Origin of the sequence: Collimonas sp. OK242 (assembly GCF_900107095.1) — a bacterium.
In the GTDB taxonomy this organism is placed as follows: Bacteria; Pseudomonadota; Gammaproteobacteria; order Burkholderiales; family Burkholderiaceae_D; genus Collimonas.
On the sequence record NZ_FNOR01000008.1, the window covers coordinates 1 to 113,052 of the forward strand.

111 protein-coding genes and 4 pseudogenes are annotated in these 113,052 nt (G+C 57.3%); 53 read left to right on the forward strand and 62 right to left on the reverse strand.

Annotation, left to right across the window (positions count from 1 at the left end):
- Positions 1-136: 136 nt before the first annotated feature.
- Entirely contained in the window at positions 137-841 is a 705-nt protein-coding gene (locus BLV81_RS09955; RefSeq protein ID WP_092355103.1) for an MgtC/SapB family protein, read from the reverse strand.
- A 315-nt stretch (positions 842-1,156) separates the two neighbouring features.
- Positions 1,157-2,017, reverse strand: a complete 861-nt coding sequence (gene tcdA, locus BLV81_RS09960) for a tRNA cyclic N6-threonylcarbamoyladenosine(37) synthase TcdA (RefSeq protein WP_092355106.1) — start codon at positions 2,015-2,017, stop codon at positions 1,157-1,159.
- Positions 2,018-2,225: 208 nt separating this feature from the next.
- Between tcdA and BLV81_RS09965 the strand changes: the two genes are divergently transcribed.
- The 3 genes from BLV81_RS09965 to BLV81_RS09975 all read left to right on the forward strand — a co-directional run bounded on the left by BLV81_RS09965 (position 2,226) and on the right by BLV81_RS09975 (position 4,705).
- Positions 2,226-2,774, forward strand: a complete 549-nt coding sequence (locus BLV81_RS09965) for a hemerythrin domain-containing protein (protein WP_092355109.1) — start codon at positions 2,226-2,228, stop codon at positions 2,772-2,774.
- Positions 2,771-3,424 carry a pyridoxamine 5'-phosphate oxidase gene (pdxH, locus tag BLV81_RS09970; protein ID WP_092355112.1) on the forward strand — a complete coding sequence of 218 codons (654 nt, stop codon included), beginning with the start codon at positions 2,771-2,773 and terminating at the stop codon, positions 3,422-3,424. Before BLV81_RS09965 ends, pdxH begins: the two co-directional genes overlap by 4 nt.
- A 66-nt stretch (positions 3,425-3,490) precedes the next feature.
- On the forward strand, positions 3,491-4,705 hold the full coding sequence (locus tag BLV81_RS09975; RefSeq protein ID WP_092355115.1) for an SAM-dependent methyltransferase: 1,215 nt from the start codon (positions 3,491-3,493) through the stop codon (positions 4,703-4,705).
- 69 nt (positions 4,706-4,774) lie between these two features.
- On the opposite strand, the gene msrA is transcribed toward BLV81_RS09975, so the two are convergent.
- From msrA to BLV81_RS10020, 9 genes are all read right to left on the reverse strand, one after another.
- Positions 4,775-5,308 (reverse strand): peptide-methionine (S)-S-oxide reductase MsrA, encoded by a 534-nt coding sequence (gene msrA, locus BLV81_RS09980; RefSeq protein WP_092355118.1) that lies wholly within the window; start codon positions 5,306-5,308, stop codon positions 4,775-4,777.
- A gap of 157 nt (positions 5,309-5,465) precedes the next feature.
- Complete coding sequence (locus BLV81_RS09985) at positions 5,466-6,182, reverse strand: OmpW/AlkL family protein (RefSeq protein WP_092355120.1); 717 nt, start codon at positions 6,180-6,182, stop codon at positions 5,466-5,468.
- A gap of 264 nt (positions 6,183-6,446) precedes the next feature.
- The gene (locus BLV81_RS09990; protein ID WP_092355123.1) at positions 6,447-7,481 is read right to left on the reverse strand and encodes an L-threonylcarbamoyladenylate synthase; all 1,035 of its coding nucleotides are present in this window, start codon (positions 7,479-7,481) and stop codon (positions 6,447-6,449) included.
- On the reverse strand, positions 7,482-8,678 hold the full coding sequence (locus BLV81_RS09995) for a 5-(carboxyamino)imidazole ribonucleotide synthase (RefSeq protein WP_092355693.1): 1,197 nt from the start codon (positions 8,676-8,678) through the stop codon (positions 7,482-7,484).
- A 5-nt stretch (positions 8,679-8,683) separates the two neighbouring features.
- Positions 8,684-9,193, reverse strand: coding sequence for a 5-(carboxyamino)imidazole ribonucleotide mutase (purE, locus tag BLV81_RS10000; RefSeq protein ID WP_369823853.1), 510 nt, complete (start codon positions 9,191-9,193; stop codon positions 8,684-8,686).
- Complete coding sequence (locus tag BLV81_RS10005; RefSeq protein ID WP_092355126.1) at positions 9,193-10,089, reverse strand: phosphoribosylaminoimidazolesuccinocarboxamide synthase; 897 nt, start codon at positions 10,087-10,089, stop codon at positions 9,193-9,195. Before BLV81_RS10005 ends, purE begins: the two co-directional genes overlap by 1 nt.
- A gap of 122 nt (positions 10,090-10,211) precedes the next feature.
- Positions 10,212-11,276, reverse strand: coding sequence for a class II fructose-bisphosphate aldolase (gene fba, locus BLV81_RS10010; RefSeq protein ID WP_092355129.1), 1,065 nt, complete (start codon positions 11,274-11,276; stop codon positions 10,212-10,214).
- Positions 11,277-11,361: 85 nt separating this feature from the next.
- A complete protein-coding gene (gene pyk / locus BLV81_RS10015; protein WP_092355132.1) occupies positions 11,362-12,795 on the reverse strand; it encodes a pyruvate kinase in 1,434 nt (477 codons plus the stop codon).
- Positions 12,796-12,877: 82 nt separating this feature from the next.
- Positions 12,878-14,068, reverse strand: a complete 1,191-nt coding sequence (locus BLV81_RS10020) for a phosphoglycerate kinase (protein ID WP_092355135.1) — start codon at positions 14,066-14,068, stop codon at positions 12,878-12,880.
- 243 nt (positions 14,069-14,311) lie between these two features.
- On the opposite strand from BLV81_RS10020, the gene BLV81_RS10025 reads away from it, so the two are divergent.
- The 5 genes from BLV81_RS10025 to BLV81_RS10045 all read left to right on the forward strand — a co-directional run bounded on the left by BLV81_RS10025 (position 14,312) and on the right by BLV81_RS10045 (position 17,636).
- Positions 14,312-15,238, forward strand: coding sequence for a branched-chain amino acid transaminase (locus BLV81_RS10025; protein WP_092355138.1), 927 nt, complete (start codon positions 14,312-14,314; stop codon positions 15,236-15,238).
- Between the two features lie 53 nt (positions 15,239-15,291).
- Complete coding sequence (locus BLV81_RS10030) at positions 15,292-15,504, forward strand: zinc-finger domain-containing protein (protein WP_092355141.1); 213 nt, start codon at positions 15,292-15,294, stop codon at positions 15,502-15,504.
- Positions 15,505-15,599: 95 nt separating this feature from the next.
- Positions 15,600-16,031, forward strand: a complete 432-nt coding sequence (locus BLV81_RS10035) for a YybH family protein (RefSeq protein WP_092355144.1) — start codon at positions 15,600-15,602, stop codon at positions 16,029-16,031.
- A 32-nt stretch (positions 16,032-16,063) separates the two neighbouring features.
- Positions 16,064-17,035: a YheT family hydrolase gene (locus tag BLV81_RS10040; protein ID WP_092355147.1), complete on the forward strand. Its 972-nt coding sequence runs from the start codon at positions 16,064-16,066 to the stop codon at positions 17,033-17,035.
- 1 nt (position 17,036) lies between these two features.
- Positions 17,037-17,636, forward strand: coding sequence for a DUF2946 family protein (locus BLV81_RS10045; RefSeq protein ID WP_092355150.1), 600 nt, complete (start codon positions 17,037-17,039; stop codon positions 17,634-17,636).
- An 89-nt stretch (positions 17,637-17,725) separates the two neighbouring features.
- Here the strand turns inward: BLV81_RS10045 and BLV81_RS10050 are convergent, their stop codons facing one another.
- On the reverse strand, positions 17,726-19,231 hold the full coding sequence (locus tag BLV81_RS10050) for a M48 family metalloprotease (RefSeq protein WP_092355153.1): 1,506 nt from the start codon (positions 19,229-19,231) through the stop codon (positions 17,726-17,728).
- Positions 19,232-19,363: 132 nt separating this feature from the next.
- On the opposite strand from BLV81_RS10050, the gene moaC reads away from it, so the two are divergent.
- Positions 19,364-19,861, forward strand: coding sequence for a cyclic pyranopterin monophosphate synthase MoaC (gene moaC / locus BLV81_RS10055; RefSeq protein WP_092355156.1), 498 nt, complete (start codon positions 19,364-19,366; stop codon positions 19,859-19,861).
- Positions 19,862-20,015: 154 nt separating this feature from the next.
- Here the strand turns inward: moaC and BLV81_RS10060 are convergent, their stop codons facing one another.
- From BLV81_RS10060 to recA, 9 genes and pseudogenes are all read right to left on the reverse strand, one after another.
- Positions 20,016-20,477, reverse strand: a complete 462-nt coding sequence (locus BLV81_RS10060) for a pilin (protein WP_092355159.1) — start codon at positions 20,475-20,477, stop codon at positions 20,016-20,018.
- Between the two features lie 383 nt (positions 20,478-20,860).
- On the reverse strand, positions 20,861-21,322 hold the full coding sequence (locus BLV81_RS10065; protein ID WP_218134271.1) for a pilin: 462 nt from the start codon (positions 21,320-21,322) through the stop codon (positions 20,861-20,863).
- A gap of 489 nt (positions 21,323-21,811) precedes the next feature.
- Positions 21,812-22,414, reverse strand: coding sequence for an FHA domain-containing protein (locus tag BLV81_RS10070; RefSeq protein ID WP_092355162.1), 603 nt, complete (start codon positions 22,412-22,414; stop codon positions 21,812-21,814).
- A 223-nt stretch (positions 22,415-22,637) separates the two neighbouring features.
- Positions 22,638-23,402, reverse strand: coding sequence for a Stp1/IreP family PP2C-type Ser/Thr phosphatase (locus tag BLV81_RS10075; RefSeq protein WP_092355164.1), 765 nt, complete (start codon positions 23,400-23,402; stop codon positions 22,638-22,640).
- 283 nt (positions 23,403-23,685) lie between these two features.
- Complete coding sequence (sucD, locus tag BLV81_RS10080; protein ID WP_092355167.1) at positions 23,686-24,567, reverse strand: succinate--CoA ligase subunit alpha; 882 nt, start codon at positions 24,565-24,567, stop codon at positions 23,686-23,688.
- 20 nt (positions 24,568-24,587) lie between these two features.
- Positions 24,588-25,760 (reverse strand): annotated as a pseudogene (gene sucC, locus BLV81_RS10085) (ADP-forming succinate--CoA ligase subunit beta); the annotation flags it as partial.
- Positions 25,761-25,788: 28 nt separating this feature from the next.
- Complete coding sequence (locus BLV81_RS10090; protein ID WP_092355173.1) at positions 25,789-26,379, reverse strand: DUF2889 domain-containing protein; 591 nt, start codon at positions 26,377-26,379, stop codon at positions 25,789-25,791.
- A 187-nt stretch (positions 26,380-26,566) separates the two neighbouring features.
- Positions 26,567-27,025, reverse strand: coding sequence for a recombination regulator RecX (gene recX / locus BLV81_RS10095; protein ID WP_092355176.1), 459 nt, complete (start codon positions 27,023-27,025; stop codon positions 26,567-26,569).
- 141 nt (positions 27,026-27,166) lie between these two features.
- The gene (gene recA, locus BLV81_RS10100) at positions 27,167-28,282 is read right to left on the reverse strand and encodes a recombinase RecA (RefSeq protein ID WP_092355179.1); all 1,116 of its coding nucleotides are present in this window, start codon (positions 28,280-28,282) and stop codon (positions 27,167-27,169) included.
- Between the two features lie 414 nt (positions 28,283-28,696).
- On the opposite strand from recA, the gene ggt reads away from it, so the two are divergent.
- The 5 genes from ggt (at position 28,697) to BLV81_RS10125 (ending at position 35,802) form a co-directional block, all read left to right on the forward strand.
- Positions 28,697-30,448 (forward strand): gamma-glutamyltransferase, encoded by a 1,752-nt coding sequence (ggt, locus tag BLV81_RS10105; protein ID WP_218134272.1) that lies wholly within the window; start codon positions 28,697-28,699, stop codon positions 30,446-30,448.
- A 187-nt stretch (positions 30,449-30,635) separates the two neighbouring features.
- A complete protein-coding gene (locus BLV81_RS10110) occupies positions 30,636-31,673 on the forward strand; it encodes a DUF1338 domain-containing protein (protein ID WP_092355185.1) in 1,038 nt (345 codons plus the stop codon).
- Positions 31,674-31,681: 8 nt separating this feature from the next.
- Entirely contained in the window at positions 31,682-33,100 is a 1,419-nt protein-coding gene (locus BLV81_RS10115) for an FAD-binding oxidoreductase (protein WP_092355702.1), read from the forward strand.
- Between the two features lie 140 nt (positions 33,101-33,240).
- Positions 33,241-34,125, forward strand: a complete 885-nt coding sequence (gene gcvA, locus BLV81_RS10120; RefSeq protein WP_092355187.1) for a transcriptional regulator GcvA — start codon at positions 33,241-33,243, stop codon at positions 34,123-34,125.
- Between the two features lie 156 nt (positions 34,126-34,281).
- Positions 34,282-35,802, forward strand: a complete 1,521-nt coding sequence (locus BLV81_RS10125; protein WP_092355190.1) for an L-piperidine-6-carboxylate dehydrogenase — start codon at positions 34,282-34,284, stop codon at positions 35,800-35,802.
- Between the two features lie 60 nt (positions 35,803-35,862).
- Here the strand turns inward: BLV81_RS10125 and BLV81_RS10130 are convergent, their stop codons facing one another.
- From BLV81_RS10130 to BLV81_RS10150, 5 genes are read right to left on the reverse strand one after another with little or no spacing between them, the layout of a single operon-like run.
- A complete protein-coding gene (locus BLV81_RS10130; protein WP_092355192.1) occupies positions 35,863-36,717 on the reverse strand; it encodes an SDR family NAD(P)-dependent oxidoreductase in 855 nt (284 codons plus the stop codon).
- A 32-nt stretch (positions 36,718-36,749) separates the two neighbouring features.
- Positions 36,750-37,520 carry an SDR family oxidoreductase gene (locus BLV81_RS10135; protein ID WP_092355195.1) on the reverse strand — a complete coding sequence of 257 codons (771 nt, stop codon included), beginning with the start codon at positions 37,518-37,520 and terminating at the stop codon, positions 36,750-36,752.
- 41 nt (positions 37,521-37,561) lie between these two features.
- Entirely contained in the window at positions 37,562-38,272 is a 711-nt protein-coding gene (locus BLV81_RS10140; RefSeq protein ID WP_092355198.1) for a histidine phosphatase family protein, read from the reverse strand.
- Positions 38,269-39,336, reverse strand: coding sequence for a phosphotransferase family protein (locus BLV81_RS10145; RefSeq protein ID WP_092355201.1), 1,068 nt, complete (start codon positions 39,334-39,336; stop codon positions 38,269-38,271). Before BLV81_RS10145 ends, BLV81_RS10140 begins: the two co-directional genes overlap by 4 nt.
- Positions 39,333-40,589, reverse strand: a complete 1,257-nt coding sequence (locus BLV81_RS10150; RefSeq protein WP_092355204.1) for an acyl-CoA dehydrogenase family protein — start codon at positions 40,587-40,589, stop codon at positions 39,333-39,335. Before BLV81_RS10150 ends, BLV81_RS10145 begins: the two co-directional genes overlap by 4 nt.
- Positions 40,590-40,680: 91 nt before the next feature.
- Between BLV81_RS10150 and BLV81_RS10155 the strand changes: the two genes are divergently transcribed.
- A complete protein-coding gene (locus BLV81_RS10155; protein ID WP_092355207.1) occupies positions 40,681-41,622 on the forward strand; it encodes a LysR family transcriptional regulator in 942 nt (313 codons plus the stop codon).
- Between the two features lie 333 nt (positions 41,623-41,955).
- Here BLV81_RS10155 and BLV81_RS23620 read toward each other — a convergent pair.
- Positions 41,956-42,054: pseudogene (locus BLV81_RS23620) on the reverse strand (hypothetical protein); the annotation flags it as partial.
- Between the two features lie 159 nt (positions 42,055-42,213).
- Here BLV81_RS23620 and BLV81_RS10165 point away from each other — a divergent pair.
- The 4 genes from BLV81_RS10165 (at position 42,214) to BLV81_RS10180 (ending at position 45,963) form a co-directional block, all read left to right on the forward strand.
- Positions 42,214-43,224, forward strand: a complete 1,011-nt coding sequence (locus BLV81_RS10165; protein WP_176992820.1) for a succinylglutamate desuccinylase/aspartoacylase family protein — start codon at positions 42,214-42,216, stop codon at positions 43,222-43,224.
- 33 nt (positions 43,225-43,257) lie between these two features.
- The gene (locus BLV81_RS10170) at positions 43,258-44,604 is read left to right on the forward strand and encodes an MFS transporter (RefSeq protein ID WP_092355213.1); all 1,347 of its coding nucleotides are present in this window, start codon (positions 43,258-43,260) and stop codon (positions 44,602-44,604) included.
- Between the two features lie 61 nt (positions 44,605-44,665).
- On the forward strand, positions 44,666-45,622 hold the full coding sequence (locus tag BLV81_RS10175) for an MBL fold metallo-hydrolase (protein ID WP_176992817.1): 957 nt from the start codon (positions 44,666-44,668) through the stop codon (positions 45,620-45,622).
- Entirely contained in the window at positions 45,598-45,963 is a 366-nt protein-coding gene (locus tag BLV81_RS10180; protein WP_255365102.1) for a RidA family protein, read from the forward strand. The genes BLV81_RS10175 and BLV81_RS10180 overlap by 25 nt, the downstream gene beginning before the upstream one ends.
- Here BLV81_RS10180 and BLV81_RS10185 read toward each other — a convergent pair.
- Positions 45,960-46,871, reverse strand: a complete 912-nt coding sequence (locus BLV81_RS10185; protein WP_092355221.1) for a LysR family transcriptional regulator — start codon at positions 46,869-46,871, stop codon at positions 45,960-45,962. The two genes, BLV81_RS10180 and BLV81_RS10185, sit on opposite strands and share 4 nt — an antisense overlap.
- A 371-nt stretch (positions 46,872-47,242) precedes the next feature.
- Here BLV81_RS10185 and BLV81_RS10190 point away from each other — a divergent pair.
- From BLV81_RS10190 to BLV81_RS10200, 3 genes and pseudogenes are all read left to right on the forward strand, one after another.
- Positions 47,243-47,494 (forward strand): annotated as a pseudogene (locus BLV81_RS10190) (aquaporin); the annotation flags it as partial.
- Between the two features lie 347 nt (positions 47,495-47,841).
- A complete protein-coding gene (locus BLV81_RS10195) occupies positions 47,842-48,021 on the forward strand; it encodes a Rossmann-fold NAD(P)-binding domain-containing protein (RefSeq protein WP_092355224.1) in 180 nt (59 codons plus the stop codon).
- A gap of 15 nt (positions 48,022-48,036) precedes the next feature.
- A pseudogene (locus BLV81_RS10200) lies at positions 48,037-48,639 on the forward strand (SDR family NAD(P)-dependent oxidoreductase); the annotation flags it as partial.
- Positions 48,640-48,843: 204 nt separating this feature from the next.
- Here BLV81_RS10200 and trpS read toward each other — a convergent pair.
- From trpS to BLV81_RS10215, 3 genes are all read right to left on the reverse strand, one after another.
- Complete coding sequence (gene trpS, locus BLV81_RS10205) at positions 48,844-49,878, reverse strand: tryptophan--tRNA ligase (protein WP_092355230.1); 1,035 nt, start codon at positions 49,876-49,878, stop codon at positions 48,844-48,846.
- A gap of 124 nt (positions 49,879-50,002) precedes the next feature.
- Positions 50,003-50,941, reverse strand: a complete 939-nt coding sequence (locus BLV81_RS10210; protein WP_092355233.1) for a Tim44 domain-containing protein — start codon at positions 50,939-50,941, stop codon at positions 50,003-50,005.
- A gap of 241 nt (positions 50,942-51,182) precedes the next feature.
- Positions 51,183-51,503 carry a hypothetical protein gene (locus BLV81_RS10215; RefSeq protein ID WP_255365103.1) on the reverse strand — a complete coding sequence of 107 codons (321 nt, stop codon included), beginning with the start codon at positions 51,501-51,503 and terminating at the stop codon, positions 51,183-51,185.
- A 211-nt stretch (positions 51,504-51,714) separates the two neighbouring features.
- Here BLV81_RS10215 and BLV81_RS10220 point away from each other — a divergent pair, with 211 nt between their 5' ends.
- The 4 genes from BLV81_RS10220 to BLV81_RS10235 are packed head-to-tail and all read left to right on the forward strand — an operon-like array spanning position 51,715 to position 56,350.
- Entirely contained in the window at positions 51,715-52,449 is a 735-nt protein-coding gene (locus BLV81_RS10220) for a response regulator transcription factor (RefSeq protein ID WP_092355239.1), read from the forward strand.
- Positions 52,450-52,458: 9 nt separating this feature from the next.
- Positions 52,459-54,018 carry a sensor histidine kinase gene (locus BLV81_RS10225; RefSeq protein WP_092355242.1) on the forward strand — a complete coding sequence of 520 codons (1,560 nt, stop codon included), beginning with the start codon at positions 52,459-52,461 and terminating at the stop codon, positions 54,016-54,018.
- A 32-nt stretch (positions 54,019-54,050) separates the two neighbouring features.
- On the forward strand, positions 54,051-54,317 hold the full coding sequence (locus BLV81_RS10230) for a DUF4212 domain-containing protein (RefSeq protein ID WP_092355245.1): 267 nt from the start codon (positions 54,051-54,053) through the stop codon (positions 54,315-54,317).
- Entirely contained in the window at positions 54,314-56,350 is a 2,037-nt protein-coding gene (locus tag BLV81_RS10235) for a sodium:solute symporter family protein (RefSeq protein ID WP_092355248.1), read from the forward strand. The genes BLV81_RS10230 and BLV81_RS10235 overlap by 4 nt, the downstream gene beginning before the upstream one ends.
- Before the next feature lie 30 nt (positions 56,351-56,380).
- Here BLV81_RS10235 and BLV81_RS10240 read toward each other — a convergent pair whose 3' ends face one another.
- The 12 genes from BLV81_RS10240 to BLV81_RS10295 form a co-directional block, all read right to left on the reverse strand.
- Positions 56,381-58,318: an alpha/beta hydrolase family protein gene (locus tag BLV81_RS10240; RefSeq protein ID WP_255365105.1), complete on the reverse strand. Its 1,938-nt coding sequence runs from the start codon at positions 58,316-58,318 to the stop codon at positions 56,381-56,383.
- A 150-nt stretch (positions 58,319-58,468) separates the two neighbouring features.
- Positions 58,469-59,101, reverse strand: coding sequence for a C39 family peptidase (locus BLV81_RS10245; protein ID WP_255365107.1), 633 nt, complete (start codon positions 59,099-59,101; stop codon positions 58,469-58,471).
- A gap of 337 nt (positions 59,102-59,438) precedes the next feature.
- Positions 59,439-59,705: a hypothetical protein gene (locus BLV81_RS10250; protein WP_092355256.1), complete on the reverse strand. Its 267-nt coding sequence runs from the start codon at positions 59,703-59,705 to the stop codon at positions 59,439-59,441.
- Positions 59,706-60,192: 487 nt separating this feature from the next.
- Entirely contained in the window at positions 60,193-60,612 is a 420-nt protein-coding gene (locus BLV81_RS10260; protein ID WP_092355262.1) for a hypothetical protein, read from the reverse strand.
- Entirely contained in the window at positions 60,609-60,815 is a 207-nt protein-coding gene (locus BLV81_RS23625; RefSeq protein ID WP_143036320.1) for a hypothetical protein, read from the reverse strand. The genes BLV81_RS10260 and BLV81_RS23625 overlap by 4 nt, the downstream gene beginning before the upstream one ends.
- A gap of 63 nt (positions 60,816-60,878) precedes the next feature.
- Entirely contained in the window at positions 60,879-61,160 is a 282-nt protein-coding gene (locus BLV81_RS10265) for a hypothetical protein (protein ID WP_092355265.1), read from the reverse strand.
- 16 nt (positions 61,161-61,176) lie between these two features.
- On the reverse strand, positions 61,177-61,644 hold the full coding sequence (locus BLV81_RS10270; RefSeq protein ID WP_092355268.1) for a class IIb bacteriocin, lactobin A/cerein 7B family: 468 nt from the start codon (positions 61,642-61,644) through the stop codon (positions 61,177-61,179).
- Positions 61,641-62,579: a hypothetical protein gene (locus BLV81_RS10275; protein ID WP_092355270.1), complete on the reverse strand. Its 939-nt coding sequence runs from the start codon at positions 62,577-62,579 to the stop codon at positions 61,641-61,643. The genes BLV81_RS10270 and BLV81_RS10275 overlap by 4 nt, the downstream gene beginning before the upstream one ends.
- A 214-nt stretch (positions 62,580-62,793) precedes the next feature.
- The gene (locus BLV81_RS10280; RefSeq protein WP_092355273.1) at positions 62,794-63,738 is read right to left on the reverse strand and encodes a transglutaminase family protein; all 945 of its coding nucleotides are present in this window, start codon (positions 63,736-63,738) and stop codon (positions 62,794-62,796) included.
- The gene (locus BLV81_RS10285; RefSeq protein ID WP_092355276.1) at positions 63,735-66,281 is read right to left on the reverse strand and encodes a circularly permuted type 2 ATP-grasp protein; all 2,547 of its coding nucleotides are present in this window, start codon (positions 66,279-66,281) and stop codon (positions 63,735-63,737) included. Before BLV81_RS10285 ends, BLV81_RS10280 begins: the two co-directional genes overlap by 4 nt.
- A 127-nt stretch (positions 66,282-66,408) precedes the next feature.
- Positions 66,409-69,756 carry a transglutaminase family protein gene (locus BLV81_RS10290; RefSeq protein WP_092355279.1) on the reverse strand — a complete coding sequence of 1,116 codons (3,348 nt, stop codon included), beginning with the start codon at positions 69,754-69,756 and terminating at the stop codon, positions 66,409-66,411.
- A 92-nt stretch (positions 69,757-69,848) separates the two neighbouring features.
- Entirely contained in the window at positions 69,849-71,081 is a 1,233-nt protein-coding gene (locus tag BLV81_RS10295) for a polyhydroxyalkanoate depolymerase (RefSeq protein ID WP_092355282.1), read from the reverse strand.
- Positions 71,082-71,270: 189 nt separating this feature from the next.
- On the opposite strand from BLV81_RS10295, the gene BLV81_RS10300 reads away from it, so the two are divergent.
- The 6 genes from BLV81_RS10300 (at position 71,271) to BLV81_RS10325 (ending at position 76,959) form a co-directional block, all read left to right on the forward strand.
- Positions 71,271-71,924, forward strand: coding sequence for a glutathione S-transferase (locus BLV81_RS10300; protein ID WP_092355708.1), 654 nt, complete (start codon positions 71,271-71,273; stop codon positions 71,922-71,924).
- 65 nt (positions 71,925-71,989) lie between these two features.
- Positions 71,990-72,433 carry a cupin domain-containing protein gene (locus BLV81_RS10305; RefSeq protein ID WP_092355285.1) on the forward strand — a complete coding sequence of 148 codons (444 nt, stop codon included), beginning with the start codon at positions 71,990-71,992 and terminating at the stop codon, positions 72,431-72,433.
- Between the two features lie 260 nt (positions 72,434-72,693).
- Positions 72,694-74,109: a circularly permuted type 2 ATP-grasp protein gene (locus BLV81_RS10310; RefSeq protein WP_092355288.1), complete on the forward strand. Its 1,416-nt coding sequence runs from the start codon at positions 72,694-72,696 to the stop codon at positions 74,107-74,109.
- Between the two features lies 1 nt (position 74,110).
- Positions 74,111-75,127 carry an alpha-E domain-containing protein gene (locus BLV81_RS10315; protein ID WP_092355291.1) on the forward strand — a complete coding sequence of 339 codons (1,017 nt, stop codon included), beginning with the start codon at positions 74,111-74,113 and terminating at the stop codon, positions 75,125-75,127.
- An 8-nt stretch (positions 75,128-75,135) separates the two neighbouring features.
- Positions 75,136-75,948: a transglutaminase family protein gene (locus tag BLV81_RS10320; RefSeq protein WP_092355711.1), complete on the forward strand. Its 813-nt coding sequence runs from the start codon at positions 75,136-75,138 to the stop codon at positions 75,946-75,948.
- 138 nt (positions 75,949-76,086) lie between these two features.
- The gene (locus BLV81_RS10325) at positions 76,087-76,959 is read left to right on the forward strand and encodes a proteasome-type protease (RefSeq protein WP_092355294.1); all 873 of its coding nucleotides are present in this window, start codon (positions 76,087-76,089) and stop codon (positions 76,957-76,959) included.
- Between the two features lie 90 nt (positions 76,960-77,049).
- On the opposite strand, the gene panB is transcribed toward BLV81_RS10325, so the two are convergent.
- The 7 genes from panB to BLV81_RS10360 all read right to left on the reverse strand — a co-directional run bounded on the left by panB (position 77,050) and on the right by BLV81_RS10360 (position 83,123).
- Positions 77,050-77,898: a 3-methyl-2-oxobutanoate hydroxymethyltransferase gene (gene panB / locus BLV81_RS10330; RefSeq protein WP_092355297.1), complete on the reverse strand. Its 849-nt coding sequence runs from the start codon at positions 77,896-77,898 to the stop codon at positions 77,050-77,052.
- Positions 77,895-78,542 (reverse strand): deoxynucleoside kinase, encoded by a 648-nt coding sequence (locus BLV81_RS10335; RefSeq protein ID WP_092355300.1) that lies wholly within the window; start codon positions 78,540-78,542, stop codon positions 77,895-77,897. Before BLV81_RS10335 ends, panB begins: the two co-directional genes overlap by 4 nt.
- Before the next feature lie 80 nt (positions 78,543-78,622).
- Positions 78,623-79,147 carry a 2-amino-4-hydroxy-6-hydroxymethyldihydropteridine diphosphokinase gene (folK, locus tag BLV81_RS10340; protein ID WP_255365109.1) on the reverse strand — a complete coding sequence of 175 codons (525 nt, stop codon included), beginning with the start codon at positions 79,145-79,147 and terminating at the stop codon, positions 78,623-78,625.
- Entirely contained in the window at positions 79,144-80,523 is a 1,380-nt protein-coding gene (gene pcnB / locus BLV81_RS10345; protein ID WP_092355303.1) for a polynucleotide adenylyltransferase PcnB, read from the reverse strand. The genes folK and pcnB overlap by 4 nt, the downstream gene beginning before the upstream one ends.
- Entirely contained in the window at positions 80,520-81,194 is a 675-nt protein-coding gene (locus BLV81_RS10350) for a histidinol-phosphatase (protein WP_092355305.1), read from the reverse strand. Before BLV81_RS10350 ends, pcnB begins: the two co-directional genes overlap by 4 nt.
- 10 nt (positions 81,195-81,204) lie before the next feature.
- A complete protein-coding gene (gene hda, locus BLV81_RS10355; protein ID WP_092355308.1) occupies positions 81,205-81,906 on the reverse strand; it encodes a DnaA regulatory inactivator Hda in 702 nt (233 codons plus the stop codon).
- A gap of 134 nt (positions 81,907-82,040) precedes the next feature.
- A complete protein-coding gene (locus BLV81_RS10360; RefSeq protein ID WP_092355311.1) occupies positions 82,041-83,123 on the reverse strand; it encodes an AI-2E family transporter in 1,083 nt (360 codons plus the stop codon).
- Positions 83,124-83,400: 277 nt separating this feature from the next.
- Between BLV81_RS10360 and purM the strand changes: the two genes are divergently transcribed.
- Positions 83,401-84,453: a phosphoribosylformylglycinamidine cyclo-ligase gene (gene purM, locus BLV81_RS10365; protein WP_092355314.1), complete on the forward strand. Its 1,053-nt coding sequence runs from the start codon at positions 83,401-83,403 to the stop codon at positions 84,451-84,453.
- A 170-nt stretch (positions 84,454-84,623) separates the two neighbouring features.
- On the opposite strand, the gene can is transcribed toward purM, so the two are convergent.
- From can to BLV81_RS10405, 8 genes are all read right to left on the reverse strand, one after another.
- Positions 84,624-85,292, reverse strand: coding sequence for a carbonate dehydratase (can, locus tag BLV81_RS10370; RefSeq protein WP_092355317.1), 669 nt, complete (start codon positions 85,290-85,292; stop codon positions 84,624-84,626).
- 145 nt (positions 85,293-85,437) lie between these two features.
- Positions 85,438-86,037, reverse strand: a complete 600-nt coding sequence (locus BLV81_RS10375) for a chalcone isomerase family protein (protein ID WP_255365111.1) — start codon at positions 86,035-86,037, stop codon at positions 85,438-85,440.
- A 223-nt stretch (positions 86,038-86,260) separates the two neighbouring features.
- The gene (gene dnaJ / locus BLV81_RS10380) at positions 86,261-87,388 is read right to left on the reverse strand and encodes a molecular chaperone DnaJ (RefSeq protein ID WP_092355717.1); all 1,128 of its coding nucleotides are present in this window, start codon (positions 87,386-87,388) and stop codon (positions 86,261-86,263) included.
- 134 nt (positions 87,389-87,522) lie between these two features.
- Complete coding sequence (gene dnaK / locus BLV81_RS10385; protein WP_092355323.1) at positions 87,523-89,457, reverse strand: molecular chaperone DnaK; 1,935 nt, start codon at positions 89,455-89,457, stop codon at positions 87,523-87,525.
- A 100-nt stretch (positions 89,458-89,557) separates the two neighbouring features.
- Positions 89,558-90,097: a nucleotide exchange factor GrpE gene (gene grpE, locus BLV81_RS10390; protein WP_092355326.1), complete on the reverse strand. Its 540-nt coding sequence runs from the start codon at positions 90,095-90,097 to the stop codon at positions 89,558-89,560.
- Positions 90,098-90,615: 518 nt separating this feature from the next.
- Entirely contained in the window at positions 90,616-91,722 is a 1,107-nt protein-coding gene (gene hemH / locus BLV81_RS10395; protein ID WP_092355329.1) for a ferrochelatase, read from the reverse strand.
- Between the two features lie 29 nt (positions 91,723-91,751).
- On the reverse strand, positions 91,752-93,422 hold the full coding sequence (gene recN, locus BLV81_RS10400; protein WP_092355332.1) for a DNA repair protein RecN: 1,671 nt from the start codon (positions 93,420-93,422) through the stop codon (positions 91,752-91,754).
- Between the two features lie 64 nt (positions 93,423-93,486).
- Positions 93,487-94,416, reverse strand: a complete 930-nt coding sequence (locus tag BLV81_RS10405; RefSeq protein ID WP_092355335.1) for an NAD kinase — start codon at positions 94,414-94,416, stop codon at positions 93,487-93,489.
- Between the two features lie 46 nt (positions 94,417-94,462).
- Between BLV81_RS10405 and BLV81_RS10410 the strand changes: the two genes are divergently transcribed.
- The 3 genes from BLV81_RS10410 (at position 94,463) to BLV81_RS10420 (ending at position 96,675) form a co-directional block, all read left to right on the forward strand.
- The gene (locus tag BLV81_RS10410; protein ID WP_255365112.1) at positions 94,463-95,215 is read left to right on the forward strand and encodes an HAD family hydrolase; all 753 of its coding nucleotides are present in this window, start codon (positions 94,463-94,465) and stop codon (positions 95,213-95,215) included.
- Between the two features lie 70 nt (positions 95,216-95,285).
- The gene (gene hrcA, locus BLV81_RS10415) at positions 95,286-96,308 is read left to right on the forward strand and encodes a heat-inducible transcriptional repressor HrcA (RefSeq protein WP_092355341.1); all 1,023 of its coding nucleotides are present in this window, start codon (positions 95,286-95,288) and stop codon (positions 96,306-96,308) included.
- Positions 96,309-96,312: 4 nt separating this feature from the next.
- The gene (locus BLV81_RS10420) at positions 96,313-96,675 is read left to right on the forward strand and encodes a TfoX/Sxy family protein (protein ID WP_092355344.1); all 363 of its coding nucleotides are present in this window, start codon (positions 96,313-96,315) and stop codon (positions 96,673-96,675) included.
- Positions 96,676-96,699: 24 nt separating this feature from the next.
- Here the strand turns inward: BLV81_RS10420 and fur are convergent, their stop codons facing one another.
- On the reverse strand, positions 96,700-97,125 hold the full coding sequence (gene fur / locus BLV81_RS10425; RefSeq protein WP_092355347.1) for a ferric iron uptake transcriptional regulator: 426 nt from the start codon (positions 97,123-97,125) through the stop codon (positions 96,700-96,702).
- Positions 97,126-97,199: 74 nt separating this feature from the next.
- Here fur and BLV81_RS10430 point away from each other — a divergent pair, with 74 nt between their 5' ends.
- The 17 genes from BLV81_RS10430 (at position 97,200) to bfr (ending at position 111,251) form a co-directional block, all read left to right on the forward strand.
- A complete protein-coding gene (locus BLV81_RS10430) occupies positions 97,200-97,784 on the forward strand; it encodes an outer membrane protein assembly factor BamE (protein WP_092355350.1) in 585 nt (194 codons plus the stop codon).
- Positions 97,785-97,811: 27 nt separating this feature from the next.
- Entirely contained in the window at positions 97,812-98,618 is an 807-nt protein-coding gene (dapB, locus tag BLV81_RS10435) for a 4-hydroxy-tetrahydrodipicolinate reductase (protein ID WP_092355353.1), read from the forward strand.
- A 199-nt stretch (positions 98,619-98,817) separates the two neighbouring features.
- On the forward strand, positions 98,818-98,952 hold the full coding sequence (locus BLV81_RS24215; RefSeq protein ID WP_255365113.1) for a hypothetical protein: 135 nt from the start codon (positions 98,818-98,820) through the stop codon (positions 98,950-98,952).
- Between the two features lie 247 nt (positions 98,953-99,199).
- On the forward strand, positions 99,200-101,845 hold the full coding sequence (gene leuS, locus BLV81_RS10440) for a leucine--tRNA ligase (protein WP_092355356.1): 2,646 nt from the start codon (positions 99,200-99,202) through the stop codon (positions 101,843-101,845).
- Positions 101,846-101,962: 117 nt separating this feature from the next.
- Complete coding sequence (lptE, locus tag BLV81_RS10445; RefSeq protein WP_255365114.1) at positions 101,963-102,532, forward strand: LPS-assembly lipoprotein LptE; 570 nt, start codon at positions 101,963-101,965, stop codon at positions 102,530-102,532.
- A 19-nt stretch (positions 102,533-102,551) separates the two neighbouring features.
- Positions 102,552-103,574, forward strand: a complete 1,023-nt coding sequence (gene holA / locus BLV81_RS10450; protein WP_092355361.1) for a DNA polymerase III subunit delta — start codon at positions 102,552-102,554, stop codon at positions 103,572-103,574.
- A gap of 98 nt (positions 103,575-103,672) precedes the next feature.
- Positions 103,673-104,938, forward strand: coding sequence for a glutamate-5-semialdehyde dehydrogenase (locus BLV81_RS10455; protein WP_092355364.1), 1,266 nt, complete (start codon positions 103,673-103,675; stop codon positions 104,936-104,938).
- A gap of 90 nt (positions 104,939-105,028) precedes the next feature.
- Positions 105,029-105,451: a CopD family protein gene (locus BLV81_RS10460; RefSeq protein ID WP_092355368.1), complete on the forward strand. Its 423-nt coding sequence runs from the start codon at positions 105,029-105,031 to the stop codon at positions 105,449-105,451.
- A 19-nt stretch (positions 105,452-105,470) separates the two neighbouring features.
- On the forward strand, positions 105,471-106,073 hold the full coding sequence (locus tag BLV81_RS10465) for a 2-hydroxychromene-2-carboxylate isomerase (RefSeq protein WP_092355371.1): 603 nt from the start codon (positions 105,471-105,473) through the stop codon (positions 106,071-106,073).
- A gap of 50 nt (positions 106,074-106,123) precedes the next feature.
- Positions 106,124-107,359, forward strand: a complete 1,236-nt coding sequence (locus BLV81_RS10470; protein ID WP_092355374.1) for a THUMP domain-containing class I SAM-dependent RNA methyltransferase — start codon at positions 106,124-106,126, stop codon at positions 107,357-107,359.
- Between the two features lie 308 nt (positions 107,360-107,667).
- A complete protein-coding gene (gene hemP / locus BLV81_RS10475) occupies positions 107,668-107,865 on the forward strand; it encodes a hemin uptake protein HemP (protein ID WP_092355376.1) in 198 nt (65 codons plus the stop codon).
- Between the two features lie 100 nt (positions 107,866-107,965).
- Entirely contained in the window at positions 107,966-108,286 is a 321-nt protein-coding gene (locus tag BLV81_RS10480) for a hypothetical protein (protein WP_092355379.1), read from the forward strand.
- Between the two features lie 110 nt (positions 108,287-108,396).
- On the forward strand, positions 108,397-108,627 hold the full coding sequence (locus BLV81_RS10485) for a (2Fe-2S)-binding protein (protein WP_092355381.1): 231 nt from the start codon (positions 108,397-108,399) through the stop codon (positions 108,625-108,627).
- Between the two features lie 35 nt (positions 108,628-108,662).
- Entirely contained in the window at positions 108,663-109,343 is a 681-nt protein-coding gene (locus BLV81_RS10490) for an energy transducer TonB (RefSeq protein WP_092355383.1), read from the forward strand.
- A gap of 66 nt (positions 109,344-109,409) precedes the next feature.
- On the forward strand, positions 109,410-110,150 hold the full coding sequence (locus BLV81_RS10495) for a MotA/TolQ/ExbB proton channel family protein (protein ID WP_092355386.1): 741 nt from the start codon (positions 109,410-109,412) through the stop codon (positions 110,148-110,150).
- Positions 110,150-110,566: an ExbD/TolR family protein gene (locus BLV81_RS10500; protein ID WP_092355720.1), complete on the forward strand. Its 417-nt coding sequence runs from the start codon at positions 110,150-110,152 to the stop codon at positions 110,564-110,566. The genes BLV81_RS10495 and BLV81_RS10500 overlap by 1 nt, the downstream gene beginning before the upstream one ends.
- 214 nt (positions 110,567-110,780) lie before the next feature.
- Positions 110,781-111,251, forward strand: coding sequence for a bacterioferritin (gene bfr / locus BLV81_RS10505; protein WP_092355389.1), 471 nt, complete (start codon positions 110,781-110,783; stop codon positions 111,249-111,251).
- A 72-nt stretch (positions 111,252-111,323) separates the two neighbouring features.
- Here bfr and BLV81_RS10510 read toward each other — a convergent pair whose 3' ends face one another.
- From BLV81_RS10510 to BLV81_RS10520, 3 genes are all read right to left on the reverse strand, one after another.
- Positions 111,324-111,671, reverse strand: coding sequence for a DUF167 domain-containing protein (locus BLV81_RS10510; RefSeq protein ID WP_092355392.1), 348 nt, complete (start codon positions 111,669-111,671; stop codon positions 111,324-111,326).
- Between the two features lie 7 nt (positions 111,672-111,678).
- Positions 111,679-112,221 (reverse strand): YggT family protein, encoded by a 543-nt coding sequence (locus tag BLV81_RS10515; RefSeq protein WP_092355395.1) that lies wholly within the window; start codon positions 112,219-112,221, stop codon positions 111,679-111,681.
- Positions 112,222-112,545: 324 nt separating this feature from the next.
- A partial coding sequence (locus BLV81_RS10520) for a histone H1-like repetitive region-containing protein (RefSeq protein ID WP_255365117.1) occupies positions 112,546-113,052 on the reverse strand: 507 nt, incomplete at its 5' end.

A 113,052-nucleotide genomic window follows, 5' to 3' on the forward strand; every position in this document is an offset into this window, starting at 1 on the left:
CGCGTCGTTCTCAACGGGAGGCGAACTATAGCAACCCTCCCCCGCCCCCGCAAGTACTTTGTTAAAAATATTTCGATTTACTTCTTTTTACCCAAATTCTTATCTATTAGTAGGCACTGTTAACCGCACCTATTTTTTACACATCGACAGAGTTCAATACAGCCCAGCGGGCAGCGCTCACGCCCTTCTCCAGGCTGACCCGGCTGACTATCTGCTCCAGCTGCAAATGATTGCTAGGTGAAGTAATCAAGTCCGCCCGCACTTCCAGCTGGGTACCTGAAGCCAGGTCCTCGCTATGCAGCGACTGCACAACCAGGTGCGGCATGCCATTGAGCATATGCAGCATCAAGGTCCGCACCTGCACCTCGTCTTCAGGCCGGCATACTACAGAGAGGCGATATACCTGTTCGATTTCAGTCGCGCTATGCAGATCCTGACGATTGATCATATGAGAGACGCCTCGCAACAACACATTGGCGCCCAGAATTGCCGCAGCACCGATGGCGGCTTCCAGCGCATGGCCGAGACCGCACAGCACGCCGACTGCAGCGGAACACCATAATGTGGCAGCCGTATTGAGTCCACGCACGTTAATCCCTTCACGCATGATGACGCCGGCGCCAAGGAAGCCGATACCGGATACTACATAAGAGGCAATCCGGGTCGCGCCTTGCGGATCCGATTCGAATGCCGACACCATGACAAACAGCGCCGCGCCGATCGATACCAGGGCATTAGTCCGCAAACCCGCCATACGCTGGCGCATTTGACGCTCTGCGCCTATCAGCGAACCTAAGGTCAAGGCGAGCAAGACTCGCAAGGTAAATATTTTCCAATCCATCTTCACTACCTTTCTGTGTGCATCGCCAGGCCAGCCGGCGGCATCCCATGGGTGCGCATCGCTGCTTCAGAGACTGAAGATCAGCTAGCAAATCGAACAAACGAATGGATGGGATATATGAGGTATAGGGCGGCGACGCGAGATCGCCCCAGGTACTACAGCGCGTCAATTCACAGGCTGTAGCGAAGGTCGACAACTACTAGCAGGCGAATTGCATCGGGCTGCGCGCCCATCCACGGGTACTGGTGCAACTGTCCAAAACCGGATCTCCTACAAAGATAGTCCACGCGATTCTATTTAGACACCATGGGCAAGTCAAGTAATGACCGGCGCATCTGTCACATCCGCCGCCAGCTTGCGCATGACGTGGGCGGCTGCCACCAGGCCGAAGGTCGCGGTTACCACCACCGCGGAACCGTAACCGGCGCAATTCAGGCCGGTTACGCCAGGCACGGCGCCGGCATCGACGGCGCATGCCTCTTCGCTAAGGGGCGCACTTAACGGCTCGGTGGAAAACACGGCATCGATGCCGAAGCGTACTTTATCGCCGCGCGGGAACCGGTACTCGGAACGCAGGCGCTTGCGCACCTTCGCCAGCAACGGCTCTTGTTCGGTTTTGGCAAGATCGCGGACTTCAATGCAGGTCGGATCAACCTGCCCTCCTGCGCTGCCGATCGTGATCAGCCGAATGCCCTTGTCGCGGCAATAGGCGATCAGGGCCGCTTTGGCGCGCACATTATCGATAGCGTCGATCACATAATCGTAACGCCCTTCGCCTATCATTTCGGGCAAGTTATCAGCAGTGATGAAATCTTCCACCTCAGTGACATGGCAGTACGGATTGATCTGGGCAATACGGGCCGCCAGCGCACTCACCTTGGCCTGGCCGAGCGTATCGGTCAAGGCATGGACCTGGCGGTTGATATTAGATTCGGCCAGGTTATCCAGATCGATCATGGTCAGATTGCCGATCGCGCTACGCGCCAATGCCTCGATCGCCCACGAGCCGACGCCGCCAACCCCGATCACGCAGACATGCGCCTGCAGAAAACGCGCCAGCGCGGCGGCGCCATACAGGCGGGCGATACCGCCAAAACGCCGGTCGAAATCAACCTCTTCGAGGTCGATGACTGGAACAGATGCGCCGGCAGCGCTTGATACGACAGATGAAGGCATGATCGGGAGCAAAAAAAAGAGGTACGGCCAAAATATCCGAGAATGACGGATATCGCTATTGACGCTATTTTACCGGCTCCGCGAGACGGAATTATTTTGAAGTGTTTTAATATGGTTGTATTGATATTCGTCGCTACTCACCGATAAATTATCAAAAAAACAATTATTCGCCGCGAGCGCCGCAGCTTACACCACGAGATACATCATCATGCCGAACGCACTGATAGACACCGCGCCAGATTTCAGCCAGCCGATCGCTGTCCTCAAGCACTGCCACGACCGGATACGCAAGCAGTTAACCACGCTGCAGAATTTGCTCGACCATGTACCGCAACACGGCAACGACGCCCAGGCACAGCAAGCGGCCCATAGCGTCATGCGCTATTTCAATCAAGCCGCCCCGCATCATCACGCAGACGAGGAGCACGACCTGCTGCCGATGTTGCGCGCCACGGCGGCAGGAGAAGATGCCGCCGTGCTGCAAAAACTGATGCCCGAAATCCTGGCCGAGCATCAGCAGATGGATAGCCTCTGGCATTCCCTTAACCGGCAATTGGCGCATATCGCCGACGGCGACGCGGCAACGCCGGAAACGCAGCTGTCGCCGCAAGAAGTCCAGCAATTTTCCACCATCTACTCTGCCCATATGGAAAAGGAAGAAACCTGGATCGCCCCCATGGCAAAACGGATTTTCAATGTGCAGCAGATGCAACAACTAGGAGCCGCAATGCAACAACGTCGAGGTATTTCAGCATGAACCAGACCAAGAACCAATCAATCGCCGATCTCAGGATCGACTACAGCCAAGCCAGTCTGTCCGAAGCCGACAGCGCCGCCGATCCGATTACGCAATTCGGAAAATGGTTCGATGAAGCCATACGCGCGGAAGTGCCGGAAGCGAATGCGATGAGCCTGGCAACCGTGGGCAGCAATGGACGGCCATCGTCGCGTATCGTGCTGATCAAACAATTTGATGAGCATGGCTTCACCTGGTTTACCAATTTTGAAAGCCGCAAGGGCCACGAACTGTCGGAACACCCCTACGCCGCACTGTTGTTCCACTGGGTCGGGCTGGAGCGCCAGGTGCGTATCGAAGGCCGAGTCGAACGCGTCTCCGAAAGCGAGAGCGACGCCTATTTTCACAGCCGTCCGTTGCGCAGCCGGCTCGGTGCGATCGCCTCGGCGCAAAGCCAGACGATTGCCAGCCGCGACCTGCTCGAAACAGAGTACGCGAAGGCTGAACAAAAGTTTGGCGATAACCCGCCGCGGCCCGATCATTGGGGCGGCTACAGACTTTTGCCGGATACGGTAGAATTTTGGCAAGGACGTCGGTCGCGCTTGCATGACCGGATTTTGTATACCTTGGATGCAGCTGGCAACTGGCAGCGACAACGCCTGCAGCCTTAGCGCACTGTTATTGGTCGACGCTGACCGCTTGGCGCAATTTACAAGTATTTAACCGGAGGAGAAATCGTGTTCTGGGAAAAAAGGCTTGAAAACTGGGTTAATGAAGTTCGTCACCGCGCCGCGCTGCCATTGCGGCTCGAATTGTGGAACGGCCAGCGGTTTGACTTTGGCACGTATGCGGCGCCGGAGGTAACCGTGCGCGTACCGCATGTCTCCTCTCTGACTTACCTGCTGACACCATCCCTCGCCAATCTCGGCGAGGCTTATGTCGAGGGGAAAATCGAAGTCGAGGGGAAAATCAGGGAAATCATCGCCATCGGCAATGCACTGGCGGCGAATACGTTGAAAGCAGACGGCAAATTTGCCCGTATTACTCGCACCTTCCGCCACAACAAGGAAAAGGATGCCGAAGCGATTCGTTATCACTACGACGTTTCCAATGATTTCTACAAGTTGTGGCTGGACCAGAATATGGTGTATTCATGCGCCTATTTCGAGAACGGCGATGAAGACCTGGCCACTGCGCAAATCAAAAAAATCGATCACATCCTGACCAAGATCCAGCTCCAGCCTGGCCAAACCTTGCTCGATATCGGCTGCGGCTGGGGTGCTCTGGTATTGCGGGCGGCGCAAAAGTTCGGCGCCAAATGCGTCGGCATCACGCTTTCGGAAAATCAGTACGCGTTAGCCAAGGAGCGGGTTGCGCAAGCCGGCCTTGAAGACAGGATAGAGATTCGCCTGCAAGACTATCGCGACGTCGCCGGCAGCTTCGACAGGATTACCAGCGTCGGCATGTTCGAACATGTCGGCCTGAACCACCTGCCCATGTATTTTTCGCGCATCCGCAGCTTGCTGGCGGACGACGGCATCGCGATGAATCACGGCATTACCACCACCGACGTCGACAATGGCGAATCGCCATACGGCGGCGGTGAATTCATCGAAAAATATGTGTTCCCGCACGGTGAACTGCCGCATATCGGCCTGGTGTTAAAAACCATGCAGGAAGGCGGATTGGAAGTATTCGACGTGGAAAATCTACGGCGCCACTATGCCAAGACTTGCGGCATGTGGGCAGACAATCTGGAAGCGCGCGCCGATGAAGTCAGAAAAGCCGCCGACGACCGCCGTTTCCGCATCTGGCGCATTTATCTGGCCGGCAGTTCCTACGGCTTCGAGCGCGACTGGATGTCACTGTACCAGGTCGTTTGCCGCAAGGCCGGCCGCAGCGCGAACACACTGCCCTGGTCGCGGGATTATATTTACCAGGCTTCGCAATAAGTCACGGGCTAGCTATAATTTATCCACTGATCTTCCTGGAACAGTGGATAAATCCTCAGCTACCGCCCCTCAGTTGCCGATGACCTTCTCGGTAAAAATCTTCCGCAACTTTGCCACTTTAGGCGCAACCACGAAGGCGCAATAGCCTTGCAAAGGATGCTGGCGGAAGTAATTCTGGTGGTAATCTTCCGCCTTGTAATAGGTTTCGGCCGGACTCAGCTCAGTGATGATAGGTGCGTCCCAGACGTTGGCCATTTCCGCAATCACCTGTTCCGCGGCTTTCTTCTGCTGCGGCGACTGGTAATAAATCGCAGAACGGTATTGGGTGCCGACGTCGTTGCCCTGCCGGTTCAAAGTGGTCGGATCGTGGATAGTGAAGAAAATTTCCAGCAACTCGCGAAAACTGATCTGCTCCGCGTCGAATGTCACCGCTACTACTTCGGCATGACCAGTTGTGCCCTCGCATACCTGTTCATAGCTAGGATCGGCTACATGACCGCCGGTATACCCCGACTCGACATGCTCCACGCCCTTTATTTCCTGGTAAACCGCTTCCAGGCACCAAAAGCACCCGCCGCCTAATACTGCAACTTCCTTAGTCATGGTTGCTCTCCCCTGGTTGCCTTCTGATCACGCTTTAACTTTAACGCAATCTGCTAACACTTGTCGACGCAGATATACACAATGCCACATGCAATCCACGCAGGCAAAAAAATGCCCTGGCTATGCAGGGCATTTAATCCAAACCTTATTCGACGATTTAGAACTTGTAGCCGACACTCAGCACTGAAACCATAGGATTCAGAGTGATTTTAGTAGTGGCGTGCGTCGTCGAGCCATCGCTATGGTGGGTAGTCAGATCAGCCTTGGTCTTCAGCGGGACATAAGACAGGGAGACGTTGGCGGACCAGTTCTTGTCGAAATTATAGGCAAAACCAACGTTCGCGACTGGCGCAAAAGAGCTGCTCAGATCAGCACTGGTGGAAGCACCAGGATCACCACCGCCGAGCAGACCGGTCAAGCTGTTGGTCAATTTGATATTTGAATACCATACATACGTAACACCGGCGCCGACGTAGGGACGGAACTGGCTGTTAGCGTCGCCGAAGTAGTACTTGGCCAACATAGCCGGGCTCCACTGCGTGGCCGTGCCAAGCTGACCTAAACCATTGAGGGTGCCGGCGCCGCTGAGCTTGAATTTCGGCGGGATACCCAAATCCGCCGTTACGGCGATATTGTCGGTAACGAAGTGCGTGAAAGACAGAAGAAGGGTATCAGCGTTGGAAACATGCGCACCACTACCTGGAAGCGTGAAGGTCCCGAGCTTTAACGGTTCGCTGGATTGATTCAGGCCGAGGTGAGCCCAGCCTGCATTGACGAGGTTATCGCCAGCTTGTTGCGCCATTGCCGGAGCAGCAAATGCCGCCAGTAGGGACAGGGCTGCCAGCTTTGGCAATACGTTGCTTTGTTTTTTCATATGTCTTCTCCAAGTTACACTTCATTTTTATTAGCGGGATCTTTGCCTGCAGCGAATACAGTACAAACCCATTTTGCGGCGTTTCATCTATCTGGCCAGGCCAAATCAGACAACGCTCTCTTATTCGACTGCGCTTACCAAATTCGCGTATCCGTGATTTCCAGATATCGTTATTTTTTCAAAAAGAACGTGCGTGCTATTCTTTTTTTACACTATGCCAGCTTTGGAATCATTTGACTACAGTTGTAGCTTTTTTACCTCAAATTATTTTTTAAAACCCGCCAGCACGGCAGATGAGTCGTGCGCAGCACGGCGCAAACGATCATTGATCCCCTGCCAGGCAAGGCCGGATGGTGGCGCTTCGACCACAATCAGGTCGGCCGCCGCATGGTCCATATTGCGCAGTGCCGCATAAAGATCGTGGGCATAGGCCTGAGCCGATGCAACCATGGGGAATTGCGCGGCCAAGGGCGGCATGTCCGCGGCCGGCGTGGAATAGCTGATCAGCGCCAGGCTTTGTCCGGCCTGATGCAATTGCAGCAATGTGCTTAGCAACTGCTGCGAAGGCACCAGCAGCACCGGCGTGCGCGGCGCATAGTGCGACTCAAGCGTGCCGGAAGCACGCGGGGCGGCTGCATCAGCGGCTTGCACCGCGACCCCCAGCACTGCAGCAATTTGCGCGGCGCTGATATGACCGGGCCGCAACAGCACCGGGCCGTGCGAGGCGAGGCGCGATAGATCGATGATGGTCGATTCGATGCCGACTTCGCTCTGGCCGCCATCCAAAATGCAAGCGATCGGACTGTCGCCATCGGCGTCGAATTCGTCGCGCACATGCTGCGCCGTTGTCGGACTGACATGGCCGAATTTGTTAGCCGACGGGCCAGCGATACCGCCCTTGCCGCCTTTGAACTCACGCAATAACGCCTGAGCCACCGGGTGCGAAGGGCAACGCAAGCCAATCGAGTTTTGGCCTCCTGAAACCTGGTCCGGGATATGCGCCGCACGCGGCAGTATCAGCGTCAGCGGTCCTGGCCAAAAAGCAGCGATCAACGCCCGCGCCTGCGGCGGCACCGACTCGACCCAGTAGCCGATGTCCGCCTCGGGCGCCACATGGACGATCACCGGATGGTTGGACGGCCGTCCCTTGGCAGCGTAGATGCTGGCAACCGCCGCCGCATTCTCGGCATCGGCTCCCAAGCCGTACACCGTTTCGGTGGGAAACGCGACCAATGCACCGGCCTCCAGCTTGCGTGCAGCCAGCTGGATTGCCTGAAAATCGATAGTCGAGCCCTTCATTTACACTGCAATGCCAAGGATATCGCAGGCCGCTGCCATTTGTCGCTGGGCTTCCGCCAGGGTCGCTGCGATGAAAGTGATATGTCCCATTTTACGCGCGCGGCGTGCCTGCGCCTTGCCGTACAAATGCAAATGCGCCGCCGGCAAAGCCAGGATCCGGTCCCATGCCGGCTCACGCGCTTGTTGGCTGTCGCCGTCAAACCAGACATCGCCCAGGATATTCAGCATCACCGCCGGTGAATGCTGACGGGTATCGCCCAAGGGCATGCGCGCCATCGCCCGGACTTGCTGTGCGAACTGGCTGGTGACGCAAGCATCCATGGTGTAGTGGCCGCTGTTGTGCGGACGCGGCGCCATTTCGTTGACTACCAGGGAACCATCTTGCAGGACAAAAAATTCAATACACAGGACGCCGACATAAGCGAGTTGTTCGATGATCGCCAGCGCCGCATGCTGGGCGCGCCTGGCGGTTTCGTCGCAGACATTCGGGCCGGGCACCGTAGTGGTGAACAGAATGCCGTCGCGATGCACGTTTTCGGCAATCGGATACACCGCTGCCGCGCCGTCGACGCCACGCACCACCAGCACCGAGACTTCGTAGGCCAGCGGCAGCATTTTTTCCAGCACGCAGGCAACGCCGTTCATGTCGGCAAATGCCAGGCGCACTTCGTCCAGGGTGCGCACCCGGGCTTGCCCCTTGCCGTCGTAACCGAGCCGGACCGTTTTCAGGATGCCTGGCAATAAATCGGCCGGGATATCATCGATATCCGCTGCCGCCGCAATCAGATGATGCGGCGCAGGCAGCACCGTCGAAGTCTTGGCGCAATCGGTAAAGAAGCGCTTTTCCACCATGCGGTCCTGGGCTACCGAGACGCAGGCAGCAGCGGGAGCGACAAAGCTGTTCCGCGCCAGAAGCGCCAGGCTCGCGGCGGCGACGTTTTCAAATTCGGTAGTGACCGCCGCACACAAACCGGCCATCTCGGTCAGGGCAACTTCGTCGCTGTAATCAGCCAGGAAATGGCGATCGGCGACATGCCCGGTCGGACAATCCTGCTCAGGTTCCAGCACGGCTACCTTGTAGCCCATGGCTTGCGCTTCGTGCGCGAACATGCGGCCCAGCTGGCCGCCACCCATCACGCCAAGCCAGGTTGCCGGCGTGGTGGCGGGAACAATCGGATCGATGGAATCGTGTTGCATGCTGCTCATACCGGTGGCAATTTCATATCTAGGGCAATTTGCGTCTGTTTGACGCGGAACGCCAGCAGCTTGTCGGCCAGCGCCTGGTCGGTGGTGGCCAGCATGGCGATGGCTGACAGCGCCGCATTGGCCGCGCCGGCTTCGCCGATGGCATAAGCGGCGACCGGAATACCCTTCGGCATCTGCACGATGGACAACAAGGAATCCTCGCCGCGCAAGTATTTGGACGGCACCGGTACGCCCAGCACCGGCACGATGGTCTTGGCGGCGATCATGCCCGGCAGATGGGCGGCGCCGCCAGCCCCGGCGATGATGGCGCGCAGGCCGCGTGCACGCGCTGTTTCAGCATAGGCGAACATCTGATCCGGCATGCGGTGCGCCGAAATCACCTGCGCCTCATGCGCCACGCCAAACTCGGTCAGGATGGCGACGGCATGCTGCATCACCTCCCAATCGGAAGAAGAACCCATGACGATGCCGACCAGCGGCCGGCTCACAGTATCCTTAGTCATCATCAATCCTTCAGCGTTTCGCCGGTCAGGCTGAACAGCGCTTCACGATACTTGGCGCCGGTTTTTTCGATCACATCGTCAGGCAAGGTCGGCGCCGGCGCCGTCTTGTTCCAGCTGGTGACGGTTTCCAGGTAATCGCGGACAAACTGCTTGTCGAACGATGGCGGCGAGATCCCGACCTGATAGCTGGACGCCGGCCAGAAGCGCGACGAATCGGCAGTCAGTACTTCATCCATCAAATGCAGCGTGCCGTCCTTATCAAGGCCGAATTCAAATTTGGTGTCGGCGATGATGATGCCGCGCGTTGCCGCATAGTCGGCGGCCGTCTTGTACAGCTCGATACTGATGCTGCGGATCTTGCCAGCCAGTTCCTTGCCGATCCGGCTTTCCATATCGGCAAAGCTGATGTTCTCGTCATGCTCGCCCATCTCAGCCTTGGCGGCCGGGGTGAAAATCGGCTCGGCCAGCTTGGCTGCCTGCTGCAAACCCGCCGGCAAGGCAATGCCGCAGATCGCACCGGTTGCCTGATAATCCTTCCAGCCAGAGCCGATGATGTAACCGCGCACCACCGCCTCGACCATGATCGGCTGCAGGCGTTTCGCCACCACCGCACGGCCACGCACCTGCTCGACTTCATCCGCCGCCACCACCGATTCCGGCGCGATCCCGGTCAGATGGTTAGGAACAATCGCCGCCAGCTTGTCGAACCAGAAATCGGACATGCGGTTCAAGACCTTGCCTTTGCCCGGAATCGGTTGATTCATGATGACGTCGAAGGCCGACAGGCGATCGGAAGTAACGATCAGGATCATGTCTTCACCGACGGCATAGTTTTCGCGCACCTTGCCGCGGCCGAGCAACGGCAGAGAGGTGATGGTGGATTGGTAGAGGCTTGTCATGGTTATTCCATAAGTCAGAAAACCAGCTGCCGGATGATTGATGTCTCATCCTGCAAGCTGGTAAATTATTGCGCCCGGCCTTACTGGGCGCTATTGCGGCATCTGTCGCTTACTGCGATCTATTACTGAACGATCTGCGCCAGCTCGCCCTTCTTGTATTTCTCTGCAATCTTTTCCAGCGAAACCGGCTTGATCTTGGCGGCCTGGCCTTCGCAGCCAAACGCCAGGAAACGGGCTTTCACCACTGCCTTGGCCGCTTCGCGCGCCGGCTTGAGGTAATCGCGCGGATCGAACTTGCTTGGATTCTCGATCAGATAGCGGCGAATCGCGCCAGTCATTGCCAGGCGGATGTCGGTATCGATATTGATCTTGCGTACGCCGTGGCGTATCCCTTCCTGGATTTCTTCCACCGGCACGCCGTAGGTTTCTTTCATGTCGCCGCCGAACTCGCGGATTTCCGCCAGCAATTCCTGCGGCACCGATGACGAACCGTGCATCACCAGATGGGTGTTCGGAATGCGGGTGTGGATTTCCTTGATGCGTTCGATCGCCAGGATATCGCCGGTTGGCTTGCGCGAGAACTTGTAAGCGCCGTGCGAAGTACCGATCGCAATCGCCAGCGCATCGCACTGGGTCAGCTTGACGAAATCGGCAGCTTGCGAGACATCGGTCAACAACTGTTCACGCGTCATCTTGCCGTCGGCGCCATGGCCGTCTTCCTTGTCGCCCATCATGGTTTCCAGCGAACCGAGCACGCCCAGTTCTGCTTCCACGGTGACGCCGATCGCATGCGAGAACTCCACCACTTTGCGCGACACTTCCACGTTGTATTCGTAGCTGGCAACCGATTTGCCGTCTTCCATCAGCGAACCGTCCATCATCACCGAAGTGAAGCCGGACTTGATCGCCGCCATGCATACTGCGGGCGACTGGCCGTGATCCTGATGCATCACCACAGGGATGTGCGGGAAGGCTTCTACTGCCGCTTCAATCAAGTGCCGCAAAAACGCTTCACCGGCATATTTACGGGCGCCGGCCGAAGCCTGCATGATGACCGGCGCGCCGACTTCATCGGCCGCCTGCATGATGGCAGTAACTTGTTCCAGGTTGTTGACGTTGAAAGCAGGCAGGCCATAGCTATTTTCAGCTGCATGGTCCAGCAATTGACGCATGGATACGAGAGGCATGTTGTACTCCGATAATAGAAACTTGTTGTGGAACAGCGTTCAAGCCGGGCATCGCTATTGCCGCGCCGATTCTGCTCCAACGAAATCAATACTCGCCGATCTTCATGATCTTGAGCGCGTTGGTGCCGCCGATTTGTCCCATCGGCTCGCCCCACGTCACCACCACCAGATCGCCCAGCTGCACCACGCCCTTGGCCAGCAGCAAATTCTGCGCCGCTTGCAACACCGCTTCGCGGTCGTTCGATTTGTCCAGCTCGAAAGTCTGCACGTTACGGAACAAGGCAGCTTTGCGCTGGGTGGCGACGCTCGGGGTGAGGGCAAAAATAGGGATATCGATGTTGTGGCGGCTCATCCAGAGTGCGGTAGAACCGGACTCGGTCAGCGCGGCAATCGCCTTGACGCGCAGATGGTGAGCGGTAAACAAAGCGCCGTAGGCAATCGACTGGTCGACGCGGGTGAAACGGACATTCAGGAAATCGGCGTCGAGCTTGCAGTCTTCCGACTTCTCGGCTTCCAGGCAAATCGCCGACATCGCTTCCACCGTCTCCACCGGATATTTGCCGGAAGCGGTTTCAGCGGAGGTCATCACGGCGTCGGTGCCATCCAGCACGGCGTTGGCGACGTCGGACACTTCGGCGCGGGTCGGCACCGCATTGACGATCATCGATTCCATCATCTGGGTCGCGGTGATCGCCAGTTTGTTGGACACGCGCGCCATCTTGATCATGCGCTTTTGCAGTGCCGGCACAGCGGCATTGCCGACTTCCACCGCCAGGTCGCCGCGGGCAACCATGATGCCGTCGGAGGCGTCGAGAATTTCTTGCAATACCGGGATCGCTTCGGCCCGTTCGATCTTGGCGATCATCATCGGCTTGTGATCGTAGGCTTCGCCGGCCACATTGCATAATTGGCGCGCCATTTCCATATCGGTAGCATTCTTCGGGAACGACACGGCAACGTAGTCGGCCTGAAAACTCATGGCGGTCTTGATGTCGTCCATGTCCTTGGAGGTCAGCGCCGGCGCCGTCAAGCCGCCGCCCTGCCGATTGATGCCCTTGTTGTTGGACAGTTCGCCGCCGATCTTGACGACGGTATGGATCTCATTGCCGAGGATTCTTTCGACGACCAGCACGATCAGGCCATCGTTGAGCAACAATATGTCAGCCGGTTTCAGGTCGCGCGGCAAAGCCTTGTAATCGAGACCGACGCGGTCTTGGCCACCCATGGCGCAATCGGCGTCGAGAATGAATTTTTCGCCATTCTTCAACTCGATCTTGCCTTGCTCGAACTTGCCGACCCGGATCTTCGGCCCCTGCAAATCGGCCATGATCGCGACTTGCTTGCCGCAGGCCGCAGCCACTTCACGCACCAGCTTGGCGCGATCGATATGGTCCTGCGCCTTGCCATGCGAAAAATTCAGACGCACCACATCGACCCCGGCGACGAACATCCGCGCCAGTGTGTCGGCATCGCTGGATGCAGGTCCGATGGTGGCGACGATCTTGGTAGCTCTTTGCATGGACAACCTTTCAGTACATCATGAACAAACACCGGGATAGCTGGTCAGGACCAACCAGCTGTCCGATTTGCAGCTCAAAATATTAAGCAGCGCGTTGCAATAAAATCTCAACCGCCGGCAAGGTCTTGCCTTCCAAAAATTCCAGGAAAGCGCCGCCGCCAGTGGAGATATAACCGATCTTGTCGGTAATCTTGTATTTGGCGATTGCCGCCAGCGTATCGCCGCCACCGGCAATCGAGAAGGCCTTGGAATTGGCGATCGCCAGCGCCAGGGTTTTGGTGCCTTCGCCGAACTGGTCGAATTCGAACACGCCGACCGGGCCATTCCAGACCACGGTGCCGGCCTGGCCGATTTGCGCTGCCAGCATCGCTGCAGTCTTGGGGCCGATGTCCAGGATCAGGTCATCGTCAGCAACAGCGCCGACATCCTTGATCTGCGCCGCTGCGGTCGGCGAAAACTCCTTGGCGCACACCACATCCACCGGAATCGGCACCGAGGCGCCGCGTTTGGCCATCATCTCGATAATGGCTTTGGCTTCTGCAAGCAGATCCGGTTCCGCCAACGATTTGCCGATTTTCAAGCCGCTTGCCAGCAAGAAAGTATTGGCGATGCCGCCGCCGACGATCAGATTATCGACCTTGTCGGCCAGCGCTTTCAATATGGTCAGCTTGCTCGACACTTTCGAGCCGGCGACGATCGCCACCAGCGGCCGCGCCGGCTGGTTCAGGGCTTTGCCCAAAGCATCCAGTTCAGCCGCCAGCAAAGGACCGGCACAGGCAAGCGGCGCAAATTTGGCGATGCCGTGGGTAGTGGCTTCGGCCCGGTGAGCGGTACCGAAAGCGTCGTTGACGTAAATATCGCAGAGCTTGGCGATCTTTTGCGCCAGCTCGTCGCTATTCTTTTTCTCGCCCTTGTTGACGCGGCAATTTTCCAGCAACACCACCTGGCCCGGCGCCACTTCCACGCCGTCCACCCAGTTTTGGCGCAGCTCAACCGGCTGGCCCAGCAATTCCGCCAGGCGCTTGGCGATAGGCGCCAGCGAATCTTCCGGCTTGAATTCGCCTTCGGTCGGACGTCCCAGGTGCGAAGTCACCATCACCGCCGCGCCCGCATCGAGTGCCTGGCGAATCGCCGGCACCGAAGCGCGCACGCGCGTATCTTCAGTAATATTGCCCGCCGCGTCTTGCGGTACATTAAGGTCGGCACGGATAAACACGCGCTTGCCTTGCAGCTGGTGTTGTGCGATCAAGTCGCTTAGTCGATTGAATTTCATGTCGATCAGACAATACTAGTGAGGAAAAGCCGCTATTTTACTCCAGCAGCCTCTGTCAAAACACGGTTTTGCGCACATAGCGGCTCTCAAAAGAGACAGGTCGAGACCAATATTCTACAGAGTAAGCCTGATCGAATCCGTTAAAATGTCAATTTACACACCTTAAAACCTAGCTGCGTCATGCCCGTGTTCGCGAGGATGACGGGGTTTTGCAACCTCTTATATAAAACGGGAGATTTGAACATGTCCATGGACGACCGCGACGGCAAGATTTGGAAAGACGGCAAACTGATAGACTGGCGCGACGCCAATATCCATGTCCTGACGCATTCGCTGCACTACGGCATGGCGGTTTTCGAAGGTGTGCGCGCCTATAAGACAGACCAAGGCCCGGCGATTTTCCGCCTGAAGGAACACACCCAGCGCCTGCTGAACTCGGCCAAGATTTTCCAGATGCAGGTGCCTTACGACCTGCAAACCCTGATCGATGCGCAAATCGAAGTGGTGCGCGAAAACAAGCTGGAATCCTGCTATATGCGGCCGCTGGTCTGGATCGGTTCGGAAAAACTCGGTATTGCCGCCAAAGGCAACACCATCCACGTCGCGATTGCCGCCTGGCCTTGGGGCGCCTATCTGGGCGAAGACGGGCTGGCCAAGGGGATACGCGTCAAGACGTCTTCATTCAGCCGCCACCACGTCAACGTATCGCTGGTGCGCGCCAAAGCCAGCGGTTATTACATCAACTCGATCCTGGCTAACCAGGAAGCACTGACCGACGGCTACGACGAGGCTTTGCTGCTGGATACCGACGGCTACGTCTCGGAAGGTTCCGGCGAAAACGTGTTTATCGTCAGGAACGGCAAGATCTATACGCCGGACCTGGCTTCCTGCCTGGACGGCATCACCCGCGATGCGGTGCTGACCATGGCGCGCGACAGCGGCATCGAAGTCGTCGAGAAACGCATCACCCGCGACGAAGTGTATTGCAGCGATGAAGCCTTTTTTACCGGCACCGCCGCAGAAATCACGCCGATCCGCGAACTCGACAATCGCACCATAGGCGAAGGCAAGCGCGGCCCCATCACGGAAAAACTGCAGTCGATGTTTTTCGATGTGGTGGCAGGCAAGTCCGCCAAATATCAACACTGGCTTACCGTGGTTGGGAAATAAGCCGGCTAGCCAGCGTCAACAATAAGTAATTACAGGTAAATTTGGAGAAGCAAATGAATACAGCAGCAAATGCAACAAAGACGACTCAAACCCCGGTTGAACTCGACGGCAAGGATTTGCCGGCGCATTGCCCCAACCCGCTGATGCCGGTCTGGTCTTCGCATCCCCGCGTGTTCCTGAATCTCGACAGCAGCGGCAGCGCCAAATGCCCTTACTGCGGCACGCAATACCGGTTGAAACCGGGCGCCGTGGTCAAAGGACATTGATCGAAATGATCGAAACCAAAGGGAGCTCAGCTCCCTTTTTTGATGACGGAAAAGCATTGCGATAGCCGATCACACTGTTTGAACACGGAGCCCATATGCCACATGCCAAATTCATGCACGGTTCAGCCGAAGAAACCGAGACCGCTTTTTACGACGCCATGAGCCGGGCCGATATCGAAGCGATGATGACGCTATGGGCCGATGACGACGAAATCGTCTGCATCCATCCGAATGCGCCCAGGCTGCACGGACATGCGGCGATCCGGGCAGCCTTCGAAAGCTTGTTCGAACGCGGTGGCGTGCATATCCGTGCGCGCCAGCTGCATGTGACGCATAATCTGTCGACCAGCATTCATAACCTGGTGGAAGAGCTGCACCAGGCCAGCGACGCCGATCGCGACATGCATATCCTGGCGACCAATATCTATATGAAGACGCCGCGCGGCTGGCGCATCGTGCTGCATCACGCCTCGGTGGCACCGGGCGCAGCACCGGAAGAAGCCGTATCCAGCACCACCTTGCATTGAACAGATTGAACCGATCCAACACAGAAGATAGTATGCCTGCTCTCGTTTCACCCAGTTCCTACCCTGCGCCGCTATGGCTGCCCGGCGGCCATCTGCAAACCATTTATCCCGCCACCTGCATCAGCAAACCGGCGGTCGCCTACAGACGCGAACGCTGGGATACGCCGGACGGCGATTTCATCGACATCGATTTTGTCGACGGCCAGCCGGGCCAGCCGCTGGTGGTGCTGTTTCACGGCTTGGAAGGCTCTTCCGGCAGCCACTACAGCCGCGCGCTGATGGCGCAACTGGCAACGCTCGGCTGGTCGGGGGCGGTACCGCATTTCCGCGGCTGTTCCGGCGAAATCAACCAGGCGCCGCGCTTCTACCACTCCGGCGACGCTGAAGAAGTCGACTGGATATTGCGCCGCCTGCTTGCCGCCCGCGCCACCAGACAATTCGGCAAATTCTATGCGACCGGCGTTTCGCTCGGCGGCAACGCGCTGCTGCGCTGGCTCGGCGAATCCCAGCACCGGGCAGAAATCGTCGACGCCGCCTGCGCCATTTCCGCGCCGCTGGATCTGGCCGGCGGCGGCGCCGCCTTGTCGCATGGCTTCAACATGGTCTACACCCGCTCGTTTCTGCGCACGATGAAAAGCAAGTCGCTCGACAAGTTACAGCAATTCCCGCGCCTGTTCGATCGCGAAAAAATGCTGAACGCGCGCGACCTGTACGAGTTCGACAACATCGTCACCGCGCCCCTGCATGGTTTCCGCGACACCGACGATTACTGGCATCGCGCCAGCGCCAAGCTGGTGATCAACGACATCACCGTGCCGACGCTGGTGCTCAACGCCCGCAACGACCCGTTCCTGCCGCCGCAGCACTTGCCGCCCAAGGCAGCCGCCAGCGTCACCCTCGAGTATCCTGAGCAAGGCGGTCACGTAGGATTCGCCGTCGGCGGCCCGCCCGGCCGCCTCGATTGGCTGCCGCAGCGCATGCTGCGTTTTTTACAGGATAACTAGAATGGATCAAGTCGTCGCCCAAGCCATGCAGAAATGGCCCAACGTCCCCCATTGCTACGGCTGGCTGGGACTGGACGCGCGCGGCGCCTGGCGCATGCGCGATGAACAGACGCAGCGCCAGAACCTGCCCGGCGACAAGATCATGCACACGGCGCTGGCCGGTTTCATCAACCGCAATTACGGCGCGGACGAACACGGCTGCTGGTACTTCCAGAACGGCCCGCAACGCGTCTACGTCGACCTGGAGCTGACACCCTACATCGCCCATACCGATCCGGTTCAAGGTTTTGTCCTGCAAACCGGCGAGCCGATGACGGCAATCGATGCCGTCATGCTGACCGAACAAGGCCGGCTGCTGCTGATCGCCCCAGGCCAGGTAGCCGCAATCGACGATCGCGACCTGGCGCAATGCCTGACCGACCTACGCATGGATGGAGAAATCGCCAGCGATGAAGCACTACTAGAATGGATGGCAAATCCATCAAAGAGTCAAATCCTGACATGGCAAAAATCAGGGTTGCTATTAACTGTCTCACATATCGCCACAGAAAATGTCGCAACCCATTTCGGTTTTGTACAAAAACCGGCCAAGCATAGTTAAATAGGGTCAGAGTCAACTTTCGCAGGTTTATCGCGAAACTTGACTCTGACCCTATTTAACGGACCACGGAGTAAAGACTTCAGCAATAGTCACCGCTCCTTAGAAGCCTTCAACTCCTCCTTCCACCGCTCCTGCAACTCCCTCTCCCGCGCATCAATCATGGACTGATCATAAAACCCGGCATCCTTAGAATCGCGCGCAATCCGCAACTGATCCAAGGCCGCCGGCACACTCCCCGTCAACACATAAGACTCCGCCAAAGCCATATGCTGCAACGCCCGCTTCCCCTGCGCCGAATAAGCCTTAGCCAGCAAATCCTGCACATCCGCGTCCTGCCGGTATAGCTGCGCCTGCTCACGCAGATATTTGGTAGCCTCGTCCAGACGCTTGGCAGCAAGCAGCACCCGGGCATACTGATGCGCCAACCCGCGCGACAAGGGATATTGCAGCTGCGCCTGCTGCACCAGCTTCAAGGCCTCGGCTTCGCGATTAGTGGCCAGCATGATCTCCACGCCGAGATCCGTCAGCACCAGGCTCTGCTTCGCCGGCAATGCCGCCGCCACCGCCTGCTGCAGCAAATCCTTAGCCTTGTCATAAGTCCCCCGCCTGAACGCCAGGAAAGCCATGCCATATTTAGCCGCAACGATTTGCTGCTTGGTATTTTGCAGCAGCTGCGTATCAAACACGATCTGCGCATCGCGCCGGCCCTGCTCGGTATCATCCTGCAACACCCGCACGCGCGCGCGTATCAACTGGAAATCCAGGCTATCGGCGCGCTGCCGATAACGCTGCTCACGAATCCGCGCCTCGATGTCGGCAATCCGCTCGGTAGTCAGCGGATGCGTCAGCAGATACGGCGGCACCACATCCGAATAATTGCGGGAGGCCGTTTGCATGCGCCCGAAAAACGCCACCATGCCGCTGGTGTCAAAACCGCCCGCATCCAGAATCGACAAGCCGATACGATCCGCCTCGCGCTCGGCATCACGGCTGAAATTCAGCTGCCTCTGCATCGCCAGGCCAGTGCCGCCCATCATCACCGCCGCGCCGGCATCGCCGCTGCCGCGCATCGCCAACACCCCCAGCAGCATGGAAGCCAGCGCAATCATCGAATCCTGCTTCTGGCTGCCCACCATGCGCGCGATATGCCGCTGCGCCACGTGGCCGATTTCATGCGCCAGCACCGAAGCCAGTTCCGATTCGCTCTGCGCCGCCAGCAGCAAACCGGAATGCACGCCGATGAAGCCGCCCGGCAAGGCAAACGCATTCAAGACCGGATCGCGCACCGCAAAGAAGAAAAAATCGAAGCCCGCCTCGCCCCGTACTTCCGGCCGCGCTGCAACCAGGGTCCAGCCGAAGTTGTTCAGGTATTCCAGCAGCGGGGCATCGTTCATGTAATCGGGATCGCGCCGGATATCGTGCATGATTTCTTCGCCGAGCTTGCGTTCCATGATTGGCGACAGCGATTCGCGCGAAGTATCGCCCAGGGTCGGCAGGTTTTGTACCGCAAATACCGGCGCCATCGGCAATGCGCAGCAGGCGCCGATGAGCGCAGCAAGCAGCAAGCGTCGTGGGGATGGCGATAATCGATTCATTGAATACTGGATGGTGTCAAAATCACGATGCTATGATACTAACAGAGGACAATTGTTCCACCTTCAGCATGCGGTGACAGCCCAGAAAAACTCAATTAATGATCCGCTGCATCATCTAAAGAAAATATCATCATGACCGACAAAATTCCGGCAAGCGCCAAACTGACCCACTTCGACCAGACCGGCCAGGCCCACATGGTCGACGTCGGCGGCAAAAACGATACCCACCGCATCGCAGTCGCCAGCGGCTGCATCCGCATGAAGGCCGAGACCTTGGCGCTGATCCAGTCCGGCTCGGCGAAAAAAGGCGACGTGCTAGGCATCGCCCGCATCGCCGCCATCATGGCCACCAAACGCACCAGCGATTTGATTCCGCTGTGCCATCCGCTGGCGTTGACGCGGGTTACGGTTGATTTCAGTATTGATGAAAGCGAAGCCAGCATCAGTTGCACCGCACAAGCGGAAACAGTGGGCAAGACCGGGGTGGAGATGGAAGCGTTGACGGCAGTCCAGATCGGCTTGTTGACGATCTACGACATGTGCAAGGCGGTGGATCGGGGGATGGTGATTACCGATGTGCGAGTGATGGAAAAGCATGGCGGAAAATCAGGAGATTGGGTGATAGAGTAAGACCACGCAACAATCACAAACACGGGCAACTACAGTGCGCAGAAAATTTCTACCATGTATTGATCGCAATTAACTCCAACGCTGCATCAGCAGCAACCGCAATTGGAAACTCTGCATTACGGCAATGCCGATGAGCACGGGGTAGGACGCATAATCAGACACCCGTACACGTTGCGCTTGCACCGACATATTTTTGCATGGCAGTCGTCGCACATGTCCATTTCCCGGCATCGGTCATAGCGCTATTGGCAATACGCTTCAAGGTTATAGTCTTGGCGGCGACCGATGCAGGTCCGCCTTTGATATTACAAACCAATGTATTGTCGGCGCTGCCATCGGGTGGGCCGCCAACGCTCATATCGCAATTGGATGTCGAGTCCTGAATACCGACTACTGCGGTTGTGAGGGTGTTTGACTGGAAAGCAGTCGATTCAAGCCCGGTTTTACCAGCGGAAACTTCCGCCAACGCCGCAGACCATTTGGCTTTAGCGACATAATCCTGATATGCCGGAAAAGCAATTGTCGCCAAAATACCGATTATCGCCACGACTATCATCAATTCAATCAGCGTGAAACCATTTTGCCTGTTTGCAGGTTGACACCACAATGCTCTCATGTTGAATTCCTGTGGATGATCGGCCTTAATACCGTAGGGCGAATTTGCTATTTCGCCACGTCACTTAGTTGTAGAACTAAACGCTTGCATAGCCAATTATGAAATAGAGTCCAATCGATATTGAACCATCAAGACTAACGCCCAGTCGCTAGACAACCCGCGACAGTCTCGTCGTCATCCAACGCGTTTCAAGGCGCAAATCACCTCGTACGAGGGTATTGGAGTTCAACGGATACCGTGAATGAAATCGCTAATAAAAACACGCCGACATTTCACTTATACTGCGCAAAATAAAACACCCCACGACGGGGGTGTTTTGATCAAACGTCAGTACAAATATGCATTCCTATCGTAATAATCTCAAATAGGAATGGGTATGCCCATTAAACTCCTGGGCAATCCTTTGGAGACAAAGTCGCTGCAGCGGTTGTAGTGCACGCCCATGCACCGGTCGTGCCTTTTGTTGGATCGTCTTTACCACGTGTCCACACCACTGTCTTACCCGCAACATTTGTATTGCCTAGCAAATTGCATGTCAGCGTCCCGCTGCCGTCAGCTTTAAGGATAGACACGACAATTGTGCTGCAACGCGCTGTCGTCCCTTGAAGGCCGACATCTGTTGTTAATGCAATATCGGCGGCGAGTCCTTCTGCCAACTTCGCTTCCACGTTAACCTTACCTGGGGTGATATCTGCCAAACCAGCAGCTATCTGCGACTTAGATACATAATTTTGATACGCAGGCAACGCAATCGCTGCCAAGATACCGATAATCGCCACAACGATCATCAATTCGATCAGGGTAAAGCCGCGCTGTGCACGTTTAATCATTTGCATCGATTTCATTTGTTTCTCCTGTTAATAAAAGGGGTGCTTCGCTTCACTACACGGGATATACAGCAATGTCTGTGCCAGTGGAAAATCTCCGGTTTTCAAAGGCTTCAATGGGAAAAAGTGAAGAAATTTGGCAGAGTTTCGATGCGAAGCTGACAAAGTTTGTCACAAAGAAACTATGGATATTCGTCGTTGAGGACTTAATCCGCCATTTGGCATATGCGCAACTACTGAGATATGAAATGCGGCAAGACATGCCCAGTTTCGGCGATTACCAGGACAAATAAAACTAGCGTTGGGCTTAAATTCAGGACGGTAATTGTGTAACAAACATCACAAGCAATCTTGAATAAACGCTATCGCGTCATCCCCGCGAACGCGGGAATCTATTTTAAATCAGCAACTTGGATTCTCCGCCTTGGCGCCCACGTTTGCGGGGATGACGGATTTTTTAGAGGTCGCCTTAAGATAACGGCGTAATGCATACCAGCGGCAAATTGCTTAAACCGTCTTCCAAGAGAACTTCATTTGAGTCCCGGCGATATCAATCACGTCTTCATCCTTGAGCGCTCGCGCACCAGCACTCAACGGCGTGTCATTGACCTTGGTATAAGTCTGCCCCTCGACATGGGTCAGCTCGTAACCGTGCGGCCGCCGTGTAACGATAGCCACCTGAATGCCGGGCCGACCAATGGTAGTCAACACCTTGGTCAGCAGCATTTCCTTACCCGCACTAGGCCCGTCCAAGACAGTAATGGTGGCATCCGGCCGCGGCACCGGGAACATCTTCGGCCGGTTATCCTTGATTTCCTCATCCGTATCGACCTGGTACAGCAATTTGTACCTGGCCATCTGGATCACATCGTTATGCTGCAAAAAATGCTTGGTGACCGGATGGCCGTTGACCTGGGTGCCGTTGGTGCTGTTGAGGTCTTCCAGAAACGAATCGTTGTAGATAGTAATGATGACCGCATGCTCGCCGCTGATGGCGAGGTTATCAATGACCAGGTCATTATGGGCGCGGCGGCCGATGGTGGTACGCTCTTTGGTGAGCGTCATCTCTTGTATTACGGTGCCGCCTTTGGTCAGGATGATCTTCGCCATTCCTATCTCTCTTGGGAAACGCTGTCTGTAAATTAATTTAAAACCATACTGCGGATCCGCCCACATCCGCAACTATTGGTGCAGTTACTGCAATTGGCGCTGCTCAAACATCCGGTTTTGCACACTTCCACAAGCCTCCCAGTTTAATGTTGTTTCGGGGCAATGATACGCAAATTTCGGGATTTATATTGCGAACTTGCTTGTTACGCTTGCCGTTGCAGGTTTATTCGTTCTCCGGCACCTGGATCAGGATCACCGACACATTGTCCTGGCCGCCTGCCTGGTTGGCAGCATTGATAAGCATGGTGCATGCCATCTTCCGGTCGCCCTGGGCGTCGCTGACGATATTGGCGATATCCGCATTGCCGATCCGGTCCGACAATCCGTCGGAGCACAGCAGGTAAAGGTCGCCAGCCTGCACTTCGTGCTGATGGACTTCCACCTCCAGCTGGTAGTCGATGCCGACGGCGCGCGTGACGATGTTGCGGTTCATCGCGAATTGCGCGTCTTCGGCACGGATCAGGCCGGCATCGATCTGTTCTTGCAGCAGGGAGTGGTCGCGCGTCAGTTGTTCCAGCAAGCCGCCGCGGATGCGGTAGGCGCGCGAATCGCCGACATGGGCAATGCTGACGCTGCCTTGCGGCGCGAACCAGGCCACCACCAGGGTGGTGCCCATGCCGCGGTATTCCGGCTCGCGGCGGGCGGCATTGATGATGGTGCTGTTGGCCTGGCGCACGGCTTGCATCAGCCACATGCGGACCGGCAGCTCGGCTTCCGGCTTTTGCAGACGGCGGTATTCCTGCAGCTGGCTTTCGATTTCTTCCTGGATGGCGACGGTGGCGATGCTGCTGGCGACTTCACCGGCGTTGTAACCGCCCATGCCGTCGGCCAGGATCGCCAGTTGCAAGACCTCGTCGACGACAACGGTGTCTTCGTTTTGTACTCGCACCATACCAATATCCGTTTTGGCGGCAAACTCAAGCGGCATATGTCGAGACTTTAAGATGATCGGTGAAAGAATGGTTACAGAACTGGTGACAGACCGGCCCCTTGCCTGGTTACAAGTATTTTCCTTGGTTATGCGGGGGACGGCAAGACAAATTGCAAAGCCGGCGACTGCCTCGCCTCAGGATGCGACAGCCGCCATCCAGCGCTGAATGCGCGGGCCAATAGAAAAGGGAGCCGAAGCTCCCTTTCCATTCGATCCTTCGTGCAGACATTTATCTATACTATTTCACCAGATAGATGCCTGCCCTGCCATTCAGCAACGATTACAGCATCGCCTTCAGCAAGCGCGCCATTTCCGATGGATTCTTGGTCACGGTGATGCCACACGCTTCCATGATGTCCAGCTTGGCTTGCGCAGTATCCGCACCGCCCGAAATCAAGGCGCCTGCATGGCCCATGCGCTTGCCCGGAGGAGCGGTAACGCCGGCGATGAAGCTGACCACCGGCTTCTTCATGTTGTCCTTGATCCAGTAAGCGGCATTGGCTTCGTCCGGACCGCCGATTTCACCGATCATGATGACCGCATCGGTTTCAGGATCGTCGTTGAACATCTTCATGATGTCGATGTGCTTCAAGCCGTTGATAGGATCGCCGCCGATACCGACTGCCGACGATTGGCCCAGGCCCAGCGCAGTCAATTGACCGACTGCTTCATAAGTCAGGGTACCGGAGCGTGAAACCACGCCGATGCGGCCCTTCTTGTGGATATGGCCTGGCATGATACCGATCTTGATTTCGTCTGGCGTGATCAGGCCCGGGCAGTTTGGTCCGAGCAGCAAAGTCTTGCTGCCGGCTTTCGCCATGCGGTCTTTCAATGCCAGCATATCGCGTACCGGAATGCCTTCGGTGATGCAGATGGCCAGGTCGAGTTCGGCTTCGACGGCTTCCCAGATGGCAGCGGCAGCGCCTGCCGGCGGCACATAAATTACCGATACGTTGGCGCCGGTGGCGGCCTTGGCTTCGGAAACGTTGGCGAAAATCGGGATGCCTTCGAAATCTTCGCCGGCTTTTTTCGGATTGACGCCGGCGACAAACGCGTTCTTGCCGTTTGCATAATCGCGGCAGCCGCGGGTGTGGAATTGACCGGTCTTGCCGGTAATGCCTTGGGTGACGACTTTAGTGTCTTTGTTGATCAGGATCGACATATCTGTTCCTAGTTATTTACTTATTTACCGTTGGCCGCAGCAACAACCTTCTGCGCCGCTTCTTCCATGCTGTCCGCCGAGATGATCGGCAGGCCGGAGTCGGCCAGCATTTTCTTGCCGATTTCTTCGTTGGTGCCCTTCATGCGGACCACCAGCGGCACCGACAGGTGCACTGCCTTGGAAGCCGCAATCACGCCTTCTGCGATCACGTCGCAACGCATGATGCCGCCGAAAATATTGACCAGGATGGCTTTCAGGCCCGGATTCGTCAGCATCAGCTTGAATGCTTCAGTCACTTTCTCAGTGGTGGCGCCGCCGCCTACGTCGAGGAAGTTGGCAGGTTCGCCGCCGAACAGCTTGATGGTGTCCATGGTCGCCATGGCCAGGCCGGCGCCGTTCACCAGGCAGCCGATATTGCCGTCGAGCGAGATGTAAGCCAGATCGAACTTGGACGCTTCGATTTCAGCTGGATCTTCTTCGTCCAGATCGCGGTAAGCGACGATTTCAGGATGACGGAACAGCGCGTTGGCGTCGAAATTGAACTTGGCGTCCAGAGCGATAACCTTGCCGGAACCGGTGACGATCAGCGGGTTGATTTCCGCCAGCGATGAATCGGTATCCCAGTATGCCTTGTACAGACCTTGCAATTGCTTGCGCGCATCCGCGATGGAACCGGCAGGTACGCCGATCTTGGTGGAGATGCTGTCTGCTTCAGCGTCGGTCAGGCCGGTAGCCGGATCGATGATGACTTGATGAATTTTTTCCGGGTGGCTGGCGGCCACTTCTTCGATGTCCATGCCGCCTTCGCTGGATGCCATCAGCACCACGCGTTGGCTGACACGGTCAGTCACCATACTGACGTACAGTTCCTGTTTGATGTCGGCGCCTTCTTCGATCAGCAGGCGACGTACTTTTTGGCCTTCTGGTCCGGTTTGATGCGTCACCAGCTGCATGCCCAGGATCTGGTTGGCGTATTCACGCACTTGCTCCAGCGACTTGGCGACCTTGACGCCACCACCCTTGCCGCGCCCGCCAGCGTGGATCTGGGCTTTGACGACCCAAACCGAACCGCCTAAGGTTTCAGCTGCCTTGACCGCGTCATCGACGCTCAGGCACGGGATGCCACGCGGTGTGGTTACTCCGAACTGGCGGAGAATTTCTTTACCCTGATACTCATGGATCTTCATACGAGCTTCCCTTCTGACACTTAATTAAATGAAATTACTTGGTTGGATAAATAGATTGGGAGTCAACTGCTGCTGGAGGGCTGATTGCCCACTTCGGATAATATTTGGCCACAACTGCGCCATCACTACGTAATGCATGACAGCGATCGAGCTGGGCCGGCTTTTTTTGCGCCGCTGCAAGATCGCTCTGGCGATCTATCTCGGCGCCGAAAGCTTGCAATGCCGCAGTCGGCAATATCTGCGCCAACTCGGTCAAATGCGTGCAGCCGAGCGCACCGCCGATACGCTCTTTAAGTGTATGGCGGAAGCCCTTGACCAGGCTCAGGCCGATCAGTTTCTCGTAATCAGGTGCTATGGTATTGCAATAGCCGCTATAGGGCACTGCTTCAGAGTTTGCCTCGACGTCGACGATGACGAACTGGCGATCGAGCGTCAGCCTCAGCCAAAGGCTGTGCAAGGGCTGGCCTGCCGGCAAATTGCCGGACGGCAAAGAAAGATCGACAGGTTTGGTATCGGTAACATGCGCGTCGATTTCCCATAGGCCGTCATCGCGTACAAACGCTTCGATGTGAATCGCGCGGACGTGCTTTAACGCTCGGCGGGAAATGGAGGTTGTCAGAGACATATTGATGGACTTATTTGCGTATCGTTACCACAGTTTCTATGGTAACTGCCGCTCCTGCGGTTTGCAAAAAACCCCAAAAGTGTAGCACAGCTTACGCGGCTTAGCGATTTAGATCGACAATTGCAAAATAGCCATCGACAGCCGCCGCTGCTGAATCCGTCAGTGCGAAGCTGCGCGCTTTCCTGTCTCAGCAATCATCGTCATCACCGCCGCCACTCACTGCGGCTTGTATCGCGCGATGCGAAAAGCCGCGCTGCAGCAAAAACCGCATTTGCTTGGCGCGCTCGGCGGCGTCTGCCGCCGGCTGATTGAATTTCTTGCGCCACACCTCGCGCGCACGGGCGATTTCACCGTCGGCCAGCTCGGCCTTGATAGTCACCAGTGAATCGGCATCGATGCCATGGCTTTGCAGTTCGGAGAGTATGCGGCTGTTGCCGTAACGATGGGCGCGCCGGTGAATCAGGGATTCGGAAAAACGCGCCTGGGATAAAAGTTTTGCCGCTTCCAGCGTATCGAGCAAGGCTTCGATGTCGTCGCTTTCCTGCGCATAACGCGCAAGCTTGCGCGCCAGCTCCATGCGGCTGTGTTCGCGTGCCGACAAATAACGCAGCGCCCTGCCCTTCAGACTGATTTGCAGCTTTGCCATGGCGGCTTCCCGTAGTCCAGATACTTCCACATACTTCCACATACATGTTAAAAACAAAAACGCCTTTCAACAATCCGTTAGGCGGAGTTGCATGAAAGGCGTTTGCCGAAGCGGGTCGGCCAAGTCGCTAAAAACGAAGGATTAAACCGGCTCTTCAGCCTTGGCCGCGGCGGCGGCAGCTTTATTAGCCTTGGCGGCAGCCTTGTCGGCCTTCTCTCCACCGTCCGACTTGATCGCGCCCAGCTCAGGCACGCCCAGCGAAGCGCGCACCTTGTTTTCAATTTCGCGCGCCAGCTCCGGCCGTTCTTTCAGGTAGGTACGGGCATTGTCCTTGCCCTGGCCGATGCGTTCGCCGTTATAGCTGTACCAGGCGCCGGACTTTTCAACGATCTTGGCGTCGGAGCCGAGATCGAGGATTTCACCTTCGCGCGATGTGCCTTCGCCATACAGGATATCGAAGTGCGCTTCCTTGAATGGCGGCGCGATTTTGTTCTTGACGACTTTGACCTTGGTTTCGTTACCGATGACTTCATCGCCCGACTTGATCGAGCCGGTACGGCGAATATCCAAGCGCACCGAGGCGTAAAACTTCAAGGCGTTACCGCCGGTAGTCGTTTCCGGATTGCCGAACATGACGCCGATCTTCATGCGGATCTGGTTGATAAAGATCACCAGCGTGTTGGTGCGGTTGATGCTGCCGGTCAGCTTGCGCAGTGCCTGCGACATCAGACGCGCTTGCAGGCCCGGCAGTGAATCGCCCATGTCGCCTTCAATTTCAGCGCGCGGCGTCAGCGCTGCAACCGAGTCGATCACGATCAGGTCGACGCCGCCGGAACGCACCAGCGCATCGGTAATTTCCAGCGCTTGTTCGCCGGTATCCGGTTGCGAGATCAGCAGTTCGGACAGATTGATGCCCAATTTCTGTGCATAGCCGACATCCAGCGCATGCTCTGCATCGATGAACGCGCAGGTGCCGCCCAGCTTTTGCATTTCAGCGATGGTTTGCAGCGTCAGCGTGGTTTTGCCTGACGATTCCGGGCCGTAGATTTCAACTACCCGCCCGCGCGGCAAGCCGCCGACGCCGAGTGCGATATCGAGGCCGAGCGAACCGGTCGAGACCACTTGCACCTCTTCGACTACGGCGCCGTCGTCCATCCGCATGACCGAACCTTTGCCGAACTGCTTTTCAATCTGCGCCAAGGCCGCGGCAAGGGCCTTGCTTTTATCCGGGTTGGCTGCGGATTTTTTATCGTCCATGGTTGCTCTTTCGACAAAAGTGATGAGATATTCGAGACTTCAGGTAGCACTGTATAAAAAAACAGTGATTTATGCAAGCACTGTCGTATTTTTCCAAAAACATGTGGCGTATTGTATGTGCAGAAATCGCTGTCCGGAACGCGGGCCTACGAAAATCTGTCGCGCGCAATCACGTTTTAGGTGCGGACTTATGTGAATCCGCTTGCATGCAGCGGGCGCATTTTATGCTTAATACGCATATCGCCATCCGGCAAAGTAAAAAGCATGCCGGGCGAGCAAGAGAATGCAATAATTGTGGCGCACTTCATTTGTGCCGGCAGCCGCTACGCTGCCGTGCAATGCGTCATATTCAAAGGCAGGGGCAAGCGGCTTGCCCATCAATAATAGGGAGAAGGTATGCGTATTACATATTGGATGAAACCGTTAGCGGCATCGACGCTTGTGCTGGGCCTGCTGGGCACGGTGCAAGCGGCATCCGCGCCCGCGGTCGAGGCGAAGAACGGCATGGTGGTGACTTCCCAGCATCTGGCATCGCAAGTCGGGGCCGACATTCTCAAGATGGGCGGCAATGCGATTGATGCAGCGGTAGCGGTAGGTTACGCGCAAGCGGTAGTGAATCCTTGCTGCGGCAATATCGGCGGCGGCGGCTTCATGACCATCCACCTGGCCGATGGCCGCGATACCTTCATCAATTTCCGCGAAACGGCGCCGGCTGCGGCTAGCGCCAATATGTATCTGGACTCCGCCGGCAAGGCGATCACCAACGCCAGCCTGTTTGGTTATCTGGCGGCGGGCGTGCCAGGCACCGTGCTCGGACTCGACACCGCGCAACGCAAATACGGCAAGCTGACCCGCGCGCAAGTGATGCAACCGGCGATCAAGCTGGCGCGCGACGGTTATATCCTGAACCGCGGCGACACCGACATTCTCGACACCACCATCGCCCAGTTCAAGAAAGATCCGGAATCGGCGCGCCTGTTCCTGCGCCGCGACGGCACGCCATTGCAACCGGGCGACCGCCTGGTGCAGAAGGATCTGGCCAAGACGCTGGAAGCCATCTCGCGCAACGGTCCCGACGCTTTCTATAAAGGCGCGATTCCTGCCGCAGTGGAACGCGCCTCCAAGGCCGGCGGCGGCATCATCACTGCGGCCGATTTCGCCGGCTACAAGATCAGCGAAAGCGCCCCGCTGTCGTGCACCTATCGCGGTTATGTGTTCGTCTCCGCACCGCCGCCCAGCTCGGGCGGCGCCACCATGTGCCAGATCCTCAACATTCTTGAGGGTTACGACATGAAGGCATTGGGCTTCCACTCGGCGTCGGCAGTGCATTACATGACCGAAGCCATGCGCCACTCCTATATGGACCGCAATACGTTCCTCGGCGATCCGGCGTTTGTCAAAAACCCGCTTGAGCGTTTGATGAGCAAGGAATACGCGGCTTCGATCCGTGAAAAAATCAGCGCCGACAAAGCCACGCCTTCGGTAGAAGTGCAACCAGGCATGGCGCCGCATGAAAAACCTGAAACCACCCATTATTCGATCGTCGACAAGGACGGCAATGCGGTTTCCACTACTTACACCATCAACGGCCGCTTCGGCGCCGTAGTGATCGCGCCGGGCACCGGCTTCTTCCTGAACGATGAAATGGATGACTTCACCGTCAAGGCCGGCGTGCAAAACCTGTTCGGCCTGGTGCAAGGCGCCACCAATTCGATCGCGCCGGGCAAGCGTCCGCTGTCGTCGATGGCGCCGACCCTGGTGACCAAGGATGGCAAGACCTATATGGTGCTTGGCTCCCCGGGCGGTTCGCGCATCATCACCATCACGCTGGAAACCGCCTTGAACGTGATCGACTACGGCATGGCGCCGCAGGAAGCGGTCGATGCGCCGCGCATTCATCATCAATGGTTGCCGGACGAGGTGTATTACGAAACCCGCGGCCTGTCGCCGGATACGCTGAAAATCCTGAATGGCATGGGCTACAAGATGAAGGAGCAAACGCCTTGGGGCGCGGCTGAACTGATCATGATCGGCCTGCCAGGCGCTGCCGGCGTGAGTGGCGCCAGCTCCGGCAACGATGCGGGCGTATCCGGCATCGTCCGCCCGGGCTTGTATTACGGCGCAAACGACACGCGCCGTCCCGCCGGCGCTGCGATCGGTTACTAGACCGTCTCATAGAATTACCGGCTGGGTCTGAAGATGGGTGCTTTGCACCCATCTTTTTTTTTCGTCAAAAACTATCTGAAAAAATCAAAGCATGAGAAAAACGCATTGATCCATCAGAATTAATCGTTTTATCAGGCTGCCAATCAAATTTACACTGCGTCTATCCTTCCCCCGATAAAGAGCGCGCATGTCCTCCACCAATCTGCAATTCATGCTGACGTCGTTGCTAGGCGCCGAGCATGCCGGCCAATTGTCCGATCTGCTGCAAATCCCGGCCAGCACTCTGCGGCCCCGTTCCGACACGGTGTCCCGTATCGAAATAGCGCAGGCGCTGAACATGCTGCTGTTCGAGAAACTGCTGAAAGCCGTCCCACAAGGGAATGACTATGTGCAGGATTCGGTGCGCGCAGGTAACAAGATCCGCTTTGACCATGGCGCTTTGCGCACCGTGCTTGGCATCAGCACCGGCACCTTGCCGACTGGCGAAGCGGCGTTCACCCGGATTCTGCAGCCGCTGGGTTACCACGTGAACGGCATCTATCCCCTGCCACGTATCTGCATGACCGGCCGCGCTTATGCGCATGAAGACGACGCCGAGGAAATCGCCCAGTTTTTCCTGAGCGAACTGCATCCGCACCACTTCTCCAGCGAATTCCAGGCGACCGTCAACAAAGTCTTGTCGACCTCGCGCGATCCTATCGATGCGCACTCGGCGCAATTGCTGCAGCAGCTCGGCGCCAGCAAAACCTTGCCGGTTGCCGATGCGCTGGCGCTGCTACCGGTGCTGCTAACCTGTTTCGATCGCCAGCACGACTTGCCCAGCATTGCCGAATACCAGACCTTGCTGGCGGAATCGGCCGAAATGGCCTGGATTTCAACCGAAGGCAATGCCTTCAACCACGCCACCGATCGCGTCCCCGATGTAGAACAGGTAGCCGATGCGCAACGCGCGCTGGGCCGCGCCATCAAGGAAAAGATCGAGGTTTCCAGGAACGGCCGGGTGCGGCAAACCGCTTTCCGCGCCGCCACCGTGACGCGCCAGATGCGCGATGAAAGCGGCGTGATGGTCGAGATGAAAGTACCTGGATCGTTTTACGAATTCATTTCGCGCGACCGTTACCTGGACGAGGAAACCCAACGCGAAAAACTGGATCTGACTTTTGACAGCGGCAACGCCCAGGGCATTTTCAAGATGACCGCCTCGGCAGACGCCGCATCCTGCTGATGGCTGACATGAGCGACATCGACCTGATCCGGCAACGCATCAGCGACCTGCTGGGCCCGCAAGGCTGCCTGAGCACACCGGATCAGCGCCAGCCTTACGAAAAAGGGGCGCGTTACGGCGACGGCCAGGCGCGTTGCATCGCACGCCCGGCCAGCATCGAAGATGCGGCCGAGCTGATGCGCCTGTGCGCCAGGGAAAAAATCCGCATCGTAGCGCAGGGCGCGAATACCGGCCTGGTGGGAGCGGCCTCGCCGGATCGTTCCGGGCTCGATGTGGTGCTCAGCATGGAACGCATCAAGGGCGTGATAGACATCGATCCGGTCGACCGCGTGGTGCAAGCCTATGCCGGCACCCGCCTGTCCGACCTGAACCAGGCGCTCAAACAGCACGATCTGTACTTTCCCATCGACCTGGCGGCGGATCCTTCGCTAGGCGGCATGCTGGCCGCCAACACCGGCGGCGCGCGCCTGATCCGTTACGGCGATGTGCGCCATAATGTGCTGGGGCTGGAAGCTTTGTTGATCGATCCGCCCGGCCAACGTCTCGACCTCACCAACCGGCTCAGGAAAAACAATACCGGACCCGACTGGAAACAATGCTTCATCGGCAGCGGCGGCGCCTACGGCATCATCACGCAGGCCGTGCTGCAGGTGCACCCGCTGCCGCAGCAATGCGCCACGGCGCTGGTGGTGCCGGCTTCGCTGCAAGCTGCCGCCCTGTTGTTGCGCGATGCCGAGCGCAATTTCTCGGATTTCCTGAGCGCGTTCGAAGGCATCTCGCACAATGCCTTACAGTCCGTGCTGCAGCACATCCCGTCCATCCAGACGCCGTTCGATCCGCTGCCGCCCTATGCTTTCCTGATCGAACTGAGCAGCGCACGGCCGCGCAGCCTCGACTTCGACCTGGAAAAACTGTTCGGCGCCTGGCTCGAAGCAAGTTTCGGCGACCTGATCCTGGACGCGGTGATCGACAAACCCGAAGTCTTGTGGCGCATCCGCCACGCCATCACCGACAGCGTGCGCCGGGAAGGCAAGGTCATCGCCTTCGATATCGCCGTACCGCGCTCAAAACTGGCATGCTTTCGCGATGAGGCTAGCGCGCTGCTGGCACGCTGTTATCCGGGCGTCAACGTATTCGATTTCGGCCATTGGGGCGATGGCGGCCTGCATTTCAACCTGGTTGTGCCGCAGCAGCTGGCGGACGACTTCCCGCCCCAGCGCATCCATGCCCTGCGCCAGGAAATCTACGATCTGGCGGTACGCAAGTATCACGGCAGTTTCAGCGCCGAGCATGGCGTCGGGCCGTTCAACCAGCAGTTCTATGAGCGCTACACCGCCCCCGAATCCCAGGCGCTGGCCGCCAGGATGCAAACCGTTTTCGACCCGGCGCAGCTGCTGGGGGTAACCCGTTTCGGTTCAGCGCCATAACTTCCATGCCTGCCTCTCCGCGCAGCCAGGCTGAAGTTCGTGCTGAAAATAAAGGTAGCGCTGAAAAGCGGCGCCGCGTTTGGTATAGTGCCTGCTCGGCAGCAAGCACTGCAGCAACTACCTACTCGGCTCCAAGAAAAATGCGCAGATTCATCCCTTCCACCTCCTGCCTGATCGCTTTCGATACGGCTGCGCGCCACCTGTCGTTTACCAAGGCCGCCAACGAGTTGCACATGACGCAAGGCGCGGTCAGCCGCCAGGCCGCCATTCTGGAAGATTATCTTGGCGTAAAGCTGTTCGAACGCATCAACCGCCGCCTGATCCTGACCGCGGCCGGGGCCGAATATGCGACCCAGGTCGCCGCCATTCTCAAGGAAATCGAAATGGCGACCTTCCAGGTGATGGCGCACAAGAATTCCGGCGGCGTGCTCAATCTGGCAACATTGCCGACTTTCGGCGTCAAATGGCTGATACCGCGCCTGGCCAAATTCACCGCCGCCCATCCCGACGTGATTCTCAACCTGAGCACCGAGGTGCTGCCCTTCGATTTCAACAGCCGCGCAGTGGATGCGGCGATACATTTCGGCGAACCCAACTGGCCGGGCGCGGTCATGGTGCGGCTGATGGGTGAAGAAGTACTGCCGGTGTGCAGCCTGGAGCTGAGCCGGAAAATCAAGCGCATCGAAGATCTGCCCGCCATGACTTTGTTGCAACACACTACCCGGCCGCAAGCCTGGCAGGACTGGTTCAACCATGTCGGCGTAGCCTGCCCCGATGCTCTTTCCGGCCCGCGCTTTGAGCAACTGTCGATGGTGATCCAGGCCGCCGCCGCCGGCCTGGGCGTGGCATTGATGCCAAAATTCCTGGTCGAAACCGAAATCGCCCTCGGCCAGTTGCATGTGCCCTTCCCGTTCGCCGTCAAAAGCCCGCAATCCTACTACCTGACTTATCCCGAAAAAAACGCCAGCAAGGCGGCCGTGATCAAATTCCAGGAATGGATATTGAGTGAACTGGCGGAAGCCTAGGCGACATCCACGCATGATCAAAAGTAATGATGTTCTGTTATTTTTTGATTTTAAGAAATCGCAATTTATTCCTTATACTCAGGCTATAAGTTGGCCCAACCCGTCGTCAGCTGCGATTCGCGGCGACCAGATCAAACCCGGAACAAAGGCATTCCAATGACGCAAATTTCCACCATCTTCGCTGAACTCGGCTTCGATTTTTCCGCCCATGCCGGCAACGATCTCCATTCCCGCTCGCCGCGCGACGGCGCTGCGATCGCTGCACTGCGCGCCCACACGGTGCAGGAAGCCGACAGCGCCATCAAGAACGCCCATCAAGCCTACGAAAAATGGCGCGTAGTCCCGGCGCCGGTACGCGGCGAGCTGGTGCGCATCCTGGGCGACGTGCTGCGCGAACATCGCGAGCCGCTGGGCAAACTGGTGACGCTGGAATCCGGCAAGATCCTGTCCGAAGGCATAGGCGAAGTGCAGGAAATGATCGACATCTGCGATTTCGCCGTCGGCCTGTCGCGCCAGCTGTACGGCCTGACCATCGCGTCCGAACGTGCGGGCCATCGCATGATGGAAACCTGGCATCCGCTGGGCGTTTGCGGCGTCATCACCGCGTTCAACTTCCCGGTTGCGGTATGGGCGTGGAATGCTGCGCTGGCGCTGGTCTGCGGCAATGCCGTGATCTGGAAGCCATCGGAAAAAACCCCGGTCGTCGCACTTGCGGTACATGCGCTGTTTGAACAAGCCGCGGCACGCTTTTCAGAGCAGCGCCCGGATCTGTTGCCGGCCGATCTGTGCCAGGTATTGCTGGGCCGCGCCGAAATCGGCGCCGCACTTTCCGCCTCGCCGCTGGTGCCGCTGGTCAGCGCCACCGGCAGCGTGCGCATGGGGCGCAAGGTCGCCACCACGGTGGCGGAACGTCTGGGCCGCAGCTTGCTGGAACTGGGCGGCAACAACGGCATGATCGTCACCCCTACTGCCGACTTGAGCCTGGCTTTGCGCGCCATTACCTTCTCCGCGGTCGGCACCGCAGGGCAACGCTGCACCAGCTTGCGCCGTTTGTTTGTCCATAGCAGCATTTATGAAGATGTGGTCAGCCGCATCGAACGCATCTACGCCAGCGTCAAGGTCGGCGATCCGCTGGATGGCGGTACGCTGGTTGGTCCGCTGGTCGATCAGGCGGCATTCGAAGCGATGCAAGCGGCGCTGGTCCAGGCCAAGGCCGAAGGCGGCGTGGTGACAGGCGGCGAACGCTTGCCGGTCGGCGATGCCGCCAACGCCTTCTACGTGCGGCCGGCGCTGGTGCGCATGCCGCAGCAAAGCGCCATCGTGCATCACGAAACCTTCGCACCGATTCTGTATGTGCTGCGCTACGATAGTTTCGACGATGCCGTGCGTCTCAACAACGCCGTGCCGCAAGGCTTGTCGTCAGCCATCTTCACCAACGATGTCCGCGAAGCGGAGGCTTTCATGTCTGCCAGCGGCAGCGATTGCGGTCTGGCCAACGTCAACATCGGCACCAGCGGCGCTGAAATCGGCGGCGCATTCGGCGGTGAGAAGGAAACCGGCGGCGGCCGCGAATCCGGTTCCGATGCGTGGAAGACTTACATGCGCCGTGCGACCAATACGATCAACTACAGCCGTACCCTGCCGCTGGCGCAGGGCGTCAAGTTTGACATCGACTAAACCTTGATCTCAGGGCGTATCAGCTGATGCTGATACGCCCTGCTGCTTGCCAGCCAGTCTTCAAATCTTCAATAAAGTCGGCGCCCGCTGCTGCAATATATCCTCCATCCGGATCTGTATCGCCTGCTTCATCTCCGGATGCGTCAGGATATAAAATCGCTCCGCAACAATCGCATCAAACACTGCAGCGGCAACCTGGGCCACCGGAATGCCGTTCTGCACCGCCTGCATTATCGCCATGCCGACCTTGAGCGTCACCGCATCCACTGCCGGCGTCTCCGCGCCGTCATTGCCGGCCGCGGCCGCTACCCGATTGCGCTCAGAATGCGCAACGCCGGTCTTGACCCAACCCGGGCACAACACCGATACATTGATCCGCGATTGCCGCAACGCGAGGTCGTGATGCAAGCCTTCCGATACCGTCACCACCGCATGTTTGCTGGCATTGTAGGTGGCCAGGCTGGGCTGCGATGTCAAGCCGGCCATCGACGCGGTATTGACGATATGGCCTTCCTCGCCGTGCTTCAACATGGTGGGGACGAAGGCGCGCAAGGCATGCGTGACGCCGTAGAAATTGACGCCCATGACCCAATCCCAGTCCTGCTGCGTGGCTTCCCAGGCCGGCCTGGCGACGGCGACTCCGGCGTTATTCACCAGCAAATGCACATTGCCGAATTGAGCAAACACCTGCTCTGCCAAGGCGTTGACCTGCTCTTCCCTGGCGACGTCGGTAGGCACGCCGATCACTTCAACGCCATCGGCCTTGAACTCGGCCACCGCCAGCTCCAGCTTGGCGGCGTTGATATCCGCCAGCACCAGTCTCATTCCTTCCGCCGCGGCGCGGGTCGCAATGCCCTTGCCGATGCCTTCTGCAGCGCCGGTGATGACGGCGACCTTGCCTTGCAAATTCTTCATAGGGTTTCCTGTCGATTCCGCGTTAGCGCCGCTTAGTTGAGCAAATAGCCGCCGTCTACATTCAGACAAACCCCGGTGGTATAAGTGGCCGCAGGCGACACCAGATACAGCACCGCGCCCGCCATTTCATCCGGCTGGGCCACACGGTTCATCGGGATGTGCTGCAACGCCTGTTTCAGGATCGCCGGATTGTCGATCAAGGCGGCGGCGAACTTGGTCTCGGTAAAGCCAGGCAGCAAAGCATTGACGCGCACGCCGCTGGCCGCGCATTCCTTGGCGAACGCCTTGGTCATGGAAATCACGGCAGCCTTGGTAATCGAGTAGATACCCTGGAATACGCCCGGCGTGACGCCATTGACCGAAGCGACGTTGACAATCGCGCCGCCGCCGTTCTGCGCCATCAGCTTGGCTCCATATGAGGACATGAAAAAATAGCCGCGGATATTCACATCGACAGTTTTCTGGAAGGCTGCCACGTCGGTCTCGACGATAGGACCGAAATGCGGATTGGCGGCCGCGTTGTTGACCAGGATATCGAGCCGCCCGTGCTTGCTGCTGATGGCCTGGTACAGCGCTTCGATCTGCGCCATGTCACCGATGTGGCAAGCGATGGTTTCCGCCGAGCCGCCGGCGGCCTGGATCGCGGCCACCACTTTGTCGCATGCCTCCGCCTTGCGGCTGGATACGATCACATGCGCGCCCTGCTGCGCCAGGAGGTTGGCAATCGAGGCGCCGATGCCGCGGCTGGCGCCGGTAACCAGTGCGATCTTGCCTTGCAAATCAAAAAGGGTGGTGCTTGTCATGTTCTCTGTCTCCGCTTATTGGAAAATTAATATTAGATGATTCAGCGATAACTCACCAAGCCTGGATCGCATGCGCTTTCAAGATGCGCAAAATTATTCAAGTAACTCAGGCTGACGCGCCCGGGGCGATGCAATAATTTGGTCACGCCGGTGTTAACCAGCGCCCAGTTCAATTCAAAAATCTGCCGATCCGGAATCGCCAGCAACTGCTGGCAAATCACGCTGATCGGACCGCCGGAAGTAAATACCCAGACCGACTGCCCCTGCCCGATGCGCTCCTGCAGTCGCGCCAGAGCGTCGCTGCAGCGCGCCTTGAAGAGCGGCCACGGTTCGCTATAGTCGCTGTCATGCTCGCCGCCGATCCACCGCGCTACCGCCTTGGCAAACACCTTTTGAAATGCGCGCCCGCGCTGTTCCTGCTGCGCCATGTATGCCGCAAACACAGCGGGATCGGCAAATTGCGGCATGTACCGCAACAATACCTGCCGATGATCGAATTCATCGAATCCCGGATCGTGTAAAACCTGGCGTTCGCCTCCTGCCGTTAGCGACGGCATCGCTGCCAGGCAGGCGTTGCTGCTCTGCTGATGACGGCGGTGACTGCCGGTGACCAGCAACGACATGTCCTGGCCGGTGCGCGCCATCCATTGACCCAGCAACGCCGACTGGCGCACGCCCAGTTCAGACAACTGATCGTAATCGGCGGCGCCGAAACTGGCCTGGCCATGACGCACCAGATAGATATTGCTCATATGCTCGACTGCACAATCAGATTCTTGCAGCGCTGTTCCAGATAATTGGTAACGTGGACAAAAAATGCAAATTGCGGATTCCTGGTTTGCCCGTGATGAAAACGATAGTAGATTTGCTGCACGATCACGGCCAGCCGGAACAGCCCGTAGATTTCGTAGAAGTCAAAATGATCGGTGCGGTAGCCGGTCTTCTCGCCGTAGTAGGCAATCACTTCCTTGCGCGTCAGCATGCCTGGCAAGTGCGTCGGCTGGCGCCGCATCTGCTTGAATTGCGGCTCATCGTCGGCCTGCACCCAGTAGGCCAGCGTATTGCCGAGATCCATCAGGGGATCGCCGAGGGTCGCCATTTCCCAATCCAGTACGCCGATGACATTGAGCGGATTTTCCACATCGAGCACCACGTTATCGAAACGGAAATCGTTGTGGATCAGGCAGGTGGCGACGTCGGCGGCCGGCATTTTTTCATTCAGCCAGCGCATCACCGCTTCGAAATCGACCGCGTCGTCGGTGCGCGCCTTGCGGTAGCGCTCGCTCCAGCCGCTGATCTGCCGCTGCACATAACCGCCGCCCTTGCCCAGATGCGCCAGGCCGGCGGCCTGATAGTCGACCTGATGCAAGGCGATCATCTTGTCGATCACGTTCAGGCACAGCTGGCGCGTGTCGGCCTCGCTCAACACCAGGCCTTCAGGCAATTTATCGCGCAGGATGATGCCGCGCAGCCGCTCCATCACATAGAAATCGCTGTCCATCACGGCGCGATCCTGGCAAGTTGCGAACACGCTTGGCACGTACGGGTAGACCGGCTTGAGCTCGGACATGATCTTCGCTTCGCGCAGCATATCGTGCGCCGACTTGGCTTTGGCGCCAAACGGCGGCCGCCGCAGGATCAGCTCGCGATTGGCGTAGCTCAGCAAATACGTCAGATTGGATGCGCCGCCCGGGAACTGGCTCACTGCCGGCAATCCCTCAAGGCTGCTATCTATGCCTTTCAGAAAGGCGGCGATCTTTGCCACATCCAGTTCTTCACCGCTGCGTACCGCGCCGGCTTGATCGATCAGTGTCATGCCGCTGCTCCTGCAGTAACAACGCTCGCTACGACGCTCGCGGCCTTCGCGGCTTGCGCCTTCAATTCCAGCTTGGCGATCAGGGCGCGATGCACCTCATCCGGCCCGTCCGCCAAGCGCAGCACCCGGGCGTAGGCAAACAATGCCGTCAGCGGCAAATCGTCGCAAACGCCGGCGCCGCCGTGGATCTGGATCGCCTGGTCGATCACCAGCTGCGCCACGTTCGGCGCCACCACCTTGATCTGCGAAATTTCACTCATCGCCGCCTTGGCGCCGACAGTGTCCATCATCCATGCCGCCTTCAAAGTCAGCAGGCGCGATTGTTCGATGGCCATGCGCGCATTGGCGATGATGTCGGCATTGCCACCCAGATCAGCCAACGGCTTGCCGAAAGCGCTGCGCGTCAAGGCCCGTTTGCACAGCATTTCCAACGCCACTTCGGCCGCCCCCAGCGCCCGCATGCAGTGATGGATACGGCCCGGGCCGAGGCGGCCCTGGGCAATTTCAAAACCGCGCCCCGGTCCGGCGATGATATTGGCCAGCGGCACGCGGACATTGGTGAAACTGACTTCGCCATGACCGTAAGGCTCATCGAGCGCGCCGAACACCGGCAGCATGCGTTCGATCTTCACGCCCGCAGTCGCCATCGGCACGATCACCATCGAATGCCGCGCATGCTTGGGACCGTCAGGATAAGTCAGTCCCATGAAGATCACGAATTTGCAATTGGGATGGCCGATGCCGGTGCTCCACCATTTGCGGCCGTTGAGCAGTACTTCATCGCCGTCGACGACGGCCGTGGCGCGCATATTGGTGGCGTCGCTGGAGGCGACATCGGGTTCGGTCATGCAAAACGCCGAGCGGTATTCTCCGGCCAGCAAGGGCTCGAGCCATTGCTCCTGCTGCGCCGCCGAACCGTACTTGGCCAGCACTTCCATATTGCCGGTATCGGGCGCATTGCAGTTGAAGACTTCCGGCGCGATGAACGAACGGCCCATGATCTCTGCCAGCGGTGCGTAATCGGTATTGCTGAGCCCTGCCCCGAATTCTTCATCCGGCAGGAACAGATTCCACAAACCCGCTGCCTTGGCCTTGGCTTTCAAGGCCAGCATCACCGGCGGCACGTTCCACGGCAGCGGACCGCGTTTGAGCTGGCTGAAATACTCAGCTTCGGCCGGCAGCACATGCTCGGCCATGAACGCATTGAGCCGCGCGATATAGTGGCGAGCCCGGGGAGAATAGGCGAAATCCATGATGTTCCTCTGCTGTTTGGCGATGTAATAAGTGTGCCGCAACAGCTATAATTCATCAAATGAATGATTTATATAGACGATAATTAATTTCATGCATATAAGCCGCATCGACCTCAATCTGTTCGTGGTGCTCGACACCATCTACGCAGAAGGCAACATCACCCGTGCAGCGAAGGCCCTCAGCCTGACCCAGCCGGCAGTCAGCCACGCCCTGGCCCGCCTGCGCGAACTGCTGGGCGATCCCTTGTTTGTCCGACAAGGCAGCAACATGCTGCCGACACCGATGACGCGGTCACTGATCGGCCCGGTGCGGCAAGCGCTGCAGACGCTGGAAGTCAGCGTCAAACACGGCAATCAATTCGATCCATCCAGCACCCGCCGCAGCTTCAACCTGGGCCTGCCAGGCGTACTGGAAGCGCGGCTGCTGCCGCCGCTGATGCGACTGCTGCAAACCCAGGCGCCCATGGTGGAAATCAATTCTGTGCGGGTGGAACGGCGGCAACTGGAATCCGAACTGGCGGCCGGCACGCTGGACATTGCCGTCGATGTCTTGCTGCAGCGCCCCGGGGAAATCCGCAGCGCGCCCTTGTCGCGCGATGCGCTGGTAGTGGTAGCGCGCCAGGATCATCCGGCGCTGCAAGATGGGCTGGATCTGGAAACCTACCTGGCGCAGAGCCACATCCTGGTTTCCTCGCGCCGCACCGGCCCCGGCGTTGAAGATGTAGAACTGGCGCGCATCGGCCGCCAGCGCCATGTCGGCTTGCGCTGCCAACATTATTACGCGGCCTGCCAGGTAGTCAGCGCTTCGGATCTGCTGACGACCATGCCGGAGCACTACGCCCACATCGCCAACATCAATCTGCCGAACAGGATCCATCCGCTGCCGCTGCCGACGCCTCCGTTGGATGTTTATTTGTATTGGCATGAGAATGCCGAGCTTGATCCAGCTAATCGGTGGTTGCGGGGGGTGTTGGGGCAATTGTTTCCTGAGCAGGGGCGGATGGCGGCAAATACGTCCGGTATCGAGCGGTAACTAAGGGATATTCGTTCAGACTCAGATTTGGTTGAAACTAAATTCTCTGCGAAGACTGAAATCGACCACGAGCTGCCGAACGATTCCATCAATCTGTTGCATCCGCCGGTTGAATCCACAACTTTTACCGGACGTTCGGCTGAGGAGCGTGACAGGCAGCACACGACCCATTGCAGCCACACGACAGGTTAAGACACTGCGTCAGCTGTACAAAGGAGACCGGTCAGTCGCAGTTACTTCCTATTTCTTCTCAATAGCCCGAACCAACTTATGGACTTTTTTGTAGCGGTCAAGCATGGCATCGCTCATCGCATTCAATAGGCCCGCAGCAGTGACATAGCCATGCGCGAAATGGAGTTCCAGCCATTCGAACCCAACGTCACGCGCCAGCTTGGCCGCATCGACAAAGTTCTGGCGCACGCGAGCGATGTCAAACACCATTGTGTTCAGTTTGTTTTTAAATCAGTGATGCATATGAAGCATCACAGGCCTCATAAAACGGTATTTGAAGGTGTAGGGCTTTTCACAAATACTGATGCCAGCGCGATGATCCACCTGTTCATCGCCATGACTTCACTAATTGGGATTTCCGTGCCTACACAACGTTCTCTGATTACCACCGATATCGATTTTTCCCGTCCTGGCTTTCAGTCGGGCACGCTGCGGGTGCCGTATTCCCACAATCGTTCGGCCTACGGCCACATTCCCATTCCGATCGCCGTCCTGAACGCTGGCGCGGGCCCAACCGTCTTGCTGACCGGCGGGAATCATGGCGATGAATTCGAGGGTCCTGTTGCACTCATGAAACTGGCGCAACGTATGCCAGAGATGACTATCTCGGGACGATTGATTGTGATCCCCGCACTGAATTTTCCGGCATTTCTGGCTGGTACCCGAACCTCGCCCATCGATCGGGCAAATCTGAACCGGGTCTTTCCGGGTACCCGCAATGGTTCGGTCACCGAAATGATCGCCCACTATGTCGATACTGAATTATTCCCGCTGGTCGATCTGATCTTTGATCTGCATGCCGGGGGCGCGTCATTCAATCACTTGCCTACCGTTTTAGCCGCGCTGCCGGCAGATCCTCGCCAGCAGGATCAGTACAAGACGCTGGTCGACGCATTCGGTGCGCCGCATACGATGATCATGGACTTGCTTGGCGAGGACCGCACGTATGGTGCCGCCGTGGCACGGCAGGGCAAGCTTTTCTTTTGCGGCGAATTCGGTGGCTTTGGCAGCTGTAATCCCGATGGACTGCTCATCGTCGAACAAGGATTGGCGCGATTCCTTCACGCAGCAGGTCTCACCAAGGAAGTCGACGCACCTGCGGCAGTAGCGACCCGCCTGATCCGTGTTGAGGGTGCCCGACATTATCTGTTTGCGCCCAGACACGGTATTTTTGAACATAGCGTCAAGCTGGGTGAGATAGTGCAGGCAGGCCAGGTGGCTGGACGCCTATTTGATCCGCATGCTCCCTGGACGGCACCACTGACACTGCATTTCCAGAGCAGTGGTTGTGTGGTGTGTCTGCGTTCTTTCGCCGGTGTTGAGCCGGGCGACTGCATTGCGTTACTCGCCTCTGAGACCAACTGGTCCTGAGTACCAATCATCCGCTATCCGGAGAGGAGACCCATGACTACTTTCACCACTGCGCAGAGCAAACAAGCAGACGCCAACGTATCGGCTGAGTCTGTCTGGCTCGGCGGTTACGTTGTGCTGACCTTATTTGTCTGCTTCGTTTTTTCTTACATCGACCGACAGATCGTCAGCATTCTGGTGCAGCCGCTCAAGCAATCGCTGTCCTTGTCTGATGCGCAAATCGGCATGTTGCAGGGCGTGGCTTTCACACTTTGCTATGCAACGATGGGCGTTTTTGTGGCCAAACTGGTGGATCGTTCCAACCGGGTCCGGCTGATCGCTGCCTGCGTGGCGATTTGGGCGATTTCCACGGCGATGTGCGGTACCGCGCACAGCTTTGCTGAGTTGCTGGTCTGGCGCGCTGGCACCGCCGTGGCTGAGGCTGCATTGAGTCCCGCCGCAATTTCGATCTTCAGCGACATGTTCAGCCCGCGCAAGGTGACCCGGGCGACCAGCATGTTCATGCTGGGGCCTTATATCGGCGGCGGTGTCGCACTGATGGGCGGCGGCTTGTTGCTGGGCTGGACGGAGAGTTCAAGCTCACAACTCTGGCTGACAGAACTCGGCATTGCCGCCTGGCAACTAGCCTTCTTTGTCGTTGGTCTTCCCGGGTTGTTGTTGGCATTGCTGGTTTTTCTGACCATCCGTGAACCGATGCGCCGGGGACCTGATACGCTTGCCAGTGAGGAAGTGCCGCCGATGCGCCAGGTAATCCATGAATTGTGGGTAACGCATCGTTTTATCGTGCCCTACTTCCTCGGCTATGTTGCTCTGATTACCTTGTTCTATTCCCACTCTGCCTGGTTCCCAACGTTGTTGATACGCAAATACGGGCTGGCGCCCAGTGCCGTCGGCAAGATCGCTGGGCCGGTGTACATGCTGGGCGGTATCGCGGGTGTGATCAGTGCCAGCTTTCTGGTCGGCAGCGTGCGTGACGATCAGGCCCTGCGTAAGGTGTTGGTGATCGCCAGTGGCGCTGCTACGGTGTTGATTCCGGCGGCATTTGCAGCACCACTGGTGGGGCAGCTCTGGTTAACCCTCGGCTTGTACGGGATGTGTGCATTTGCGGCCAGCATCATCATGGCGCTGGCCCCAGTGCCGGTACAGATCGCGTTGCCAAACAGGATGCGGGGTCGTGCTATCGCGCTACTGGTCTTTTTGACCAATGCTATCAGCGGCAGCCTTGGCCCGTATCTGGTTGGCCGGATCAACGATGTATTGGCTAACCCGCTCAGTGGCTTGTCTTGGGCGCTGTCCGGCGTCGGTGGCCTGGCAGCTTTACTGAGTGCCGTGTTGTATTGGAAGGCATCCACTCGGGTCGCCATACCGTCTGGCGATTGATTAAATGAAAACACTGTCACTTTCTGCTTGAATCATGAGACTACATTCCTTTTGTCTTTGCATGTACCACTCGTCGATATTCAATCCCGGTGTGGTCGCGCCGGTTGCGGCACTGACGTCGCCGTCACAACGGCCTGAGATCTTTCGCTTCCAGTTGGGGGCGCTGGAAGTGACCGCGATTTCCGACGGTGCGGTGGAAGTGCCGTTTGAAAAACTGCTGACAGGCATCAGCCCGGAACAGACGACAAGCTTATTGCGTCAGGCCGGCAAAACGGTACGAGTTCCCATCTCTATCAATACATTTCTGATTCGTACAGAACAACATCTGATCCTTGTGGATACCGGATCGGGCGATCTCTTTGGCCCCAATGCAGGGGGATTGGTTGAGGATAGTCTGCGCACTGCCGGCTATGCGGCCACGCAAGTCGACACTATCTTGCTGACCCACGTCCACGCCGATCATTCGGGTGGACTGGTGAAGCACGGTCAGCGCACGTTCCCGAACGCCAAAGTCTACGTCGAAGCGGCCGAGATCAACTATTGGTTCGACCTGCAGGAGGAAGAAAAAGCCCCGGCACATCGCAAACATTCATTCCCGCAAGGACGGTCCTCATTGCAGCCTTATCTGGACGCGGCTCAGGTGCAGACCTTCGAGGGCGAAACTATCCTGTTTCCGGGGATTCGCAGCATTCCTGCACCTGGACATACACCTGGGCATACGCTGTATGCGATTGAGAGCGAGGGACAGAAATTGCTGTTGTGGGGTGATCTGGTGCACAGCGAAGAGATCCAGCTGGCGCACCCGGAGGTGGCGATCAAGTTCGACAGTGACGAACCTGCTGCGGTACGACAACGGCTGAAAGTATTGGCTAGCGCTGCAGATGAAAACACCTTGATTGGTGGCGCGCATATTGCCTTTCCCGGACTCGGTCATTTAAGTCGCCAAGGAAGTGGGTACGCCTGGGAGGCCGTTGCAAGTGCCGAAAAATCATCATGCCAAACGGAGAAGCCGCAATGAGAGCCGGACCTCATCTCTCTCCTGTGGCAAAAAGCCAGAACCTTTTGTTCATATCAGGACAATTGGCACGCAATGCGCAAGGGCAGATTGCCGGAGACATTGAGCAACAAACGCAGCAAGTCATGTCGAATCTGGAAAACATATTGAAATCGAACGGACTGAAACTGGAGCATGTGATCAAGACCACGGTGTGGTTACGTCGCGCAACCGATTTTGACTTGTTCAATCAGACCTATGCACAGATCCTGAATCATGTGCGTCCGGCGCGATCGACATTAGTCTCTGAGCTACTTTTTCCTGAGGCGTTAATTGAGGTAGAAGCCATTGCAGCATGTCCTTAGTCCGCGCACGGTCCAGTAGAGGAAGTCATCACCTGCCTGAGGGTAGTGATGAATTGCGACACCGCCGGGTTCTCAGGCTCGACCTGCGTCACAAAGGCCAAGGGCAGTTTGATCGAGATATCAGACAGCTTGATGAACTGCACCATCGCTGGCGGTCGAGCCTGGTTCTTGCCATTGACGATGGCCGCACCAATCCCTGCGGATACGAGAGAGAGGATGGCGACCTCCGTGGAGGCCTCCTGCACAACGTTCATGGTCAGCCCGGCCGCGGCACTGGCCGCGATCAGACGGTCATAGTAGGCAGGGTAGACTGAGCGAGGAAACGTCACAAACGGTCTGGACGACAAGGAACTGGCCTTCACCGATTTTCGATGTCCCAGCCCCCATCGGCGCGGCACGGCCAGCATGACATTATCAAGCGCGAGTGGTATGGCCTTAAGGTTATTATCCAGATGCTCGAAGAGGTAGACGAAGCCGCCATCCAAGGTCCCTGAGGCAATATGATTGAGCTGCTCTGGCGAATTATTCGCCAGAAATTCAACTTTTATCCGAGGGGCACCCTGCTGAAATTGATTCAACACCTCTGGCACCAAAGAATCCCATCCTGTATTTTCAACAAAGCCAATGCGCAGATGTCCCTGCAATCCCTGCGCAATCAACTTCGCGTCACGCACCGTGGACTCCAGTTGTTCAACCAGTCGGCGCGACTCTTGCATAAAAAATTGCCCGGCCCGGGTCAGCTTCACGCCACGCGGCGATCTCTCGAACAACGTGATTCCCAGTTCATCTTCCAGGTCCTGAATCTGGCGGGAAACTGCAGGCTGGGAAATATGCAATTTAAGCGACGCGATACGAATACTTTCATGCTCACCAACAGCGATGAAGTAGCGCAAATGGCGCAGTTCCATTCAGTTCTCCGTTTTGGCATTGCAGGATGTGGAATTGGCGACCTTCAGCAATGACAGATCGCCGGACGCCAGCAGTATGAGGCAGTCAGTGGACTGACTACAAGTTGCAGCCTGCTATCACAAAGAAAAGAAAGACCTGCATGTCTCGCCGTTATCTGCTAGTAGGTACACGACCGTTTTCTGGTTATCTGTGAAATTGTGCCATCGTATGAACCATCTTACACCCCACAGGCCGGACCAAGGTTGTGGCTGCATCCCGACGTATCGAAATGGTTAGTTTTCGACTTTGGACAATATGTAACTGAATTTCCATGGCCTGGAACCCGCATGGATACTATGGCCCAGTTTTCGACTTTAATTGGTCGGAATAATTGCTGCTTGTCATCCTGCGCGCTCCAGCGTCACGCGTGGCTGCGATGGTGGCGTGCTACTTCGGGGCGGCTTACTGGTTCACGGCATCCACGTCGTTTGCCAATCCCGCTGCGACCTTTGGACGGATGCTCAGTGATACATTTGCAGGAATTTCTCCTGCAAATGTCCCGGCATTCGTGGTCGCACAGTTGATTGGCGCAGCTATCGGTGTACTCGTCTGTCGTTTCTTGGCGGAGCCGCCGAAGGCTTGAAAGGACTGTCGGCTTTCTAGTCGTAAGCGGGCATTGCTGTTTCATTGCTCGATGCCCGTTTCTGGCCGTTTTGAGGCGGCCGCGACACGTTGATTTCGACCCACAAGCGACATTCGCAAGTCCTGCAAGCAGTCATTCAACGCGCAAGTTCAAGGGCTGGACCGGTAGCCGATATTGCGGCTAAGAAGGTGCCAGTTTTTAAAGGTTCCGACTGAGAACATCACTCCCGCCACAAACCAAACTAACGAGCCAACAATATCGAATGCACTCAACATTTTCGGTACCGTTACCAAATACGGAACCAACAGTAGGCCTCTGACCAAACAAATTGTAGTGGTTCAACCGCCATGATTCCTATCAGCGCCTACTTCCCACTCAAAAGCAAAGTCGCCCTGATTACCGGTTCGACGCGCGGCATGGCGTTGCATATCGCCTGCGCACTGTATTCTGCCGGTGCGCGGCTGGCCATTCTCGACGTGTGCGAGCAGGAAGGACACGCCATTGCCAGGTTGCTCGGCAGCGCTTAGGGGCGGGCCAAATTCTGGCAACTCGATGTCAGCGACAACAATGCGGTGCGACGGGTTATGGCGGCAATCGAAGCTTACTTCGGCCGCATCGATATTCTGGTCAACAGCGCCGGCGTCGATGCCGACAATCCGTCTGCGCGGGGACTCTCGCTAAAGCAATGGGACAGGGCTATGCAACTCAATGTCCACGGCAGCATCTTGTGCACCAAACACGTGATCGCGGCAATGGAACGATCCGGCGGCGGCTCTATCGTCAATGTGCTGTCGTTGTGCAGCATGAACGACGAGCGGGAGGACGCGGCTGATCATGTGGCGAAGGCGGCACTGCGGAGCGCCAATATGAACGCGATGAAATATGCCTCGCGTAACATCCGCATCAACTCCGTCCACCCGGGCGTAGTGCGGCCGCCAGCGCTGGCTGCGGCTATGCGCGAGCAAGGCGATCTGATCCAGATGCTGACCGACAGGGCGGAGTTGCGGACGCTGGCGGGTAGTGGCTCGGCCACGGATGTGGCGGCGGGGATCTTGTATCTGGTGTCGAATGCCAGCCGCTTTGTCACAGGCAGCGAGCTGGTAATTGATGCAGGATCGGGCCGTAACTATCAGCGCGGTTGTTGATGTTGCTTTTGACGTTGCAGTTGCTTTTGACGTGAATTCCGCATTGGGACGTTGCCCAATGTGGCCTCGGAGTAGCTAACGTTTTAAGTAACGATGAAACCTCGTCGCATGCAACGGCATGTACTCCGTAGCCCGTCAATTGGGGTCAGAGTAATTTACGACGATAAAACTGTCGTAAAAAAACTCCGACCCCAAATGACTGCTTTAGAAGTAGCTTAGACCTAGCGCTGCTTTGACTTCATCGGCAGTTTGCGCCGCTACCTCACGCGCCTTGGCGGTGCCGTCTTTCAAGATTTGCATGACGTGGCCACGGTCCTTGGCTAGCTCTTCACGGCGGGCACGGATAGGCGCCAGCAAATCCTGCAAACAGCTTTCCAGGCGCGCCTTGACCAGGCTGTCGCCCAGACCGCCGCGCACATAGTGCTCCTTCATCTCCGCCAGACCGGTCTGATCGGTATCGAATGCGTCCAGATACAGGAAGGCGACATTGCCTTCCAGATGACCCGGATCCTGCACTCGTAGATGCAGCGGATCTGTGTACACCTGCTTGACCGCTGCACGGATCTCATCGGCAGTAGCGCCCAGGTTGATGGTATTGCCGAGCGACTTGCTCATCTTGGCTTTGCCGTCGATACCCGGCAAACGGCCGATTTCCGGCACCAGGGCTTTGGCCTCGACCAGCACGTCGCGGCCGGCGGTGCGGTTGAAACGGCGCACGATTTCATTGGTTTGCTCGATCATCGGGACCTGGTCTTCGCCTACCGGCACCAGCACCGCCTTGAAAGCCGTGATATCGGCGGCCTGGCTGGCCGGATAAGTCAGGAATCCGGCCGGAATATCGCGCTCGAAACCACGCAGGCGGATTTCTTCCTTGACCGTGGGATTGCGCTCCAGCCGCGCCACCGTGACCAGGTTCAGGTAATAGAAAGTCAGCTCCGCCAGTTCCGGAATCTGCGACTGGATCAGGATCGTCGACAGGGCCGGATCGATGCCGACTGCCAGGTAATCGAGTGCTACTTCGATCACATTGCGGTGCACCTTGTTGGTGTCATCCATATTGTCGGTCAGGGCCTGGGCGTCGGCCAGCATGATGAACTGCTTATAAGTGTGCTGATAGGCGACGCGGTTACGCAAGCTGCCGACGAAATGGCCCAGGTGCAGGGGGCCGGTCGGGCGGTCGCCGGTCAAAATCACGGCGGAACCTGGGGCTGTCGCTGACAAAATCGCGGGCAAACTCATTGAAATTCCTTTAGCGGTATCCTGAAAACCCCGTATTGTGCCATTAGTAGCGTGTATCGAAAGAAAAAGCCGCCGGCAATTTCTCGCCGGCGGCTTTTGAGTTGCGACTAGCTGAAGGCTAATTTCAGCTATTTTGCTCCACTTGCTCTATCCCCGCCAGTATCCAGCCGCCCTGCCCTGCGCTTGGCTTGGACAAGTTCCAGACCTCGGCGAACGGCGCCGCAACGGCCGCGCCGTCTTCCTTGATCATGCCGGTGAACTTCACGCTCGCCAGATATTCGGTATCGGCAGTCTCGATTCCCAGCAATTCCGCGTCCAGCGTCACGACATCGGTATGGTTATCCGCTGCGCCGCGCTCTTGTAGTTGCATGCGCAACTCGGCAAACATCTCTGGTGTGGTGAATTCACGGATGTCGTTGCTGTCGGCCTTGTCCCACGCGGCTTGCAGACGCAGGAAATAAGTCTTGGAATGGCGCAAGAAACCGACAGCATCGAAGTCCGCAGGCACGCCCCAGCCACCAACGCCGGTAGCATCGGCTCCGGCACCCACCGCTGCAGGTGCAGCGTCAAACGCCGCACGTTGCATAGGCTGATCGATACGCGAAGCGATTTCCGGCGTGAAGCTGGATGGCGCCGAAGCAGCAAACGCAGGCCGCATGCCGTTGTTGCCGTTGCCCATCTTGCGGCGTACCAGCTTGTAAATGAACATGGCGGCAAATGCGAACAAGGCGATCATGATCATGTTGCTGATCATGCCGGCCATCGCACCGCCCAGGCCCATGCTGGACAGCAACGCGCCCAGGCCCAAGCCCAGCAAGGCGCCGCCCAGCATGCCTTTCCACATGCTGGGTTTGGCGGCTGCAGCAGCGGCCGGTGCGGCAGCTGCCGCGGCTGGCTTGGCGGCATTGGCGGCTTGATTCTGCGCCGGCGCCGCCTGGCGATTCATGCTTTGCGATTTTTTACCGAAGGAAGCGCCGCCGCCCATGCGCTTGGCTTCAACGGTCGACATACCGGCTGACAAGGTCATGACTACGACGATCAGCGCCACGAATAATTTCTTCATATTTTCTCCTGAGATTTGATGCAATCACGGTCGCATGCGGAAATACGGACATACGGACCGCTAATTTTTGAAACTTCGCAGCTATGCCATGACGCTGAACCGGCCCGGAATGAAGACCAGATGCAAGACGCGCATCAGCCTGCCGATCAGCATCGTGAATGGATGGAAGCGCCGGGAGCTTGCCCGGCAGATAGGAAGGCGCCTGCCGCCAGCTGCAATAGCAATGGCGGCGTAAAGGCGCTTAGGCTCGCGGCGGAGGTCCGGCCGGGGGTAGGAACGGCGGTTGGCGCGCTTTGTCGTTGCTTGGCGCCGGTGTTGAAGCCATTGCCGCAGCGGCAAATACAAGGGGAACAGCAGGCACCGTTTCATCGCCAAGATCGACATGCATCTCGATATCGTCCACAGCACTGTCCTGCGAGCTGCAATCGCTATCGGCGCTATCGGCGCTGTCAGCCTTGCAGGCTGGCGTAGCTTGCTTAAGCTCTTGATGATCATCTTGCTGAACCGCGTACGCCAGCGTCGCCACGACGTTTGCCTGCGTGTTTGCTTGAAATTCGGACATGCCTGCAAAGACTTGCATAGGCAGCAGAAATATCAGCAAAAAAATCAGTAAACGTTGCATCAAGGTAGGGAAACGGATTCAGGCCGGATTAGGTGGCAATGATTATACCAAACAGCAGCGCTAATTTTGCAGTCGGCCTTGCTGCAAAGAATGAAACGCCATAGACTACAAGCAGTACCTTTCACCCACCGTACACGGAAACAGCACCATCATGCGCATTTTGCTTGCCGAGGACGACAGTGTTTTAGCCGATGGACTGACGCGTTCGCTGCGCCAGTCGGGTTATGCCACCGACTGCGTGATGAACGGGGTGGAAGCGGATTCGGCTCTATCGACCCAGGATTTCGATTTGTTGATCCTTGATCTGGGCCTGCCTAAAATGACCGGCCTGGAAGTGTTGCGCCGTCTGCGCGCCCGCAATTCACGGCTGCCGGTACTGATCCTGACCGCCGCCGACTCGCTCGAGCAGCGGGTAAAAGGACTGGATCTGGGCGCCGACGACTACATGGCCAAACCATTTGAGCTGTCCGAACTGGAAGCGCGAGTACGTGCACTAACCCGGCGCGGCGCCGGCGGCGGTCCCACTGTCATCAAGCACGGTCCGCTCAGTTACGACCAGGTCGGGCGGATAGCCTATATCAATGAGCAGATGCTCGATCTGTCGGCACGCGAACTCGGCCTGCTGGAAGTGTTGCTGCAGCGCACTGGCCGCCTGGTCTCCAAGGAACAGCTGGTCGATCACCTGTGCGAATGGGGCGAAGAAGTCAGCAACAACGCCATCGAAGTGTATGTCCATCGTTTGCGCAAGAAAATCGAAATCGGCGGCGTGCGGATTGCCACGGTGCGCGGTCTTGGCTACTGCCTGGAAAAAATCAACGAGCCGCAAACCAGTTCGGTGATTTCCGCCGCGCCGCTTTCTCCGGTCGACTCTTCCAGCCGCCGCTAAGCGTGCCCCATGCGCGACGCTCAATCCCTGGCTGCGCAGCCAAGCTCGTCCACCAAAGCAGCCGCACACGCCGAAGAGCGGGTCCAGCGCTCACTGTTCGGCGAGATCCTGGACTGGATGCTGGTGCCCTTGCTGCTGTTATGGCCGATCAGCATCGCGATTACCTATGTCGTCGCGAAATCGATCGCCAACCAGCCCTTCGACCAGGCATTGGACGATAGCGTCACGGTATTGTCGCAGCAGGTCAGCGAAGTCAACGGCAAGGTAGTGACGCGCCTGACCAACCCGTCGCGCGACTTCCTGCGCGCCGACGATGTCGATGCTGTCTATTACCTGATCACCGGTCCGCATGGCGAATATATCGACGGCGACCGCGACATGCATTTGCCGGTGACGGAAGAAGATCCCTTGCATCCGGGCAGGGTCAGGTTTCTGGACAGTTCCGTGCATGGCAGCGATGTGCGTATCGCCTATACCTATGTCGATCTGCGCAATGCGATCGACGGCAATGATGCTGCCGGCAAGAAAGAGCCGCCACGGCTGGCGCTGGTGCAAGTAGGAGAAACGCTGGAAAAACGCGCCCGGCTGGCGAATGAAATCATCAAGGGCGTGATCCTGCCGCAATTCCTGATCCTGCCGATTGCGCTGGCGCTGATCTGGTTCGCCTTGTCGCGCGGCCTGTCGCCCCTGTCCGAACTGCAGCAGCGCATTCGGGCCCGGCGCCCGGACGACCTGAGCCCCATCGATTCGGGCCAGGTGCCGGAAGAAATCTCGCCGCTGGTAGGCTCGCTCAACGATATGCTGTCGCGCCTTTCACTCTCGATTCAAACCCAGAAGCGTTTCATCGCCGACGCCGCGCATCAGATGAAAACGCCGCTGGCCGGCATGCGCATGCAGTCCGAACTGGCGTTGCGGCAAACCAGCCACCAAGACATTCATCGCTCACTTGAGCAACTCGCCAAGAGTTCGGAATCGGCGACCCGGCTGGTCAATCAATTGCTGTCGCTGGCGCGGGCGGAGAACCAGTCGCAGGAGAGCGCGCCGTTCGTGCAGGTCGATTTGTCCGAATTCGCGCGTGCCGTGGTGCAGGACTGGGTCCAGACCTCATTCACCCAGCGCATCGATTTCGGCTTTGAGCAGGCCGATCAAGCGTTGCCGGTCTTGTGTAATCCGCTCATGTTGCGCGAGCTGCTCGGCAACCTGATCGACAATGCCCTGCACTACACGCCGGTCGAGGGCCGCGTTACCGTCCGCGTGCGCGGCGGCGGGGTGGAAAACTCTGCAGCAGGATTGGCAATACTCGAAGTCGAAGATACCGGGGCCGGCATTCCGCCAGCCGAGCGCGACCATGTGTTCCACCGCTTTTACCGCATCCTCGGCAGCGGCGGCGGTAACGGCAGCGGCCTGGGACTGGCGATCGTGCGCGAAATCGCCCAGCAACATGGTGCCGAAGTGACGATTTCCTACAATCCGCGCAGCACCGATCCGGAATTGCCGGGCAGCCTGTTCCGCGTCAGCTTTCGCTTGCTGGAAACCCCGGCGCCGGAATCCAATACAGATTTCCATTAACGACAATATTAATCATCGGACCAGATATACGTATGCTGAAAACCCGCCCGCGCCATCCCGCCAGTCACTGGCAAAGCACCAGACGGCTGACGTTGGGCCTGTTGCTGATCTGGTTTGCGCTGACCTTCTGCGTCATCTTTTTTGCACGCGAGCTGTCGAACGTAAGCCTGTTCGGCTGGCCGCTGTCGTTTTACATGGCGGCGCAGGGCCTGGCGCTGGGCTATCTGCTGATCGTCGCGGTATATACCTGGCAAATGAAAAGAATAGATCAACACCAGCCGGACCGCGAGCAGCAATGAACGATACATCTTTCTTCTGGCGGCTGGTACGCTATTACGGCTGGTACACCGGCGGCTTCGTCCTCTTGCTGGTGGTATTGGCGATCCTGGAAAAAGAAGGCTTGCCGCGCACCTGGATCGGCTATCTGTTCATGTTTGCGACCATTGTCCTGTATGCCGGCATCGGCATCGTGAGCCGCACTTCGGATGTTTCCGAATACTATGTGGCAGGACGCCGGGTGCCGGGATTGTTCAACGGCATGGCGACCGCTGCCGACTGGATCTCTGCCGCCACGTTCATCAGCCTAGCCGGCGGCCTCTACCTGCAGGGCTTCGACGGCCTGGCTTACGTCATCGGCTGGACCGGCGGCTATTGCCTGGTCGCCTTGCTGATCGCCCCCTATCTGCGCAAGTTCGGCCAATACACGATCCCGGATTTTCTCGCCGCGCGCTACCGTGGCCACACCAACAGCAATCCCATACGGCTAGTCGCAGTGGCGGCCACAGTAGTGATTTCCTTCATTTACGTGGTGGCGCAAATCTACGGCGTCGGCCTGATCACCTCACGCTTTACCGGCGTCGATTTTTCGGTCGGCATTTTCCTTGGCCTGGCCAGCATCCTGGTCTGCTCTTTCCTGGGCGGCATGCGGGCGATTACCTGGACCCAGGTGGCGCAATACATCATTATCCTGTTTGCCTATCTGATTCCGGTCATCTGGCTGTCGACAGTACATACGCACAACCCGGTGGCGCCATTGTCCTATGGCTCGGTGCTGGCGCAGATCGGCACCATCGAAAAGAAGCTGGATGCGGATCCGAAAGAAATCGAAGTGCGGGCGATATTCAAGGCCAATGCAGATGACTTCGATGCGCGCCTGCACGACTTGCCAAAATCCTGGGAACAGGGACGCATAGATGCACAGCAACATCTCGAACTGCTCAAGCACAACAACAGTTCCCTGATCGAGATCCGCGCCGCCAATCGCGCCTTGAACAACTATCCGAAGACGCCGGAGGAAGCCGAGCGTATATGGCTGCAAGACAAAGCCGCCAACCTGGCGCGCGCCGAGCCGCCGCAGCCACAGGCCACACCATTTCCCGGCGTTACTCCGGAGGCATCGGATATCAAACGGAATAATTTCCTGGCTTTGGTGTTTTGCCTGATGCTGGGTACGGCTTCCTTGCCGCACATCCTGATGCGCTACTACACCACGACGTCGGTGCAGGAGACCCGAAAATCGGTATTCTGGACCTTATTTTTCATCGTGCTGATCTATCTCACGGTGCCGGCGCTGGCGGTGCTGGTGAAATACACGATCTACACCTCGCTGGTCGGCTCGGATTATGCACATCTGCCGGAATGGGTGTCGTACTGGGCCAATCTCGACAAGAGCAATCCGCTCGTCAGCATTGTCGATCTTAACCATGACGGTATTGTGCAACTGTCGGAAATCAACCTGGACGGCGACATGATCATGCTGGCGACGCCCGAGATCGCCGGCCTGCCCTATTACATTTCCGGACTGGTCGCAGCGGGCGGACTGGCGGCGGCGCTATCGACCGCAGACGGCTTGCTGCTGACGATTTCCAACGCCTTGTCGCACGATGTCTATTACAAGATGATCGATCCGCATGCTTCCAACGCCAAGCGCGTCACGGTATCCAAATTGCTGTTGCTGGTGGTGGCATTGCTGGCGGCGTATACCGCCTCCTTGAAACCGGGCGATATCCTGTCGATGGTTGGCGCGGCATTTTCGCTGGCGGCCTCGACCTTGTTCCCGGTGCTGGCGCTGGGAGTGTTCTGGAAACGCGGCAACCAGCAAGGGGCGATTGCCGCCATCGTAGTCGGCTTCGGCACCTGCATCTATTACATGCTGCATACCTATCCGGCGCTCGGCGGCTCGGTCAGCGGCCAATGGTTCCACATCGCGCCTATGGCTGCCGGCGTCTTTGGCGTGCCGGCCAGCTTGCTGGCGCTGGTCGTCGTCAGCCTGCTGACGCCGCCGCCCGATCCGCGCGCGGTGGCGCTGATGAATGATATTCGAGCGCCTTGATTGACGGCGCCTAGAAAATTTTCATAAAGGCTATTGCTTGCCAATATTTTTGTCGAGGAAATTCTCGACCCGACTCCAGAAGTCGACATTGTTCTTCTGCAGCCGCCAGCCATGTCCCTCTTCCGGATACTGGATCCATTCGACGTCGAGATTTGTCGCTTTCACGGCATCGCGGAATTTGGTTCCGTGTACAAGAGGAACCCGTGCGTCAGCACCGCCATATGCCAGCAGCAGGGGTTGTTTGATGCGTGCTGCATTTACCAGCGGTGAGGTAGCTTTCAATTGCGCGGAATCTTTGGCTTGATCACCGACCAGTAGCGGCATTCCGTATTTCAGATACTCATTGGAAGTATCGCTCCAGCTGACGTCGTACATCAGGTTGATGTCGGTCACTCCCACCCACTCGAACCCGCAACGATACAGGTCAGGGTCATTAATGAGTCCCATCAGCGTAGCGTATCCTCCGTAGCTGGCGCCAGCGATACAAATCCGCTTCGGATCGGCGACGCCCTGCGCGACCGCCCACTTGGCGCCATCCGCGATGTCATCCTGCATGGCCAGCCCCCATTGTTTCCAGCCCGCTTTGAAATGGCGCCAGCCGAAGCCCGTGCTGCCCCGGTATTCCGGCTCCAGAACCGCGTAGCCGCGAGACGCCAGGAACTGCACCTCGCGATTCCATCGCCACGAACCGCCGCGTACATAAGGGCCGCCGTGCACCAGCACCACAAGCGGCAGATTCTTCTTGCCGGCGCCCTTAGGCATGGTCAGGTAAGCCGGAATTTCCAAGCCGTCCCTAGCCTTATAGCGCACCATATCTTTAGGCGACATTTGCTGCGGATCGATCTGGGGCATGGAACTCCCTAGCATCGCCAGCTTTTTTGACGCGCTGTCATACAAGAAGTACACCGTAGGCTGGATATCGGAAAACGATTGCACCAGCATGTATGGCGTCTCCGGGCGATAAGGGACGCTGATCTGATTGACCGTCGACGGCAGCAGCTCATTGACCGTTTTCTGTATCGCCTGCATTTCCGGGTCCAGCCACTTGGTGTCGTCAGCATCGGTTTCGAAACGCACGCCAAGGATTTTCTTGTCGTTATGAATAATGGAACCGGAAAAATCATAATCCTTGAGCGAGACTAGCGGCTCCGGATCGATGCTGTTTTTACCGAGATCGTAGCGATACAGCGATGCCTTGTCTTTGCCATTTCTGGAACGCACGTACATGCTGCCGTCCGGCCCAAAAGAATACGGCATGAATCCAGCCCCGGCGTAGGTATTGAACTCCGCAAGTTTGCGCCATTTTTTCTGGTCTGCATCCCGATAGAAAACCGACTCCAGGTCGCCATCAATCGTGGTAGCGGTACGCGGCTCGCCGTGCCGCTCGATTCCCCATGCAATGGTCACGCCAGGACGTTCGACAATGGTAGAACGTCCCGTTTTGGTATTGAGGCGCAGCAGATTTTCTGACTTTACCGAACGGTCTTTCGCGCGTCCCCAGGTTACGTCAAACTGACAGACATAAATATCGTCGGAGTCATGGATGGCTGCACAAAAATAGGTGTTGGCAGGCAAGACATTGTATGTGTTGCTGCTGCGCGCCGCCAATAACTGGAAAGAACGCTCCACTAATTGCCTGAATTCTTTTCCGTCGCGGTTGATTGCGTACAAACCGGAACCCTGGTGCTGATCGCCGGCGCCGACAGACCGATCGCCAGCTTCGAACACCAGGCGCTCGTTATTTACCCAGTGAAACTGACTGATATCCGCATCGTCAAAACTGGCAAGCACTTTTGGTACGTGCTCAGTGACATCCATCACGCCGAGGCGCACATAGCTATCTTTGGCCGGGACTAGCATCGCTACGTAACGGCCATTGGGAGATAACTGGGCGCTGCTGAGAGCCGGGTGATCAAAGAAACTTTGGATAGGCAATGCGCCGGCCGCTGCGGGAACCGTGGCAGTCATGCACAGCACTAAAAGAGTGAATATTTGTATCGGGAGGTAACGCCATATTCTTTGCAAAATGCACATGGATATCGTTCTTTCCTTTAGTTGAATTTTTTATTGATCGCCGCATCATTCGTGACTTCGGGCTATCTTGGTCACACCCGCATATCAAGGGGGCAAATTGCGTTGCAACTGCAGAGATGTCGCTAACGCCGTTGGCCTTCTTGGATGGTTGGTAAAAAAATCTTCGGCTGTGAGGACATCAGCTTGATGAGGCAAAATAACCAGAATCTTTCCCTTGAGCGTCCTCGTATCCCTGGTCTCCCACATCGCAAGAAATTGGTGGCGGCTGAGGTAGCGATTGCCCACCGAAGCATCCGCCAGCCAAACGGTATCGGCATCGATGCCGCGTAAAACAGAGAAGTGATCGTCTTTGCGATATTTGAGATAGACGATGACCGGCATTTTCAGCTTTGTCAGTTGCTCGAATGAGGCAGAGTAAGCGACAGCGCGAAAACCGAACTTTGACAGGGCTCGGGCCATGTCGTCAAACGAGGCCCGCAAATCTCCTTTGTCTATCGCGTCAAGCACAGCTTCCTCGCTGACGCGCTGGCCATAGAATTCATTAAGAATGGTGGCGATAGATGAAGAGCCGCAGGAGAAGTCGAAATTTTGCTTAACGATGCGCGCATCGCGCAAGGTTTTCCAACTGCGGATGGGAAGCCTGCCGTTTGCGCTGACAGTATTGACTTGCACTGCTTCTGAGGACAAAGCGCAGTTGGCATTGAGGCACAGCAGCATGCTGTACGCCCAACTCATTTTTCTGGGAGACGCTCTATAAGACGGTAGCTTACTCATGTCTCTTCCCCATATTTTTCCGTGTCGTATGTGGGTTGATTAATTCAGGAAAATATCCCGACATCAACTCGCCGGCAGATCAACCTCGTCTTTCGGGCGGCGGCGCAATAAAATTGAATGACAGCAGCGATGCCAATCGGGACGACCACCACCATGCTCGTTCTTTTCGAGCGCGCCAAGTATTCTTCGGCAGAATTCTAGCGGGTGCTAAGCAAGGTGATCGCGGGAGATTGAGCGCTATTTTTTTTACCGCCTATCGGTGCTCACGATATCGAGTCTTTCATTCACGTGATTTTTTTTCGCTCTTGCTCTTGTCGTCAGCAACAAAAATCCCCATCAAAAGCACGAATAAGCCGTAAAAAAAGCCAATTACAATCGACCACGGCATTTCATACTTGTGCTCTATCACGCAATAAAACAAACCCGTAAACAATAAAACCGTTGCTATGCAAGTTGCAGGAAAATATTTTGTTTTCTTTGCCCTTGGAATGACGGCTGTGAAAAAATAAATGCTGAGTCCAGTCGTTAATGGCCCGAGATATTCCATAGCAAATTTATTCCCTTTTTTCCATCTTTTAATGAAGATTGAGACGCTGCCAAATTTGGCGGCGTCTCAATCTTGGCGATTAATCTTGCTTCTCTTTACTATCTTGCTTTTTCTTTTCGCAAGCATTTCGCTCAAGCCAAGAGTAGCAATCGTTACCGCAGCGCAAAATACGCCAATCATTTATTTACCTGTTTGATCGCGCTTTAACCAAGAATAAATTTTTTCAAGATTCCCAAGAAATAGCACAAACAATCCGTTCAAAAATCCAAAAAACAATCTCCAAGGCAGCGAATAATCCTCTCGGAAATGGATAAATGGGTATACCGCTACGAAGATTAGAACCGTTAGCAGGCTAAAGAGAAAAACATGCTTTGTAGTTTGTATTTTTTTTGCGCCTGAAGTCATAAACCATATATTTAGTACAGTAATCCATACATAACTTAGTTCCATGTATGACTCCCCAAAAAAAACAATATATAGAAAATATTTATTTAGGCAATATGCATGGCGTACCTGTACAGGCAAGATTAGGTTTGCCAGATGGTCTGATTTCACTTGCATACAAGCCACCGGCGGCTCCAATCCCAATTCCAATGACTCCTCCAACAACACCACCCACCACTCCTGTACCGACGGCGACAGCCAATCCTCCTACATTAGGAGTATTAGCGCCTCTCCAATAGGCAATGCCGGCAGCTGCTCCACTTGCAATTGCAACGGCCACTGGAATCACAGCACCTTCCGTATCTCTCATTTCTTGCGGAGAAAGAAGAGCCAGCTCCAACGGCAATTTATCTTTTTTGAAAATTAGTTGCGCGTCATCGAACTGCGCTGCGTTTTCTTGCATAGCCATCGCAGGCGTGGCAACGATAGCGCTCAAAGTCATTGCGAGTACAAATTTCTTCATGATGCATTCCCCTTTTTAAAGGTGGGTTGAGAAGCGGAAGTAGATGCCTTGTCAAAACTGTGCAAGAAATTAATTCGAACGCTTGATCCGCTGCCGCCGGAGGCATTCGTGGTCGCCGAGAAAGCAAGGCTGCTGGGCTTGCCCCCGATCTCTGCTTCGATGACATAGAATTCACCGATACGGCGCAATGCTTCAGTCGTCACCGCCGAAGTCTTTTAACGGAAATTGAGGCACTGCCAAATTTGGCGGAGCCTCAATATTGGCGATTAATCTTGCTTTTCTACATCACCTTGTTTTTTTCTTTTCATGAGAATTTCGCCCAAGCCAAGAGTTGCAATCATTGCTATAGCGCAAAATATGCCGACAACAAATGCGTACACCAATCCAATATAAATGCCTTTCCCAGGAGGGCTAAAAATTACGTAAGTTGTAAACAGTCCGGAAAAAATCAAGAAGGAACTGGCAAATACCTTCCATTTACTGATTCCACGAGATCGAAAATATTCGACCATAACACCAGCCAAAAAAGGGGCTATAAAATCCAGCATGATTTAACCCAATCGATCATTTTGGCAGAATACAAGGACCTTGCCCCGTACAAGCCAACCCATTTCCCACTCTCTGTACGATATCGTTTGCAGCTATCATTGCGGGACGCCAAGCTAGATTAGCTGCCAGTCCGCCTCCTGATGCGAGCATCAAGGCATTCCCACCGGAACCAATTAATGCTCCTGACCCAGCCGCGATTCCAGCGCCTGTCCATGTCATAGGGCGTCCATTGGCGAGACTGGTTCCTGCATAAATTATGGTATTTACGGCGGCACCGCCAATAGCGCCAGCTACTGCTACAGGTAAGACTCCTCCTTCGGTTTCTTTCATCTCCTGCTGAGAAAGGAGCGACAGTTCAAGAGGTTGGCTATCTATACGAAATATCTGTTGCGTATCATCGAAAGCAGAAACTTTGCTTTCCATCGCTATCGCTGGTGAAACAATCATCGTGCTTAAAACCATTACGAGCGCAGATTTCTTCATGATGCATTCCCCTTTTTAAAGGTGGGTTGAGAAGCGGGAGTAGATGCCTTATCAAAACTGTGCAATAAATTAATGCGAACGCTTGATCCGCTGCTGCCAGATGCGTTCGTCGTCGCTGAGAAAGCTACGCTGGTCGCATCGGAAAGACCGTAGGCGACGCCGAAGTTAAGGTCTGTAGTTGTGCGCCGGAAGCTCTGCGACACCCCATCGATACGATCCGGCTGCCGGCTCAGCCATTGCACGCCGCCAGTGAGAGTTACGCGGTCGTTGGCAGCGAAGGCAAGCGAAGGATTAAGCAACAGGAAATTTCCGGGTGTATAGCGTTGCACGCCATCCCTGCGCTCTTGATTGAACCGATATGCCGCGGTGAGGGAAAGGACAACGGGGTCGACCACGCTGTAGCTTGTTGCTCCGGCTAGCCACGACTTGGCCGTGGAACTGCTTTCTTTTAGCCGCTCGGCCAATGCCGCCTCAACAAATCCAAGCAAGGCCGGCGTCTCGCCATCTTTCAAGAACCGATAATTCAGACCCAGCCATGCATCCGAAAAACGATTGCTGCTGTTGCTTGATGTATCGGAAAAGCTGGAAGAGCGGCTGCTGTTCCACAAATAACTACTGCGTCCGTATAGCTCAGCGTCTTTCGTCAAGCCGTAACGCAGACCTGCAGTAGCGACGCTGGTATCCGTATCGGTTCGTGTTTCACCGATACGCGTCGGGATGGTGATGAAAGAGGTAGGCCCGGTTTGGACAATGATGGGCTCTCCAGCAGCTACACCTTGTTGATTGCTGTTCGCATAGGAAAACGTCGCATCCAGCGTCACTTTACCTTTGGCGGTAATCAGGTCTTCTATGGTTAACGGGAGTTCTGCCGATGCAAAAGACGTGGCTCCGAAGAGGAGCAAGGCGGCGCATGAATGTTTGGGAAGGAGTTTCATGACTGTGAATGTAGATACGACGTATCACACAGTCAACTGTTTTATTAAAAACACAATTAATTTAAGCGATGGCTTATGCCATGTCGTGACCGGCTTAACGATAAGGATGAGTAAAGATTCGCTGAGCCTCGACACTGCGACTTCTGAAGCGTTGCACTGTAATCTCAGTTCCGGATCGCTTGCTTGTTAACCGCACCTGCAAAATCCTGCAGCCTCAAGCAGCGAACCCGAACCCCGGCGCCTCATGCGCCGGCAGTACCGTCACCGCCACCTCCATGGTTTGCTGGCCGCCGCCGATCAGCACGCCGCGCAAGGGTGAGACGTCGAGAAAATCGCGGCCCCAGCCAAGCGTGATGTGGCTGGTGTCCGGGAAGATGCCGTTGGTCGGATCGGCATCTATCCAGCTGCTGGGCTGGCCATCGAAGCTTGGGCAATATACCGACACCCAGGCATGCGAAGCGTCCGCGCCGATCAAACGCGGCTGTCCCGGCGGCGGTTCGGTCAGCAGGTAGCCGCTGACATAGCGCGCCGCCAAACCCAATGAGCGCAGGCAGGACAGCATGAAGTGCGCGAAATCCTGGCAGACGCCGCGCCGGGTAGCAAACACCTCGGTGACCGGCGTGGATACCGTGGTGGCCAGCGGATCGAAAGTGAATTCCTGGAAAATCCGCGTCATCAAGGCTTCTATTCCTGCCAGCAAAGGCAGCCCAGGCGTAAACGATTCTGCGGCGTAAGCCAGCAGCTCGCGCTTGATCCGCACGTGCGCCGATTCAAACAGGTAACGCGTGGCTTCCAGATCGTCCGGCAGCAAGAACTGGCCCGCGTGATACGCGAGCGCGGCACGCGCCTGCTCCCAGGCTGGCGTGACTGAAGGCAATTGACGCGGCGTCAGCGTCACCCAGGATTCAGCCAGCGCGCGCAGATCGGTATGGTCGCTTTCCAGCGAAAACGATTGCATCGGATTGCCGAAACCATCCAGCAGCAATCGCAGGTTTTGCGGTTCGGGCGTAATGCTGATGCCATGCGAAGTACAGGTTTGCCATGGCAGCGAACGCGGCGTCAGGCGCAGCATCTGATGCGACAAGCGCACTGCTTGCGAATACGCATAGTGCGTATCGTGACGAATGTGATAGGTGTAGCTAGGGTGCTCGCCCATCATGACACTCCCTGGCTCACCGGTGCGTTCAGGGGCGTGAAGAAATGCCGGGCCAATTCGTCGGACAGGGAAAAAGCGCCGGCAATCGCATCGCGCATCAGTTGCACCAGACGCGCATGCGCATCTGCCACAAACAAGGAATCATGGCTTAAGTCCTGTAACGCAAATTCGCGCAGCAAGGCCGATAAATGTGCCGGCGTATCCATGTTGAGGGTGCCGAGCTGTTGCGCGATATCGCTCAGATAGCGCTCCAGCATATGGAACTGGAATGCGATGCCATGCGGATTGCTGACGTCGAACACCAGCAGATGCAATACCGGCAGCCATTCCGGCGCCCGTCGATAGCGCACGCGATAAGTGACCACGCTGTTGGCCGACTCCAGCAACCACGGCAAGGTCTTGTTCTGGCGCTCCGCCGGCAGCCGCAGGAACTGGCCGAACAAGGACGCCAGATGGGTCATGCGTTCTATGTGCCGGCCCAGCATCAGGAAATGCCAGCCTTCGTCGCGCGTCATATCGTCCAGCGCGTGTCCGGCCAGGCCGGCGCAAGCCTGGATCACGTTGTTCAGCATGGCCAGCGCGGCGGCAGGCGTCACGCCGGCCTGGCCACCGCTGTCCGCCGTCAGGCCAGGCATGCGATTGAGCGCCTGCCAGTTATCGAGCGAGAGGTGTTCGCGCACCTGGTAGCCGCAATGATGCAAATGGCGCAGATTGGCGGCGATGCCGACGCTCGCGGCGGGATCGACGACGGCGGCAATCAGGCCCTGTTGCATGGCGTTGACGGTTGGCCGTGCTGTCGGCGACGCGCTTGGTAAGACAATCCCGAGGCCGCGGCAGATTTCACAGAGCTGGTAGAAAATCTCGCGCGCTTCACCCTGCAGATCGGTGCTGCGTTGCAGAGTCGCCCTGAGCAGATGCGCCAGGTTGTCGCAGCGCTCGGCGTAACGCCCCATCCAGAACAGGTTTTCGCCGGCATGCGACGAAATATCGACGGTGCTGCATATCGTATCCAGTGCGCGCTGCCGCGCATCGATGACGTCTAACGGCGCTGCCAATGGCGCGCTCGCTTCGCCCACCTCCGGCCGCACCTGGCTCAACACCCACACATCTTTACTGGCGCCGCCCTGCTGCATCGACACCACATCCTTGCGCTGGCGCGGGGCGACCCGCGTCAAGCCGCCCGGCATCACATGGTAGCTGCCGTCGGCAGCGGCGACCACGAATACCCGCAGGCTCACCGCGCGGCTCATCAAGCGATATTCGCCGCTGCGCGACAATACCGGCGCCTGCGACAGGCGCACCCATTCCTGCGCCACATAGGCGTGCGGCTGGGCCAGCAAGCTGTCGACCAGGCGCTGGCGCGCTTGCGCGTTCAGGCTGTGGCCATAGACCGGTTGCATGCGCATCGATGGAAACGCCGGCATGATCACCAGCTGCTCCAGATTGGCCAGGGTGTAATCGAGCGCCGGCTTTTCGCCGCACCACCACGACGCCACCGCCGGCAGCGCCAGCGGCTGGCCCAGCAAGCGTTCGCAGATGGCTGGCAGGAAGCCGTGCAAGGCGCCGGATTCGAGTACGCCGCTGCCGAGCGAGTTGGCGATCAGCACATTGCCGAGGCGCGCCGCCTGCACCAATCCGGGAATGCCGAGGGCTGAATCGGCACGCAATTCGAGCGGATCGCAATAATCGTCGTCCAGCCGCCGCAGGATCGCATGGACGCGCCGCAAACCGCTCAGCGTCTTCAGGTACACCATGTCGCCGCGCACCATCAGGTCGGCCCCTTCGACCAGCGGGAAGCCCAGGGTATGCGCCAGGAAGGCGTGCTCGGAATAGGTTTCGTTATACGGCCCCGGCGTCAGCAACACCACCAGCGGCGGCTCGCCGCCGGCCGGCGCCAGCGTGTTCAGGCTGTCGTGCAGCGTGTGGAAAAATTTCAGCAGGGATTGGACATGCATGTCGCGCACCGTATCCGGCATTGCGCGCGACATGATCTGCCGGTTCTGCAAGGCATATCCGGCGCCCGAAGGCCCCTGGGTGCGATCCGACATGACCCACCAATGGCCATCCGGCGAGCGTGCCAGATCGATCGCGTACAGGTGCAAATGTATGCCTGCCGGCGGTTCTATGCCGCGGCATGGCCACAAGTAGCCATGCTGGCCGAATACCAATGCCGGCGGCAACAGTCCTTCGGAAAGCAGTGTTTGCGGGCCGTACAGATCGGCCAGCACCGCGTTGAGCAGGCGCGCACGCTGGGTTACTGCGGCGGACAAGGTCTGCCATTCATCGGCAGAGATGATCTGCGGCAACAAATCCAGTTCCCAAGGGCGGTTGGCGCCTTGCGGATCGGCGTACACATTGTAGGTAACGCCGTCAGCAGCAATCGCCTCGCGCACCTCGCGCGCGCGGTGCCGCAAAATCTCTGGCGACAGGCCTTCCAGCTGATCGATCAGGGTGCGCCAGTGCGGCCGCAGGCGGCCGCCGGCTTCAAGCATTTCGTCGTAACGATCCGCTTCTGCAGGATAACTTTCGAGTAAACGCCGGTACATAGTCGATCGCTTGCGCCACTTGGAACAATTTAAATGCAAGCCCTGCCGCCAGCGATGTCGAAAAGCTGTAGAGCAACCTGAAAACAGCGGCGCTGCAGCATTTCTACACCATGCCTGCCAAGCTTGATCAGAAGTGACGTAAGTCTAACGTAAATGGGAACTCGATGGATGCTATCGGCGTAGCGACCTGCATCTGCCCCGGGCTGTGATTGAGACGGAAATAACGCGCCAGACGCCGGCTTTCCGCTTCGAAAGCATTGACCGGGAATGTCTCGTAGCTACGCCCGCCCGGATGCACCACATGATATTGGCAGCCACCCAGGCTGCGGCCGTTCCAGGTATCCACCAGATCGAAGGTCAAGGGCGAATCGATGCCGATGGTCGGATGCAGGGCCGACGGCGGCTGCCAGGCGCGGTAACGCACGCCGCTGACGAACTCGCCGACGCGCCCTGTCGCCTGCAAAGGCACGGGCACACCGTTGCAGGTCAGCACATAACGATCCGGCGCCATGCCGCTGACTTTCACCTGCAATCGCTCGAGCGAGGAATCGACGTAACGGGCGTTGCCGCCGGCGCGGCTTTCTTCGCCCAGCACATGCCATGGTTCCAGCGCCGTGCGCAGTTCGAGGGCGATGCCATTGACGGCAAAATCGCCGATTTTTGGAAAACGGAATTCGAAGTGCGGCGCAAACCATTCAGGCTTGAGCGCATAACCGGCCTGCTGCATATCGTCCATCACGTCGCAGAAGTCCTGCCAGATGAAGTGCGGCAACAGGAAACGGTCGTGCAACTCGGTGCCCCAGCGCACCAGGCGCGGCGGTTGGTACGGCGTTTTCCAGAAGCGCGCCACCAGCGCCCGCAGCAGCAACTGCTGGGTCAGGCTCATGCGCGCATGCGGCGGCATTTCAAACGCGCGCAATTCCAGCAAACCAAGGCGGCCGGTGCTGCTGTCGGGCGAATACAGTTTGTCGATGCAAAACTCGGCGCGGTGCGTGTTGCCGGTCACGTCGATCAGCAGATTGCGCAGCAGCCGGTCCACCAGCCATGGCGCGCAGCTGCCGGCGGCGGTCTGGCGGTCCATTTCGGTAAACGCCAGTTCCAGCTCGACCACGGCATCGTTGCGCGCTTCATCGACGCGCGGCGCTTGCGAAGTGGGGCCGATGAACATGCCGGAAAACAGATAGGACAACGCCGGATGGTTGTGCCAATAGCTGATCAGGCTGCGCAACAGATCCGGGCGCCGCAGGAATGGCGAGTCGCCGGTAGTGGCGCCGCCCAGCACCAGGTGGTTGCCGCCGCCGGTGCCGGAGTGATGGCCGTCGAGCATGAATTTCTCGGTGGTCAAACGGGTCTCGCGCGCGACATCGTACAGATAGGTAGTGTTGGCAACCAGCTCGCTCCAGCTATGCATGGGCTGGATATTTACTTCAATCACACCGGGGTCGGGCGTGACGCTGAACTTGCCCAGACGCGTATCGTTGGGCGGTTCGTAACCTTCCATCAGCAGCGGCTGCTGCAAAGCCTGGGCGGTGGCTTCGATCGCCGCCACCAGTTCCAGATAATCTTCCAGCCCGGCCAGCGGCGGCATGAACAGATACAGCACGCCCTGCCGTACTTCCGCGCACAAGGCAGTGCGGGCAATCGCATCGGCCGACTCGAATGGCGCCGGCGCTGCTTCACTGGCGAAGGCCGAACTATATTTCGGTGCATCCGCCGCGGCTGTCTTGCCCTTGCCGGCGGTAGAAGCCGGTGTCGCAAGCCGCTGGCGGATTTGCTGTGCAATCGGTAGCGGCGGGAATGCCTGCGTAGGATCGGGCTGATGCACGTAAGGGTAATCGCCGCTCTTGACCCATGGCTGCGAATCGAGCGGCAAGCGGTAGCCTAATGGCGAATCGCCAGGCAGCAGATAGCAGAACTCGCCGCGCAAATACCAGCTGCCGCTTTTCCACCTGCGTTCATCGTTGGTGCGGGCCAGCGGCAATACGTAGCCGGCGACTTTGCGCAAGCCCTGCGAAAAGACCCGCGCCAGCCTGGCCCGCTCCTGCTTGTCATCCAGCCGCGCGTCGGACGGATCGACGTTGATCGCCAGACGGCGCTCGCGCCACAAGTAGTAGTAGATATCCTCATAGGCGGCAAACACGTTTTGGCGATCCAGCGTCAGGCGCCCTGCAACGCCTTGTAGAAAACGTTCGGCGATATTCTCATCGCCGGCTTGCACTTGCGCCTGCGTTTCGTCGGCAATCAATGCCGGCGTGGTCCAGATCGGTTCGCCGTCGCGCCGCCAGTAGCAATTGAGCGACCAGCGCGGCAACTGCTCGCCTGGATACCATTTGCCCTGGCCGAAATGCGGCAAGCCTTGCGCCGCATATTGCTGCCGCAGCCGATGATAGAGTGCGGCCGCCAGCGGTTTCTTGGTAGGGCCCATCGCGGCCGTGTTCCATTCCTCGCCATCCGGATGATCGAGCGCGACGAAAGTCGGCTCGCCGCCCATCGTCAGGCGGACATCGAGCATATCCAGGTCATCGTCGATGGCATGCCCCAGTTCTTCGATCTCTTCCCATTGCTGCTCGCTATACGGCTTGGTGACGCGCGGCGATTCCCAGATGCGGCGCACGCTCATGGCGTGTTCGAATTCGACTTCGCATGGCTCGACCATGCCGCTGACCGGTGCGGCCGACGACGGCTCCGGCGTGCACGACAGCGGGATATGCCCTTCCCCGGCCAACAGGCCGGAGGTTGGATCCAGGCCGATCCAGCCGGCGCCTGGCAGGTACACCTCGCACCATGCGTGGAGGTCGGTGAAATCGGTTTGCGGTCCGGATGGACCATCCAGCGATTTCTGGTCAGCCGTCAGCTGGATCAGGTAACCCGATACGAAGCGCGCCGCCAAACCCAGATAGCGCAGTATCTGCACCAGCAGCCACGACGAATCGCGGCAGGAACCAGAACCGAGGCCGAGAGTCTGCTCCGGCGTTTGCACCCCCGGTTCCATGCGGATGGTATAGCTGATCATTTGCGCCAGTTGCTGGTTCAGGCTGACCAGGAAATCCTCTGTGCGGATTCTGTCGCGCGGCACCTGATCCAGGAATTTTTGCAGCAACGGCGTCAGCGGCAATTTCTTGCGATACGGCTCCAGCTCGTTCTGCAATTCCGGCGCGTAGGAAAACGGCACTTTCTCGGCATACGGCTCAAGAAAAAAATCGAAGGGATTGAGCACCGACATTTCGGCCACCAGATCGACCTCGATGCGGAATTCACTGGCCTTTTCCGGAAACACCAGCCGCGCCAGATAGTTGGCCTGCGGGTCTTGCTGCCAGTTGATGAAATGCGGTTCCGGCAATATCCGCAGCGAATAACTCAGTATCCGGGTGCGGCAATGCGGCGCCGGCCGCAAGCGGATGATCTGGGGTCCCAGGCTGATCGGACGTTCGTAACGATAGGTGGTGAGATGATTGAGTGCTACGTGAATTGACATGGATATCCTCTGCGACAATCAATAATCATTCAGCTTCAGCGCATGAACTTCTGCGGCTGCCACATTTAAAACCAACGGAAAAACAAAAATCGTTATTGATATTGATGATGGCTATGGATGAAATCCCGCAAACGCGGATAGATTTCATTGTCCCAGCGGCGGCCATTGAATACACCGTAGTGTCCGACTCCGGTTTGCACATGGTGCGCCTTCATGTACGGCCGTATGCTGCTGCACATGTCCTGCGCCGCCACGGTCTGGCCTACTGCGCAGATATCATCCTTCTCTCCCTCCACGGTAAACAGCGCGGTCCGGCGTATCGCCGCCGGTTCGATGGTACGCCCTAACGCCTGCATTTGGCCCAGCGGCAAAGCGTGATTCTGGAACACGCTTTGCACGGTTTCCAGGTAAAACTCCGCCGCCAGATCCGACATGGCGAAATACTCGGCGTAAAAAGTCTTGATGGCATTGGCCTTATCGTCTTCGCCTTCCACCAGATAGTTGTACAGGTTCTGAAACGCTTTGAGGTGACGCTCCGGATTCATGTTCATGAACGCATTCAGTTGCAGGAAACCGGGATACACCTGGCGCTGACTGCCGACGTAGCGCCCGGGCACAGTGCTGACCAGGTTGTCTTCGAACCAGGCGATGGGTTTGCTTTTCGCCAGGTGATTGACCGCCGTCGGATTGATGCGGGTATCGATGGGACCGGCCATCAATGTCATGCTGGACGGCTGCGCCGGATGTCGTTCGGCGGCCATCAGCGATACCGCCGCCAGCGCCGCCACAGCCGGCTGGCAGACCGCCACCAGATGCGCGCCGGGGCCGATTTTTTCGATGAAACGGATCAAGTGCGCGACATATTCGTCGACGCCGAAACGGCCGTCGCTCAAAGCCACGTCGCGCGCGTTGTGCCAGTCGGTGATATACACATCGTGATCGCGCAGGAGCGTGGCCACGGTGCCGCGCAGCAGTGTCGCGAAATGTCCCGACATCGGCGCCACCAAAAGTATCCGCGGCTGCGTTGCCGTGCTTTCCTTGCTGAAACGCAACAAGGTACAGAACGGCGTCCGCTCGATCACTTCTTCATGCACCGAAACCGTGCAGCCATTCTCTTCCACGCTGCTTATCCCGAATGCAGGGCGTCGATGCGTCAACCGGGTGCACGAGAAGACTTCGCAGGCCGCCGCCAGCCTGCGCAATGCCAGGCTGTCAGGCCATCCCTGCCACTTGTAGCCCAACATCGGTGCGGCAGCGCCAGCCAACGCGCGCATCGGATCGCTAAGGTCCGCATAACCCTGATACGCCTGGTAAATTTCTGTCATGGGACTACCCTGTTATTGGGGCCTGTTAGCCGTTCATTTAAGAGTGCGAACGCGCGGCAGGCGTCGCATGCCGGCAAACCTAGCAGGTGCAATATCCATGCCCATATCTCTGGCACGGCCTTTGCTCAGTGACTTTGAAACGGTTTGCCAATCAAAAATGCTTTCGATCCAATACGGAAGAATATTGCCATGCCTAAGACCACATTGAGCATTACCAGCAAAAATTATTCGTCATGGTCGTTGCGCGGCTGGCTGATGACGCGATTTTCCGGTCTTGAGTTCCAGGAAAACCCGATCTCGCCGGAGGATCCGGATGCGCGCGCCGAAATCCTGCTGCTGTCGTCGTCGATCCTGGTGCCTTGCCTGTACCACGGCAATATCGTGGTGTGGGATACCTTGGCTATCGGCGAATATCTGCATGAAATCCGGCCCAAGGCCGGACTGCTGCCGGCGGACCGTGCCGCGCGCGCGCACTGCCGTTCGATCTGCGGCGAAATGCATTCGGGCTTCAGCGCCTTGCGTTCGGCGCTGCCGATGAACATCAAAGCGCATTTCCCCGACTTCAAGGTGTGGTCGCGCGCCGAAGCCGACATCAAGCGCATCACCACCATCTGGAAACAATGCCTGGCGACCTACGGCGGACCGTTCCTGTTTGGCGAACGCTCGATGGCCGATGCCATGTATGCGCCGGTGGCGAGCCGGTTTTTGACCTACGATGTAAAACTGGATTCCGTCTGCAGCGCCTATTGCAAGCGCATCATAGCGTTGCCGGAAATGCAGGAATGGATCAAGGCGGCCAAGCTGGAACCGGACGATATCAATGAACTCGATGTAGAGTTTTGAGAAACGGCATGTCTTGTCAACTGTGCTTGCCAACTGCGCCCGCCCACTGCGAAAGGATAGCTGCGATGGATACCAGCACTACAACCAGCCCGCTCACTTCGTTCTCGCATGTCCGCGAGGGCGACACCGAATTCGAAGCCGGCGGCCTGCGTGATTTTTTCCTGTATCGCGATCTCGGGATTGCCGCCGCCACTGGCGGCCAGGTGGTGGCGCATCTGGTGAAAGCCAATATGGCGCCCGAAGTAGGCACCGGCTGGCACCGGCATGAAGCCAATTTCCATATCGTCTACATGCTCAAGGGCTGGGCCCGTTTCATGTACGACGATAAGGAAACGCTGGTCAAGGCCGGCGACTGCGTGCACCAACGCCCTGGCATAGTGCATTTTTTATTCGACTACTCGAAAGACATGGAGTATCTTGAAATCGTCAGTCCGGCGGCCTTCACTTCGATCGACATGCCCGCACCGTGCGCCGTGCCGGCGCCGACGCCATGGGTAGAGGCGAGTTGAGCGGCATTTGACATACACATTTCTGCCATCAAGACATGAGGGAGGACGCCAACCAGATTACGCAAAATTTGCTAAGAGCGAACGTAGCATTGCCGAAAACAAGATTTATTCAAAAAGCAAGATCGCATGTTGGTTTTTGAGTAAGTTGATATCTGATAGATAACGGTTAAATCGGCAATCCAGGCAACAACAGCTCGCTACGGGCACGCTTCTTGATAGCTACTTGATAGTTTCCGATCAAACCACAGCAAAGCAAGATCATGGCAAATTTTTTCGATGAAATGTATTCCGATGGCAAATCGTCGGTGCGCCCGCACTATGATGAATTTTCCAATTGGCTCAAAGCTCAGACCGCTGAAACCATCGCCCGCAAACGCGCTGAAGCCGACCTGATTTTCCGCCGCGTCGGCATTACCTTTGCCGTCTATGGCAACGACGCCGGCACCGAACGTCTGATCCCCTTCGACATCATTCCGCGCATCATCCATGCGCAGGAGTGGGCCACACTTGAAGCCGGCCTGATACAGCGCGTCAAGGCGCTCAACATGTTCATCCACGATATCTATCATGGCCAGAACATCGTCAAGGCAGGCGTGATCCCCGCCGAGCAGATTTTCCGCAACGCCCAGTATCGCCCGGAAATGCAGGGCATCTCGGTCGCTTCCGATATCTATGCGCATATTGCCGGGGTCGATATCGTACGTGCCGGCCAGGGCGAGTTTTACGTGCTGGAAGATAATCTGCGGGTACCGTCGGGCGTGTCCTACATGCTGGAAAACCGCAAGATGATGATGCGGCTGTTCCCCGAATTATTCTTGCGCCACAAGATTGCACCGGTCGATCACTATCCTGACCTGCTGCTGGACAATCTGCGCTCGGTGGCGCCGGTTGGCGTTACCGATCCGACCGTGGTGGTGATGACGCCGGGGATGTATAACTCGGCCTATTTCGAACATGCTTTCCTGGCGCAGCAAATGGGCGTGGAACTGGTCGAAGGCCAGGATCTGTTCGTCAACGATAACGCGGTCTACATGCGCACCACGCGCGGCCCGAAACGGGTCGACGTGATTTATCGCCGGATCGACGACGACTATCTCGATCCGCTCGCCTTCCGCCCCGATTCGTCGCTGGGCGTGCCCGGCCTGCTGTCGGTGTATCGGGCCGGCAATGTCACGCTGGCCAACGCCATCGGCACCGGTGTCGCCGATGACAAATCGGTGTACCCGTTCGTGCCGGACATGATCCAGTTTTATTTGTCGGAGAAGCCGATCCTGAACAATGTCCCGACTTACCAGTGCCGCAAAAAAGAAGATTTGCAGTACACCCTGGATAACCTCAAGGACCTGGTCGTCAAGGAAGTGCATGGCGCCGGCGGTTACGGCATGCTGGTCGGACCGGCTTCCACCAAGCAGGAAATCGAAGACTTCCGCCAGCGCGTGATCGCCAAGCCGGACGGCTATATTTCCCAGCCTACCCTGGCTTTATCGGCTTGCCCGACCTATGTCGAATCCGGCATCGCGCCGCGCCACCTGGACCTGCGGCCGTTTGTGCTGTCTGGAAAAAATGTCTCCCTGGTGCGCGGCGGCCTGACCCGCGTCGCTCTCAAGGAAGGTTCGCTGGTGGTCAATTCGTCCCAAGGCGGCGGCACCAAAGACACCTGGATTCTGGAGAAATAACATGCTCAGTCGTACCGCCGATCATTTATTCTGGATGTCCCGCTACACCGAGCGGGCAGAAAACACAGCACGCATGCTGGATGTGCACGTGCAAACCGGGCTGTTGCCGCAATCGGTTGAAGATGCGGAAATCGGCTGGCGCGCGATCCTCGGCATTTCAGAACTGCAGCAGGCTTTCGACAAAAAACATAGCCTGCTGACGCAAAAAGACGTGATTGATTTCATGGTGCGCGATCCGAGCAATTCCTCCTCGATCGCATCCTGCCTGAAACAGGCGCGCGAGAACGCCCGCGCGGTGCGCGGCGCACTCACTACCGAAGCCTGGGAAATCCAGAATGCCACCTGGATCAAGATGCAGGGTTACTTGCAGACCGATGCGCTGGAGCGCAATCCGAGCGAATTTTTCGAGTGGGTAAAGCACCGTTCGCATCTGTCGCGCGGAGTGACCATCGGCACCATGCTCAAAGACGAAGCGTTTCACTTCATTCGCCTGGGCACATTCCTGGAGCGCGCCGACAATACCGCGCGCATCATCGACGTCAAATTCCATGGGGCGAAAGAAGGCACGTACAAGAAGAATCACCAGAACGGCCAGCAGCAAAGCGTCGAGCAGCGGCACGCTGAGGAACGCAAGGATGCGATCGCCGAACCGCAGGTCGATTTCTACTACTGGGCGGCGATCCTGCGTTCGGTATCCGGCTTTGAAATCTACCGCAAGGTGTACCGCGACGTGATCACGCCGGCCCGCGTGGCTGATTTGCTGATCCTGCGGCCGGACATGCCGCGTTCATTGCTGGCCTGCATGACGCAGGTGGTCGGCAATCTGAAGCATGTGCACAACGACATTTCTGCCGACACCGAGCGTTTTGCCGGAAAGCTGCATGCCGATCTCAAGTTCAGCAGTCTCGATGAAATTCTGGACGCCGGGTTGCATGATTACCTGACGCAGTTCTTCGAGCGTATTTTTGAACTCGGCAATCGCATCAGCCGCGATTTCCTGGTGCCCCTCAATACCTGATGCCTGACATGCTACTGACCATCCGGCATGAAACGGTTTATCACTACACCGCGGCGCTGACCTACACGATTCAGCAGCTGCGGCTGACGCCGCGCGCGGAAGTGCAGCAGCGTACCCTGGCCTGGAATATCCGCAGCTCGGGTACGCGCCATCCTTTCACCGACGCGTTCGGCAATCTGAGCCATACGCTGACCATCACCAGACCGCACCATGAGGTGCGGATCATCGCCGAAGGCACGGTAGCGGTCGCGCCCTTGCATCTGGGCCGCCTGCCGCAACCGGGCGAATTTTCGCCGTTGGTATTTACGGTGCCGACGCAACTGACGCAGCCCACCGTCGCCGTCATGGATTTCGCGCACCGGCACCTGCAGGCTGGCGCCGGCAACACCCAACTGCTGGACCTGGCGCAGGCGATCTGTGCTGCCGTGGCCTACCAGAGCGGATCAACTGCGGTGACCAGCAGCGCCGACGATGCGCTGGCCCTGGGACAAGGAGTCTGCCAGGATCACGCCCACCTGTTTCTGGCTTGCTGCCACACGGCTGGCATTCCGGCGCGCTACGTATCCGGCTATATCGATCCCGGCAACACCAGTCATGCGGAAAGCCATGCCTGGGTGGACGTATGGGTAGAGGAAAATGATTTTTCCGGCTGGATCAGTATCGATGTGACCCATGCCTGCTTTGCCAGCAACAACTATTGCAGATTGGCGATTGGACGGGATTACGATTCGGCTGCACCGGTACGCGGGGTAAGGCGCGGCGGCGGCGACGAAACATTGACTGTGCAGGTTAATGTTTCCGCATTGCCATCAGATCAATGAGCCGGCATGCCTTGATTCACGATTGATGCACGATTAATTCGTGAAAACTTGTTACGTACCCAATAAACTGTGGCAATCTGACCAGGATACCGATTTGGCTTCCTGTAAAATCTCGACTTTGTATTTTTCTCACACATCATGACTTACTGCGTAGCCCTGCGCCTCGATTCCGGCCTGGTTTTCCTTTCCGACTCCCGCACCAATGCGGGAGTCGACCACGTCGCCATCGCGCGCAAGATGAGCGTGTTCGAAAACCCGGGCGAACGCCTGATGGTCTTCATGACTGCCGGCAACCTGTCTATTTCACAGTCGATCAAGGAACTCATCGGCGAGCGCGTGAACGCCGCCGGCAAGACCATCTGGACGGTAGACTCGATGTACGAAGCTGCGCAAATTGTCGGCGAGGCGATCCGCACCGTGCATGAGCGCGAAGCGGCGGCACTGGAAAAATTCGGCATCGATTTCAACGTCAGCATTATTTTCGGCGGCCAGATCAAGGGCGAGCGTTGCCGCCTGTTCCAGATTTATTCGGCCGGCAATTTCATCGAATCGCACAACGAAAACACCTACTTCCAGATCGGCGAATCGAAGTACGGCAAGCCGATACTTGACCGCGTCGTCACGCCCGCCTCATCGCTGGACGAGGCGGCAAAATGTGCGCTGATTTCGATGGACTCCACTCTGCGCTCCAATGTTTCGGTGGGCTTGCCGCTGGATATGCTGCTGTATGAAAACGATACGCTGGCAGTCACCCGCTTTGTCACGATCGGCGAAAAGAACCAGTACTTCCAGATGATTCGGGAAAACTGGGGCAAGCAGCTCAAAAGCGTGTTCGACGGCATCGCCGATCCGGTCTGGAATGCCAATCCGGAAACCACCGCCAATGTGCTGTCGGCACAAGGCTCGCGCAGCGTACCGCTGGTGGTTTTGCCGCCGCCAGGACTGAGCACCGAGAACCCGCCGCCGCCGCTGCAAACGCTGGCGCAGGGAAGCAACGGCAAGCAGCATTAATATCAGGCGGCATGCGCGTCAGCTGCATCAACTACAAACGGCGCCGGATGAGGGCGCCGTTTTCGATTCAAGCCCTGATTCCAGGCAAACTCAGAAGCAATGTTCAGGCGCCGGAAAAGACTTGTCCTTGACCGCGCTGACATACGCCAGCACGGCCGCATCGATGCTGGTCTGGCCCTGCATGAAGTCTTTCACGAAGCGCGCCTTGTGGCCGGGGAAAACGCCCATCAGGTCGTGCATCACCAGTACCTGGCCGGAGCAGTCCGGGCCAGCGCCGATGCCGATGGTCGGAATCCGCAACAGGTCGCTGACTTCCTTGCCCAGCGCCGCCGGAATCGCTTCCAGCACCAGCAAACTGGCGCCCGCTTCCTGTAGCGCCAGGGCGTCGGCTTTCAACTGTTCGGCTGCCGCGCTCGACTTGCCCTGTACCTTGTAGCCGCCCATCTGATGCACCGATTGCGGCGTCAGGCCGAGATGGCAGCAGACCGGAATCGCGCGTTCGGTGAGGAAACGCACGGTGGGCGCCAGCCAGGCGCCGCCTTCGATCTTGACCATTTGCGCGCCAGCCTGGATCACCGGCACCGCATTCTCGAACGCGCTTTCCGGCGTGGCGTAAGTGCCGAACGGCAGGTCGGCCAGCACCAGCGCAGTACGGTTGCCGCGCGCCACGCTGGCGGTGTGATAGACGATGTCTTGCATGGTGACCGGCAAGGTCGAGTTGTGGCCCTGGCAAACCATGCCGAGCGAATCGCCGATCAGCAGGGTTTCAACGCCGCAGCGATCCATCAAGGCGGCAAAGCTGGCGTCGTAGCAAGTCAGCATGGTGATTTTTTCACCCTTTTCGCGCAAGGCTTGCAGGGCCGGGATGGTGATCGGTTTGCCGCGGCTAGCTGATTGCGCCGCCGGATCACTGCCCTGTATATATCCTGCCATTGTCATTCTCCACGATTGAAAAATTCACGCTTGCCGCGCATGCCGTCGATGCGGGCCAGCAGTAAGCTGAAATCGGCTTCGTTGCCGGCCAGGTCCAGGTGTTCGTTGTTGACGATCAGCAGCGGCGCATCGTCATAGTGGTAAAAGAAGCGGCTGTAGCTTTCGCACAGGCGCGCCAGGTATTCTTGCGAGATCGCGGCTTCCATCTCGATGCCGCGCTTCTTGATGCGCTCGCCCAAGGTTTCCGGCTCGGCTTGCAGGTAAATCACCAGGTCCGGCGTCGCCACCTGCGGCCGCAAATGCTCGTACATTTGCTGGTACAGCTTGAGCTCTTCGTCGGCCAGCGTCAGGCCGGCGAAAATCGGATCCTTGGCCAGCATGAAATCGGCGACCAGATGGCTGGGGCTGTCGAACAAGTCATTCTGCGCCGATTCGCGCAGCTGGTTGAGGCGCTGGAACAGGAAGAACATTTGTGTCGACAGCGCGTAACGCGGCGCGTCGCGGTAGAATTTTTCCAGGAAGGGATTGGCCTGCGGCTGTTCCAGCAAGACTTTGGCGCCCAGGTGCATGGCGATCTTGTTCACCAGCGTGGTCTTGCCGACCCCGATCGGGCCTTCTACGACGATGTACTTGTAGCTATCTAAATTCATATCTAAGAGTGAAGTGTTGCATGCCTCAAGAGGACAGTGTGCCAGAAGCTGACGCATCCGGCAGGCGGCCATGCAGATTCTTATACTTTACGGATGGCCTGATCCGCGACCAGCGGGGCAAACTGATGCGCCGGGCCGTGCTCGGGAATGACGATGAAGGGATCGATCTGCAATAACGGAATCAGGACGAAGGCGCGTTGCGTCATGCGCGGGTGCGGCACCGTCAGCACTGCGTCCGCGAAGGTCGACTGGCCATACAGCAGCAGATCCAGATCCAGCGTGCGCGGGGCATTCGGATAAGGGCGCTGGCGGCCGAAATCCTGCTCAATCTGCTGCATGCCCTGCAGCAAGGCATGCGCGCTCAAGCGGGTTTTGATCCTCGCCACGGCGTTGATGTAATCGTCGCCGCCGGCGTCCAGCGGCGCCGTGCAAAACAAGCTGGATTGTGCGTCCAGGCTGGTGTCGGGCAGTTTGCCGAGTTGCAGGATGGCGCGCTGGACCTGGGCGCTGGCATCGCCCAGATTAGCGCCGATGCCGATATAAGCCGTGACCGCTTCAGCAGCAGAGGAAGCGGCGGACGAGGTGGCAGAAGACATCGCGGTCATTGACCACCTTGGTCGTCATTGCTGCGGCCGCCCGCAGCGGCGGTCTTGGCGCCGCTGCGCGCTCCACGCCGGCGCGGACGCTTTTTGGGCGGCGCAGCTTCAGCCGCCACTTTCGGTTTTTGCGCCAGCAGCACTTCGCGTTCAGCGCCGTCGCCTTCCATGAAAGCGGTCCACCACTCGCCGATTTCGCTATCGATCTCGCCCGAGGCGCAGCGCAACAACAGGAAATCGTAACCGGCCCGCAGCCGCAGATGCTCCAGCAGCTTGTATGGAGCCTTGCCGACCCGCCGTTCAAAGCGCGGCTGCATGGCCCAGATGTCACGCATGTCGGAGGCGATCTTGCGTTGCAAGGCCAGTTTATCGGTTTGCGCTTCCAGGACATCGTCGGCGGCCAGATGCAGCGCCGGGATAGGGAATTCGCCGGCCGCCTTGTAGGCAGTCCACTTTTCCAGCACCTGATGCCACAGCAAGGAGGCGAACAGGAAGCCGGGTGAAACCGGCTTGCCTTGTTGCACGCGGACGTCGGTATTGGCCAGCGCCAGCGTGACGAATTTCTCGCCCAGCGGCTGCTCCAGCACCACATCGAGCAAGGGCAGCAAACCGTGATGCAGGCCTTCCTTGCGCAATTGCTGCAGGCAAGCCAGCGCATGGCCGCTCATCAGCAGCTTCAGCATCTCATCGAATACCCGCGCCGCCGGGACGTTATCGATCAACGCCGCCATCACCGGTATCGGCGCCCGGGTGGCCGGATCGATCGTAAATTTCAGCTTGGCGGCGAAACGCACAATACGCAGCATGCGCACCGGGTCTTCCCGGAAACGGGCTTCCGGCTCGCCGATGATGCGCAAGGTCTTGGCGCGGATATCGGCTATGCCGCCGTGGTAATCGAGCACGCTCTCGGTGGCTGGATCGTAGTACATCGCATTGATCGTGAAATCGCGCCGCACCGCATCTTCGTGCTGCTCGCCGAAGGTGTTGTCGCGCAAGACGCGGCCGTGCTCGTCTTTCGGCGAGCCGTCCGATGAAGCGCCGCGGAAAGTGGTGACTTCGAGCAGATCCTGGCCAAACATCACATGCACGATCTGGAACCGCTTGCCGATGATGAAAGCGCGCCGGAACAAACGTTTCACCTGTTCCGGCGTGGCGTTGGTGGCGACGTCGAAATCCTTCGGTTTCACGCCCAGCAGCAGATCGCGTACCGCACCGCCGACGATGAAGGCTTTATAGCCGGCATCCTGCAGCGTCTTGGTGACACGTATCGCATTGGAGGACACCAGTTTCGGATCGATGCCGTGCTGTTTCGGGCCGAGTATCAACGGTTTGGTGGGATCTTTTTTCTTTTTCCCAAGGATGGAGCGAATCAGCTTCTTGATCATTGCGCGTCGAATAAATTCAGGATAGGCCAGCCGTGTGCGCTTGCATGCGCTTTCAACAGGGCGTTGGGGTTGGTGGCAATAGGATCGGTGACCAGCAGCAGCAGCGGCAGGTCGTTGTGCGAATCGCTATAGAAATAACTGCGCGGGAAACTGGCCAGCGTCATGTCCATGGTCGCCAGCCAGGCATGGGTATGGATGACTTTGCCGGGGCCGTAAGTCGGCGTATCGGCCAGCTTGCCGGTAATCTCGCCGTCGCCGGTGGTTTCCGGGTCCGAGGCGATCAGGAAATCGACGCCCAAGGCCTTGGCGATCGGCTCGGTCACAAAGCTGTTGGTCGCCGTCACTATCGCCACCAGGTCGCCGGCATCCTGATGCTTTTGCAGCAAGGCGCGCGCCGCCGGGGTAATTTGCGGCTCGATCACTTGCGCCATGAATTGTTCATGCCAGGCGTCGAGCTGCTTGCGCGGAAATTTCGACAGCGTGCCGAACGCGAATTCCAGGTATTTGACCGGATCCAGCGTGCCGGCCTGGTATTGGGCAAACCATTCCGCATTGCTCTTTTCAAAGGCGTCCGGATCGACAGCGCCGATGCGCGCCAGGAATTGCCCCCATTCATAGTCGGAGTCGACAGGCAGCAGCGTGTGGTCAAGGTCGAATAGGGCCAGGTTCATGGTGCCAGCTTCATAGTGATTGTTTATCTTCGGATTCGAGTTGCAGCAAGCTGCGTAGCAAGGGCAGCGTTATAGGGCGCTGGGTCTCCAGCGAATAGCGGTCCAGCTCGTCCAGCATGGCCGATAAAGACCGCATATCGCGCCGGAAATGCGTAATCAGATAGGGTAACACGCCGCTCGACAGATGCAGGCCGCGCGCTTGCGCCGCATGCGTCAGCGCGGCGATTTTTTCTTCATCGCTCAAACCGTGCAGTTGATAAATCAAGCCCCAGCCGAGGCGCGTCCGCAGGTCTTCGCGCACGCTCAGCTCGGACGGCGGCAATGCGCCGCTGGTGACCAGCCAGCCGCCATGCTCGCGAATCTGGTTGAACAGGTTAAAAGCTTCGATCTGGTCGTCGGCCGATAATTTATCGCAGTCGTCAATCAGGTAGCCGGGTACATCCGGCGAAAAATTGAATGCCCCAGCATCGTAGTTGGGGCCGTGGATCAAGCGTCCTTTGGTGCTGCTGGCCAGTGCCTGCAGCACATGGCTTTTGCCGGCGCCGGCCTGGCCCCACAGGTAGACAAAACGGTCACCCGGTGCGGTGAGGGATTTTGTCGAAGGCGCGACCAGACGCTGCAAGAACTGTAAGGCTTCTTGGTTCTGCCCGACCACAAAAGTGGCCAGGGTCTGCGGCTCATCCGCAGTAATGTCCAGCGTTAGCTGCCTCATTCTTGTTTCTTCACTATTACTTAAACTTCATCAATTGAGGAGCCATATTGCTCCAGATTTCTTGTTTCTTTAGCCGGTTGCTGGTTGCTGATACAGCGAAGAGCATCCGCCATTCACTTATTTTAGGTACTTATTTATGTATTATAAAAACTGCTTTTCAAGTAGTGCGCACGGACGTGCTTGACCACTACCGACATGATCGCTGAACATGGCAGCGCCAACAGTATGCCGACGAAGCCGAATAGCTGGCCAAAAGCCATCAACGCAAAAATCACTACCAGCGGATGCAGGCCGATGCGCTCGCCTACCAGACGCGGCGTCAGGATAAAACTTTCGAGCACCTGGCCGATGCCATACACGATGGCAACCGCAATCAATCCATGCCAGCCACTGAACTGCAACATCGCGGCGATCAGCGCCAGCGCCAATCCCAGGCCGAAACCGACATAGGGGATGAATACCAGCAGACCGGTAATAATACCAACCGGCAACGCCACATCAAACCCGGCAATTGCCAGCCCGGTCGAATAATAAATCGCCAGAACCAACATTACCAGTAATTGGCCGCGTAAATACTGCGCCAGCAGGCTATCCACCTCTTGCGTCATGTCGCCGGTCTTGCCTTGCCAGCGGCGCGGCACCAGCCGGCTCATGCGCTCGACGATCGCATGCCAGTCCTGCAGCAGGTAAAACAGCACCACCGGCACCAGCAGGATGGTCGCCAGCCAGCCCAATACGGCCGTGCCGCCCACCTTGACCGAGGCTAGTACCGAAGTCCAGATTTCATCGCCGCTGGTAGACAGTTGCTTGGTCAGCATCTCTTTGATGCCGGTGCCATCCAGCCGCACATTGATGCCGAAATCCTGCAAATGCGGGCCGATGAAGCCATCCAGCTTGTTGAGGAAATTCGGGATCTGATCTTGCAGCAAAGGAAATTCCTTGCGCAGCACCGGAATCACGATCAGGATCACTGCCAGGATCGCAAACACCAGCAGCAGTATCACGATCAGCACCGCCAAGGCGCGCGGAAAGGGATACTTGCCGATACGCCTGCGCGAGAGCCAGTCAACCCCCGGATTAAGCGCATAGGCAAGGATGGCGGAGGCGATGAAAGGCGTCAGGATCGGCCCCAAGGCGACCATCAATGCCACCAGCAGCAGCCCAATTCCCAGCCACAAAGCCGTTTGTTTTTGTTCGTCGGTAAAAGAAAATGGCATGGAATCGAAAGTTTGATGGATCGGTTTGATAAAATACCGCTTTTACCGCGCAATAACCTGGCCGAAACCAAGCGGTTGACAAGCTAAAAAAAACAAGACAAAACCCTGGAAAAGTCGTATTTTCCGCTGTTTTACCTCTTGTTTGGCTGTTTTTGGCCGGTTATCTGATCTGATTTACAACGCTGAAGCAATACTGAAGCAGCACTGAATACAGCGATGTCAATCCGATGCGTGGCCGAATTTCTCCTATTTTACCGCCTCTGCCGCCAATCACATCATGACTTCCACTTCAAACGTTTCCAACGTTCCCCTCTCTTATCGTGATGCCGGTGTCGATATCGACGCTGGCGACGCCCTGGTCGAGGCAATCAAGCCTTTTGCCAAACGCACCATGCGTGAAGGCGTGATGGGCGGCATCGGCGGTTTCGGCGCCTTGTTCGAGATCAGCAAGAAATTCAAGGAGCCGGTACTGGTATCAGGCACCGACGGCGTCGGCACCAAGCTGAAGCTGGCATTCCACCTGAAACGCCACGACACGGTCGGCATCGACCTGGTTGCCATGAGCGTCAACGACATCCTGGTGCAAGGCGCCGAGCCTTTGTTCTTCCTCGATTACTTCGCTTGCGGCAAACTCGATGTGCCGAGCGCCACCGATGTCATCAAGGGCATCGCCAAAGGCTGCGAGCTGGCAGGTTGCGCGCTGATCGGCGGCGAAACCGCTGAAATGCCGAGCATGTACCCGGATGGCGAATACGATCTGGCCGGCTTCGCGGTCGGTGCCGTTGAAAAATCCAAACTGATCGACGGCACCAAGATCGTGCCGGGCGACGTGGTCCTGGGCCTGGCATCGTCGGGCGCGCATTCCAACGGCTATTCGCTGGTGCGCAAGATCATCGAGGTTGCCAAGCCCGACCTGGATGCCGATTTTCACGGCCGCAAGCTGGCCGACGTGCTGATGGAGCCTACCCGCATCTACGTCAAGCCATTGCTGGCGCTGATGGAGTCGATGGAGGTCAAGGGCATGGTGCATATTACCGGCGGCGGCCTGGTGGAAAACATTCCACGCGTGCTGCAAGACACGCTGACTGCAGTATTGGACAGCGCCAGCTGGACCATGCCGCCGCTGTTCACCTGGCTGCAGCAGCATGGCCAGGTTGCCGACGCGGAAATGCATCGGGTCTTCAACTGCGGCATCGGCATGACCGTCATCGTCGCCAAGGAAAACGCCGACGCTGCGATCGCGCAATTGCAAGCTGCCGGGGAAACCGTCTACCGGATCGGCGAGATTCGCGCGCGCGCTGAGGGCGAGGCGCAGACTATCGTGGTCTGATTGCTGCCTGTATTCCGGTTATCGCGGTCACGCGTGGGCACGATGGCCCCATCCTGCAGCTGAATGAAAAAAGACGACCAGTTTACCGGTCGTCTTTTTTGCTTCTTTTTTTATTTAGTGATTGCGATTGCTGAGAAATACAAGCAACACCATCGCGAACACCGAAAATCTTAATCTTCGTAGCGCTTCAGGCTTGCCGCCATGCCCCGGTCCAGATCGGACATGCAGCTGACGGTGACTCCCAGATCGCGCAACAAGCCGTCCCGCACGCCATACACCCAGCTATGAATGGTCAGGGGCTGCCCGCGTTCCCAGGCATCCTGAACGATCGTGGTGCGGCAAATATTGGCGACCTGCTCCATCGAATTGAGCTCGCACAGGCGATCATGGCGCACGCTTTCCGGCAATGCTTCCCCGAGGTAGCGCTCATGTTTCTGATGCACGTCCTCGACATAGCGCAGCCAGTTGTCGGCCAGTCCGACGCGGCGCTTGGTCAGCGCGGCATGAACGCCGGAACAGCCGTAATGGCCAACCACAAAAACATGTTTTACCTTCAGTACATCAACCGCAAACTGCAATACCGACAAACAATTCAGATCGCTGTGCGCAACCACGTTGGCGATATTGCGGTGCACGAATAACTCACCCGGCAGCAAGCCCAGCAATTCATTTGCCGGCACCCTGCTGTCGGAACACCCAATCCAGAAATACTCTGGCGCCTGCTGCGACGCCAGTATTTTAAAAAAATCCGGATCACGGGCGGTGATTGCCGCCGCCCACTCACGGTTTCTCTGGAAAAGGTCTTCTCGGGTCAGGGATTGCTTGTTGTTTGCTGTCATCGGTTTCTATTCAATAAAGTTCCATCCGCATGTTATTTTTACAATACATGCACGACATCCTGGACCTCATTTTATAGAAACTTGGCAAATCCCATCGGCTTTTATCCTCTTTTCGGCCGATAGTCGCTATTCCCTTAGGCCTTACCTATCCCGGCTGACCTAGCAAGGAGAGTTTCAATTTGCTGTCGGCCGGCTTTTCGCCCAACCAGATTTTCAGTAAGGAGTTATAGAAAATCTGATCGGGCAAGGTCTCGGACACAGGTTTGCCGTTGAAGTGAATCTGCGTGCCGACCCCTGGAATCCAGTCGGTCGTCAACACGTCGCCCTTTTTCAGCTCTGGAATCGAAGCAAACAATTCACCAAATTTCAGCAACTGATTGATGATCTTCGATTTGTCGGCTTTATCCACATTGTTTTGGATGCCTGCCATGAAAGCGCGGCTGAAGTCTTCGCTGCTGACGTCGCGCAACATGACCAGCTCGAGACGCCGTGCCCCAGGCGCAGCCAGCACGTCCGGCACCGTGGCTTTCTTCTCGGATAAATATAATGCAGCGGTATAGACCTTAAAGATGACTTTATAGCGGATTCCGGCGCCGTTGAGCTTCAAGTCCTGATTGCCGACTTTGGCTGTTTCGTCGATCTTGACGCCGGCTACATCCAGCGCAAATGCGCTCTGCGCCAACACCAGCGCAGAAAATACGCAGGCACAAGCCCCTGCACGTTTCAAACGAGCAACTACTTTCATGTCTCCCCCTATGGTTTGAATATGGGTTTGTATTGACCGCAAATAAAAGAACGATCGTTTTATTATTACACTATACAGAATAGAGAGCAGAACAAAATTATGCAATAAAGAATTTGTTAATCAGCGCCGGACCATCAGTTAAAGCAACACGGGCAAGACGTAAAAAAAAAGCCGCCAACCTTGCACGGTTGACGGCTTTTAAGAGGGTCCAGAGCAGACGTGCTTACTCGAAAAACTCTTTTACCTTGTCTTTCCAGGATTTGCTCTGCGGGCTGTGTTTGGCGCCGCCCTCGCTGGTCAGTTGCTCGAACTCCTGCAGCAATTCCTTCTGCCTGTCGCTCAGCTTGACCGGCGTTTCCACCACAACGTGACAGAACAGATCGCCGGCATAACCCGAGCGCACGCCCTTGATGCCCTTGCTGCGCAGACGGAAGGTCTTGCCGGACTGGGTGCCGTCGGGGATCGTGAAGGACGCTTTACCGTTCAATGTCGGCACTTCGATTTCACCGCCCAAAGCAGCTTTGGCAAACGAGATCGGCATTTCGCAATGGAGATCGTCGCCTTCGCGCTGGAATACCGCGTGCGGCTTGATGTGGATTTCCACATACAGGTCGCCGGTCGGCCCGCCGTTCATGCCTGGCTCGCCGTTGCCGGAAGAGCGAATCCGCATGCCGTCGTCGATGCCGGACGGGATTTTCACTTCCAGTGTCTTGTTGCGCTTGATACGGCCGGCGCCGGCGCAGGATGTACATGGCTCAGGAATGATCTTGCCGTTGCCGTGACATTTCGGACAAGTCTGCTGGATGCTGAAAAAGCCCTGCTGCATCCTGACCTGGCCGTGACCGCCGCAAGTCGGGCAAGTGATCGGTTCCGTACCGGGCTTGGCGCCGCTGCCGTGGCAGGGTTCGCACTCATCCCAGCTAGGCACGCGGATAGTGGTGTCGAAGCCGTGTGCGGCTTGTTCCAGCGTGATTTCGAGGTTGTAGCGCAAATCGGCGCCGCGATACACCTGCGGACCGGCGCCACGACCGCCGCGGCCACCGCCGCCGCCGAAGATATCGCCGAAGATGTCGCCAAATGCATCGGCAAAGCCGCCGCCACCGCCACCACCGCCGCCCATGTTAGGGTCGACGCCCGCATGGCCGTAGCGATCATAGGCGTCGCGCTTTTGCGGATCAGTCAGCATCTCGTAGGCTTCTTTCGCCTCTTTGAATTTGTCTTCCGCACCTTTGCTATCCGGATTACGGTCCGGATGATGTTTCATTGCGAGCTTGCGATACGCCTTCTTGATTTCATCATCAGTAGCGTTTTTCGCAACACCCAGTATTTCGTAAAAATCACGCTTCGCCATCTTTTCTGCACCCTGTTGTTTAAGCGAAAACGCCGAACAGTGCTGCAACAGCATCTGCCCGGCGAATCCTCGCACCGAATTGCCGCCTAGTCAGTTGAGTACACTAGGCGGGCAAACCCGCGCTGACGAAGATCTTACTTGTCTTTCACTTCCTTGAAGTCGGCGTCCACCACGTCGTCCTCTTTCGGCTTGGCTTCTGCACCGGCAGCACCGGCTTCAGCGCCGCCTGCTGCAGCTTGCTGCGCCTGCATGTCGGCATACATCTTTTCACCGAGCTTTTGCGCGGCGGTGGTCAGGGCGGCTGTCTTGTTATCGATGGCGGCCTTGTCGCTGCCCTTCAATGCTTCTTCCAGTTCCTTGATCGCCGCTTCGATGCTTGCCTTCTCGCCGGCTTCCAGCTTGTCGCCGTATTCCGTCAGGGATTTCTTGGTCGAATGGACCAGCGCATCGCCTTGGTTATGCGCTTCAGCCAAGCCCTTCAGGCGCTTGTCTTCTTCGGCATTCGCCTCGGCGTCGCGCACCATCTTCTGGATCTCTTCTTCGGTCAGGCCGGAGTTGGCCTTGATCGTGATCTTGTTTTCCTTGCCGGTTGCCTTGTCCTTGGCGCCAACGTGCAAAATGCCGTTGGCGTCGATGTCGAAGGTGACTTCGATCTGCGGCGTGCCGCGCGCTGCCGGCGGGATGCCTTCCAGATTGAATTCGCCCAGGCCCTTGTTGCCGGCAGCCATCTCGCGCTCACCTTGGAAAACCTTGATGGTGACGGCCGGCTGGTTGTCGTCGGCGGTCGAGAACACCTGGCTGAACTTGGTCGGGATGGTGGTGTTCTTTTGAATCATCTTGGTCATCACGCCGCCCATGGTTTCAATACCCAGGGACAAAGGCGTCACGTCCAGCAGCAGCAAGTCCTTGCGGTCGCCCGACAAGACCGAACCCTGGATCGCAGCGCCAACGGCCACCGCTTCATCCGGATTGACGTCCTTGCGCGGATCCTTGCCGAAGAATTCCTTCACTTTTTCCTGCACCTTAGGCATACGGGTCATGCCGCCGACCAGGATGATGTCGTGGATGTCGGAAACCTTGACGCCGGCATCCTTGATGGCGATGCGGCAAGGCTCGATAGTCTTGGCAATCAGTTCTTCCACCAGCGATTCCAGCTTGGCGCGTGTCATCTTCAGGTTCAGATGGATCGGTGCGCCGTTCGCCATGGCGATGTACGGTTCGTTGATTTCGGTCTGTTGCGAGGACGACAGCTCGATCTTGGCGCGCTCAGCCGATGCCTTGATGCGTTGCAGCGCAATCGCGTCCTTGCCGAGGTCGATGCCGTTGATCTTCTTGAATTCGTCCAGGATGTAATCGATGATGCGCTGGTCGAAGTCTTCGCCGCCGAGGAAAGTGTCGCCGTTAGTGGACAGCACTTCAAATTGCTTTTCGCCGTCGACATCGGCGATTTCGATGATCGAAACGTCGAAAGTACCGCCACCCAGGTCATACACGGCAATCTTGCGATCGCCTTTTTCCGCCTTGTCCAGGCCGAACGCCAGCGCAGCCGCGGTCGGCTCGTTGATGATGCGCTTGACGTCCAGACCGGCGATACGGCCGGCGTCCTTGGTTGCCTGGCGTTGTGCGTCGTTAAAGTAAGCCGGCACGGTGATCACGGCTTCGGTGACTTCTTCGCCGAGGTAATCTTCCGCCGTCTTCTTCATCTTGCGCAGCACTTCCGCGGCGATTTGCGGCGGCGCCAGTTTTTGATCCCGTACGGCAACCCATGCATCGCCGTTGTCGGCCTTGATGATCTTGTAAGGCATCAGCGCGATGTCTTTTTGCACTTCTTTTTCGTCGAACTTACGGCCGATCAGACGCTTGGTTGCGTACAGCGTATTGGTCGGATTGGTGACGGCCTGGCGCTTGGCGGGAGCGCCAACCAGGATTTCGCCGTCTTCTTGATAAGCGATGATGGAAGGCGTGGTACGCGCGCCCTCCGAGTTTTCGATCACTTTCGGCTGGCCGTTTTCGATCACCGAAACGCAGGAATTGGTGGTACCCAAATCAATGCCGATAATTTTACCCATGGTGTATGTCCTTTACTGAATATTTGGTTAATGTTTTGATAGTCTGAATATAGGGAGCAAAGCAGCGCTTTCAAGCACTAAAATGCGCACATGGCTTTTTTTATTTTCCTTGGGCCACCACGACCAGTGCGGGCCGCAACAGGCGGTCGGCAATGGTGTATCCCTTTTGCAGCACAGTCACCACGGTATTGGCATCTTGCTCTGCCGGCACGGTTGAAATTGCCTGGTGTTTCATCGGATCGAGCTTTTCGCCAACTTGCGGCGAAATTTCCAGCAAACGATTTCTTTCGAAAGCTGAAGACAGCTGCTTGAGCGTCATTTCCACGCCTTCCTTGATCGACTCAAGCGACGGCGTTTCGATTTTCAGCGCCATTTCAAGGTTGTCCTTGACCGGCACCAGCGCTTCGGCAAATCCCTCGATCGCGAATTTATGCGCACGTGCGATATCTTCTTGAGCACGGCGGCGAATGTTTTCCGCCTCGGCCTTGGCACGCAAGAACGCATCTTGCATTTCCGCGATCTTGGCTTGCGCTTCCGACAACTGGACTTCCAGCGTGGATTCAGGAATTACCGTTGCATCTTCAGCAACAGGATTTTTCCCCGTTTGCGCCTGTTCGTTCTGATTTTCCATGTCTTCCATTCAAAAATCTCCAACAATCAATAACTTACTAAGTATAGAAAGCCAAATGAGGCTATACCCTTATTATTTCAAGGGTCAATTCACGGGTAAAAACGCGCACCCCGATTTTGTCTTGGGTTTCGGTCCAATTCCGATGAATAAAGGAAAGCAGCAGCAACGCCTGGCAACAAATTGAAACAAATTTTACCCATCCGGGGTTTGTGCAACGCGGCATTGGAACTATGCTGAAGGTGTGGGCTCAAACAGAAAAATTAACCCGTAGCAACGAAAAAAAGGGGGAATATCGTGAAACTACCGCTCATTTCCGCATTTCTGGTCGTTTATATTTTGCTTGCCGCCAGCTGGATCAGCTATTCGCAACTGGTCGCATTGTATTGACTTTAGCTGATTGCTTCAGCGCTTGCCAGTTACAAGACAGGCAACAATCTTCCATATGCACCCGACACTGGGCGCCCATTATAGTTGCGCCTTGCCGAAGCGGCGCACATACACTCAAAATTTCTGTACAAAACTAAGACCTATTGGCTTGCACCCAGGCGCACGGCTTGCTGCCGTGATGCTTCCGCCTGTTGTTGCGACGCTTCCCGTTCGCTCTCTGCAAGGTGCGTAGGCCAGCCGATCAAATGCTCCTCTACCAAGCTGGCCATGGCCGAAATCCAGGCCGGCGCCTGGTTCAGGCAAGCGATGAAATGAAACTCCTTGCCGCCCGCCCTGAGGAAATCCTGTTTCGCCTCTATCGCGATTTCCTCCAGTGTTTCCAGGCAATCGCTGGTGAAACCCGGACACATCACGTCGACGCGGCCGATACCTTGTTTTGCCAGCTTCTGCAAAGTCGGCGCGGTGTATGGCTGCAGCCATTCCGCCTTGCCAAAGCGCGACTGGAAAGTCAGTTGATATTGTTCAGGCCCCAGCCCCAGTTGCTGCGCCAGCAAACGCGCGGTTTTTTGACATTCGCAATGATAGGGATCGCCCAGCAATAAAGTGCGCTTCGGCACGCCATGAAAACTCATGATCAGCTGGTCCGGCGTGCCATGCATGGCCCAGTAAGCCAGCACCGAGGCTTTCAACGCCTGGATATACGCTTCGTGATCGTGATAATGCTTGATGAAACGTAATTCGGGAACATTGCGCACTTGCGCATAATGCGCAAATACCGCGTCATAAATCGACGCCGTGGTGGTTGCCGAATATTGCGGATAAGCCGGCAAGACCAGGATCCGTTCGCAACCGTCTGCCTTCAACTGGTCCAGCACCTCAGGTATCGCCGGCGAACCGTAGCGCATGGCATAGGCCACTTGCACCTGATGCCCGCGCTGGCCCAGATAACCGCGCAGCAAGATCGCCTGCTTGCTGGTGTGGACTTTGAGCGGCGAACCTTCATTGCTCCAGATAGAGGCGTATTTCTGCGCCGACTTGCTGGAACGGAACGGCAGAATCACGCAATGCAAAATCCACCACCAGATCGCCCGCGGAATTTCTACTACCCGGGGATCGGACAGGAATTGCTTCAGATAAGTGCGCACCGCCTTGGTGGTCGGCGCCTCGGGCGTGCCCAGATTGACCAGCAGCACCGCTGTTTTACCTGTCTTGCCATGCGTGAACGGAGGTTCTTTACGAAATGCCATGCGGAGATACCCGAAAAATAAGAGCCGATTTAGAGTGCCAGCAATTCACGCGCATGCTTGCGCGTAGTGGCGGTGATTTCCAGGCCACCCAGCATGCGGGCGATTTCTTCAATCCGGTTCTTGGCGTCGAGACCATCAATCGCCGACACCGTCTTGTTGCCCAGGCTTTGTTTGCTGACTTGGAAATGCTGGTTGGCCTGGCTGGCAACCTGCGGCAAATGGGTCACGCACAATACCTGGCGGTCCTGGCCCAGGCGCTTCAGCAAACGCCCGACCACTTCCGCCACGCCGCCGCCGATGCCGCTGTCGACTTCATCGAATATCAAGGTCGGCGTCGCGGTGGCGCTGGAGGTAATCACTGAAATCGCCAGCGCGATCCGCGCCAGTTCGCCGCCGGAAGCCACTTTAGCCAATGGCCGCGGCGCCACGCCGGCATGGCCGGCAACCAGGAACTCGACTTGCTCGACGCCATAACTGGCCGCTTCGCAGGGATTCAATGCAATCGCAAAACGGCCGCCGCTCATGCTCAAATCCTGCATCGCGGCGGTGACGGCCGCGCCCAGCGCCTGGGCCGCCTTGGCGCGCGCTTTCGACATCTTTTGCGCCAAGGCCAGATACGAGGCTTTCAGCTTTCCTTCTTGCGCCCGCATGGCGTCGAGATCGCTGGCATCCGCCAGTTGGCGCAGTTGCGCCGACAGCGTCTCCAGTTCCTGCGGCAGTTCATCCGGCGCCAGCCGGAACTTACGTCCGGCCGAATGGATCGCCTCCATCCGGTCTTCAACCTGATGCAGACGCGCCGGATCAAGCTCGACCCGGCTCAAATAATCGTTCAGCGCATAGACCGCTTCTTGCAGCTGGATACGGGCCGGCTCCAGCGCTTCCAGCACCGGCTTGAGGCTGCTGTCGACATCGACCAGCTTGCCGATTTTCTGATTCAGCGCCGACAACTGCGACAACATCGGCGGCGTGTCGTTGGCATCGTTTTCGGAAATCACGTTGAGCGCTTCCTGCGCGCCCTCGATCAGGCTGGCGGCATGCGACAAGCGGCTGTGTTCATTGGTGATTTCATCCCATTCGCCAGGCTTGACCGCCAGCTTTTCCAGCTCGCCGACCTGCCACTCCAGGCGTTCCCGTTCCAGCAGCACATTCTTGGCATTGGTTTCAAACTCTTCGCGCTGGCGCGCCAGCGAACGCCAGCTTTTGAAGGCGCCGGCCAGCGCCAGCAAATCATCCTGCAGTCCGGCTTGTCCATCCAGCAAGAGACGTTGCGCCTCGCTCTTCAACAGCGACTGGTGCGCATGCTGGCCATGAATATCGACCAGCATTTCACCCAGTTCGCGCAATTGCGACGCGGTTGCCGCAACGCCGTTGATAAATGCTTTGGAACGGCCGGCATTGTCGATCACACGCCGCATCAGGATCACGCCTTCCTCGCTGGCGAACTCGTTTTGCTGCAGCCAGCCGTCAACCTCGCCGTCGGCCGTTTCGGCCAGCGTAAACTCCGCCGTCACATCGGCCTTGGCCGCGCCTTCGCGCACCACGCTGGCGTCGCCGCGGCCGCCCAGCGCCAAAGCCAGGGCGTCGATCAGGATAGACTTGCCGGCGCCGGTTTCGCCGGTGAATACGGTAAAGCCAGCGGCGAACTCAAGCTCGATGGCATCGACGATGACAAAATCGCGTATGGAAAGTGTGCGCAACATGGGAATGTGGGAGTGGCTTAAATATAGATGTAAAAACGGCGTTAAAAAATGACTAACAAATGACTTACTTCAATTGCCCTTCCGCCGACGGATATTCGTTCCAGTGCAACTTCTGCCGCAAGGTGTCGTAATAACTCCAGCCGGCCGGGTGCAAGAAGGTGATGGTGTGTTCGGAACGCCGTATCAGGATGCGGTCGCCATGCTGCAGGCTGGCCAGCGATTGCATGTCGAAATTGGCGCTCATGTCGCGGCCATTGACAATTTCAATCACGATTTCACTGCTGTCCGGAATCACGATAGGCCGGTTCGACAGCGCATGCGGCGCAATCGGCACCAGCACGATGCCGCCCAGCGAAGGATGCAGCAAAGGCCCGCCCGCAGACAAGGCATAGGCGGTGGAACCGGTCGGCGTCGCTACGATCAAGCCGTCGGAACGCTGGTTGTACATGAAGCGGCCATCGACCTCGACCATCAGTTCCGCCATACCGGAAGCAGCGCCACGCGACACCACTACATCGTTGAATGCCAGGGCGCTGAAGATTTGCTTGCCGCCGCGCATGACCGACCCTTGCAGCAGGCTGCGGCGCTCCGACTCGACATTCCCGTCCAGCATTTCACCTAGCACCGGCAGCATCCGCTCCAGCGAAATATCGGTAATAAACCCGAGGCGCCCCTGGTTGATGCCGATCAACGGCACATCATACGGCGCCAGCTGGCGGGCAATCCCGAGCATGGTGCCGTCGCCGCCGACAATAATCGCGGCGTCGGCCTGTTCCCCGATCTGGGCCGGCGTCATGGCGGCAATGCCCGCCATCGCGACATTCTGCGCGGTCTCGGCTTCGAGCACCACGTGATGACCGCGATCTTGCAGAAAATCGACGATTTCGGTCAGCGATTCGGAAATGCCGGCCGCAAAATATTTGCCGACGATAGCAATGGTTTTCGGCATGGAGGTTGACGATCCGGGTTGAGAAGATGATTTTATAGGCCGCATGCTGGCGATTAGACCATAATTTAGGCTAGCAATGAAGGATACGCACATGGCACTTACGAATAATGCAACGATCTTCCCACCGTCCCGGCCCGGCAAACCGCCTGCCGTCAAGGCCGTGCTGTTCGACCTCGACGATACGCTGTGGCCGATCGCGCCGGTGATTGCACGCGCCGAACAATTGCTGTTTGACTGGATGCGCGAGCATGCCCCCGCGGTTACCCGCCAATTCACGATTGAGAGCCTGCGTCAGCAACGCCTGGATCTGATGGCGAGCAACCCGGTGTTCAAATTCGACCTTTGGAAGTTGCGCCACGCGGCGCTGAGCGCCAGCTTCAACAGCGTCGGCGAAGACGCCGGCAAAGTGGATGCGGCGATGGCGGTATTTTCCGAGGCGCGGCATGAAGTGACGCCGTTCGGCGATGTCGAGCCGGTACTGGCCCGCCTGCGCCAAAACCGGCGCCTGCTGCTGGGCACGGTCTCGAACGGTTTTGCCGATCTTGAAAAAATCGGCCTGGCCCGGCATTTCCAGACGTCGATCGCGGCGCATAGCTTCGGCTGCGCCAAACCCGATCCAAGCATTTTTCATGCGGCCTGCGCAGCCCTGAATGTGGCGCCGGAAGAAACCGTCTATGCAGGCGACGATCCCCTGCTGGACGTGGTCGGCGCCCAACAAGCCGGCTTGCAGGCGGTCTGGATCAATCGTTTTGAGCGCGTACTGCCTGCCGGCGTCAACGCACAAGCCAGTTGCCGCAGCTTGCATGAGCTGGAGGCGTGGCTGGAACAAACTGCAATTGGCTAACAAAAACAGTGTATAAGTGGATTTATAAGCCGCTGGCATACAAGCCCCGCGCTCGTTAAAATAGACCCATATGCAACTAGATAATCGCGCTCAAACCCTGCTCAAAGCCCTGGTCGAACGGTATATCGCCGACGGCCAGCCGGTTGGCTCGCGCGCCCTGTCCAAGATTTCCGGCCTGGAACTGTCGCCGGCGACGATACGCAACATCATGGCGGACCTGGAAGAAATGGGCTTCGTCGCCAGTCCCCACACGTCTGCCGGCCGGGTGCCGACACCGCGCGGCTACCGCATGTTCGTCGATACCCTGCTGACGGTTGAACCGATGGACGAAAGCGCGCTGGAATCCAAGATGCAGGCACGCCTGCAGCCCAATTCGCAACAAAAGATCATTGCCAATGCGGCACAGGTATTGTCATCCCTCTCGCATTTTGCCGGGGTAGTATTGTCACCGCGGCGCGAATCGGTCTTCCAGCAAATCGAATTCCTGCGGCTCTCGGAAAAGCGCATCCTGCTGGTGATCGTCAGCCCCAGCGGCGACGTCCAGAACCGGCTGCTGCTGACCGATGTCGATTACAGCCCGGCCAAGCTGGTGCAAGCCGCCAATTACATCAACCAGCATTACGGCGGCCTCAGCCTGGACGACGTCCGCATGCGCCTGCAAGGCGAGCTGCGCAAGCTGCGCGACGACATGACCTGGCTGATGCAGGCGGCGGTGGAAGCCGGCAGCGACGCCATGACCGACAATAGCGATGAAGTGGTGATTTCGGGCGAGCGCAATCTGCTCAGCGTCACCGATCTCTCGTCCAATATGGATTCCTTGCGCAAGCTGTTCGACATGTTTGAACAAAAAACCAACTTGATGCAATTGCTCGACATCTCCGGCAAGGCGACCGGCGTCCAGATTTTCATCGGCGGCGAATCGCAATTGGTGCCGATGGATGAAATGAGCGTGGTGACCGCGCCGTATGAAGTCAACGGCAAGATCGTCGGCACGCTGGGCGTCATCGGCCCCACCCGGATGGCCTATGAGCGGGTGATCCCGATTGTGAATATCACCGCAAAACTGCTGTCGAATGCGTTGAGCCACAGCTGATAACGTGTCCGGAAACGCTGCAATCATCGACTATATCCGCGAGCTGCTGGCGCCGCTTGGCGCTGTCAACGCCCGCAGGATGTTTGGCGGCCATGGCATTTACTACGATAGCGTGATGATCGGCCTGGTTGCCGATGGCACCCTGTTTCTCAAGACAGATGAGGAAACCCGGCCGCAATTCGCGGCTGCCGGTTGCCGGCCTTTCGTCATCGAGAGCAGAGGGAGGTCGATTGAAATGAGCTACTGGTCGGCGCCTGACGACGCCATGGATGCCGCCGCTGCAATGACGCCGTGGGCGCGTCTCGCTTATGCGGCAGCTGTGCGCAAGGCTAATGCAAAACCGGCGCCGAAGACACGTAAGCGCTGAACGGTAACGCAGCAAAACGATGCATCAACCCTTCTTCTTACGGCAATCCCGGCAATGCCCGTATAAAGCCAGCGCATGATCGGCGATTTCAAAACCATGTTCCTTGGCAACGATTTTTTGACGTTTTTCAATTTCTTCATCGTAAAACTCTTCAACCAGACCGCAATCCAGGCACACCAGATGATCGTGATGCGAGCCTTCGTTGAGTTCAAACACGGCCTTGCCGGTTTCAAAGTGGTTGCGCTGCAACAGTCCGGCTTGCTCGAATTGCGTCAGTACGCGATACACGGTTGCCAGCCCGACATCGAGATTGTCGTTTAGCAAAATTTTATAGACGTCTTCAGCGCTCAGGTGACGCACCTCGCTATTCTGGAAAATTTCCAGGATTTTCAGGCGCGGCAGAGTGGCTTTGAGGCCGCTGGCTTTCAGTTCGGATGGATTGTTCGGCATGTTTTGGTCACAAATGGATGATCTGCTTTATCATATAGCGTTTTAGCACAGTTGCTCAATCAATTGAGATCCTTATGCGAATGTTGCTCTCCCCTGTCCGTACCTCCGCTTTGAGCGCTGCAGTTGTCTTCATGGCCGCTTTGGCCGGCTGCGCTTCAAAGAATCCGCTGATTGATCAGCCCACCGCGCAGCCCGCTGCCGCCGCAACTGCCGCAGCTGCCGCCGCGGACACCACCGACACCAGCGGGGTCCAAACCATCAAGCATCGCCGCTTTCTCGGCATTTTTTCCCCTTATCGGATAGATATCCAGCAAGGAAACTTTGTCTCGAAAGAAATGCTGGCACAAGTCAAAGAAGGCATGACCCGTGAGCAAGTGCGTTTTGCGCTCGGTACGCCGTTGGTGACCGACCTGTTCCACGAAGATCGCTGGGATTATGTGTTCCGCCTGCAAAAAGGCAACGGCGAAGTCACCACCAGCCGCGTCAGCGTTTTCTTCAACGGCAACCTGCTGGCACGCGTTGACGGCGGCAACCTGCCTACCGAAAACGACTACCTCGATAAAATCTCGGGCGGCGCCGCAGAAGCCAAGAAGAGCCTCAAGAACCTGGAAATGGCACCATCGGCGCCTGTTGCGCCCATGCCAGGCAAAACCAATTAACCAATTGTTCAGATCGTCGAATTAACAATGACTCAGATGAAAATAGCCGTTGCAGGTGCATCGGGACGCATGGGGCGCATGCTGGTTGAGGCGATTCAAAACGCCGACGATGCACTGCTGGCCGGTGCGCTGGGCATGCCGGATGCACCGGAACTGGGAACCGACGCCGCCGCATTCCTGGGCAAACCGGCCAACGTACTGATTGAAGCCGATCTGGCCAAGGGCCTGGCGCAAGCAGCCTACCTGATCGATTTCACGCGCCCGGAGGGCACGCTGAAGCATCTGGACTACTGCGCCGCCCATGGCATCAAAATGATTATCGGCACCACCGGTTTCGATGAAGCCGGCAAGGCGGCGATTGCGGCCGCAGCAAAAAAAACCGCCATCGTGTTTGCATCCAACATGAGCGTTGGCGTCAATGTCACGCTGAAATTGCTGGAAATGGCGGCCAAAAGCTTTTCCCACGGCTACGACATCGAAATCATCGAGGCCCATCATCGTCATAAGGTCGATGCGCCATCCGGCACAGCGCTGATGATGGGTGAAGTCGTCGCCGATGCACTCGGGCGCAAGCTGGACGACGTCGCGGTGTATGCCCGCGAAGGCATCACCGGGGAACGCGATCCGTCCTCTATCGGTTTTTCCGCCATCCGCGGCGGCGATATCGTCGGCGACCATACGGTGCTGTTTGCCGGCATCGGCGAACGCGTAGAGATCACGCACAAATCCTCCAGCCGCGTCACTTACGCACAGGGCAGCTTGCGCGCCGCGCGTTTCTTGCGCGACAAGAGTAGCGGCCTGTACGACATGCAGGACGTGTTGGGCCTGCGCTGAGTATCTGAGTTTCGGCAGCCACCGGCAAACTGCTGGCGGCATTCTGAAGCCGGCCTTCATCAAACCACGCTATCTAAAGTAATTTCCCCTTAGCAATTTAATCATTTCATCAAATAGCGTTCCTTGGCAAATTTGCAAATAACATCCTGTTCCTACTGGACTGCCCCTGCGACTGGACCAGCCCAAGTATTCGCCGACTATGATGATTTTTGGCAAGAAATTGGCGCTATCCGCCGTCCTGACGGTGATGGAAGCGCGCAAGCGTACTGAACTGACAGAACGCGCGATCCAGGCCGCTCTGACAGGCTTTTCGGGCACATGCAACGGCGCCTGAGCCGACCCGGTTTTCCTGTCGGCTATCAAGTATCACGTGACTCCACGTGTACCGTACGCTAAAGCGGCATCCGAACCAGTATAATCACTGGTTCGGATGCCAAGAGTATTGGCTCAGCAAGTTCCCATTCCGATTCGCAACGACCAAAGCTTCGGATTCGTCCCGGCCGCCGTATGACTTACTGCCGACGACCCGAGGCCTTGTTCTCTTTGCAACGCGGAATAACATTCACCTTTTAGCTCCCGTCATGCAAGAAAAATACAGCCCAACCGACGTCGAAAAATCAGCGCAAGACTATTGGCAATCCATAGACGCCTACAAGGCCGTCGAATATGCCAAGGACAAGAACGGCCAGGACAAAAAGAAATTTTACGCCTGCTCGATGCTGCCCTACCCTTCCGGCAAGCTGCACATGGGTCATGTGCGTAACTACACCATCAATGACGTGATGTACCGCTACCTGCGCATGAATGGCTACAACGTATTGATGCCGATGGGCTGGGATGCGTTCGGCATGCCGGCGGAAAACGCTGCCATGGCCAATGGCGTGCCGCCGGCGCAATGGACTTACGCCAACATCGCTCACATGAAAAAGCAGTTGCAGGCGATGGGACTGGCGATCGACTGGTCGCGTGAAATGACCGCCTGCACGCCGGAATACTATAAGTGGAACCAGTGGATGTTCCTGAAGATGCTGGAGCAAGGCATCATCTACAAAAAGACCGGCACCGTGAACTGGGATCCGATCGACCAGACCGTGCTGGCCAACGAGCAGGTGGTTGACGGCCGCGGCTGGCGCTCAGGCGCGCTGATCGAAAAGCGTGAAATTCCTATGTACTACGCCAAGATCACCGACTACGCCGAGGAGTTGCTGGAACACGTAGAAACCAAATTGCCGGGCTGGCCGGAACGCGTACGCCTGATGCAGGCCAACTGGATCGGTAAATCGACCGGTGTGCGCTTTGCCTTCCCGCACAAGATCGAAGAAGACGGCAAGTTGATCCAGGGCGGCAAACTATGGGTATTCACCACCCGCGCCGACACCATCAAGGGCGTGACTTTCTGCGCCGTGGCGCCGGAACATGCCCTGGCCACTTTCGCCGCCAAGAGCAATCCGGAACTGGCTGAATTCATCGCCGAATGCAAAAAGGGCAGCGTCATCGAAGCCGACATGGCAACGATGGAAAAGAAAGGCATGCCGACCGGCTTGTACGTCTCGCATCCGCTGACCGGCCAGCTAATCGAAGTCTGGGTTGGCAATTACGTCTTGATTACCTACGGCGACGGCGCCGTCATGGGCGTACCGGCACACGATGAGCGCGACTTCGCGTTCGCCCAGAAATACGTGCTGCCGATTCGCCCGGTCATCGCCGTATCAGGTAAAACCTACTCCGACGAAAGCTGGCACGAGTGGTATGGCGACAAGGAAAACGGCGTCTGCGTCGATTCCGGCAAATACGACGGTCTCAACTACCAGCAAGCAGTCGATGCGGTTGCCGCCGACCTGGCAGCGCACGGCCTTGGCGAAAAGAAGATCACCTATCGCTTGCGCGACTGGGGCATCTCGCGCCAGCGTTATTGGGGCACGCCGATCCCGATCATCCACTGCGGCGAATGCGGCGATGTGCCGGTGCCGGAAAAAGATTTGCCGGTGATCCTGCCGGAAGACTGCGTGCCGGATGGTAGCGGCAATCCGCTCAACAAGCACGAGCAATTCCTGCACGTGGCTTGCCCCAAGTGCGGCAAGCCGGCGCGGCGCGAAACCGACACGATGGATACGTTCGTCGACTCGTCCTGGTATTACATGCGCTATTGCTCGCCGAAGAGCAACGACGCCATGGTCGATTCCCGCAACGATTACTGGATGCCGATGGACCAGTACATCGGCGGCATCGAACACGCCGTGCTGCATTTGCTGTACGCCCGTTTCTGGACCAAGGTCATGCGCGACTTCGGCCTGGTCAAGTTCGACGAGCCGTTCACCAACCTGCTGACGCAAGGCATGGTGCTCAACGAAACCTATTTCCGCGAAGACGCCAGCGGCAAGAAGATCTGGCATAACCCGGAGGATGTCGAACTGACGTTCGACGATAAGGGCCGGCCGTTGACGGCCATCCTGAAAACGGACGGCGTACCGGTTGAGATCGGCGGCACCGAAAAGATGTCGAAATCGAAAAACAACGGCATCGACCCGCAAGCCCAGATCGACCAGTACGGCGCCGACACGGCGCGCCTGTTCACCATGTTCGCCTCGCCGCCGGAACAAACCCTGGAATGGTCCGGTACCGGAGTGGAAGGCGCGAATCGCTTCCTGCGCCGGGTCTGGGCATTCAGCTTCGCCCGTGCCAGCAGCATTGCGCCAAGCGTCAGCGCGGATTTTTCCGGATTGAGCGATGTCCAGAAAACCTTGCGCCGTGAAGTGCACAAGATTCTGCAGCAAGCCGACCATGACTTGAAGCGTATCCAGTACAACACCGTGGTCTCGGCCTGCATGAAAATGCTCAACACCCTGGAAGCCGCCAAACTCGACCAGTCGCCGGCCAGCAGCGCGGTATTGACGGAAGGCTTGTCGATATTCCTGCGCGTACTCAATCCGGTGGCGCCGCACATCACCCACACGCTGTGGCAGGAACTCGGCTTTGCCGCAGTGCATGGCGACATCCTCGACGCCAGCTGGCCGCAGGTGGACGACCAGGCGCTGGAACAGAGCGAAATTGAAATGATGATCCAGGTCAACGGCAAGCTGCGCGGCAGCATCACCGTTGCCAAGGATGCCGACAAGGCCAGCATCGAGGCCGCAGCACTGGCAAACGAACATGTTCAGAAATATCTCGAAGGGCCGCCGAAGAAAGTCATCGTGGTGCCTGGGAAACTGATCAATATCGTCGCCTAGCGTAGTAGTTCACAAGTACTTCGTGCAAGTACTTCGCAAAGTATGGCCGGATGAATGCGTCCGGCCTTCAATCTTGAAACAAGGAAGGTCCGAATGTTGAATAGAACGCCTCTCAGAATGCCTGCAGATTCATGGCTGCGCTGGCCGTTGATACTGATCGTGACGGCGATGCTGTGTGCCTGCGGGTTTCATCTGCGCAGCTCGGCTAACTTGCCATTCAAGTCCTTGTACATGACGTTTGCCCCCACCTCGCCGTTGGGAATCGAATTGAAGCGAAATATCCTGGCCAGCGGCAACACGCAAGTGCTGCCGACTGCTGAGGGGGCCGAAGCAATATTGCAGGTACTTGGCGAATCCCAGGAGAAAGTCATCCTGACCACCAACAGTTCCGGCCGCGCGAGCGAGTACATGCTGTATTACAGGCTGACTTTCAGCGTGACTGACGCGGAAAAGAAGGAACTGCTGCCGGCGACGCTGATTACATTGAAGCGCGATATCAGCTATAACTCGTCGCAAGAACTGTCCAAGGGTGCGGAAGAGGTGTTGCTGTACCGCGACATGCGCAGCGACATGGTGCAGCAGGTTCTGCGCCGCCTGGCAGCGCTCAAGACAGCCCAGCCAACCGAGCCGGATCAGCCGGCTGCGGCAACCCCGGCTACCGCTCCGGATACCGCTCCTGTCAAATAACGGGGTTAGAGGCTAAATAATGCAATTGCGGTTTGACGCGCTCGACGGCCATCTGGCGAAAACCCTGGCGCCCTTGTATGTGATCACCAGCGACGAGCATCTGCTGGCGCTGGAGGCATCCGACAAGATACGCAAAAGTGCGCGCAGCAACGGTTGCAGCGAGCGCGACGTGCTGGTGGTCGACCGCAGCTTCAAATGGGGAGAATTGCTGGCGGCCAATCAGTCGCAATCGCTGTTCGGCGATAAAAAACTGATCGAATTGCGCATCCCGACCGGCAAACCGGGCAAGGATGGCGGCCAGGCTTTGCAAAACTATACCGCGACGCTCAATCCCGATAACGTCACCATTATCAGCTTGCCCAAGCTGGACTGGGCGACGCAAAAAGCCGCCTGGGTCGCCACGCTGCAACAGAGCGCTGTGTATATCGATATTCCGCTGGTGGAGCGGGCCCATTTACCCAACTGGATCGGGGTTCGCCTGGCGGCCCAGCAGCAAAGCGCAGACCGGCAATCGCTGGATTTCATCGCCGATCGGGTCGAAGGCAATCTGCTGGCGGCGCATCAGGAAATCCAGAAACTGGCTTTGTTGCATCCGCCCGGCAAACTGAGCTTCGAACAGTGCCACGATGCAGTCCTCAACGTCGCGCGCTATGATGTCTTCAAGCTCAATGAAGCGATGCTGGTTGGCGATACGGCGCGCCTGGTGCGCATGATGGATGGTTTGAAAGGTGAAGGCGAAGCCCTGCCGCTGGTGCTATGGGCAGTCGCCGAAGAAATCCGCACCTTGTTGAAATTGAAATCGGCAGCCAGCCAGGGACGCCCGATACCCGCGCTGCTGAAGGAATATCGCATCTGGGGGCCGCGCGAAAGACTGATGGAGCCGGCGCTGCGGCGCCTGAGCCTGGCGACGCTGGAAGCGGCATTGAAAGATGCGGCGCAAATCGACAAGATGGTCAAAGGCTTGCGCGCCAAAGCGTTTTCCGGCGATGCCTGGGATGCCTTGCTACAGTTGGGATTAAAACTCATTGGGGACAGAGTTTAAGAGGCGCCGCCGTGCGCCGAATTACACTTCCCGCGCAGCTCTGTCCTCAACTAATTAGACAGACGAAACGTGTAAATTGCAAAGAAAAATCTAGGCATATGAACATCCAACATTACATGACCGAAGTCGGACAACGCGCGCGCGCCGCATCGCGCGCCATGGCGCGCGCCGACAGCGCCGTCAAGAACCGCGCACTGAGCCTGATCGCCGCCGCCATCCGGCGCGATGCCGACCTGTTACGCGCGGCTAACCAGATCGATCTGGAAACGGCGCGCGCCAACGGCCTGGCGCCGGCGATGCTGGATCGCCTGACGCTATCGGAGCAAGCCATCGCCACCATGATCGCGGGGCTCGAGCAAATTGTCGCCCTGCCCGATCCGATCGGCGAAATCTCGAACATGAAGTACCGTCCCACCGGCATCCAGGTGGGCCAGATGCGGGTGCCGCTGGGCGTGATCGGCATCATTTATGAAGCCCGGCCCAATGTCACCGTGGATGCTGCCGGCCTGTGCATCAAGAGCGGCAACGCCACCATTTTGCGCGGCGGCTCCGAAGCCCATCACTGCAACCAGGCGCTGGCCAAGCTGGTGCAAGAAGGCCTGGCCGGCGCCGGCCTGCCGCAAGATGCGGTGCAAGTGGTCGACACCACCGACCGTGCTGCCGTTGGCGCCCTGATCACGATGCCGCAGTACGTCGACGTCATTGTGCCGCGCGGCGGCAAGGGCCTGATCGAACGCCTGATCAAGGAAGCCACGGTGCCGATGATCAAACATCTCGACGGCATCTGCCACGTCTATATAGACGACCAGGCCGATCTCGACAAAGCGCTGAAGATTGCCTTCAATGCCAAATGCCATCGTTACGGCACTTGCAACACGATGGAAACCTTGCTGGTAGCGCGCGCGATTGCGCCGCAAGTATTGCCGCAACTGGCCAAGCTGTACCTGGCTAAAGAAGTCGAACTGCGCGCCGACGATGAGGCGCTCGCCATTCTGGCTGGCTATCCGCACCTGGCCGCCGCCACCGAAGAGGATTGGAGCACCGAATATCTGGCGGCGATCCTGTCCGTCAAGATCGTGGCCGATGTGGATGAGGCAATCGCCCATATCAACACTTACTCCTCGCAGCATACCGACAGCATCGTCACCGAAAACCATACGCGGGCGATGCGCTTCTTGCGCGAAGTCGATTCGGCTTCGGTGATGATCAATGCTTCGACCCGCTTTGCGGATGGTTTCGAATTTGGCCTGGGCGCTGAAATCGGCATCTCCAACGATAAATTGCATGCGCGCGGACCGGTCGGCCTCGAGGGCCTGACTTCGCTAAAATATGTGGTGTTCGGACACGGCGAAGTACGCGAGTAAGGCGCAACACTCGCGTCCTATATGCAAGCGGATTCGCCCTTCCCGCAATAATCGCAACAATCGCAATAATCAAAAAAAGGAAATCCCCCCATGCTTTGGATCAAGTCGCTGCATATTGTCTTCATCGCCTCATGGTTTGCCGGTCTGTTTTATCTGCCAAGAATTCTGGTCAACCTGGCGCAAGAAACAGATGCCGCGGCCAGCCAAAGATTGCTATTGATGGCGCGCAAGCTGTATCGCTTCATGTCGATCCTGTCGCTGCCGGCGATTGTATTGGGCGCCTGGCTGTGGCTGGGTTACGGCATAGGCAAAGGCCCGGGCAATGGCTGGCTGCACGCCAAATTATTCCTGGTGGTACTGGTGATCGGCTATCACCATGCCTGCGGCAGCTTGCTGAAGAAATTTGAAAACGGGGTGAATACCCGCAGCCATACCTGGTTCCGCTGGTTCAATGAAGTACCGGTCCTGTTGCTGCTCGCCATCGTCATCCTGGTGGTTGTCAAACCGTTCTGATACCGTCCGAGGATTAGCCATGAGCAAACTCTGTGAATATTATTTTGCGCCGCACTCGCCTTTCGCCTACCTGGGACACGCACGCCTGCAGGCTTTGTCGAAACAGTACGATGTAAAAATCGCATTAAAACCCTGCGACTTATCCAAGGTTTTCAACGCCTCAGGCGGCTTGCCTTTGGCCAAACGCGCGCCTCAGCGCCAGGCTTACCGGCTGGAAGAACTGCGGCGCTGGAGCGAATACCTGCAAGTACCGCTGAACCTGCACCCGACTTTCTTTCCGGTGCAGAGCGACGATGCCGCGAAACTGCTCATCGCGACCCAACTGGCGCACGGCACGGAAGCCGCCATGATATTGACCGGCGCTATAATGCGTGCAGTCTGGGCCGAACAACGCAATATTGCCGATGGCGCCACCTTGATCGCCATCGCCTCGGAACTTGGCCATGACGGCAAGACCTTGCTGAAATCGGCCGAAACCGCCAGCGTCCAGAGCGAATTCGATCGTTTTACCGAGGATGCGATTTCCGCCAATATGTTCGGCGCGCCCTGGTACGTAGTCGACGGCGAAGCGTTCTGGGGCCAGGACCGGCTGGATTTTGTAGAGCGGGCATTCGCCAGATAGTTATTTTGTAGTATCGCAATTGTAGTATCACAACGGATAAAGGGTTCCCCATGTCGCACCTGTCAACAGATTCACATTCGTATTTTTGTCCTTGCCCGCGCGGGCTGGAAGCGGCATTGGCTGAAGAACTGAATGAAATAGCGCAGTTCAGCGCACCCGCCGTCACCCTCAAGGTCCACACCCAGGTGCCAGGCGGCGTCCATTGCTCAGGTTTGCTGAGCGATGCCTGGCGCATCAACCTGCACTCGCGCATTGCCAGCCGGGTGCTGCTGCGCTTGACGCATGGCGCCTACAAGAATGAAAACGATATTTACGACATGACGCTGGAGCAGGAGTGGGAGAGCTGGTTCCCGGTCAGCCACACGATCCGGGTTGACGTCACTGCCGTGAAATCGCCTTTACGCAGCCTGCAATTCACCACGCTCAAGATCAAGGATGGCATCTGCGACCGTTTCCGCGACCTGTGCGATGAGCGGCCTTCCGTCGACACCGGCACGCCGGACATGCGTATCGTCGGCTTTCTCGATGCCCATAATTTCACGCTGTACCTCGATACTTCCGGCGAAGCCTTGTTCAAGCGCGGCTGGCGCGCCGAAACCGGCGATGCGCCGTTGCGCGAAAATCTCGCCGCCGGCCTGCTGCGTACCTCCGGCTGGAAACCGGGCACGGTCTTGTTCGACCCCATGTGCGGCTCAGGCACGATTTTGATCGAAGCGGCCCAGATCCTGGCCGGCATTCCTGCCGGTGCGCGCCGCCACTTCGCGTTTGAAAAGTTCAACGATTTCGAAAGCGCAAAATGGCTGGCGATCAAAGGCAGCTTCAAGCCGAATCCGTTGCCGGCCACGCCGACCATCTTCGGCAGCGACATTTCTGGCGATATGGTGCAAATTGCGGCGAACAATCTGCGCAACGCCGGCATCCTGTTCGAAGTGCCGATCAAACAGATCGAGGCGCAGGAAGTCAAACCGCCGGGCGATGTCGAGCACGGCATCATGCTGACCAATCCTCCGTATGGCGAGCGGATCGGCGTGCGCGGCGACAGCACCTTGACCAGCGATGACTTGTTGACCGCATTCTTCAGCGCGTTCGGCACCACGCTGAAGCAGCGTTTTGCCGGCTGGAGCGTATTTCTGTTTTCTGCCGATCTCGGCTTGCCGAAGTTGCTGCGCCTGAAAGAAGCACGCAAGACGCCTTTCTTCAATGGCGCACTGGAATGCCGCCTGTTCCGCTTTGATATGGTGGCCGGCTTCAACCGCCGTGAAGCGGCCAAGCCAAAAGCCGAGTAGCACGAAACACGAAACGGCGAACGAACAGCACAGCCTTTCTCAGCATTCTCCCAACAAAACCAGCGCATTCTTTGCGCTGGCTTTGCATCAAGCAGTTTGGCCGGACGCCCCGTCCCCCGGGAAGCCAAATCTGTTATCCCCTAAAAGCAATATGACTTTCGTGCATCACACCATGCGCGACGCCAGACATTGCCTATTCAGCATCACTTCTTCATTACCCGACACCCGGCGCTAAAAGCGCTTGCATTCCTCGTCCAGGTAGCTAATAATACAAATACGAATTGTTCGCATTTACATAAAGGACTATCATGAGCCAGACGATACGACGCGAAGCACAAATTGAAAAAACGCCTGTGTCCAGCATCACGCAGTCAGTTGCATCAGCAGTCACGCGTATCAAGAGCCAGGATCTGTTCAAGCAAATGCGCGAACTGGAAATTGATCACGGCGGCCGGATTTATAAGCTGCGGCTGACGCAACTGAACAAATTGATCCTGACCGCTTAAGCACTGTAATTTTTATTTGGCCGCATTTAGTTAACCGTAGCCAGCCCCAGCCCGCCCGCAGTAGCCGCCAGCCAGCAAGATACTGATATAGGAGTGCTTGATGGTATCGGAAAAAATCAACCCGGCTTTGATAGAGCCAAACGGCGCGCCGGCGCAGCCGGAGCTGCTGGTTTCGGCAGTGTTGCACCTGATGTCGCATTACACCGCGCATAGCCAGGAAGCCAGCGCTTGCGTCAAGCTGGCGTCGGTGATTGAGCGCCATTTGAAGGCGCTGGCAGATTTGCCGAATCTGGCGCCGGTATTGCGCGCAACCTGCCTGCAGTTGTCGGAGCAGTGGGGAACAGTAGTAGAGAACGCCATGCCGCAGCCGGGGAAAACCAATCTGTTCAGCAGATTTGTGGCCGCCAACAGGGTGTGCTGAAGCAGCATCGAGCAGTATCGAATAAGTGTTAATAAGCGCCGCAAGAACATCTTTGCCGGCTGATTTCTATCTTTTTAATCTGCCTTCTAACTATGGCAGCAAGGTGCAAAATGATTGTTTGTGTTTGCAATAACGTATCGGATCGAAAAATTCGACAGGCAGTCGACGAGGGCATGTCTTCCATGTCTGAATTGCGCGAGAACCTGGGTATCGGTACCTGCTGCGGGAAATGCCATTCCTGCGCAAAAAGCGTATTGCGCGAGTGCCTCGACAACCATGCGCCTGCTGCCTTGCGACATGTTCAAGCCATGGTGTTTCAGCAAAACATACAAGCTGCGTAATGAGGTCCACAGGCCCTGGTGGGATAAGCGCAACCATGTCGTCAGCAGCAATCAGTTATCCTGCGCTTGCATGGAGACAAGTCAAACGCATAGGGCCATTAGGGGCCATTCTGCTGCTGCACTTGGCTTTTTTCTGGGCCTTGAAAAGCGGTCTGATCCGTCAGGCCGCACAAGCCATGCCGAAAGAAATCTTCGCCAGCTTCATCACGCCGGAAAAGGCGCCTGAGCCAACACCGCCGCAACCACAGCCGGCCGCACCAAAGAGCGTCGCTGTAGTAAGGAAGAACATCGCCCCCCCGCGCCCTGCGCCAGTCGTCAACGACACGCCATCGGAAGCCGCCATTTCGGTGCCGGCACCGGCTCCGCAGCCGCCGCAGCGTGAGGAGCCGGCAGCAGCAGCGGCGCCCGCCGCACCTGCCGCACCCGCTCAGCCGCGCACCATCAATTCCGGGGTCGAATACATCCAGCCGCCTGACGTGAAATATCCCGCCGTCTCGAAACGCATGGGAGAAGAAGGCAAGTCGATAATCCGCGTTCTGATCAACGAAAAGGGCCGCGCCGAGCGCGCCGAGGTGCAAAAATCTTCTGGCTCAAGCCGCCTGGATGACGCCGCCAGACAGGCGGTAATGCGGGCTTTATTCAAGCCATACATGGAAGACGGCAAACCGATGCCGGTCTTTGCCATCGTACCTATCAATTTCCAGTTATTCAATTAATCAATGGCGCTCTTGGCGTTTCGCCAAAGCAGCCGCAGCCCATCTACAGCCACAAGGGGAATCATCATGGAAGTAAGTCCGTACGGATTGGAAGCGCTCTGGGGCCAGGGCGACTTCGTCATCAAAAGCGTCGCCGTACTGCTGGTGGCGATGTCGATCGCATCCTGGTATGTGATCCTGACCAAGGCTTTGCAAATCCTGCGCTTCCAACGTGCCGCCCATGCAGCAGGCCATCGCTTCTGGGATACCACCAGCTTGCCGGAAGGAATTGCCACGCTGGGTACGGAAAACCCGTTTGCCGAAGTGGCTCAGGCCGGCGTCTCCTCGATGCGCCATCACGCCGCCCACAAAGGACATTTGCACGACCAGCTGTCGGTTAGCGACTGGGTCACCCTGTCATTGCGCCAGGCGATTGACGAAGTCTCGGGCAAATTGCAGGCTGGCATGGCGGTACTGGCGTCAGTCGGCTCCACCGCGCCTTTTGTCGGCTTGTTCGGCACGGTCTGGGGCATTTATCATGCGCTGGTATCGATCGGCACTTCCGGCCAGGCCAGTATCGACAAGGTCGCCGGACCCGTCGGCGAAGCGCTGATCATGACCGCGCTCGGCCTGGCCGTGGCGATCCCGGCTACCTTCGGCTATAACGCGCTGGTGCGCGGCAATAAGACCATCATCGCCAAGCTGAATAAATTCGGCTTTGACCTGCATGCGCTATTTGTTACCGGTTCCCGCTCAAGTAATACCGAATCAGACCATCCAAACGGTTCGAACAACGGCGCCAGACTGGTCGCTGTGAAAGGTGCATGATGGGCATGGGTTCCTTGTCCGATTCGGACGACGATTTCAATCCGGAGATCAACACCACGCCGCTGGTCGACGTGATGCTGGTGCTGCTGATCATCTTCATCATGACCATCCCGGTGATGAATCACGCGGTGAAGATCGATTTACCGCGTGCCGCCAACCAGCCAGACCAGAGCAAGCCGGAAAACATCAATCTGTCTATCGATGCCGACGGCAAGCTGTTCTGGAATGAAGAAGCAATCGATCGTAACGAACTGGATCGGCGGATTGCCGTTGCGGCTCAAAAGCAGCCGCAGCCTGAACTGCATTTGCGCGCAGCGCGCACCGTGCAATATGAAAAAGTGGCCCAGGTAATGGCCGCGGCGCAATCAGTAGGACTCGGGAAAATCGGCTTCGTTACCGATCCCGACGCCAAGTAAGCAGGTCCGGGCTGCCCCTTGATGCACAAATCACAATGAAAATGATTCGCGCTATCTGATGATGAAAAAGCATATGGCATGCGCTATCATGGCTGCGATTTCGGTTGATTGCCGCTTAAACGGCATGCCGATCACGTGAGAAGCCAGCATGAAGTCTAGCAATCCCCCGATTTCATCGCTGCTTGCTCCGCATCCCTAATATAGCGAGGTTCCCATGCAAGGCGAAAAACACATCATCACGCTGCTCAACGCGCAGCTAACCAATGAGCTGACGGCGATTAATCAGTATTTCCTGCATGCCCGCATGTACAAGCACTGGGGCCTGGAAAAGCTCGGCAAGAAGGAATACGAAGAATCGATCGGCGAAATGAAGCACGCTGACAAACTGATCGACCGCATCCTGATGCTGAACGGCCTGCCAAACCTGCAGGCATTGCACAAGCTGATGATCGGTGAATCGACGCCGGAGATGCTGCAGTGCGACCTGAAGCTGGAGCAAGGTGCGCAAAAGACCGTCAAGGAAGGCATCGCTGCCTGCGAAAAAGCCGGTGATTATGTATCGCGCGAACTCTTCGTGGAAATCCTCGAAGATACCGAAGAACATATCGACTGGCTGGAAACCCAGCTCGACCTGATCGACAAAGTCGGGCTGCAGAACTATCTGCAAAGCCAGATGGATGCTTAACTGACGTCGACACCAGATCCAGACTCGCGGCTTCCGACCTATCGTCGGGAGCCGTTTTTCTTTGTGCCTCGCTTACGGGACCAAAGCCAGCAAACTGCGGGTGACAGCATCTGCCGTCAATGACGCGCCATGCGCCTCGACGATTTTCCGCTTATTGGTATGGCCGTGGGTGATCACAATCCTGCTGCGCGGCACATCCAGTAGTTCAGCCAGATAGCGTATCAACGCTTCATTTGCCTTACCCTCGATGGGTTGCGCTTGCAAACGCACTTTGAGTACGTCCTCCAAGGGGCCGATGATCTGGCTTTTCTTGGCATTGGGCGTTACCTGCAGCGCCAGCCTGACGCCGCCGGCAATATCGGCGCACCATGCATGCAATCTGGGGCCCGGCCCGGACGCTGCACCCGTCTTGTGGCTCATTGGCGGCTCACGTCAGTGACATGATCAGATAAATCACCAGTTGGTGCACTACTCTCAGCAGTATCAACGCTGCCAGCGGCGACAGATCGATATTGCCAATCAGCGGGATAATCCTGCGCAAAGGCCGTAACAGCGGCTCATTCAGCGCCCGTACGAAGGGCGCCAGGGGTGCGTGCGGATTCACCCAGCTGAAGATCGCTTCAATAATCAATAGCGCAATCAGCCCATAAAATACCCACTGGAAAAACAGCAACGCCGACAGGCTGAAAATCAATGTGGCATTCAATGCCGACCTGACGCCAAGCTCCAGCAAGATGCAGATCACGGCCACCAGGAGCGCGCCTATCAGGCTGGCCCAGTCATAGCCGCCAAGCCCGGGCAACAAGCGCCGCATCGGACGCACAGCCCAGTCAGACAAGGTAAAAATGAACTGGGCCAGCTGTTGCGGAGGCCGCACCCGCACCGCCTGGATCCAGAATCGCAGCAACAGTACCCCGCCCAGGACGCTGGCGATAGTTTCGATAATCAAGGTGAAAATATTCTGCAGCACGACGTGTTTTCCTTTCCAGATGAAGCAATGACTCAGGCTTGCGCACATCAACGCATGACGGTTCATCACGCCAATATACTGATAACTTACCCGAATTCGGGCGCAAGATGTAATTCGGAGACGTGGGCGAATGCCACGGATTCAGGAAAAGAACGAGTTTACCAGCTGGCTATCGTAGCAGCTATTGCGACTTGGCTGCGCAAGTTGACGAACCTGCTCACGCTCCACTCAGATCGCGTATCCGCAAATAAAAACCCGCTGGACAGCGCCAGGCTGTACAGCGGGTGATACCTGAATTCAATCAGGTAAGCTGACAAACGCTAATTACGGACGTGTGCCAGTTGGGAACGGCCAAGCTGCTGCCGGGTTGAGCACAGTCTTTACTGCGGGCTCAGCTGCAGGTTTTGCCACTGGTTTCTTGGCTGCAGGTTTCGCTGCGGCCTTTTTAACAGCTGGCTTAGCTGCTGCAGGTTTAGCGGCAGGTTTAGCTGCTGCCTTAGCTACCGGCTTTTTTGCTGCTGGCTTAGCCGCGACTTTCTTGACTGCCGGCTTTTTTGCCGCTGGTTTAGCTGCTGCTTTCGCTACCGGTTTCTTAGCCGCAGGTTTAGCTGCTGCTTTGGCTACCGGTTTTTTCGCTGCAGGTTTAGCTGCTGCTTTCTTAGCTACTGGCTTCTTAGCTGCTGGTTTAGCTGCTGCTTTCTTAGCTACCGGCTTTTTGGCCGCTACAGCTTTCTTGGCAACTGGCTTCTTAGCTGCTGCCGGTTTTGCTGCTGCTTTCTTAGCTACCGGTTTTTTAGCCGCTACAGCTTTCTTAGCAACTGGCTTCTTAGC

Coding starts and splice junctions, on each gene's coding strand:
- BLV81_RS09955 (WP_092355103.1), bottom strand. CDS start 841: ATGGATTGGAAAATATTTACCTTGCGAGTCTTGCTCGCCTTGACCTTA.
- tcdA (WP_092355106.1), bottom strand. CDS start 2,017: ATGCCTTCATCTGTCGTATCAAGCGCTGCCGGCGCATCTGTTCCAGTC.
- BLV81_RS09965 (WP_092355109.1), top strand. CDS start 2,226: ATGCCGAACGCACTGATAGACACCGCGCCAGATTTCAGCCAGCCGATC.
- pdxH (WP_092355112.1), top strand. CDS start 2,771: ATGAACCAGACCAAGAACCAATCAATCGCCGATCTCAGGATCGACTAC.
- msrA (WP_092355118.1), bottom strand. CDS start 5,308: ATGACTAAGGAAGTTGCAGTATTAGGCGGCGGGTGCTTTTGGTGCCTG.
- BLV81_RS09985 (WP_092355120.1), bottom strand. CDS start 6,182: ATGAAAAAACAAAGCAACGTATTGCCAAAGCTGGCAGCCCTGTCCCTA.
- BLV81_RS09990 (WP_092355123.1), bottom strand. CDS start 7,481: ATGAAGGGCTCGACTATCGATTTTCAGGCAATCCAGCTGGCTGCACGC.
- BLV81_RS09995 (WP_092355693.1), bottom strand. CDS start 8,678: ATGCAACACGATTCCATCGATCCGATTGTTCCCGCCACCACGCCGGCA.
- purE (WP_369823853.1), bottom strand. CDS start 9,193: ATGATGACTAAGGATACTGTGAGCCGGCCGCTGGTCGGCATCGTCATG.
- BLV81_RS10005 (WP_092355126.1), bottom strand. CDS start 10,089: ATGACAAGCCTCTACCAATCCACCATCACCTCTCTGCCGTTGCTCGGC.
- fba (WP_092355129.1), bottom strand. CDS start 11,276: ATGCCTCTCGTATCCATGCGTCAATTGCTGGACCATGCAGCTGAAAAT.
- pyk (WP_092355132.1), bottom strand. CDS start 12,795: ATGCAAAGAGCTACCAAGATCGTCGCCACCATCGGACCTGCATCCAGC.
- BLV81_RS10020 (WP_092355135.1), bottom strand. CDS start 14,068: ATGAAATTCAATCGACTAAGCGACTTGATCGCACAACACCAGCTGCAA.
- BLV81_RS10025 (WP_092355138.1), top strand. CDS start 14,312: ATGTCCATGGACGACCGCGACGGCAAGATTTGGAAAGACGGCAAACTG.
- BLV81_RS10030 (WP_092355141.1), top strand. CDS start 15,292: ATGAATACAGCAGCAAATGCAACAAAGACGACTCAAACCCCGGTTGAA.
- BLV81_RS10035 (WP_092355144.1), top strand. CDS start 15,600: ATGCCACATGCCAAATTCATGCACGGTTCAGCCGAAGAAACCGAGACC.
- BLV81_RS10040 (WP_092355147.1), top strand. CDS start 16,064: ATGCCTGCTCTCGTTTCACCCAGTTCCTACCCTGCGCCGCTATGGCTG.
- BLV81_RS10045 (WP_092355150.1), top strand. CDS start 17,037: ATGGATCAAGTCGTCGCCCAAGCCATGCAGAAATGGCCCAACGTCCCC.
- BLV81_RS10050 (WP_092355153.1), bottom strand. CDS start 19,231: ATGAATCGATTATCGCCATCCCCACGACGCTTGCTGCTTGCTGCGCTC.
- moaC (WP_092355156.1), top strand. CDS start 19,364: ATGACCGACAAAATTCCGGCAAGCGCCAAACTGACCCACTTCGACCAG.
- BLV81_RS10060 (WP_092355159.1), bottom strand. CDS start 20,477: ATGAGAGCATTGTGGTGTCAACCTGCAAACAGGCAAAATGGTTTCACG.
- BLV81_RS10065 (WP_218134271.1), bottom strand. CDS start 21,322: ATGAAATCGATGCAAATGATTAAACGTGCACAGCGCGGCTTTACCCTG.
- BLV81_RS10070 (WP_092355162.1), bottom strand. CDS start 22,414: ATGGCGAAGATCATCCTGACCAAAGGCGGCACCGTAATACAAGAGATG.
- BLV81_RS10075 (WP_092355164.1), bottom strand. CDS start 23,402: ATGCCGCTTGAGTTTGCCGCCAAAACGGATATTGGTATGGTGCGAGTA.
- sucD (WP_092355167.1), bottom strand. CDS start 24,567: ATGTCGATCCTGATCAACAAAGACACTAAAGTCGTCACCCAAGGCATT.
- BLV81_RS10090 (WP_092355173.1), bottom strand. CDS start 26,379: ATGTCTCTGACAACCTCCATTTCCCGCCGAGCGTTAAAGCACGTCCGC.
- recX (WP_092355176.1), bottom strand. CDS start 27,025: ATGGCAAAGCTGCAAATCAGTCTGAAGGGCAGGGCGCTGCGTTATTTG.
- recA (WP_092355179.1), bottom strand. CDS start 28,282: ATGGACGATAAAAAATCCGCAGCCAACCCGGATAAAAGCAAGGCCCTT.
- ggt (WP_218134272.1), top strand. CDS start 28,697: ATGAAACCGTTAGCGGCATCGACGCTTGTGCTGGGCCTGCTGGGCACG.
- BLV81_RS10110 (WP_092355185.1), top strand. CDS start 30,636: ATGTCCTCCACCAATCTGCAATTCATGCTGACGTCGTTGCTAGGCGCC.
- BLV81_RS10115 (WP_092355702.1), top strand. CDS start 31,682: ATGAGCGACATCGACCTGATCCGGCAACGCATCAGCGACCTGCTGGGC.
- gcvA (WP_092355187.1), top strand. CDS start 33,241: ATGCGCAGATTCATCCCTTCCACCTCCTGCCTGATCGCTTTCGATACG.
- BLV81_RS10125 (WP_092355190.1), top strand. CDS start 34,282: ATGACGCAAATTTCCACCATCTTCGCTGAACTCGGCTTCGATTTTTCC.
- BLV81_RS10130 (WP_092355192.1), bottom strand. CDS start 36,717: ATGAAGAATTTGCAAGGCAAGGTCGCCGTCATCACCGGCGCTGCAGAA.
- BLV81_RS10135 (WP_092355195.1), bottom strand. CDS start 37,520: ATGACAAGCACCACCCTTTTTGATTTGCAAGGCAAGATCGCACTGGTT.
- BLV81_RS10140 (WP_092355198.1), bottom strand. CDS start 38,272: ATGAGCAATATCTATCTGGTGCGTCATGGCCAGGCCAGTTTCGGCGCC.
- BLV81_RS10145 (WP_092355201.1), bottom strand. CDS start 39,336: ATGACACTGATCGATCAAGCCGGCGCGGTACGCAGCGGTGAAGAACTG.
- BLV81_RS10150 (WP_092355204.1), bottom strand. CDS start 40,589: ATGGATTTCGCCTATTCTCCCCGGGCTCGCCACTATATCGCGCGGCTC.
- BLV81_RS10155 (WP_092355207.1), top strand. CDS start 40,681: ATGCATATAAGCCGCATCGACCTCAATCTGTTCGTGGTGCTCGACACC.
- BLV81_RS10170 (WP_092355213.1), top strand. CDS start 43,258: ATGACTACTTTCACCACTGCGCAGAGCAAACAAGCAGACGCCAACGTA.
- BLV81_RS10175 (WP_176992817.1), top strand. CDS start 44,666: ATGTACCACTCGTCGATATTCAATCCCGGTGTGGTCGCGCCGGTTGCG.
- BLV81_RS10180 (WP_255365102.1), top strand. CDS start 45,598: ATGCCAAACGGAGAAGCCGCAATGAGAGCCGGACCTCATCTCTCTCCT.
- BLV81_RS10185 (WP_092355221.1), bottom strand. CDS start 46,871: ATGGAACTGCGCCATTTGCGCTACTTCATCGCTGTTGGTGAGCATGAA.
- BLV81_RS10195 (WP_092355224.1), top strand. CDS start 47,842: ATGATTCCTATCAGCGCCTACTTCCCACTCAAAAGCAAAGTCGCCCTG.
- trpS (WP_092355230.1), bottom strand. CDS start 49,878: ATGAGTTTGCCCGCGATTTTGTCAGCGACAGCCCCAGGTTCCGCCGTG.
- BLV81_RS10210 (WP_092355233.1), bottom strand. CDS start 50,941: ATGAAGAAATTATTCGTGGCGCTGATCGTCGTAGTCATGACCTTGTCA.
- BLV81_RS10215 (WP_255365103.1), bottom strand. CDS start 51,503: ATGTCCGAATTTCAAGCAAACACGCAGGCAAACGTCGTGGCGACGCTG.
- BLV81_RS10220 (WP_092355239.1), top strand. CDS start 51,715: ATGCGCATTTTGCTTGCCGAGGACGACAGTGTTTTAGCCGATGGACTG.
- BLV81_RS10225 (WP_092355242.1), top strand. CDS start 52,459: ATGCGCGACGCTCAATCCCTGGCTGCGCAGCCAAGCTCGTCCACCAAA.
- BLV81_RS10230 (WP_092355245.1), top strand. CDS start 54,051: ATGCTGAAAACCCGCCCGCGCCATCCCGCCAGTCACTGGCAAAGCACC.
- BLV81_RS10235 (WP_092355248.1), top strand. CDS start 54,314: ATGAACGATACATCTTTCTTCTGGCGGCTGGTACGCTATTACGGCTGG.
- BLV81_RS10240 (WP_255365105.1), bottom strand. CDS start 58,318: ATGACTGCCACGGTTCCCGCAGCGGCCGGCGCATTGCCTATCCAAAGT.
- BLV81_RS10245 (WP_255365107.1), bottom strand. CDS start 59,101: ATGCTGCTGTGCCTCAATGCCAACTGCGCTTTGTCCTCAGAAGCAGTG.
- BLV81_RS10250 (WP_092355256.1), bottom strand. CDS start 59,705: ATGGAATATCTCGGGCCATTAACGACTGGACTCAGCATTTATTTTTTC.
- BLV81_RS10260 (WP_092355262.1), bottom strand. CDS start 60,612: ATGAAGAAATTTGTACTCGCAATGACTTTGAGCGCTATCGTTGCCACG.
- BLV81_RS10265 (WP_092355265.1), bottom strand. CDS start 61,160: ATGCTGGATTTTATAGCCCCTTTTTTGGCTGGTGTTATGGTCGAATAT.
- BLV81_RS10270 (WP_092355268.1), bottom strand. CDS start 61,644: ATGAAGAAATCTGCGCTCGTAATGGTTTTAAGCACGATGATTGTTTCA.
- BLV81_RS10275 (WP_092355270.1), bottom strand. CDS start 62,579: ATGAAACTCCTTCCCAAACATTCATGCGCCGCCTTGCTCCTCTTCGGA.
- BLV81_RS10280 (WP_092355273.1), bottom strand. CDS start 63,738: ATGATGGGCGAGCACCCTAGCTACACCTATCACATTCGTCACGATACG.
- BLV81_RS10285 (WP_092355276.1), bottom strand. CDS start 66,281: ATGTACCGGCGTTTACTCGAAAGTTATCCTGCAGAAGCGGATCGTTAC.
- BLV81_RS10290 (WP_092355279.1), bottom strand. CDS start 69,756: ATGTCAATTCACGTAGCACTCAATCATCTCACCACCTATCGTTACGAA.
- BLV81_RS10295 (WP_092355282.1), bottom strand. CDS start 71,081: ATGACAGAAATTTACCAGGCGTATCAGGGTTATGCGGACCTTAGCGAT.
- BLV81_RS10300 (WP_092355708.1), top strand. CDS start 71,271: ATGCCTAAGACCACATTGAGCATTACCAGCAAAAATTATTCGTCATGG.
- BLV81_RS10305 (WP_092355285.1), top strand. CDS start 71,990: ATGGATACCAGCACTACAACCAGCCCGCTCACTTCGTTCTCGCATGTC.
- BLV81_RS10310 (WP_092355288.1), top strand. CDS start 72,694: ATGGCAAATTTTTTCGATGAAATGTATTCCGATGGCAAATCGTCGGTG.
- BLV81_RS10315 (WP_092355291.1), top strand. CDS start 74,111: ATGCTCAGTCGTACCGCCGATCATTTATTCTGGATGTCCCGCTACACC.
- BLV81_RS10320 (WP_092355711.1), top strand. CDS start 75,136: ATGCTACTGACCATCCGGCATGAAACGGTTTATCACTACACCGCGGCG.
- BLV81_RS10325 (WP_092355294.1), top strand. CDS start 76,087: ATGACTTACTGCGTAGCCCTGCGCCTCGATTCCGGCCTGGTTTTCCTT.
- panB (WP_092355297.1), bottom strand. CDS start 77,898: ATGACAATGGCAGGATATATACAGGGCAGTGATCCGGCGGCGCAATCA.
- BLV81_RS10335 (WP_092355300.1), bottom strand. CDS start 78,542: ATGAATTTAGATAGCTACAAGTACATCGTCGTAGAAGGCCCGATCGGG.
- folK (WP_255365109.1), bottom strand. CDS start 79,147: ATGACCGCGATGTCTTCTGCCACCTCGTCCGCCGCTTCCTCTGCTGCT.
- pcnB (WP_092355303.1), bottom strand. CDS start 80,523: ATGATCAAGAAGCTGATTCGCTCCATCCTTGGGAAAAAGAAAAAAGAT.
- BLV81_RS10350 (WP_092355305.1), bottom strand. CDS start 81,194: ATGAACCTGGCCCTATTCGACCTTGACCACACGCTGCTGCCTGTCGAC.
- hda (WP_092355308.1), bottom strand. CDS start 81,906: ATGAGGCAGCTAACGCTGGACATTACTGCGGATGAGCCGCAGACCCTG.
- BLV81_RS10360 (WP_092355311.1), bottom strand. CDS start 83,123: ATGCCATTTTCTTTTACCGACGAACAAAAACAAACGGCTTTGTGGCTG.
- purM (WP_092355314.1), top strand. CDS start 83,401: ATGACTTCCACTTCAAACGTTTCCAACGTTCCCCTCTCTTATCGTGAT.
- can (WP_092355317.1), bottom strand. CDS start 85,292: ATGACAGCAAACAACAAGCAATCCCTGACCCGAGAAGACCTTTTCCAG.
- BLV81_RS10375 (WP_255365111.1), bottom strand. CDS start 86,037: ATGAAAGTAGTTGCTCGTTTGAAACGTGCAGGGGCTTGTGCCTGCGTA.
- dnaJ (WP_092355717.1), bottom strand. CDS start 87,388: ATGGCGAAGCGTGATTTTTACGAAATACTGGGTGTTGCGAAAAACGCT.
- dnaK (WP_092355323.1), bottom strand. CDS start 89,457: ATGGGTAAAATTATCGGCATTGATTTGGGTACCACCAATTCCTGCGTT.
- grpE (WP_092355326.1), bottom strand. CDS start 90,097: ATGGAAGACATGGAAAATCAGAACGAACAGGCGCAAACGGGGAAAAAT.
- hemH (WP_092355329.1), bottom strand. CDS start 91,722: ATGGCATTTCGTAAAGAACCTCCGTTCACGCATGGCAAGACAGGTAAA.
- recN (WP_092355332.1), bottom strand. CDS start 93,422: ATGTTGCGCACACTTTCCATACGCGATTTTGTCATCGTCGATGCCATC.
- BLV81_RS10405 (WP_092355335.1), bottom strand. CDS start 94,416: ATGCGGCCTATAAAATCATCTTCTCAACCCGGATCGTCAACCTCCATG.
- BLV81_RS10410 (WP_255365112.1), top strand. CDS start 94,463: ATGGCACTTACGAATAATGCAACGATCTTCCCACCGTCCCGGCCCGGC.
- hrcA (WP_092355341.1), top strand. CDS start 95,286: ATGCAACTAGATAATCGCGCTCAAACCCTGCTCAAAGCCCTGGTCGAA.
- fur (WP_092355347.1), bottom strand. CDS start 97,125: ATGCCGAACAATCCATCCGAACTGAAAGCCAGCGGCCTCAAAGCCACT.
- BLV81_RS10430 (WP_092355350.1), top strand. CDS start 97,200: ATGCGAATGTTGCTCTCCCCTGTCCGTACCTCCGCTTTGAGCGCTGCA.
- dapB (WP_092355353.1), top strand. CDS start 97,812: ATGACTCAGATGAAAATAGCCGTTGCAGGTGCATCGGGACGCATGGGG.
- BLV81_RS24215 (WP_255365113.1), top strand. CDS start 98,818: ATGATGATTTTTGGCAAGAAATTGGCGCTATCCGCCGTCCTGACGGTG.
- leuS (WP_092355356.1), top strand. CDS start 99,200: ATGCAAGAAAAATACAGCCCAACCGACGTCGAAAAATCAGCGCAAGAC.
- lptE (WP_255365114.1), top strand. CDS start 101,963: ATGCCTGCAGATTCATGGCTGCGCTGGCCGTTGATACTGATCGTGACG.
- holA (WP_092355361.1), top strand. CDS start 102,552: ATGCAATTGCGGTTTGACGCGCTCGACGGCCATCTGGCGAAAACCCTG.
- BLV81_RS10455 (WP_092355364.1), top strand. CDS start 103,673: ATGAACATCCAACATTACATGACCGAAGTCGGACAACGCGCGCGCGCC.
- BLV81_RS10460 (WP_092355368.1), top strand. CDS start 105,029: ATGCTTTGGATCAAGTCGCTGCATATTGTCTTCATCGCCTCATGGTTT.
- BLV81_RS10465 (WP_092355371.1), top strand. CDS start 105,471: ATGAGCAAACTCTGTGAATATTATTTTGCGCCGCACTCGCCTTTCGCC.
- BLV81_RS10470 (WP_092355374.1), top strand. CDS start 106,124: ATGTCGCACCTGTCAACAGATTCACATTCGTATTTTTGTCCTTGCCCG.
- hemP (WP_092355376.1), top strand. CDS start 107,668: ATGAGCCAGACGATACGACGCGAAGCACAAATTGAAAAAACGCCTGTG.
- BLV81_RS10480 (WP_092355379.1), top strand. CDS start 107,966: ATGGTATCGGAAAAAATCAACCCGGCTTTGATAGAGCCAAACGGCGCG.
- BLV81_RS10485 (WP_092355381.1), top strand. CDS start 108,397: ATGATTGTTTGTGTTTGCAATAACGTATCGGATCGAAAAATTCGACAG.
- BLV81_RS10490 (WP_092355383.1), top strand. CDS start 108,663: ATGTCGTCAGCAGCAATCAGTTATCCTGCGCTTGCATGGAGACAAGTC.
- BLV81_RS10495 (WP_092355386.1), top strand. CDS start 109,410: ATGGAAGTAAGTCCGTACGGATTGGAAGCGCTCTGGGGCCAGGGCGAC.
- BLV81_RS10500 (WP_092355720.1), top strand. CDS start 110,150: ATGGGCATGGGTTCCTTGTCCGATTCGGACGACGATTTCAATCCGGAG.
- bfr (WP_092355389.1), top strand. CDS start 110,781: ATGCAAGGCGAAAAACACATCATCACGCTGCTCAACGCGCAGCTAACC.
- BLV81_RS10510 (WP_092355392.1), bottom strand. CDS start 111,671: ATGAGCCACAAGACGGGTGCAGCGTCCGGGCCGGGCCCCAGATTGCAT.